The 115,343-nt window shown below is 35.5% G+C and carries 106 protein-coding genes, 1 tRNA gene and 2 pseudogenes (2 of these 109 cut by a window edge); 47 read left to right on the top strand and 62 right to left on the bottom strand.

Features of this window, described 5'->3' with window-relative positions; all coding sequences use genetic code 11:
- The 4 genes from FG27_RS03125 to FG27_RS03140 all read right to left on the bottom strand — a co-directional run.
- Window positions 1–953, bottom strand: the 5' portion of a protein-coding gene (locus FG27_RS03125) for an ABC transporter permease (RefSeq protein ID WP_037315392.1). Its footprint begins 340 nt before the window's first position; 953 of the gene's 1,293 nt are visible here — the first part of the coding sequence; it begins with the start codon at window positions 951–953; its stop codon lies beyond the left edge, outside the window.
- Window positions 946–1,875, bottom strand: coding sequence for an ABC transporter ATP-binding protein (locus FG27_RS03130; RefSeq protein WP_037315395.1), 930 nt, complete (start codon window positions 1,873–1,875; stop codon window positions 946–948). Before FG27_RS03130 ends, FG27_RS03125 begins: the two co-directional genes overlap by 8 nt.
- A 301-nt stretch (window positions 1,876–2,176) precedes the next feature.
- Complete coding sequence (gene dnaJ, locus FG27_RS03135; RefSeq protein WP_037315398.1) at window positions 2,177–3,307, bottom strand: molecular chaperone DnaJ; 1,131 nt, start codon at window positions 3,305–3,307, stop codon at window positions 2,177–2,179.
- Between the two features lie 29 nt (window positions 3,308–3,336).
- On the bottom strand, window positions 3,337–3,930 hold the full coding sequence (locus FG27_RS03140) for a nucleotide exchange factor GrpE (RefSeq protein ID WP_037315401.1): 594 nt from the start codon (window positions 3,928–3,930) through the stop codon (window positions 3,337–3,339).
- A gap of 335 nt (window positions 3,931–4,265) precedes the next feature.
- On the opposite strand from FG27_RS03140, the gene FG27_RS03145 reads away from it, so the two are divergent.
- Window positions 4,266–4,934: a YceI family protein gene (locus FG27_RS03145; protein ID WP_037315404.1), complete on the top strand. Its 669-nt coding sequence runs from the start codon at window positions 4,266–4,268 to the stop codon at window positions 4,932–4,934.
- A 79-nt stretch (window positions 4,935–5,013) separates the two neighbouring features.
- On the opposite strand, the gene FG27_RS03150 is transcribed toward FG27_RS03145, so the two are convergent.
- The 3 genes from FG27_RS03150 to FG27_RS03160 form a co-directional block, all read right to left on the bottom strand.
- On the bottom strand, window positions 5,014–5,916 hold the full coding sequence (locus FG27_RS03150; protein WP_037315407.1) for a TIGR01777 family oxidoreductase: 903 nt from the start codon (window positions 5,914–5,916) through the stop codon (window positions 5,014–5,016).
- A gap of 70 nt (window positions 5,917–5,986) precedes the next feature.
- Window positions 5,987–6,661 (bottom strand): tRNA (5-methylaminomethyl-2-thiouridine)(34)-methyltransferase MnmD, encoded by a 675-nt coding sequence (gene mnmD, locus FG27_RS03155; protein WP_037315409.1) that lies wholly within the window; start codon window positions 6,659–6,661, stop codon window positions 5,987–5,989.
- Between the two features lies 1 nt (window position 6,662).
- A complete protein-coding gene (locus FG27_RS03160) occupies window positions 6,663–7,169 on the bottom strand; it encodes a DUF4920 domain-containing protein (RefSeq protein ID WP_037315412.1) in 507 nt (168 codons plus the stop codon).
- A 103-nt stretch (window positions 7,170–7,272) separates the two neighbouring features.
- Between FG27_RS03160 and FG27_RS03165 the strand changes: the two genes are divergently transcribed.
- A complete protein-coding gene (locus FG27_RS03165) occupies window positions 7,273–8,340 on the top strand; it encodes a branched-chain amino acid aminotransferase (RefSeq protein WP_037315415.1) in 1,068 nt (355 codons plus the stop codon).
- A gap of 119 nt (window positions 8,341–8,459) precedes the next feature.
- Here the strand turns inward: FG27_RS03165 and FG27_RS03170 are convergent, their stop codons facing one another.
- The gene (locus FG27_RS03170) at window positions 8,460–8,849 is read right to left on the bottom strand and encodes a nucleoside triphosphate pyrophosphohydrolase family protein (protein WP_037315418.1); all 390 of its coding nucleotides are present in this window, start codon (window positions 8,847–8,849) and stop codon (window positions 8,460–8,462) included.
- Window positions 8,850–9,223: 374 nt separating this feature from the next.
- Here FG27_RS03170 and FG27_RS03180 point away from each other — a divergent pair, with 374 nt between their 5' ends.
- The 5 genes from FG27_RS03180 (at window position 9,224) to FG27_RS03200 (ending at window position 13,234) form a co-directional block, all read left to right on the top strand.
- Entirely contained in the window at window positions 9,224–10,255 is a 1,032-nt protein-coding gene (locus FG27_RS03180) for a GyrI-like domain-containing protein (protein WP_037315423.1), read from the top strand.
- A 5-nt stretch (window positions 10,256–10,260) separates the two neighbouring features.
- Window positions 10,261–10,635, top strand: a complete 375-nt coding sequence (crcB, locus tag FG27_RS03185) for a fluoride efflux transporter CrcB (protein WP_037315426.1) — start codon at window positions 10,261–10,263, stop codon at window positions 10,633–10,635.
- Between the two features lie 169 nt (window positions 10,636–10,804).
- Window positions 10,805–11,143, top strand: a complete 339-nt coding sequence (locus FG27_RS03190; protein WP_037315429.1) for a P-II family nitrogen regulator — start codon at window positions 10,805–10,807, stop codon at window positions 11,141–11,143.
- 30 nt (window positions 11,144–11,173) lie between these two features.
- Entirely contained in the window at window positions 11,174–12,415 is a 1,242-nt protein-coding gene (locus FG27_RS03195; RefSeq protein ID WP_037315432.1) for an ammonium transporter, read from the top strand.
- 66 nt (window positions 12,416–12,481) lie between these two features.
- Window positions 12,482–13,234 (top strand): DUF6733 family protein, encoded by a 753-nt coding sequence (locus tag FG27_RS03200; RefSeq protein ID WP_037315435.1) that lies wholly within the window; start codon window positions 12,482–12,484, stop codon window positions 13,232–13,234.
- 8 nt (window positions 13,235–13,242) lie between these two features.
- Here the strand turns inward: FG27_RS03200 and FG27_RS03205 are convergent, their stop codons facing one another.
- From FG27_RS03205 to FG27_RS03215, 3 genes are all read right to left on the bottom strand, one after another.
- Complete coding sequence (locus FG27_RS03205; protein WP_037315438.1) at window positions 13,243–13,839, bottom strand: DUF1684 domain-containing protein; 597 nt, start codon at window positions 13,837–13,839, stop codon at window positions 13,243–13,245.
- A complete protein-coding gene (locus FG27_RS03210; RefSeq protein WP_037315441.1) occupies window positions 13,823–15,247 on the bottom strand; it encodes an alpha/beta hydrolase in 1,425 nt (474 codons plus the stop codon). Before FG27_RS03210 ends, FG27_RS03205 begins: the two co-directional genes overlap by 17 nt.
- Before the next feature lie 498 nt (window positions 15,248–15,745).
- A complete protein-coding gene (locus FG27_RS03215) occupies window positions 15,746–16,201 on the bottom strand; it encodes an Lrp/AsnC family transcriptional regulator (RefSeq protein ID WP_037315443.1) in 456 nt (151 codons plus the stop codon).
- Between the two features lie 113 nt (window positions 16,202–16,314).
- On the opposite strand from FG27_RS03215, the gene FG27_RS03220 reads away from it, so the two are divergent.
- Window positions 16,315–16,719, top strand: a complete 405-nt coding sequence (locus FG27_RS03220; protein ID WP_037315446.1) for a hypothetical protein — start codon at window positions 16,315–16,317, stop codon at window positions 16,717–16,719.
- 23 nt (window positions 16,720–16,742) lie between these two features.
- On the opposite strand, the gene FG27_RS03225 is transcribed toward FG27_RS03220, so the two are convergent.
- A complete protein-coding gene (locus tag FG27_RS03225) occupies window positions 16,743–17,354 on the bottom strand; it encodes a MarC family protein (RefSeq protein ID WP_037315449.1) in 612 nt (203 codons plus the stop codon).
- A gap of 421 nt (window positions 17,355–17,775) precedes the next feature.
- Window positions 17,776–21,231, bottom strand: a complete 3,456-nt coding sequence (locus FG27_RS03230) for a methylmalonyl-CoA mutase family protein (protein WP_037315453.1) — start codon at window positions 21,229–21,231, stop codon at window positions 17,776–17,778.
- Between the two features lie 264 nt (window positions 21,232–21,495).
- Here FG27_RS03230 and FG27_RS03235 point away from each other — a divergent pair, with 264 nt between their 5' ends.
- Together FG27_RS03235 and FG27_RS03240 are read left to right on the top strand one after the other, a co-directional pair.
- On the top strand, window positions 21,496–22,209 hold the full coding sequence (locus tag FG27_RS03235) for a DUF4197 domain-containing protein (protein ID WP_037315454.1): 714 nt from the start codon (window positions 21,496–21,498) through the stop codon (window positions 22,207–22,209).
- Between the two features lie 151 nt (window positions 22,210–22,360).
- On the top strand, window positions 22,361–22,543 hold the full coding sequence (locus FG27_RS03240; protein ID WP_037315457.1) for a Lacal_2735 family protein: 183 nt from the start codon (window positions 22,361–22,363) through the stop codon (window positions 22,541–22,543).
- Here the strand turns inward: FG27_RS03240 and FG27_RS03245 are convergent.
- The 3 genes from FG27_RS03245 to prfA all read right to left on the bottom strand — a co-directional run bounded on the left by FG27_RS03245 (window position 22,540) and on the right by prfA (window position 25,428).
- Window positions 22,540–23,313: an ABC transporter substrate-binding protein gene (locus FG27_RS03245; RefSeq protein WP_037315459.1), complete on the bottom strand. Its 774-nt coding sequence runs from the start codon at window positions 23,311–23,313 to the stop codon at window positions 22,540–22,542. The two genes, FG27_RS03240 and FG27_RS03245, sit on opposite strands and share 4 nt — an antisense overlap.
- A 9-nt stretch (window positions 23,314–23,322) precedes the next feature.
- Window positions 23,323–24,141, bottom strand: a complete 819-nt coding sequence (gene pyrF / locus FG27_RS03250) for an orotidine-5'-phosphate decarboxylase (RefSeq protein ID WP_037315462.1) — start codon at window positions 24,139–24,141, stop codon at window positions 23,323–23,325.
- 210 nt (window positions 24,142–24,351) lie between these two features.
- Window positions 24,352–25,428, bottom strand: a complete 1,077-nt coding sequence (gene prfA / locus FG27_RS03255) for a peptide chain release factor 1 (RefSeq protein WP_037315464.1) — start codon at window positions 25,426–25,428, stop codon at window positions 24,352–24,354.
- A gap of 381 nt (window positions 25,429–25,809) precedes the next feature.
- Here prfA and FG27_RS03265 point away from each other — a divergent pair, with 381 nt between their 5' ends.
- Window positions 25,810–26,469 (top strand): ATP-binding cassette domain-containing protein, encoded by a 660-nt coding sequence (locus FG27_RS03265; protein ID WP_037315467.1) that lies wholly within the window; start codon window positions 25,810–25,812, stop codon window positions 26,467–26,469.
- A 6-nt stretch (window positions 26,470–26,475) separates the two neighbouring features.
- On the opposite strand, the gene FG27_RS03270 is transcribed toward FG27_RS03265, so the two are convergent.
- The 9 genes from FG27_RS03270 to FG27_RS03310 all read right to left on the bottom strand — a co-directional run bounded on the left by FG27_RS03270 (window position 26,476) and on the right by FG27_RS03310 (window position 36,088).
- Window positions 26,476–27,654, bottom strand: a complete 1,179-nt coding sequence (locus tag FG27_RS03270) for an AIR synthase related protein (protein WP_037315470.1) — start codon at window positions 27,652–27,654, stop codon at window positions 26,476–26,478.
- 217 nt (window positions 27,655–27,871) lie between these two features.
- Window positions 27,872–29,365, bottom strand: a complete 1,494-nt coding sequence (locus tag FG27_RS03275; protein WP_051935736.1) for a carboxypeptidase regulatory-like domain-containing protein — start codon at window positions 29,363–29,365, stop codon at window positions 27,872–27,874.
- A 4-nt stretch (window positions 29,366–29,369) separates the two neighbouring features.
- Window positions 29,370–30,755 (bottom strand): CsgG/HfaB family protein, encoded by a 1,386-nt coding sequence (locus FG27_RS03280; RefSeq protein WP_037315472.1) that lies wholly within the window; start codon window positions 30,753–30,755, stop codon window positions 29,370–29,372.
- Between the two features lie 6 nt (window positions 30,756–30,761).
- Window positions 30,762–31,169, bottom strand: a complete 408-nt coding sequence (locus FG27_RS03285; protein ID WP_037315475.1) for a curli production assembly/transport component CsgF — start codon at window positions 31,167–31,169, stop codon at window positions 30,762–30,764.
- Between the two features lie 12 nt (window positions 31,170–31,181).
- Entirely contained in the window at window positions 31,182–31,895 is a 714-nt protein-coding gene (locus tag FG27_RS03290; RefSeq protein ID WP_037315478.1) for a CsgE family curli-type amyloid fiber assembly protein, read from the bottom strand.
- Window positions 31,896–31,939: 44 nt separating this feature from the next.
- Window positions 31,940–32,431, bottom strand: coding sequence for a hypothetical protein (locus FG27_RS03295; RefSeq protein WP_156101184.1), 492 nt, complete (start codon window positions 32,429–32,431; stop codon window positions 31,940–31,942).
- Between the two features lie 65 nt (window positions 32,432–32,496).
- Window positions 32,497–33,399, bottom strand: coding sequence for a hypothetical protein (locus FG27_RS03300; RefSeq protein ID WP_081912581.1), 903 nt, complete (start codon window positions 33,397–33,399; stop codon window positions 32,497–32,499).
- 38 nt (window positions 33,400–33,437) lie between these two features.
- Entirely contained in the window at window positions 33,438–34,571 is a 1,134-nt protein-coding gene (locus FG27_RS03305; RefSeq protein WP_037315487.1) for a hypothetical protein, read from the bottom strand.
- 470 nt (window positions 34,572–35,041) lie between these two features.
- Entirely contained in the window at window positions 35,042–36,088 is a 1,047-nt protein-coding gene (locus FG27_RS03310; RefSeq protein WP_037315490.1) for a hypothetical protein, read from the bottom strand.
- Window positions 36,089–36,423: 335 nt separating this feature from the next.
- Between FG27_RS03310 and FG27_RS19505 the strand changes: the two genes are divergently transcribed.
- A complete protein-coding gene (locus FG27_RS19505; protein ID WP_255351509.1) occupies window positions 36,424–36,555 on the top strand; it encodes a hypothetical protein in 132 nt (43 codons plus the stop codon).
- Between the two features lie 746 nt (window positions 36,556–37,301).
- Here FG27_RS19505 and FG27_RS03315 read toward each other — a convergent pair.
- The 4 genes from FG27_RS03315 to FG27_RS03330 form a co-directional block, all read right to left on the bottom strand.
- Entirely contained in the window at window positions 37,302–38,411 is a 1,110-nt protein-coding gene (locus FG27_RS03315) for a hypothetical protein (RefSeq protein WP_037315493.1), read from the bottom strand.
- A 372-nt stretch (window positions 38,412–38,783) separates the two neighbouring features.
- Entirely contained in the window at window positions 38,784–39,893 is a 1,110-nt protein-coding gene (locus FG27_RS03320; protein WP_081912582.1) for a hypothetical protein, read from the bottom strand.
- A gap of 933 nt (window positions 39,894–40,826) precedes the next feature.
- Complete coding sequence (locus FG27_RS03325) at window positions 40,827–43,013, bottom strand: glutamine synthetase III (protein ID WP_037315498.1); 2,187 nt, start codon at window positions 43,011–43,013, stop codon at window positions 40,827–40,829.
- A gap of 122 nt (window positions 43,014–43,135) precedes the next feature.
- The gene (locus FG27_RS03330; protein ID WP_037315500.1) at window positions 43,136–44,083 is read right to left on the bottom strand and encodes a calcium/sodium antiporter; all 948 of its coding nucleotides are present in this window, start codon (window positions 44,081–44,083) and stop codon (window positions 43,136–43,138) included.
- Window positions 44,084–44,212: 129 nt separating this feature from the next.
- Here FG27_RS03330 and FG27_RS03335 point away from each other — a divergent pair, with 129 nt between their 5' ends.
- From FG27_RS03335 to FG27_RS03370, 8 genes are all read left to right on the top strand, one after another.
- Window positions 44,213–45,214, top strand: a complete 1,002-nt coding sequence (locus FG27_RS03335; protein WP_037315502.1) for a carboxypeptidase-like regulatory domain-containing protein — start codon at window positions 44,213–44,215, stop codon at window positions 45,212–45,214.
- A 60-nt stretch (window positions 45,215–45,274) separates the two neighbouring features.
- The gene (locus tag FG27_RS03340; RefSeq protein ID WP_037315504.1) at window positions 45,275–45,640 is read left to right on the top strand and encodes a BlaI/MecI/CopY family transcriptional regulator; all 366 of its coding nucleotides are present in this window, start codon (window positions 45,275–45,277) and stop codon (window positions 45,638–45,640) included.
- A 3-nt stretch (window positions 45,641–45,643) separates the two neighbouring features.
- Complete coding sequence (locus tag FG27_RS18595) at window positions 45,644–47,782, top strand: M56 family metallopeptidase (RefSeq protein WP_051935737.1); 2,139 nt, start codon at window positions 45,644–45,646, stop codon at window positions 47,780–47,782.
- A gap of 144 nt (window positions 47,783–47,926) precedes the next feature.
- Window positions 47,927–48,079: a hypothetical protein gene (locus tag FG27_RS03350; protein ID WP_037315506.1), complete on the top strand. Its 153-nt coding sequence runs from the start codon at window positions 47,927–47,929 to the stop codon at window positions 48,077–48,079.
- A gap of 235 nt (window positions 48,080–48,314) precedes the next feature.
- Window positions 48,315–49,592 carry a kelch repeat-containing protein gene (locus FG27_RS03355; protein WP_051935738.1) on the top strand — a complete coding sequence of 426 codons (1,278 nt, stop codon included), beginning with the start codon at window positions 48,315–48,317 and terminating at the stop codon, window positions 49,590–49,592.
- 133 nt (window positions 49,593–49,725) lie between these two features.
- The gene (locus tag FG27_RS03360) at window positions 49,726–51,390 is read left to right on the top strand and encodes a peptidase domain-containing ABC transporter (protein ID WP_037315508.1); all 1,665 of its coding nucleotides are present in this window, start codon (window positions 49,726–49,728) and stop codon (window positions 51,388–51,390) included.
- Window positions 51,391–51,392: 2 nt separating this feature from the next.
- A complete protein-coding gene (locus tag FG27_RS03365) occupies window positions 51,393–52,760 on the top strand; it encodes an HlyD family secretion protein (protein ID WP_037315510.1) in 1,368 nt (455 codons plus the stop codon).
- Between the two features lie 8 nt (window positions 52,761–52,768).
- Entirely contained in the window at window positions 52,769–54,145 is a 1,377-nt protein-coding gene (locus FG27_RS03370) for a TolC family protein (protein ID WP_037315512.1), read from the top strand.
- Window positions 54,146–54,171: 26 nt separating this feature from the next.
- On the opposite strand, the gene FG27_RS03375 is transcribed toward FG27_RS03370, so the two are convergent.
- The 5 genes from FG27_RS03375 to FG27_RS03390 all read right to left on the bottom strand — a co-directional run bounded on the left by FG27_RS03375 (window position 54,172) and on the right by FG27_RS03390 (window position 58,366).
- On the bottom strand, window positions 54,172–54,417 hold the full coding sequence (locus tag FG27_RS03375) for a DUF4256 domain-containing protein (RefSeq protein ID WP_081912583.1): 246 nt from the start codon (window positions 54,415–54,417) through the stop codon (window positions 54,172–54,174).
- 83 nt (window positions 54,418–54,500) lie between these two features.
- Window positions 54,501–55,178, bottom strand: a complete 678-nt coding sequence (locus tag FG27_RS03380) for a response regulator (RefSeq protein WP_037315514.1) — start codon at window positions 55,176–55,178, stop codon at window positions 54,501–54,503.
- Window positions 55,171–57,159 (bottom strand): sensor histidine kinase, encoded by a 1,989-nt coding sequence (locus tag FG27_RS03385; RefSeq protein ID WP_037315516.1) that lies wholly within the window; start codon window positions 57,157–57,159, stop codon window positions 55,171–55,173. Before FG27_RS03385 ends, FG27_RS03380 begins: the two co-directional genes overlap by 8 nt.
- A 56-nt stretch (window positions 57,160–57,215) precedes the next feature.
- On the bottom strand, window positions 57,216–57,392 hold the full coding sequence (locus tag FG27_RS19090) for a hypothetical protein (protein WP_156101185.1): 177 nt from the start codon (window positions 57,390–57,392) through the stop codon (window positions 57,216–57,218).
- Window positions 57,393–57,520: 128 nt separating this feature from the next.
- Window positions 57,521–58,366 (bottom strand): M57 family metalloprotease, encoded by an 846-nt coding sequence (locus tag FG27_RS03390; protein WP_037315519.1) that lies wholly within the window; start codon window positions 58,364–58,366, stop codon window positions 57,521–57,523.
- A 316-nt stretch (window positions 58,367–58,682) separates the two neighbouring features.
- Between FG27_RS03390 and FG27_RS03395 the strand changes: the two genes are divergently transcribed.
- The gene (locus FG27_RS03395) at window positions 58,683–59,837 is read left to right on the top strand and encodes a glycosyltransferase family 2 protein (RefSeq protein WP_037315521.1); all 1,155 of its coding nucleotides are present in this window, start codon (window positions 58,683–58,685) and stop codon (window positions 59,835–59,837) included.
- On the opposite strand, the gene FG27_RS03400 is transcribed toward FG27_RS03395, so the two are convergent.
- From FG27_RS03400 to gntA, 5 genes are all read right to left on the bottom strand, one after another.
- Window positions 59,792–61,111: a bifunctional PIG-L family deacetylase/class I SAM-dependent methyltransferase gene (locus tag FG27_RS03400; protein ID WP_037315523.1), complete on the bottom strand. Its 1,320-nt coding sequence runs from the start codon at window positions 61,109–61,111 to the stop codon at window positions 59,792–59,794. The genes FG27_RS03395 and FG27_RS03400 overlap by 46 nt on opposite strands.
- On the bottom strand, window positions 61,108–62,166 hold the full coding sequence (locus FG27_RS03405) for an acyl-CoA dehydrogenase family protein (RefSeq protein WP_051935739.1): 1,059 nt from the start codon (window positions 62,164–62,166) through the stop codon (window positions 61,108–61,110). Before FG27_RS03405 ends, FG27_RS03400 begins: the two co-directional genes overlap by 4 nt.
- A 142-nt stretch (window positions 62,167–62,308) precedes the next feature.
- A complete protein-coding gene (locus FG27_RS03410; protein ID WP_037315525.1) occupies window positions 62,309–62,584 on the bottom strand; it encodes a hypothetical protein in 276 nt (91 codons plus the stop codon).
- 42 nt (window positions 62,585–62,626) lie between these two features.
- The gene (locus FG27_RS03415) at window positions 62,627–63,172 is read right to left on the bottom strand and encodes a hypothetical protein (protein ID WP_037315528.1); all 546 of its coding nucleotides are present in this window, start codon (window positions 63,170–63,172) and stop codon (window positions 62,627–62,629) included.
- A 50-nt stretch (window positions 63,173–63,222) separates the two neighbouring features.
- Window positions 63,223–63,867: a guanitoxin biosynthesis heme-dependent pre-guanitoxin N-hydroxylase GntA gene (gene gntA / locus FG27_RS03420; protein WP_369794089.1), complete on the bottom strand. Its 645-nt coding sequence runs from the start codon at window positions 63,865–63,867 to the stop codon at window positions 63,223–63,225.
- Between the two features lie 168 nt (window positions 63,868–64,035).
- Here gntA and FG27_RS03425 point away from each other — a divergent pair, with 168 nt between their 5' ends.
- Together FG27_RS03425 and FG27_RS03430 are read left to right on the top strand one after the other, a co-directional pair.
- Window positions 64,036–65,052 (top strand): AraC family transcriptional regulator, encoded by a 1,017-nt coding sequence (locus FG27_RS03425; protein ID WP_037315531.1) that lies wholly within the window; start codon window positions 64,036–64,038, stop codon window positions 65,050–65,052.
- Complete coding sequence (locus FG27_RS03430; protein ID WP_037315534.1) at window positions 65,049–65,786, top strand: DUF3891 family protein; 738 nt, start codon at window positions 65,049–65,051, stop codon at window positions 65,784–65,786. Before FG27_RS03425 ends, FG27_RS03430 begins: the two co-directional genes overlap by 4 nt.
- A gap of 46 nt (window positions 65,787–65,832) precedes the next feature.
- On the opposite strand, the gene FG27_RS03435 is transcribed toward FG27_RS03430, so the two are convergent.
- Together FG27_RS03435 and FG27_RS03440 are read right to left on the bottom strand one after the other, a co-directional pair.
- Window positions 65,833–66,732: a DMT family transporter gene (locus tag FG27_RS03435; protein ID WP_037315536.1), complete on the bottom strand. Its 900-nt coding sequence runs from the start codon at window positions 66,730–66,732 to the stop codon at window positions 65,833–65,835.
- A 401-nt stretch (window positions 66,733–67,133) separates the two neighbouring features.
- Complete coding sequence (locus FG27_RS03440) at window positions 67,134–67,835, bottom strand: DsbA family oxidoreductase (protein WP_037315539.1); 702 nt, start codon at window positions 67,833–67,835, stop codon at window positions 67,134–67,136.
- Window positions 67,836–68,111: 276 nt separating this feature from the next.
- Here FG27_RS03440 and FG27_RS03445 point away from each other — a divergent pair, with 276 nt between their 5' ends.
- Entirely contained in the window at window positions 68,112–68,549 is a 438-nt protein-coding gene (locus tag FG27_RS03445; RefSeq protein WP_156101186.1) for a hypothetical protein, read from the top strand.
- A gap of 172 nt (window positions 68,550–68,721) precedes the next feature.
- Here the strand turns inward: FG27_RS03445 and FG27_RS03450 are convergent, their stop codons facing one another.
- The 3 genes from FG27_RS03450 to FG27_RS03460 all read right to left on the bottom strand — a co-directional run bounded on the left by FG27_RS03450 (window position 68,722) and on the right by FG27_RS03460 (window position 71,972).
- Complete coding sequence (locus tag FG27_RS03450) at window positions 68,722–69,738, bottom strand: Gfo/Idh/MocA family oxidoreductase (protein WP_156101187.1); 1,017 nt, start codon at window positions 69,736–69,738, stop codon at window positions 68,722–68,724.
- A 149-nt stretch (window positions 69,739–69,887) separates the two neighbouring features.
- A complete protein-coding gene (locus FG27_RS03455) occupies window positions 69,888–70,907 on the bottom strand; it encodes an AraC family transcriptional regulator (RefSeq protein ID WP_037315548.1) in 1,020 nt (339 codons plus the stop codon).
- Between the two features lie 42 nt (window positions 70,908–70,949).
- Entirely contained in the window at window positions 70,950–71,972 is a 1,023-nt protein-coding gene (locus tag FG27_RS03460) for an AraC family transcriptional regulator (protein ID WP_037315551.1), read from the bottom strand.
- 550 nt (window positions 71,973–72,522) lie between these two features.
- Here FG27_RS03460 and FG27_RS03465 point away from each other — a divergent pair.
- From FG27_RS03465 to FG27_RS03490, 6 genes are all read left to right on the top strand, one after another.
- On the top strand, window positions 72,523–73,764 hold the full coding sequence (locus tag FG27_RS03465; RefSeq protein WP_051935740.1) for a site-specific integrase: 1,242 nt from the start codon (window positions 72,523–72,525) through the stop codon (window positions 73,762–73,764).
- Window positions 73,765–74,199: 435 nt separating this feature from the next.
- Window positions 74,200–74,625: a hypothetical protein gene (locus FG27_RS19095; protein ID WP_156101188.1), complete on the top strand. Its 426-nt coding sequence runs from the start codon at window positions 74,200–74,202 to the stop codon at window positions 74,623–74,625.
- A 112-nt stretch (window positions 74,626–74,737) separates the two neighbouring features.
- Complete coding sequence (locus FG27_RS03475; RefSeq protein WP_037315562.1) at window positions 74,738–74,968, top strand: helix-turn-helix domain-containing protein; 231 nt, start codon at window positions 74,738–74,740, stop codon at window positions 74,966–74,968.
- A gap of 4 nt (window positions 74,969–74,972) precedes the next feature.
- Window positions 74,973–75,776, top strand: a complete 804-nt coding sequence (locus FG27_RS03480) for a hypothetical protein (protein WP_156101189.1) — start codon at window positions 74,973–74,975, stop codon at window positions 75,774–75,776.
- Between the two features lie 247 nt (window positions 75,777–76,023).
- Window positions 76,024–76,236, top strand: a complete 213-nt coding sequence (locus FG27_RS03485) for a hypothetical protein (RefSeq protein WP_037315568.1) — start codon at window positions 76,024–76,026, stop codon at window positions 76,234–76,236.
- An 841-nt stretch (window positions 76,237–77,077) separates the two neighbouring features.
- The gene (locus FG27_RS03490; RefSeq protein WP_037315570.1) at window positions 77,078–77,665 is read left to right on the top strand and encodes a BfmA/BtgA family mobilization protein; all 588 of its coding nucleotides are present in this window, start codon (window positions 77,078–77,080) and stop codon (window positions 77,663–77,665) included.
- A gap of 151 nt (window positions 77,666–77,816) precedes the next feature.
- Here the strand turns inward: FG27_RS03490 and FG27_RS03495 are convergent, their stop codons facing one another.
- The 7 genes from FG27_RS03495 to FG27_RS03520 form a co-directional block, all read right to left on the bottom strand.
- Complete coding sequence (locus tag FG27_RS03495; protein ID WP_037321924.1) at window positions 77,817–80,495, bottom strand: carboxypeptidase-like regulatory domain-containing protein; 2,679 nt, start codon at window positions 80,493–80,495, stop codon at window positions 77,817–77,819.
- 222 nt (window positions 80,496–80,717) lie between these two features.
- Window positions 80,718–81,419: a GLPGLI family protein gene (locus FG27_RS03500; protein WP_051935741.1), complete on the bottom strand. Its 702-nt coding sequence runs from the start codon at window positions 81,417–81,419 to the stop codon at window positions 80,718–80,720.
- Window positions 81,420–81,473: 54 nt separating this feature from the next.
- Window positions 81,474–81,650 (bottom strand): hypothetical protein, encoded by a 177-nt coding sequence (locus FG27_RS19100; RefSeq protein ID WP_156101191.1) that lies wholly within the window; start codon window positions 81,648–81,650, stop codon window positions 81,474–81,476.
- 457 nt (window positions 81,651–82,107) lie between these two features.
- On the bottom strand, window positions 82,108–82,851 hold the full coding sequence (locus FG27_RS03505; protein WP_037315574.1) for a GLPGLI family protein: 744 nt from the start codon (window positions 82,849–82,851) through the stop codon (window positions 82,108–82,110).
- 162 nt (window positions 82,852–83,013) lie between these two features.
- On the bottom strand, window positions 83,014–83,733 hold the full coding sequence (locus FG27_RS03510; protein ID WP_037315577.1) for a GLPGLI family protein: 720 nt from the start codon (window positions 83,731–83,733) through the stop codon (window positions 83,014–83,016).
- Window positions 83,734–83,823: 90 nt separating this feature from the next.
- Window positions 83,824–84,558: a GLPGLI family protein gene (locus FG27_RS03515; protein ID WP_037315580.1), complete on the bottom strand. Its 735-nt coding sequence runs from the start codon at window positions 84,556–84,558 to the stop codon at window positions 83,824–83,826.
- Window positions 84,559–85,258: 700 nt separating this feature from the next.
- A tRNA-Leu gene (locus tag FG27_RS03520) sits at window positions 85,259–85,340 on the bottom strand.
- A 111-nt stretch (window positions 85,341–85,451) separates the two neighbouring features.
- On the opposite strand from FG27_RS03520, the gene FG27_RS03525 reads away from it, so the two are divergent.
- The 3 genes from FG27_RS03525 (at window position 85,452) to FG27_RS03535 (ending at window position 88,510) form a co-directional block, all read left to right on the top strand.
- The gene (locus tag FG27_RS03525) at window positions 85,452–86,843 is read left to right on the top strand and encodes a dipeptidase (RefSeq protein WP_037315584.1); all 1,392 of its coding nucleotides are present in this window, start codon (window positions 85,452–85,454) and stop codon (window positions 86,841–86,843) included.
- Window positions 86,844–87,204: 361 nt separating this feature from the next.
- Window positions 87,205–88,050: a universal stress protein gene (locus FG27_RS03530; protein ID WP_037315588.1), complete on the top strand. Its 846-nt coding sequence runs from the start codon at window positions 87,205–87,207 to the stop codon at window positions 88,048–88,050.
- Between the two features lie 7 nt (window positions 88,051–88,057).
- On the top strand, window positions 88,058–88,510 hold the full coding sequence (locus tag FG27_RS03535; protein WP_037315591.1) for a DUF1801 domain-containing protein: 453 nt from the start codon (window positions 88,058–88,060) through the stop codon (window positions 88,508–88,510).
- Between the two features lie 145 nt (window positions 88,511–88,655).
- On the opposite strand, the gene FG27_RS03540 is transcribed toward FG27_RS03535, so the two are convergent.
- Together FG27_RS03540 and FG27_RS03545 are read right to left on the bottom strand one after the other, a co-directional pair.
- Window positions 88,656–89,297 carry a hypothetical protein gene (locus tag FG27_RS03540; RefSeq protein WP_037315594.1) on the bottom strand — a complete coding sequence of 214 codons (642 nt, stop codon included), beginning with the start codon at window positions 89,295–89,297 and terminating at the stop codon, window positions 88,656–88,658.
- Between the two features lie 119 nt (window positions 89,298–89,416).
- Window positions 89,417–91,000 (bottom strand): amidohydrolase family protein, encoded by a 1,584-nt coding sequence (locus FG27_RS03545; protein WP_037315597.1) that lies wholly within the window; start codon window positions 90,998–91,000, stop codon window positions 89,417–89,419.
- A gap of 115 nt (window positions 91,001–91,115) precedes the next feature.
- On the opposite strand from FG27_RS03545, the gene FG27_RS03550 reads away from it, so the two are divergent.
- The 4 genes from FG27_RS03550 (at window position 91,116) to FG27_RS03565 (ending at window position 95,177) form a co-directional block, all read left to right on the top strand.
- Window positions 91,116–91,778 carry a hypothetical protein gene (locus FG27_RS03550; RefSeq protein WP_037315598.1) on the top strand — a complete coding sequence of 221 codons (663 nt, stop codon included), beginning with the start codon at window positions 91,116–91,118 and terminating at the stop codon, window positions 91,776–91,778.
- Between the two features lie 208 nt (window positions 91,779–91,986).
- Window positions 91,987–92,478, top strand: coding sequence for a DUF4494 domain-containing protein (locus tag FG27_RS03555; protein WP_037315601.1), 492 nt, complete (start codon window positions 91,987–91,989; stop codon window positions 92,476–92,478).
- 284 nt (window positions 92,479–92,762) lie between these two features.
- The gene (locus tag FG27_RS03560) at window positions 92,763–94,202 is read left to right on the top strand and encodes an exonuclease domain-containing protein (protein WP_037315604.1); all 1,440 of its coding nucleotides are present in this window, start codon (window positions 92,763–92,765) and stop codon (window positions 94,200–94,202) included.
- Between the two features lie 321 nt (window positions 94,203–94,523).
- Entirely contained in the window at window positions 94,524–95,177 is a 654-nt protein-coding gene (locus FG27_RS03565) for a DUF3291 domain-containing protein (protein WP_231563248.1), read from the top strand.
- Window positions 95,178–95,235: 58 nt separating this feature from the next.
- On the opposite strand, the gene FG27_RS03570 is transcribed toward FG27_RS03565, so the two are convergent.
- Together FG27_RS03570 and crtD are read right to left on the bottom strand one after the other, a co-directional pair.
- On the bottom strand, window positions 95,236–95,898 hold the full coding sequence (locus FG27_RS03570; protein WP_051935742.1) for a carotenoid biosynthesis protein: 663 nt from the start codon (window positions 95,896–95,898) through the stop codon (window positions 95,236–95,238).
- Window positions 95,895–97,361, bottom strand: a complete 1,467-nt coding sequence (gene crtD, locus FG27_RS03575; protein WP_037315611.1) for a 1-hydroxycarotenoid 3,4-desaturase CrtD — start codon at window positions 97,359–97,361, stop codon at window positions 95,895–95,897. Before crtD ends, FG27_RS03570 begins: the two co-directional genes overlap by 4 nt.
- Window positions 97,362–97,955: 594 nt before the next feature.
- Here crtD and FG27_RS03580 point away from each other — a divergent pair.
- The 3 genes and pseudogenes from FG27_RS03580 to FG27_RS03590 all read left to right on the top strand — a co-directional run.
- Window positions 97,956–98,234: a hypothetical protein gene (locus FG27_RS03580; protein WP_037315613.1), complete on the top strand. Its 279-nt coding sequence runs from the start codon at window positions 97,956–97,958 to the stop codon at window positions 98,232–98,234.
- A complete protein-coding gene (gene tnpB, locus FG27_RS03585; protein WP_081912585.1) occupies window positions 98,234–98,575 on the top strand; it encodes an IS66 family insertion sequence element accessory protein TnpB in 342 nt (113 codons plus the stop codon). The genes FG27_RS03580 and tnpB overlap by 1 nt, the downstream gene beginning before the upstream one ends.
- Before the next feature lie 75 nt (window positions 98,576–98,650).
- Window positions 98,651–99,472 (top strand): annotated as a pseudogene (locus tag FG27_RS03590) (transposase); the annotation flags it as partial.
- Window positions 99,473–99,719: 247 nt separating this feature from the next.
- Here FG27_RS03590 and FG27_RS03595 read toward each other — a convergent pair.
- From FG27_RS03595 to FG27_RS03605, 3 genes are all read right to left on the bottom strand, one after another.
- Window positions 99,720–100,205 (bottom strand): hypothetical protein, encoded by a 486-nt coding sequence (locus tag FG27_RS03595; protein ID WP_037315620.1) that lies wholly within the window; start codon window positions 100,203–100,205, stop codon window positions 99,720–99,722.
- A gap of 358 nt (window positions 100,206–100,563) precedes the next feature.
- A complete protein-coding gene (locus FG27_RS03600; RefSeq protein WP_037315623.1) occupies window positions 100,564–101,235 on the bottom strand; it encodes a response regulator in 672 nt (223 codons plus the stop codon).
- 21 nt (window positions 101,236–101,256) lie between these two features.
- Window positions 101,257–103,257 (bottom strand): sensor histidine kinase, encoded by a 2,001-nt coding sequence (locus FG27_RS03605; RefSeq protein WP_156101192.1) that lies wholly within the window; start codon window positions 103,255–103,257, stop codon window positions 101,257–101,259.
- 325 nt (window positions 103,258–103,582) lie between these two features.
- Here FG27_RS03605 and FG27_RS03610 point away from each other — a divergent pair, with 325 nt between their 5' ends.
- Window positions 103,583–104,224, top strand: a complete 642-nt coding sequence (locus tag FG27_RS03610; RefSeq protein WP_156101193.1) for a hypothetical protein — start codon at window positions 103,583–103,585, stop codon at window positions 104,222–104,224.
- A gap of 739 nt (window positions 104,225–104,963) precedes the next feature.
- Here FG27_RS03610 and ltrA (FG27_RS03615) read toward each other — a convergent pair.
- Window positions 104,964–106,226, bottom strand: a complete 1,263-nt coding sequence (ltrA, locus tag FG27_RS03615; RefSeq protein WP_037315631.1) for a group II intron reverse transcriptase/maturase — start codon at window positions 106,224–106,226, stop codon at window positions 104,964–104,966.
- Between the two features lie 729 nt (window positions 106,227–106,955).
- On the opposite strand from ltrA (FG27_RS03615), the gene FG27_RS03620 reads away from it, so the two are divergent.
- Together FG27_RS03620 and FG27_RS03625 are read left to right on the top strand one after the other, a co-directional pair.
- Complete coding sequence (locus tag FG27_RS03620; protein WP_037315635.1) at window positions 106,956–107,459, top strand: RNA polymerase sigma factor; 504 nt, start codon at window positions 106,956–106,958, stop codon at window positions 107,457–107,459.
- The gene (locus FG27_RS03625; protein WP_037315638.1) at window positions 107,456–108,052 is read left to right on the top strand and encodes a hypothetical protein; all 597 of its coding nucleotides are present in this window, start codon (window positions 107,456–107,458) and stop codon (window positions 108,050–108,052) included. The genes FG27_RS03620 and FG27_RS03625 overlap by 4 nt, the downstream gene beginning before the upstream one ends.
- Window positions 108,053–108,292: 240 nt before the next feature.
- On the opposite strand, the pseudogene ltrA (FG27_RS03630) reads toward FG27_RS03625, so the two are convergent.
- Together ltrA (FG27_RS03630) and FG27_RS03635 are read right to left on the bottom strand one after the other, a co-directional pair.
- Window positions 108,293–109,492 (bottom strand): annotated as a pseudogene (ltrA, locus tag FG27_RS03630) (group II intron reverse transcriptase/maturase); the annotation flags it as partial.
- Window positions 109,493–109,495: 3 nt separating this feature from the next.
- Window positions 109,496–110,628, bottom strand: a protein-coding gene (locus FG27_RS03635; protein WP_156101194.1) for an IS3 family transposase whose coding sequence is annotated in 2 segments (ribosomal slippage) — window positions 109,496–110,367 and window positions 110,367–110,628 — 1,134 coding nt in all. Because the reading frame shifts where the segments join, the coding sequence is not laid out codon by codon here.
- A gap of 795 nt (window positions 110,629–111,423) precedes the next feature.
- Between FG27_RS03635 and FG27_RS03645 the strand changes: the two genes are divergently transcribed.
- Window positions 111,424–111,966: a hypothetical protein gene (locus tag FG27_RS03645; protein ID WP_037315650.1), complete on the top strand. Its 543-nt coding sequence runs from the start codon at window positions 111,424–111,426 to the stop codon at window positions 111,964–111,966.
- A 91-nt stretch (window positions 111,967–112,057) separates the two neighbouring features.
- Here FG27_RS03645 and ltrA (FG27_RS03650) read toward each other — a convergent pair whose 3' ends face one another.
- A complete protein-coding gene (ltrA, locus tag FG27_RS03650; RefSeq protein ID WP_037314197.1) occupies window positions 112,058–113,320 on the bottom strand; it encodes a group II intron reverse transcriptase/maturase in 1,263 nt (420 codons plus the stop codon).
- A 694-nt stretch (window positions 113,321–114,014) separates the two neighbouring features.
- Here ltrA (FG27_RS03650) and FG27_RS03655 point away from each other — a divergent pair.
- The 3 genes from FG27_RS03655 to FG27_RS03670 all read left to right on the top strand — a co-directional run.
- Window positions 114,015–114,194 carry a hypothetical protein gene (locus FG27_RS03655; RefSeq protein WP_156101195.1) on the top strand — a complete coding sequence of 60 codons (180 nt, stop codon included), beginning with the start codon at window positions 114,015–114,017 and terminating at the stop codon, window positions 114,192–114,194.
- A gap of 157 nt (window positions 114,195–114,351) precedes the next feature.
- Window positions 114,352–114,906 carry a hypothetical protein gene (locus tag FG27_RS03660; protein WP_037315655.1) on the top strand — a complete coding sequence of 185 codons (555 nt, stop codon included), beginning with the start codon at window positions 114,352–114,354 and terminating at the stop codon, window positions 114,904–114,906.
- 27 nt (window positions 114,907–114,933) lie between these two features.
- Window positions 114,934–115,343 (top strand): IS3 family transposase gene (locus FG27_RS03670; RefSeq protein WP_156101196.1). Its coding sequence is split into 2 segments (ribosomal slippage): window positions 114,934–115,195 and window positions 115,195–115,343, totalling 1,134 coding nucleotides (it continues 723 nt past the right edge of the window); the frame shifts between segments, so codons are not numbered across the junction.

The raw sequence follows: 115,343 nt of genomic DNA on the forward strand, positions 1-115,343 counted from the left end.
ATTGCAGCATAAATTGCACTATATAAAAAGTAACCTCCAATAAAATAAATTAAGAAAAAGATGACCAGGCTTAAAATGGGCAAATTAAGTACATCCATTAGTAATTGGGCGATTTCGGGTTGAGCTATTTGTTCCATAGTTTCCAATTGAGATTTCTGAACAGTAAAGATATCTATGCCAACCACGTAAAACGAAACCATAGCGAGAATTCCGGCTAATAATACCCAAATTGTAAATTGTGTAATCCCTGCTAAAGAGGTGCCCAAAACCTTCCCCATCATTAATGTAATGGGTTTTACTGAAGAAACTATTATCTCAATTATCCTATTTGTTTTTTCTTCAATCACACTGCGCATGACCATATTCCCATAAATGATAATAAACATCATAAGTAAATATCCTGCAGCACCACCAAAGAACATTTTTATATAATTAGACATTTTAGAGGTACGCTCACCAGAAAAATTTTGAATCTCAATTTTCACCTCAGTTTTGGCCTCATTTAACTCATTAACATCAATACCGCGTTCAATAAGTTCTTCGCGAGTAAGCCTATCAGCAATTGTTTTTTCGATAGCCTGAACAGTTCCCAGGCCCGGTGACTCTTTGCCAAAAAATTGAACTCCTTTTAAGTCTCTACTTAAGTTTTCAGGGATATAAATGAGACCGTAATAATCCTGCTCATTAACCATTTTCTTAGCTTCTTCAAATGATTTTCCTGAAAGATCTAAATATTGAACCTGTTCCACATCTTTAAATTCCGAAGAAAACATTTCAGTTTCATCATACAAACCTATAATTCGTTGCTCACTACTGTTAAGCATACTTAAATAAGCAATAAGGGCGAACATTCCTACCAGAATTAACGGACTTAAAAAAGTCATGATAATGAATGTTTTATTCCTTACCCTTGCTAAATATTCTCGCTGAATTATGAGCCTTAGATTACGCATTTTGAGTCACGGTTTTAATAAAAATATCGTTTACTGAAGGAATAACTTCTACAAAATGATTTATCCTGGCTCTACCTATAAGATAATCTAAAAGTTGATTTGGAGTTTCCCCATCTTTTAGCTGAATAGTTAATTTAAGATCGTGGTTTATACTTTTAAAATTGGTTTTACCAATAATAAATTTCTCTTTTAATTCAGCCAACAGAGCAAGATCATTTTCTGATTCAAGACCTACTTCATAGGTATTAGATTTATATGCTCTTTTAATTTCTGAAACTTTACCATCCAATAATTTATTAGACTCGTGTATTAAAGCCATATAATCGCATAATTCTTCAACACTTTCCATTCTATGTGTTGAAAATAGGATGGTTGCGCCTTCCTCTTTAAGCTGAAGGATTTCATTCTTTATTAATCCAGCATTTACAGGATCAAACCCACTGAAGGGTTCATCAAAAATCAATAATTTTGGCCGATGTAAAACGGTAATAATAAACTGTACTTTTTGCGCCATCCCTTTAGAGAGTTCCTGTATCTTTTTATCCCACCATCCTTCAATTTGTAGTTTTTTAAACCAATATTCAAGGCGCTCCTTAGCTTCCGCTTTTGTAAGCCCTTTTAAACGCGCAAGGTAAAGCGCTTGCTCACCTACTTTCATAGATTTATAAAGACCACGTTCTTCCGGGAGGTAACCAATATGCGCAACATCGTCAGGATGCAAGGGTTTACCATCAAGAAAAACCTGCCCTTTATCTGGCATGGTGATTTGGTTGATAATTCGAAGTAATGTTGTTTTTCCAGCTCCATTAGGACCTAAAAGGCCAAAAATACTTTCACGGGGAATAGCTATTGTAACATTATTTAGTGCAGTAAAATTGCCAAATTGCTTATAGATATTTTCTGCTACTAAGAGATTTTCCATATATAGGTTGGTAAAAAGAAATTACCTCGAAGCAAACTCTCGAGGTATTCATAGAAAACAATATTTTTAATTTCGAGGCACGCCTCGCTGTATTAAATCTCGATTATCGAGTAAATATATTGAAATAGCTTGATAGATGTTTTGGATTAAGAAGAAATTTTACTTTTCATAAAGGTCCTAAAAAACAAAACCCACCCTCAATAAATTAAGGATGGGAAAAAAATTGCTATGAAAAAGAAAAATTGTCACTAAAAGACTTAGTGATAATCAAATATATAAATTTTTTCTTAAAACAGCGGTTCTAAGAAAACATATCTTTAACTTTTTCAAAGAACGATTTATCACTCTTCTCAGGATTCGGCTGGAAGTTGTCGTCATCAGCCATTCTTTCAAAGAATTCACGTTGTTCTTTACTAATATTTTTTGGAGTCCAAACATTTACATGGACTAATAGATCACCTTTTCCGTAACCATTTAGGTTACCAATTCCTTTTCCTCTAAGTCTAAGGATCTTTCCAGATTGAACACCTTCTTCAATCTTAATTCTAACTTTTCCGGTAACTGTGTCTATTTCTCTTGAAGAGCCTAAAACGGCTTCAGACAAGCTAATATAGAGATCGTAATGAAGGTTATCACCTTCTCTTTGTAGGCTGTGGTGCTCTTTTTCTTCAATTGCTACCAGCAAATCTCCGGGAATTCCATTTCCTGGAGCATCATTACCTTTTCCAGAAACTTTTAACTGCATCCCATCTTCAACCCCTGCAGGAATTTTAATAGAAACGGTTTCATCTTGCTGCACCAAACCATGGGCATCTGCCTCTGGCGGTTTATTATCTATTATCTGGCCAGAACCAATACAAGCCGTGCAAGGCGATGCAGTTTGCATTCTTCCCAAAATAGTATTGGTTACCCTTGTTACCTGTCCTGTACCTTTACAGGTTGTACAGGTTTTGTAGGTAGTTCCAGAAGCCTGAACTTTTCGTTTTACTTTAATTTTTTTCTCGGCACCGTTAGCAATTTCTTCTAAAGTAAGACTTACCCTAATTCTTAGGTTACTTCCTTTAGCACGTCTTTGGCCACCGCCAAAACCTCCTCCAAAACCAGAGAAGCCGCCACCACCGCTAAAACCACCACCAAAGATGTCTCCAAATTGGCTGAATATATCATCCATATTCATGCCGCCGCCGCCGAAGCCGCCACCGCCGCCACCTTCAAAGGCCTGGTGTCCAAACCTGTCGTATCGGGCGCGCTTATCTTCATTGCTAAGTACTTCGTAGGCTTCAGCAGATTTCTTAAATTTCTCTTCAGCTTCAGAATCACCCGGATTTTTATCTGGGTGGTACTTAATGGCCATTTTTCGATATGCTTTCTTAACCTCTGCGGTTGAGGCACCTTTGCTTATGCCTAAAATGTCATAATAATCTTCTTTCATAGTCACGTTTTGCGGATTCTAAAAAGCTTTTATTTGCCGGTTACTACTTTAGGAAATCTAATAATACGTTCCCCGAGCTTGTAACCACGCTCTACTACATCAACTATCTTGCCTTTAAGCTTATCTTTAGGTGCAGGAATTTGAGTAATGGCCTCGTGGATTTCAGAGTCAAAATCGTCTCCTACTTTCACATTCATCGCCTGAAGGCCCTTACTATTAAGCGTTTCCTTAAATTTATTATGTATAAGTTCTACACCCTGAATTAAATTTTTATCACCAGATTTCTTTAATTCATTTAAAGCTCTGTCAAAATCATCCAAAACTGGCAACATGGCGGTCATTACCTCCTGATTGGCAGTTTTAAATAGTTCCAAACGCTCTTTAGAGGTTCTTCTCTTATAATTTTCAAACTCGGCAAAAAGACGTAGAAATTTATCTTTTTCCTTTTGAAGTTCTTCTTTTAGCTTTTCTTCTTCAGTAAGTTCAGCATTTTGCTCTTCCTCCTTTACATCTCCATTTTCGTTCTCAACCTCTTCTATAGCTTCATCAATAACGTCTTCAACCTGATCTTTAACAGGCTGATCCTGTTGGTCTCCTTTTATATCTTTTCTTTTTTCGCTCATTTTTATTCATTTTAATATAGCCACAACGGGTCAAAATCATTGCCAATAATGATTCATTGTCAAAATGTCATTACCGGTTAAATCCTTCACGAAGAAAAACCAAGTTTTCTGCAAAAGGAAATCATGTTATAGCCAATCCTAAATACCTTAAATTAAGGATGCATGTAAAGGTTTAACCTGGTATTCAAAAACCTTTAGACTTGGTCCATATTTTACAATATTTTTTCAATTCAAAAGTTATATCAAAAAATGATGATTATTTAATAAAAAATTAGCAATTGGATATTGATATATTGAGTAATTTTGCGGCTTAAATAAACTAAATTTTAACAAAAATGAGAAAATCAATTTTAAGCACTTTTGTGATCGCAACTTTAGTAATGGCGGTTGTAGGATGTAAAGACGATAAAAATAAGGCAGAAACTTCTGAAGCTAAGGATGCTGCAACAGCACAGGCAGAAGCTATGGAGTTTAAGGTAGATACTTCTGCTTCTACTATTGAGTGGCAAGGTAGCAAACCAACCGGTGAGCATACAGGTACAATTAGACTTTCTGAAGGTACTTTTAGCGCTAATGATAGCATTATTGAAAGCGGAAATTTCGTTATCGACATGCAATCAATAGAGGTTACCGATCTTGAAGGAGATGATAAAAAAGATCTTGAAGCTCATTTAATGGGAACTGTAGAAGGTAAAGAAGGAGATTTCTTTAACGCTACTAAATACCCTGAAGCAACATTTGAAGTAACTGAAATCACTGAAAAAGACGGACAAAAAATGTTATCTGGTAACCTTACTATTAAGGAGGAAACTAAGAATATTAGCTTCCCAGTAACTATAGATCAATCTGGAGACAGCATTGAAATTACTAGTGAAGAATTTAGCATAGACAGAACTAACTGGAATGTGAATTTTGGTTCTAAATCTGTTTTTGACGGACTTGGTGATAACTTTGTAAGTGACGATATCACTTTAAAGATTAATCTAAAAGCTACTAAAGCTTAAGATTATTCATAAACGTAAAATTAAAAGGCTGCTAAATTATTTTAGCAGCCTTTTTTTATGAAATAATATTTATGAATATTTAAATCAAATCTTCAAGTGCTTTGGTAAGGTTTACATAATTAAATGAATATCCTTCCCGCTCTATCTTATCGCTACTAACCAATTGACTTGATAATACTATGTGTGCCATTTCTCCCAATACCAACTTTAGGGCCACCTTAGGTACATTGGGCAGCCATACGGGTTTCCCCAGCTGTGAAGCCACTTCATTCACCATTTCCTTATTAGTTACCGGGTTTGGGGCTACGGCATTATAAACTCCAGTGAGTTTATTTTCCAGGGCATACATAAAGATACCCGTTATATCCTCAATATGAATCCAGGATTGCCATTGCTTTCCATTACCAAGTGGCGAACCTACATTAAAGTTTACAGGTTCTTTAAGCTTTTCCAACATTCCTCCATTTTCGGCAAGGACAAGTCCTATTCTTATTTTTGCGACTTCTATTCCAAGGTCTTTAAAATTGTCTACTGCTTCCTCCCATTTTACAACTACTTCACCTACAAAAGAATCATCTACTCCCTGATCTTCTTCAGTATATAATTTTTCGAGCGAACTAGGATACACACCAATGGCACTGGCTGAAACCACCTGTTTTATCTGGTGTTCATTTTCCTGTAAACATTTATAGAGTAAACTCGCAGTTTCGGTGCGACTTTTCAGAATTTTTTCCTTTTGTTCCGGGGTCCATCTTTCAGCAATACTGGCTCCAACAAGATTTATAATCGCATCAACACCTTCTATTGCTTTGCTGTCAATTTCATTTTCATTGGGATTCCAGTAAAAACCTTTGTAATCTGGCTTATTCTCAAGCTTATCTTTACTGGTAGTTAGGTAATGAACTTCTATCCCTTTATCGCGACATGACCGACTGATCTTAGATCCTATTAAACCGGTAGCTCCTGTAATTAATACACGCATTTTTCTTTACAAGATAGCAACATGTCTAAACCTCAGCTAAAAATTATTACTGATTTAACAGCAAAACCGGCTACTTTTTTAATGCCCTTAACATTTCCCGCTTACCTGGAGGGCCGGGAAGCCTTTCAACGATAAAACCTGCAGTTTGTATAGCTCTTCTTACACTCCCTTTTGCAGAATACGTTACCAAAACCGCCTTTTTTTTCATCGCCGAAAACATTTTCAGAAAGATTTCTTCTGTCCAAAGTTCGGGTTGCACTCTAGCGCCAAAAGCATCAAAAAACACTAAATCATATTTATTAAGGTCCTCAATTTCTTCAAAACGTTTTTGTTGTTTTTCAAGCTGAAAATTTTCAGAAATTATATGTGGACTATTCCATGGAATGGAATGCATTTTTTGAAAAGAATCAACTTCCTTTTCTGCGGAAAGCATTTTGGTGTAATTCAGTTCTTTAATTTCATCTTCTGAAACCGGGTATGCTTCTACCCCGGTATAATCAATTTTAAGCTGAAGTTTTTTAGCTTCTAAAAATGCGATGAATGCATTGAGCCCCGTACCAAAGCCTATTTCTAGGACTGTAAGTTCTTTTTGGTTGTTGTTTGCTAACCAATTTTCTAGCCCCATTTTTATAAAAACGTGTTGTGCTTCCTGTATCGCACCATGTTTAGAATGGTATTGCTCATCCCATTCGCTTAAATGAATAGTGACCGATCCATCCCCTGTTTTAATGATCTTTCGTTCCAAATTATTCTTTTAAAAGTACTGCATTCGCTATAAATGCCTTAGAAATTTCAGGCGAAGTAATTGCAGAGATTTCAGCTTCAGATCTCCCTTCATCTTCGGCATAATGCTTTTGATCTTCCACGCTCATTTCATTTAAAAAAGCCTTTCCTTCAACGATAACCTCTGTATTTTCACTGTCTTTCGGAACAAAAAATCCGTAGTCCTTGAAAGTTACACGCACATCATCTTCCCCCGGAAGTTCTAAAATCATCCAACATCCTTTCATTTTACAAACGCTGTTTATAGTGGAGCTAAATTTTAATTCTAAGGTATCACCGGGGGATAGCGAATTGAATCTTTCCAGAGCTTCCGCCGCGGTCAAAGTATTCTCTACTGAAATCTTCTCCCCAAAAGAAATGTATTCAGCAGAATTATTTTCAGCTATAATTTCAGGCTTATCATTAGATTTTTCATTTTTACAGGCAATAAAAATTACCGCCAGGGCTAATAAAGACGCTATTTTTCTCATTTTCTTATTTTAAGTTAAAACTTTGAAAGCAAACAAATTTACCAAAACTTTAGATTTTGATTCTGTTTTAATTTAGGTAAATTTGTTAACTAAATTAATGATAATGAAATACGATACTGACCAGCTCGAAATTACCAAAGTCCAAAAATCTAAGATTGAAGAAGTAAATTTTGACAATCTGGTTTTTGGAGAAGTTTTCACAGATCATATGTTTATGTGTGATTATGAAAATGGCCAATGGCAAAATCCTAAAATTAAGCCTTATGGACCTATTCAACTGGATCCTTCAGCCAAAGTGTTTCATTATGGACAGGCCGTTTTTGAAGGAATGAAAGCCTATAAAGATGAAAATGAAAAGATTTGGCTTTTTAGACCAGATGAAAATTACAAACGTATTAATAAATCTAGTGCAAGGCTTGCTATACCAGAGTTTCCAGAAGAATTTTTCTTTAATGGACTTGAAGAATTATTAAAAATTGAAAAAGATTGGATTAAAAAAGGCTTTGGAAACTCGCTTTATATTAGACCTTTTGTAATAGCTACTGAAGAATGCGTTTCGGCCAATCCCGCTACAAAATATAAATTCATGATTATTTGCTCTCCCGCCCAGGCTTATTACAGCGGTGAAGTAAGGGTACAATTTTCAGAAAAATACAGCCGCGCTGCCGATGGTGGCGTAGGAGCTGCCAAAGCAGCAGGAAATTATGCAGCACAATTCTACCCTACCAATCTTGCAAAAGAAGCTGGCTTTCAGCAAATAATATGGACTGATGCTAATACCCATGAATTTTTGGAAGAAGCCGGAACGATGAATATTTTCTTTAGAGTTGGAGATAAACTTATTACAGCCCCAACCAGCGATAGAATTTTGGATGGAGTGACGCGAAAAAGCGTTCTAGATCTTGCAAAAGATCTTAATATTGAAACTGAAGTTAGGCGAGTAAAAGTTTCTGAAATTGTAGAAGCCGCCAAAAAGGGTGAACTTAAAGAGATCTTTGGCTCTGGTACCGCAACGGTTATTAATCCTATCGCAGGTTTTGGATATAAAGGTGAAAAGTTTGAGCTGCCAAAAATGGAAGATTCTTACGGAAAATCTTTTAAAGATCGCTTAATGAAAATCCAATACAACCAGGCCGAAGACAAGCACGGCTGGAGATATGAGGTGAAATAAAATTTCTCAAGAATAGAAAGAGGCTTTTAAAAGGTAATTTTGTTGTACTAAACTTATTTCAAAATTTTGATATAAGGCTAGAGGACGAATTAAAAACTTTTGAAAAAGCCTCTTTCTATTTAATCATTGTTTAGAGCCCTTTCTATATTAGGTCTGCAATAATTTGGACCTTTAATCACTTTCCCATTTTCATTGTAAATTGGTTCCCCGTTTTCATTAAGCTTACTCATATTACTATATTGAATTTCTTCAAAAACAGCTTCGATTTTATTTTCAAGGCCGTGTTCAATAATAGTTCCGCATAAAACGTAGAGCATATCGCCCAGGGCATCGGCAACTTCTGTGAGATCCCCATTGTTGGCCGCTAGAAGATATTCTTCATTTTCTTCTTTCATTAGTTCGTAACGTAATCGGTTTTTCTCTAAACCAAGTGAAGGAATTGGTTTTTCTCCTATTCCCAGTTTAAAAGTTTTATGAAACTCTTTTACCGCAGCTAATCTTTTTTTCATGCTAAACCATTTTAATGAATAACCTGTTAAGCTTAAAACCTTAACTTTGCCTAAAAATATATAAAATGTTTAGTACCGGCCAACTTGTTTTTGCAGGTTTATTTTTAGTAACGTTTATTATAATTATTTCTTTCAGCTATAAAAAAGACAGGCGCTTACATAAAAAACAATATAAAGGAAGTATTTGGGTATTAGTTGTGTTTATTGCTTTTATCGCCCTATTGTTTGTACTAAAAGGCTTTTTGAATCCATAGATAATTAATTTTTTAAAAGATCAATGGAAAATTAAATAAAAGAATAGAAGCTATCAAGCTTAAAATAACTCAGTAATTGAGTAATGTTAAATTATTATCTTCGCTTATAAAGCTACCAATATGAAAATATTAAAATACTTTTTCTTTCTCTTACTTATCCTAATAATTGCGGGTTCCATTTATATCGCTACGAAAGATGGTGATTACCAGGTTGAAGAAACCAAAGTAATTACAGCTCCTGTAGAAATGGTGTTTCAGGAAGTTAATGAATATAAGAATTGGGAAAACTGGGAACCCTGGTCAGCTGAAGCCGATGATATGATCATTGAATATGGCGCAAAAACTAGCGGAGATAGTGCTTCTTATTCCTGGAAAAGTGAAAGCGCTGGTGATGGTGAGATAAGAACCATTGCAGTCAAACCTTACTCTGAAATAGAACAGGAAATCACTTTTAAAACTTCCTTTGGAGAATCTACCAGCCAGGGATATTGGAAATTTAATGAAATTGAGAATGGCACCGAAGTAACCTGGGGTATAAAAGGCCACCAAAGTTTTATGGAAAAACTGGCTTTTACTTTTCAGGACGAAAGCATTAGCGAAATGATGCGCCCAATGTTTCAAAAAGGACTTAATAATATGGAAAGCGTTGTTTTAAATAAAATGGATAAATACGCTATAAATATAGACGGAATAATTCAGCACGGAGGCGGTTATTTTATGTACACCACCACAGCCAGTAAAATAAGCCAGGTAGATGAAAAAATGGTTTCCATGATTCAGGAAGTTTCTTCTTATATGGAGGAAAACGATATTGAAAAGAGCGGAAATCCTTTTGTTTTATATAATGATTTGAATGAAGAATCTGGTACCGCTATTTTTTCTGCAGGTATCTTTACCCCAAGCGAAGTAATTACACCAAATGCCAGTGAAATATTGAACGGTTTTATGCCGAACCAAAAAGTTTTAAAAACTACTTTAAAAGGTGACTACAAGAATTTAAAGGAGGCCTGGGCCACGGCGTACAACTATACTAAAGAAAACAATCTTGAAATTGCAGAAGACGCTAAAACTTTTGAAGTTCATCTCACTTCTCCAGAAAAAGTTGCAAATCCTGCAAAATGGATTACCCATCTTTATATCCCGGTAAAATAAGGCTTATGCTTAAACAGCTTATATTGGTTTTTATTGGTGGTGGACTTGGGAGTGTTTTACGCTACTTGGTGAGTAAAAATTTAAATTTTGAGAATGTATTAATACCTTTTGGAACCTTTACTGTAAACATTCTTGGCAGTTTACTTCTCGGTTTCATTCTTGGCATTGCCGCCCGCACTGAAATATTTAATTCAAATACCGTTTTATTATTCGCTGTTGGATTTTGTGGTGGCTTTACGACATTTTCCAGTTTCGCTTTTGAAAACCAGGCACTTTTACGTTCTGGAGATTACTTAAATTTCTTTTTTTATGCTTTTGGAAGCATAATTCTAGGAATTTTGGCTGTTTTTTTAGGTCTTTTTCTCTCCAAATTAACCTAAGTGAGCTTCAAAAATTACAAACAAAACAAAACTTACCCATAATTTTAATCACCCCCTAATTTTTTAGGGGGTGTTTTTATTTATTCATATTAATTTAGTCATACACCCTATTTTTATATAGGTGTTATGATATTTTTATACTTTTATATCCAGTAAAAGTTAAATTTTTATGAAGAAAATAGAAGCAGTAATTAGAAAATCCAGGTTCGATGAAGTTAAGAAAGCACTGCACGAAACTGAAGTCAATTTTTTTAGCTATTGGGATGTTACCGGAGTAGGTAATGAGAAACAAGGCCACGTTTATAGAGGCGTGTCTTACAGCACTAGCGATATTCAAAGACGTAAAATTTCATTGGTAGTTTCAGATGAGAATGTAGATAGCACGGTAGAAACTATTTTAAAAGCCGCCCATACTGGTTCTGTAGGAGATGGAAAAGTCTTTGTATCACCGGTAGAGGAAGCTTATCGTATAAGAACAAAAGAAAAAGGAAAAGACTCACTTTCCTAAGAAATTCAACGCAATTAGAAAATTACTTTTATGGAATTACTTACAACTAACAATGTTTGGATGATGGTGTGTACTGCCCTGGTATTTTTTATGCACCTGGGTTTCTCACTGCTTGAAGTTGGTTTAACACGCCAAAAAAATGCAATTAATATCCTTTTTAAAAATGTATTTATAATCTGTGCAGGTTTATTGTTTTATAGCCTATTAGGTTTTAACCTGATGTATCCAGATTCTTTTTATGCCGGGGTTATCCCAGATTATTTCTTTGGTTTATTTGGTTTAGAAGCTCCCCTGGCAGATGGCTCTTTAGACTTAGACTATAATCAAGGTTATACCTATTGGACTGATTTTTTATTCCAGGGAATGTTTGCTGCAACCGCTGCAACTATTGTTTCCGGGGCGGTAGCTGAAAGAATTAAGCTGGGAAGTTTTATGCTTTTCTCTGTGATTTATATTACGCTGGTTTACCCTATTGTAGGATCCTGGAAATGGGGGGGCGGATTCTTAGATGAACTTGGCTTTTATGATTTTGCAGGTTCTACCCTTGTACATTCGGTAGGCGGTTGGGCTGCACTTATAGCTATTTATTTATTAGGAGCTCGATTAGGGAAATTTGGCAAAGACGGGCAGTCTCACGCCATCCCCGGGCACAATATACCTTTGGCCACTGCAGGGGTCTTTATACTATGGTTAGGATGGTTTGGTTTTAATGGAGGTTCTGTCCTTTCTGCCGATCCAGCTTTAACTTCCATAACTCTGGTCACTACCTGTCTTGCGGCGGCAGCTGGAGGGATATCAGCATTTTTAGTGAGTACTATAGCTTATAAGAATTATGACCTTACCATGTTTCTTAACGGAATTTTAGGCGGCCTGGTTGGTATTACTGCTGGAGCCGACCTTATGAGCCCTTTAGATGCCGTTCTAATTGGCCTCGTTGCAGGAGGCGTTATTGTCTTTGGCGTTTCACTAATTGACAGAATTAAACTAGATGACCCAGTTGGTGCCGTAGCTGTACACCTTGCCTGCGGAATATGGGGCACCATGGCGGTTGGCATCTTTGGAAGCCTGGCCGGTTTTGATCAATTCTTATCCCAATTAGCAGGAATTGGAATTGTAGGAGCTTTCTGTTGTACTTCGGCATTTATTCTATTAAAAATCATCAAATCCACCATGGGATTACGAATGGAAGAAAGAGAAGAAACTGAAGGCCTTGATGTTCACGAACACGGAATGGATGCCTATGCTGAATTTGGCACGGCAAACGACCGATAGTTATAATTAAACCAAATTACAAAACCACACAAAATTAAATTTATCTAACAACTTAAAAATTTCAACATGTTAAAAAAACAAACAATTCTGGTTTTATTCTTTGGCGCTCTTTTATGGAGTCAAAATTCAACGGCACAACAAGATGAAACAATTGACAAAATTGGAGCAAGTTTAAGTCTTAATCACGATGCCTTTTTTGGTTTTAATCCTATGATGAGTTTGTCTTATCAATTTAGCGAAACCGATGCCTTTACCGCTTACGGAATACAATGGGGCGCCGGAACCGGATCAGCTTGGGGTCAATGGACTGAGTTTGGTATTGGTTATAACCGAAGCTTAGGAAATTTTGATATTAACCCACAGCTAGGTTTTACTATGGGTAATTTACTTTCCAGTGGAGCAGGTGATCAACGTGGAATAATTGGCGATGGAATTGTACCCAATCTTACTGTAAACTATGATTCAGAGTATCTTGAAGGACAATTCTATTTTGGTTATTACGCATCCCTAAGAGACGGAACTGAACTTGCAGGTGAATCAACCTTAAACTATGTTCACTACTGGGCAAACCTTGGGTACAAAGCTTCTGATTTTTTCTCTTTTGGAGGCCATTTTGAAGAACTTTTTCTGGACGGAGGAAATGTTAATGGTGGCGGAAATGTAGACCGTGCAGATTATTATGTTTGGTTAGGTCCCTACCTTCAATTTCAAAAGGGAAATGCGGGTATGCGCTTTTCTTTCGGAAGTAATTTAGCTGATGAAGATGATCGCTCTGCACCTAATGATTTTTATAAATTAAGCTTCTTTATTACACTATAACAACAAATTTAAAATTTAACTCCTGCTGAAATGGCAATTTTCAGGTCATTTTCAGCAGGAACTTTAGGGCAGGAAAAATTACTGTTATAAGCACAGTAAGGATTATAAGCTTTATTAAAATCTAACAAGATGGAATCACCCTCCGGTATCCTTAAGTCTAAATACCGTCCGCCGGAGTAGGTGGTTTCGCCGTTAGTAAGATCTGTAAAAGGTAAAAACAGGTAATTATAATATTCCTTATCAGAGATCAATTCCTGGTTTTGAAACACATTGAGTTTAAAATTCTTCTTCTGAAGGCTAAAATAGATTTCCGCATACTTCACATAAATTGGCAACCTATCTGTTGTAGTTTGCATTTTAAAAGGAGCTTCAGCCGGAGTTCTTAAAAAGTGCGCTTCTACAATAAAGCTGGAATCAATTTCAAAAAAATTTAAATTTCTAAACTCATTTCGATCTTTTTCTGAAAGCGGACTGCGATTTGGATCACTGAATTTTTCATTCATTTTCTGCTGAAAATCCATTGCAGTAATTTCCTGAGAGAAGGAATTTAAACTTCCGAAAAGTAAAATTAATATCAGGATAAAATTTTTAACTTTCAGCTGCATAGTATTTAGCTTCTCCAAGATACTCCCTAATTTTAGCGTTATATTCTTTGCTCAATTTTAGATCTAAAATTCCTTCTATATCATACAACGCTTCCATATTATCAAAACCGGTTTTAAGCAAATCTTCAAGATATAAAAGTGCGGTTTCGTGATCGCCATCGTGCCCCGCAATCTTGATGATATTAAGATAAGCTTCAGGATCCTTTTTATCAAAAATTGTTCTAAGAATACTTACAAAAACTTTAGATCTTGAATTAGCTTCCGAATTCACATAGCCATCATAATAGTTTTTACTGAGATTATCTAAAAAACCCTGTAACCTACTCGCCATTTTTTGCCTGGCCCCATTTAATTTTTCTTCATTCTCTTGGAGACCTTCAACCTGTGCAGCCCACCAACCAATATTTTCAAAATTTGAGGTCACAACATCATTTTCCATATAATAAAGAAATTCCTCCTGTTTCGCTTCTTCAGCTGAAACTACGTTTCGATATTCTCTTCGTTGTTCCCTAAATGCTTTATTTCTTCTAATATTTTTAATCTGGTCCCTTAAATCTACGTCAAAACCAAGATCATCATACTTATCTTCTATTTGTTTCAATTTTTCAAAAGCCTGGTAATAATTACGCTTACGTCTCAAAACTTCGGCGTATTCCACTTCGACGTCAAAAAGTTCTTTAACGAGGTCCAAATCTTTAGGCCTTTTATTTTCCCTAATAGCATTTAATGTAAATCCAGCAACTGCATTTTGAATCATATCTGCATTAGGCCATTCAACGTCCTTATCACAGGAATAGAAATTCATTTCGGTTGGATAATTTTTACTATCTAGATAATCATTTATCTGTTCAAGAATAAACATAGAATTATTACTATCGCAGGCTATGGCGCTAAACATAAATTTATTATTAGCATTCAAATACTCTGTATTCATCCAGGCATTTTCTACGGCCAGAACGCCAGCAATATTATTATAAATTAAAGGTAGTGCAGCAGCCAATTGCCCACCTTCTGAAAGCCCAGCAACATAAACCTGTTTTTTATCTATGGAAAGCATTCCATCTACCTGATTAATAAATGGGGCAACTTTTTCAATATTATTCTTTAAAGAATCTTGCTGTAAATCTAAGTTGAAAGCAGCAATTATATAAGACTGTTGTTCTGCTACTGTTCTGAAAAGTTGGGTACTTGCTCTACCTCTACCTTTAGCATCAAAAACGAAAATTACAGGAAATTCTTTTTCTTCATTAAAATCCTGGGGTAGGTATAAAGCAAAAGAAGCTGAGGTAGAATCGGCAGTTGGAATAGAATCAACAATTCTACCCACCGGAATTTCCATCTCTTGGGAAATTACTATTTGGGGGATAAAAACTAAAAATAAAAGAATAAAAGATATATTTCTCATCATAATGCTAATTATTATTATAAATATAAGGATAGATATCAAAGATCGTGCATAAAAAAACCCTCATCAAAAGATGAAGGTTTCAATAAACATATAAATGGTAGATTTATTTCTTTACTCGTTGCAATCTAAGCTTATCGCTTTTAAAGATAAGACGCGCTAATAGTGAGACTATTAACAGTACTGCGAAGATCAAAAATAACACTCTCACAACTTCAATTCCGGCAAAATTTAATCCAGTAAATCCTACCGCACCCGTTAACGCTGCTACAATTAAGTATAATGTACTATATTTTCTCATAATGCAATTTCTTTTAGGTAAATGTACACACAGGATAGTCGTATTATTATTAAAAAAATTACAATTTGCTATACTTTAACTAAAAAATAATTTGAATTTAGTCATTCGTTAAAAACAGCTGAAAAAAGCTCTGCTTTTAACAGATATAAATAGCAACTTTAAAATTATACCTGATTTTTCTTTGAAATAAATTTAAATACTTAAAATAGCTTTCTTCTATTTCTATCTATTGGTGCGAATTCTACCACCTGGGACAGCACAATATGGGTTTTGGTTTCACCATAGGTAATGAGTTTATCTATAAATTCCTCTAAATGGGATTGATCCCGAAGAACAACTTCCATAATAATATTTTCATTTCCAGTAATTCGATAGCAATTATTCACCTCTTTAAATTCTTTTACTTTTTCCAAAAAAGGTTTTAATCTACCCATAAAAGCCCTAAGTGTAATTATTGCCTTTAACTGATGGCCAGTTTTATGATAAGAGATTTGCGTTTTATATCCTTTAATAATACCGGCATCCTCCATTTTTTTAACTCTTTCAGCTACTGCTGGAGAACTTAATCCAATTTCACGACCAATTTTAGCAAAAGAGTAACGGGCATTTTGTTGTAATCTAGTTAAGATTGCCCAACTTAAATCGTCTACTTGCATATTAAAGTTTTAATTATATATACCTTATTATTAAACGCAAAATCTATCATTTACTTTAAAAAGCAAAGATAAGCTATTTTATTTCTTATTAATTTTATAGGAAATTAATATTAATGTCACAGGCTTTTTTCCATAATAATTATCAAAATCCGGTTTATTTTAAAGCATTGGAAATATTTAAGCTGTCCAGGGCTATGGCTGTGCATTTCACTGAAGATAAACATGTTCTTGAAATGGGTATTTCTTCAAGTTCAAAAGATAGATTTGCCGGAGACCTTGTAACCGAATCCCTCCAGCTTGCGCCAGGTGTAGCTTCGGTTGCTACCGCAAAAAGCATCGGTTCGCGCCTGGAACGTATTCGGAATATTAGAAGGTCAAGTAAAAGCCTGAAGTCACTTTGCAGAAGCCTGGAATTCTCAGGTGTTAAAGAAAGTGAGTTTTTAAACCTACTTAGAAAAGAAATCCAAATTTTTGACAGGATGGTTAGCGATTGGATTCAGCAGATTCGGAAAGCTTAAAAAATTTTCAAGAATTTATTTTCCTAAAAAAAAGCGAGTTTCACACCTTCTATAAGCATATTAGTTCCAATAATTGCTATAATTAGCCCCATTATCTTTTCGATCACAATAATCTTATTTTGGCCTATAAACCGAACTAAATATTCACTGGAAATAAAAGCGAGGTGATTTAAAAACATAATTAAACCAAACATAGCTACAATAATTCCCATATCCATATAGCTGGCCGTGGTAGTATAGTTTACTGCAGTTACTATTGTTCCTGGACCAGCAAGAATTGGAATAGCCAGCGGAGAAATGGAAATTCCTTCATTAAAATCTACTTCAGTCTGGTTATCAATACTGGATTGTTGTGCCCTTATCATTTCAAAGCCCACGAAAAACACCAAAATTCCACCTGTGATTTTAAAGGCAGGGATGGTTAATCCAAAAAGTTGGAAGATATATTTACCCAATAACACAAATCCTGTTACGATAACAAAAGCCGTGAAAGTCGCTTTTTTAGAAATAAAACGCTTTCTTTTTCCATCGGCCTGTTTGGTTAAGCTAAGGAAGATTGGAATATTCCCCACAGGATTATTAATCGCGAAAAATGCGGTAAACGCACCTATGGCATATAACCAGATATTTTCCATAGATTTATATTTTTGGTACTTACGAAGTTACGGGTTGAAATTAAGAAGCAGCAAAATTAATCTGAAATTTTAGCCCCACCCAATAAAAAGGAAAAAAGTTTTAAAGCACCTTAGAACTTAATAATTAACGTATCGCTTTTTTAGAAAATTGAGGACATTTTCAGTTATGGTTTATCTTATTATAGCATTGAATTCTTAAATTAAAAATTGTTTTGAAATGAAAAATCCCAATGAGGCTTTCGCCCATTGGGATGATTTATTAATAACTATAAAAGCCGTGATTCGCTAAGCTCATCACTTCTTTTTCGCAAAAATATTTTCAAAACATTTTTAGGTCTATAGATCCCGATTCGCTGTGCTCATCGGGATAAGCGATTCGCACACATCCCCAGGCTTTTCGCCTGGAAATGTGGCTCTCTGCTTACATATTTCTTCTATACTGCCCGCCTACCTCAAACATAGCCTGGGTAATTTGCCCCAGGGAGCAAACTTTGGTGGCTTCCATTAATTCTTTAAAAATATTCTCATTTTTAATAGAGGCCTCTTTAATTTTTTCTAAAGCTGCTTCAGCTGAATCTTCTTTGGCTTTGTGAAGTGTACTCAAAGTTTTAAGTTGATGCTGCTTCTCTTCTTCTGTAGCTCTAATTACTTCTCCTGGAGTCACAGTTGGCGAACCGGTAGAACTTAAGAACGTATTTACACCAATTATTGGATAATCGCCATTATGCTTTAAAGTTTCATAATGCAGACTTTCTTCCTGAATCTTCCCACGTTGGTACATCGTTTCCATTGCACCAAGAACTCCTCCTCTTTCGGTAATTCGATCAAATTCGGTTAAAACAGCTTCTTCGACGAGATCGGTTAATTCTTCAATAATAAATGATCCCTGGATTGGATTCTCGTTTTTAGCAAGTCCTAGTTCTTTATTGATAATTAACTGAATAGCCATCGCTCTTCTTACCGAAGCTTCGGTTGGCGTGGTAATCGCTTCATCATACGCGTTGGTATGCAGCGAATTACAGTTATCGTAAATCGCATAAAGTGCCTGAAGCGTAGTTCTAATATCGTTAAAATCTATTTCCTGGGCGTGCAGCGATCTACCTGAAGTTTGAATATGATATTTCAACATTTGCGCCCTTGGGTTTGCACCGTATTTATGCTTCAAAGCTTTAGACCAAATTTTACGCGCTACCCTACCTATTACCGCATATTCCGGATCTATTCCGTTAGAAAAGAAAAACGAAAGATTTGGCCCGAATTTATTGATATCCATTCCCCTGCTTAAATAATATTCCACATAAGTGAAACCATTGGCCAGGGTAAATGCTAACTGTGTAATTGGATTTGCACCTGCTTCAGCAATATGATATCCTGAAATTGAAACCGAATAGAAGTTTCTTACTTTTTCTTTAATAAAATGTTCCTGAACATCACCCATTAAACGCAAAGCGAATTCCGTAGAAAAGATACAGGTATTTTGTGCCTGGTCTTCTTTTAAAATATCAGCCTGCACGGTTCCGCGGACCACGCTAATAGTTTTTTCTTTGATATCTTCATAAACTTCTGCCGGTAAAACTTGGTCTCCGGTAAGTCCTAAAAGCATTAATCCAAGTCCGTTGTTTCCTTCCGGCAAATCCCCTCGATAAACGGGACGGTCTAGATCACGATCATCATAAAGTTCTTTATATTTCGCCTCAACTTTATCCTCCAGGCCGTTTTCTTTAATGTATTTCTCACATTGCTGATCTATAGCCGCATTCATAAAGAAACCAAGCAACATAGGCGCCGGTCCATTTATCGTCATACTTACCGATGTCATAGCATCTGCAAGATCAAACCCTGAATAGAGCTTTTTAGCATCATCCAAACAGCAAATAGAAACCCCGGAATTTCCAATTTTCCCATAAATATCGGGACGTTCATCTGGATCGTTTCCATAAAGCGTTACCGAATCAAAAGCGGTTGAAAGTCTTTTTGCGGGTAAGCCCATACTTACATAATGAAATCGGCGGTTGGTTCGCTCTGGCCCACCTTCACCGGCAAACATTCTTGTAGGATCTTCACCCTGTCTCTTAAACGGATAAAGACCTGCGGTATATGGAAATTCTCCCGGAACATTTTCCTGAAGACACCATTTTAATATATCGCCCCAGGCTTTATATTTTGGAAGCGAAACTTTTGGAATTTGTGTATGGGAAAGCGACTCGGTATGTGTATCTATTTTTATCTCTTTATCGCGAACTTTAAAGGAATAAACAGGCTCTACATATTTATTTACTTTTTCCTGCCAGCTCTGGATCACTTCCCAATTGTAAGGATCTAAATCCATTTTTACCCGGTCAAATTCTGCGAAAAGCAATTTTAGAAAATCCTTTTGGGAATCTTCAGCAAACTCATTTATTTCCTCCTGGTTAATTCCGTGTTTTTCTAAATATTTAGATTGGTTGTTGGTCATTTCCAAACTAGAAACCGACTCGATTGTTTTAAAAACTCCGTAAAGTTTTTGCGCTACCTCAGCCTGGTTTGCAGCTTTCTCGTCGTAGCTTCTATTATTTTCAGCAATTTCTGAAAGATATCGTGTTCGCTTTGGTGGAATTACAAAAATCTTCTCACTCATTTCTGCTGAAATCTCAAAGGTAGAATTCAGATCGGCTTTGGTTTTTTCAGCAATCTTATCCATAATCTGACGATACAGGGTGTTCATCCCCGGATCGTTAAACTGAGAGGCAATGGTTCCAAAAACCGGTAGTTTTTCAGCATCTTCGTGCCATAACTGGTGATTTCGCTGATATTGCTTTTTCACATCACGCAAGGCATCCTGTGCACCACGTTTATCAAATTTATTGATAGCCACCAAATCGGCAAAGTCAAGCATATCGATTTTCTCTAACTGCGTTGCTGCACCAAATTCCGGCGTCATTACGTATAGAGCAACGTCAGAATGATCCATAATTTCGGTATCACTCTGTCCAATTCCAGATGTTTCCAGAATAATTAAGTCGAATTCAGCCGCTTTTAAAACCTCAACAGCTTCAGCCACGTGTTTAGAAAGTGCAAGGTTAGATTGGCGGGTAGCCAGGGAACGCATATAAACGTGTTTATTGTTTATGGCATTCATCCTAATTCTATCTCCCAGCAAAGCGCCGCCGGTTTTCCTTTTAGAAGGATCTACAGAAATTATCCCGATATTTTTTTCGGGAAAATCACCTAAAAATCGGCGTACCAATTCGTCTACCAAACTGGATTTTCCTGAACCTCCGGTTCCGGTAATTCCAAGAACTGGAATTTCGCTTTTATCTGTGTCTTCTCTTAAAGGTTCAAAATGCTTCAGAAAAGAATCGTGTTTATTTTCTGCAAGGGAAATTAGCCTTGAAATAGTATTTACATTCTTATTTTTTAAATCTTCAGCAACAGATTTTTCTTCAACCAAATCGCGAGTTTCAGTATCTACCCGCTTCACCATATCATTGATCATTCCCTGGAGTCCCATTTCACGCCCATCATCTGGCGAGTAAATTCGGGTTATTCCGTAGTCCATCAATTCTTTAATTTCCTCAGGAAGAATTACCCCACCACCACCGCCAAAAATAGCGATATGACCGGCGTTTTTCTCCTGAAGCAAATCGTGCATATATTTAAAGTATTCAGTGTGCCCACCTTGATAGGAAGTCATCGCAATAGCCTGTGCATCTTCCTGGATGGCGCAATTCACCACCTCATCTACACTACGGTCGTGACCAAGGTGAATTACCTCAACTCCGGTAGACTGGATGATTCGGCGCATTATATTAATGGCTGCATCGTGCCCATCAAAAAGCGAAGCCGCGGTTACAATTCTTATTTTATTTTTAGGGGTATATGGCTTTTGTTGTTCCATTGCTAATTATCTCTGAAATTTTGACCTGCAATTTACGAAAATCGCAACCAAATATTGAAATTTTAAATTTTTTATGAGGATTTTATAAGCAAAAATAGCTTGATTAAAGAAAGTCAAAAAGTGATTCTCAGGCTCCCATTTTTAAATTTATATCTTTGAAAAATCAAATCCAGGGCAAGCTTGCGATATATAAGATGGATTTTTTTGATATCCAGGTAAGCCTTCAAATATTTAAATCTCGATTATCGAGTAAAAAACATTTCTATGAAAAAGATTATTCTCGTTTTTAGTGTACTTATATTTTCTTCCTGTGCCGAATTACAAACTATAGCCGAAAATTATCCCCAAGTAGGTGTTAGTAATACCGAAATAGCTTCGGGTTTACGGCAGGCTTTGGATATGGGGATTGAAAAACAGGTAACAAAACTTACTGAAGAAAATGGGTTCTACCGCAATGAATTAGTAAGAATTACTTTACCACCAGAGTTACAAAAAGTAGATAAAACCCTAAGGGATGTTGGCTTAGACGCTCTTGCCGACGAAGGCTTAAAAGTTTTAAATCGGGCTGCGGAAGAAGCCGTTAAAGAAGCTACACCAATTTTTGTAAATGCCGTACAGGAAATTACTTTTAATGATGCTAGAAATATTTTACTTGGCCAGGATAACCAGGCCACCTTATACCTTACCGACAAAACTGAAAAATCACTGTATAACAAATTTAGTCCTGTAGTTACTTCTTCACTTGAGAAAGTAGGAGCTACCCAAGTATGGAGTAATATTATAAACCGGTATAACAGCTTACCACTTACTACAAATGTAAATCCAGACCTTGCAGATTATGTGACCAATGAAGCTTTAAATGGGGTTTACACAATGATTGCTGTTGAAGAAAAGGAAATTAGAGAGAAGGTTTCAGCACGAACCACCAACCTTTTACAACGCGTTTTCGCTCTTCAGGATCGTAATACAGGTTATTAAAAGCTTTTTTGAGTTGTTATAAATCGGCAATTATCTAATGTTTTTAACAAACCAAGTGCTTGAAATAGATTTTTTTACATCAATCTTAACGCACACTTAGCAATCCTTTGAGTTTCTGCAGGCTATCTTTGTATCAAAGACAAAAACAGTTATGTTCAAAATCTTTGAAACAAAATCTACAGAAGAATGCCTTTGTGATAAGTACACACATCTTATGCACAAATCGTTTAAATTGGCGCTAACCGATAAGGAAGAAAGTGACCGATTGAACGAGAGAGCAAAAAAAATTCTTCGGGAACTAAGGAGAATGCAATACGATAAGATAGATTCTTAAGCGCTAATTGTTTTAAAATAATCTATTGCTGCAATCAATCGGGATCCATACCAACTAAAATACTCACCATCTACCAGCTTAATTTCAGCATTTAAAGTTGAAAAATATTCTTTATGCTTTTCCTTGAACGGAAATGGCTCAGATGAAAGCAATAATAAATCAGGATTTTTAGCCTTTAATTCTTCAAGAGTAGTTTCTGGATACCTGGATTCTATAAACACATTTTCAAACTTATTCAGTTTTAGGAGTTCATCTATAAAAGTGTCTTTCCCGGCAACCATTAAAGGTTTTTTCCAAATAAAATACGCTACTTTTTTAACCGGTTTATCCCGGAGTTTTTCTTGAAGAACAGCAATTTTGTCCCTAACGGAATTCACCATTGTTCCTACTAAAGCTTTTTTTTGAAAGATCTCACCATATTGAAGCATCAATTCAAAAGCATCTTCAATTTTTACAATATCTGAAACGTGTACAGGAGCAATTTCTTCCAACTCCTCTACCATTTCCTTAGTATTTTCCTCTTTATTACAGAGAATAATATCTGGTTTTAAAGCTTTTATTTTTTCAAGCTTTACTTGTTTTGTACCACCTACCATGGTTTTGTTCTTCCTAAGATATTTGGGATGAACGCAGAATTTAGTGACCCCCACCAGATTTTCCTCCAAACCTAAATCCACAAGAAGTTCGGTTTGGCTGGGTACTAATGAGATAATTCGCTTAGGAATATATGGAAGAGAAATCTTTCTCTGTAATTGATCTATCACTTCCATGTTAGAATTTTAAAGTTTACTCAACTCTTCTGCCATTTGTTGCTGAAGTACTTCAGCTTTAGCTCCGGCTATTTCAGCGAAATTCGAAGATTCTGAAGCATAAATAATCTTTCGGGAAGAATTTACCAAAAGGCCAACATTTTTTGTCATTCCGTATTTACATACGTCTTCCAGTTTTCCGCCCTGTGCGCCTACTCCAGGAACAAGTAAAAAATTCTCAGGAATGATCTCTCTTATTTCTTTTAAAAATTCAGCCTTAGTAGCTCCCACAACGTACATCAAATTCTCAGAATTTTTCCAGGTTTTAGAGGTTTTAAGTACTTTTTTATAAAGTTCTTCCCCGTCAATTTGCTGGGTTTGGAAATCAAAAGCCCCCTCATTAGAAGTAAGTGCCAATAATATAGCCTGTCGGTTATCAAATTCCAAAAAAGGTTCTACCGAATCTTTTCCCATATAGGGTGCGACAGTTACCGAATCAAAGCCAAGATCCTGGAGAAAGGTTTTAGCATACATTCTTGAAGTATTACCTATATCACCACGCTTGGCGTCTGCAATAGTATAAATTTCGGGATATTCGTGATGAAGATAATTTATAGTCTTTTCTAAGGCCTGCCAGCCTTCAACGCCATTGGCTTCATAAAAAGCAATATTCGGTTTATAAGCCACGCAAAACTTATGAGTAGCGTCTATAATCGCTTTATTGAATTCAAAAATAGGATCGTCCTCAGATAATAAATAGGTTGGAATCCTGTCTATATCCACATCAAGCCCCACACATAAAAACGATTTCTTTTTAAAGATCTGTTCAGTTAATTCTTGCGGGGACATAGGTTAGTTTTTGTAATTAATATGATTCAAAATATAAAAAGAAAATTCCGCTTTCGCGGAAAGTAATTCTTAAAATAAAAACTCGAGGCTATTGAAAACTTATTAAAATCGTCATTCTCAATTCATTTCAGAATCTAATTAGTTGATATCTCAAACAAGTTAGAAGCTGAAACAAGTTCAGCTTGACGATAATAGGCAGCTCCGAAATTGTTAAAATACATCTGAATTTTCCTTGAGCTTCTCTGTATTTTCTACAAATCGCAATTCGTCAAGTATTTTCTGGATATCCCCATTAATGATATTGGAAAGATCATAAAGCGTAAGGTTAATACGATGGTCTGTAACCCTTCCCTGGGAATAATTATAGGTTCTAATTTTTGCACTACGGTCACCACTGGAAACCATAGAGTTTCTTTTAGCAGCATCGGCTTCCTGCTTTTTAGCAAGTTCCATTTCATATAAACGCGAGCGTAATACTCTAAAGGCTTTCTCCTTGTTTTTATGCTGTGATTTTTGATCCTGGCACTGTGCCACTAATCCTGTAGGCTCGTGAGTTAAACGCACAGCAGAATAGGTGGTGTTCACCGATTGCCCACCGGGACCGGAAGAACAGAAATAATCTATTCTCACCTCTTTTGGATCTATCTCTACATCAAATTCTTCAGCTTCTGGAAGTACCATTACGGTAGCGGCCGAGGTATGTACACGCCCCTGGGTTTCAGTTTGCGGAACACGTTGTACACGGTGCACACCGGCTTCAAACTTCATTGTACCATAAACATCTTCACCAGAAACTTCAAAAATCATCTCTTTAAATCCACCACTGGTACCTTCACTATAATCTACAATATTATGTTTCCAGCCTTTGCTTTCTAAATACTTGGTATACATTCTATAAAGATCGCCGGCGAAAATACTGGCCTCATCCCCACCGGTACCAGCCCTAATTTCTATCACTACATTCTTCGCGTCATCCGGATCTTTAGGAACGAGCATCATTCTTATCTTTTCTTCCAGCTTTGGCACTTCCTTTTCAGCTTCATCAAGCTGCATTTTGGCCATTTCGGTCATTTCAGGATCGCTGCCATCGGCAATAATTTCCTTGGCTTCTTCAATATTATTGGTGAGCTCTAAATATTTTTCCCGCTCATCCATTAAGGCCCTAAGGTCTTTGTATTCTTTATTTAATTCTATATATCGCTTTTGATCTGATATCACATCAGGCTGAATAATTAAATCATTCACCTCATCAAAACGCTGCTTTACTATGTTAAGCTTCTCGATCATATAATCAATCTGATTTTAGGAAAACAAATTTACGATAAATTGGGCGAATTATAAGATTGAAAAAAGAATTGTAAATTGAAACGATCTAGAAACTTTTATGATAAGTAAAACCAGGGCGATCTTATATTTTTACCGTCAATTTATTTTGGGGTCTATTTTGTTGAATTTCTTTTTCTTGTTTTTAGGAAATCCTGTAGTATTTATCGTGATGTTCAAACTATTTCTTGGCATCCTGATATTCTATTTATATAAAACTTCCTATAAACACCAGCTTTACTTTTACCAAAATCTTTCGCTAAGCAGCACAAGGCTTTTTGTCTTCGCCTTCCTCCTGGATTTAATTTTCATCCTAATTTCCGGCGGAATTTATCCTATGATAGTATGATTTTCGAAATTGATAATGTTGAGCTTTATTTTGCTGAAAAGCAAATCCTAAACGGGGTTTACTTGAAAGCAGAAACAGGAAAAATAATCGGAATACTCGGAGCCAATGGTTCTGGAAAAAGTAGTTTACTCAATATTTCCTTCGGAAGTCTTCAACCCAGGCACAAATTGATTAGAATTGACAAGAAACCTTACCTGAAACCACTTTTTAAATACGGTATAGTAACATATTTACCTCAGCAAAATTTTATTCCACCAAAAATGAAGCTTGAAACCTGTTTTCAACTTTTTAAGGTAGAGCTAAGAGACTTTCTACACGACTTCCCTGAGTTTATAGCTTACAAGAGAACCAAAATGCGGGAACTTTCAGGTGGGCAAAGGCGTGTTACAGAAATTTACATTGCTTTAAATAGCAAAACCAAACTCATACTTCTAGACGAACCATTTTCTCATCTTTCGCCGCTGTATATTGAAAAAATTAAAGGTATACTTCAGAATAAAAAGAAAGAAAAAGCCATTATAATTACCGATCATATGTATCGGCATATTTTGAACTCTAGCGATGAGATTTACCTGCTAAAGAATGGGAGTACTAAGTTGATAGATAAAGTTAGCGAATTAGAAGATTACAAATATCTAAGAGCCGGCACCCTGTAAAAAAGCTTAGTATTCAAACTCCCCAAATTCACTTTTTATAGTAAGTTTCTTTTCTTCTGAAGCTTCTACCCTACCAACTATCTGTGCATCAACATTAAAAGATTTTGAAATAGCGATAATCTCTTCGGCAATTTGAGGATTTACATAAAGTTCCATACGGTGGCCCATATTAAAAACCTGGTACATTTCTTTCCAGTCGGTTTTACTTTCTTGCTGAATAAGTTTGAAAAGGGGCGGCACTTCAAACATATTATCTTTTACAATATGCAAATTATCTATAAAGTGAAGAATTTTGGTTTGGGCACCTCCACTGCAATGCACCATCCCATTAATTTCCTTATTGCTGAATTTAGAAAGTATCTTCTTAATAATAGGGGCGTAAGTTCGGGTTGGAGAAAGTACTAATTTCCCGGCATCTATAGGTGAATTTTCAACCTTATCGGTTAAAGATTTAGTTCCGGAATAGATCAAGTCTTCAGGAATATCATTATCAAAGCTTTCGGGATATTTTTCGGCTAAGATCTTAGAAAAAACATCGTGTCGCGCAGAGGTAAGTCCGTTACTTCCCATTCCGCCATTATATTCATTTTCGTAGGATGCCTGCCCCGAAGAAGATAAACCAACAATCACATTTCCCGGTTTAATATTAGCATTATCAATCACTTCAGACTTCTTCATCCTGGCGGTTACGGTAGAATCTACAATAATAGTTCTCACCAAATCACCAACATCGGCAGTTTCGCCACCGGTTGAATGAATTTCTACGCCAAAGTCTTTTAATTCAGCAATCAACTCTTCAGTTCCATTGATTATTGCTGAAATCACCTCACCAGGAATTTTATTTTTATTCCTGCCAATCGTAGAAGAAAGCATAATATTATCTATAGCGCCTACGCAAAGCAAATCGTCTATATTCATTATAAGTGCATCTTGCGCAATACCTTTCCAAACCGAAATATCTCCGGTTTCTTTCCAATACATATAGGCCAGGGAAGATTTTGTTCCTGCACCATCGGCGTGCATAATTAAGCAATAATCTGCATCTCCGGTAAGATAATCAGGCACAATTTTGCAAAATGCTTTTGGGAATAATCCTTTATCTACATTTTTAATGGCATTGTGCACATCTTCTTTTCCTGCTGAAACTCCGCGCTGGGCATATCTCTTACTTACTTCCTGACTCATAATTATTGGATTGAAATCCCAAAGATAAACAGATTAGATTAGTCACTGAAGTATTATAAAGTAAAAAAAGCGATAGCAAATAATCACCATCGCTTTTCAGCTTAAATTATAATAACAAATCTTTACTCAATAATCGAGATTAAATACTCCCATATTTGTCTCAAAATAAATTTATCTTTTCCAATAATAATCTTTCGAGAGCTTGCTCCGAAGTTGTTTACTCCCAATCTGGCATAAATGCATTTTCGTATAATAAGGTTCTATTTTCATCGGCACTTCCAGGGTTTATTTCTACGGTAAATATATTATTCTGAGAAATACCGTCGTTAGAAGTATTTACAAAAATAACTTCAGCTTCGTTTGGAGAAAACCTGGGGTCAAGATCGTTTGTTCCATCAGGTTTGTTATCACTAATACTTAAAGCTTCCTGAGTATTTATATTGTAGACGAACAATTGCGAATTAAGCTGGCGATAATCTTCGCTTTCAAACCCAGAAACATCTCTAGTATACAAAACCATATTATTATTAACAGAGAGGTTTAAGCCGCCAAGCGCACCCTCTATATTTGAAACAATCGTAGTTGTTTTCTGCCCTTCATTGTTTATTAAATAAATGGAAGCATTGTATCCATTAGCATCGTTTACCAATAGGGCCATCCTGGAATTATCATTACTCACATCTACTTCTGTAATAAACCTGCCATTAGGTTCACTATAAATTTGCGTTGTACCATCACCCGTTGCATTTACTCTGTAAAGCTTACTAAAATTCGGGTAAATAAGACTAGCACCATCATTGGCCCAGGAAAAATCAATTTTATCTAAATTGAAACCGTTCACAGGTATATTACTTGTAATTTGTTTTTGGCCCGAGCCATCTAAATTCATCGTAAAAAGATGAGTTTGACTTCCAATAGTTCTTAAAAATGCAATTTTATCGGTACGATGGTTTTTCCTTGGTCTAAAGCTGTTTTGACTAGCCGAAGTTAATTGGTATTCATTTTCATTAAGATCTCTAGAAAAAATTACATTATTTCCATTTACTTTTCTCACGTAAGCAATTCTACTTTTAGGAAATTCCAGGGTATTAAAGGTGCCAACCTCACTTAAAACATCTTCATTAACACTATCGCTAACCCTTACCTGCCAAAAGTATTTATAGCCATAATTTAAATCTTCTACCGTAAAAGTTGTATCAGTTATGTTAGCGTAAGTTTGTACGTTGCTATTACGATCGTTTCTTATTTCCAATTGATAAGTCAATTCATCGTCATCCACATTTTCGGATGCCCAGGCAAAAGTTACTGTCCGTGGCAGTCCTTCAGCATTATTTTCAGGAGAAACTAACTGTGGAGCTTTAGGAGCGAGGTTGTTAGCGGTCTCGGGTTTCATTTCAAAAACAATATTTACCTCACCATCAGGAATTACCTCTACACCTTGAAATTGAGTTAATAAACTATCTTTTCGAGCCTGCACAGAGTACTCCTGAACCGGTATGTTTCTTAAAGTAAATTCCCCGTTTTCATCAGTAAAAACTGTTGAACTGGCAGGATTTGTTGAAATTCTAACATTCTCTATAGGTTCAAAATTTCCTTCTGTAACAACTGTTCCGGTTATGGTACCTATTTGCACATTATCTATAGTTTCTTCACTACAACCAGAAATAAGTATCGCAAAAAAAAGAGGGAATATAAATTTTATACTTTTCATAATTTTAATTGTTGTTATTTGAGTTTCCTAAATAGAAATTTACACCTATCCCGAAATTAAAATAATGGTCATCCCGGGTGCCATTAATGGTGTAATCCAACTCGTCGCTAAGTGTTATATTGTGCGTTGCGAAAGCTTTTATACCCAGATTGTCTTTTATTAGATATTCCATACCCAATCCATAATGTAGTTTGAAAAAATTATTTTTTGATTCCTGGATATCACTTTCAGATAATCTTGTAAGAAAACCGGCTCCAGCCTGTGCAAAAGGCGTTAATTTATCACTTGGCAATAATGTATAATTAAGTCCGGCATCCAGGCCAGCAAATGTTTCTGTAAAAGCCACTCCACTATTTAATTCAAAAATACTACCACTTAATTGCAATGCAAGGGAACGATAAATATCTCTTTTATAATCTAAGGTTAATTGTGGTGCTAAATTATTATTTGAATAATCGGCGCTTAAAAGTGAACCACCCAAACTTACTCCTATCGCACTATTGTACTTCCTTTCAATATACTTTCTATTATATAATCCTGAGAGTTCTTCTTCATCTTTATCTTCTCTATAATCTGAAATTAAACTATCAGAGAGGACTTCCCCCTCTTTGGGTAGCCAAATCTTATCTTCTATTCCTTCTATCACCAGCCCTTCTACGGCTTTTTCAATAGCTTCTTTTACCGCGATTTGTACCGGTTCATTCCTGGTAAATCCTGTTTCAGCTTCCAATAGTCTTTGGAAACTTACATATTTAAACAAACTAGCGTCCAGTGCTTGAGATAGAATTGTTTTGGATATATATATATTTTTTAGGATTTTACCACTGGAAGTAGAAATTGCCCTTAAATAGATAGTCACCCTATCTTGTCTATATTGCGTTGAAGCTCCAACTCCAAGGTACCGCGCGCCTAAACCACCGGTCATTATATTGGTATCGTAAGAAACAATTCCTCCCTCCAATAGAATTCCAGCATACAATAACGGTGGGAGCTGTGGTTCGTTACTATTTCCTCCCTGGTATTCCTGACGGGTAGATCTAATAATATTCCTCTCGTTTAATAGGTTACCTATATTTTCCCGCTCAATAGCGGTAAACCATCCAGAATCTTCCAGCGCCTTTATTAGAATTGAGGTCGCTCCCTGGGTAACTGCTGTACTAAAAGTACTTCCCACATCAGAGGGTTTATATTGCCCTGTAAGATCCCTGAAGTTATAAACTCCTACGACAACCTTTTCTTCAGGCGTAGGTAATTTTCTTAGACGTTTGGTTGTTTCAGATATTTCTCCGCTTTTTGGTGCTTCAAAATCTACAGGTTGACTTAAATATGATCCGCAAGAACTTAGTATTGATATTAAACCAATAAGGAATGAGCTTTTATAAAAATTCATAGTGTATTAATTGGGAATTATTACCTGGGTTTGTTCTCCGGTCTCAGTGTCTAAGATATTAATCACCAAACCTTCATTTGATGGATAAATATCTACCGCCAAACTTCCAAAAGAATACGTTCCTTCTTCAAGTGCTCCCTGGCCAAATTGATCGGTAAACAGTCTCCTGGTAACCTGTCCTAATAATTGTGAATTTAAACTGGAAGTGAATCTCTCCAATTCCGATTGTTGTTGTCTTCCTGAAGTCGCATTAGGATCTTTAAAACTATTCTGAGCCTCGGCAGAACTTAATAGCCATTGGTAATTATAAGGATTTCCTCCAAATGCTGGATTAGTAGGCCTATACACCAAATCCTGTGCGCTAGAGGTATAAAAGCATCCTAAAATAAAGAATAATGTAAAAGTTAGTTTCATTTATAAATTTGGTTAATATTGGGTAATTTGCTGTTTTTGCTTTCTTAATTCTTGAAAATATCTATTTACTCGCTGAAGAGCAATTCCAGCCATTTCTTCTAAGTAATCCAGTTTTGGGCGGGAGAAAAATTGAAAAATAATTTGATTTTCAATCTTTACCATAATCCGTGTAGTTCTTCCAAAACTTATCATTTCATCAATTTCAATAATTTTATTTTCAGGATTCTGACTTAGTTGATATTTTTGATAAAAGAAGTCATAAAAATCTTTTCCAGGTTTTGTTTTTGTACTTTCTGTTACTAAACCATAAAGTTGAATACCTTCATTCTCTTTCTTATAAGATAAGTTTTCCTTCTGGGTTGATTGAATTTGTGAAGAGGCTTTATATACCTTCCTCGCCGTACCAAGCAACTTATCGTCTTCATTATAGATAAGCAGTAAAATTATAGTTTGCATACGTGGATCTACCGAGACCGAAATAGAAGATAACTTATTAGTCTGGTAAGGATCTAGAGTGAAAAATCCCGATTGGGAATTTTTGGAAGAGTTATTGGTAAGTTGAGGATTAGAAGTTATTACAGATAATTCATAACGCAATCCATAACTAACATTGGTTTTATTTTGTGCAATACCTGTAACCTCAAGAATATCGTTTTTATTATCGTTAGTGTTTATAATTGCTTCTACCTCTGAATTGAAATTCTGGCTATAAAAAACAGCAGGCATATACAAGCATATTATGCAAACAAAAACTTTCATAAAAACGAAGCTTAATTAAAATTTCTTACAATAATACTTCGAGAGTCCCCAGTCATGTTAAACTGAAGGTTATCGCCTATACTATTGGATCCAAATCTTTCAAAATGCAGGTTGTCCCCGGTTTGGTTCAGTTCCATTGAAGCACCGGTATTGGAATTGTACATTTGATCAAAAAAGTTATTATTATTACCGTTTTGGTTTATAGTGCTCTGATAATCGGCTACAAAAACATCCACACCTATATGATTAAAATTACCTTCCTGAGTATAGGAAACATTACTATTTTCAGATCTAATGTTAGCGGTAACATTGTTCCCCTCACCAACTTGTTGAATAAAAACTTTGTTTTCATTTAGTGAAGCAGCCCTACTATTACTTTCACGCTTCATATTTTCTGAAAACATTTCCATCTCCCACAAAGAAGAAGTAGGGATATTTTCAATTTGCGAAAAAGCACAGATTGAAAAAAATAAAAATAAAATATTTAATATAATTGTTTTCATTTTCTTTATAAAAATATTAAAAAAAAGCGGCATGTGTTCACATACCGCCTTTTTTATTTAAAAATTTAATTTGCAATCATTCCACTACCATTTGTCTGAAATACTGTAGAAGTATTTTGACCTCCGGTTTGGAATACATCGCTATCGTGGCTGTTCCCAATTTGAGTAACCACTGAATCATGACCCCAACCGTTTTGCTCTACCATACTTAAATGATCCATACCTGATTGCATAACTAAGGAATTTTGACCTGCTCCTTTCTGAAGATCGTGAGCTTCGTTTCCAATTCCATATTGCATCTGCACAGAAATATGATTGTTACCTTGTTGTTCTATTTTAGCATAGTTATCTTCACCCATTTGTACCTGTGCAGCTGTAGAGTTATTGGTGCCATTTCCAAACTGAGAAGCCTGATAAATAAAAGCTCCGTTATTATCTCCAACCTGAACCTGGTAACCTTCATTAGAACCTCCGGCTCCAAAATGGTTTTGGTTTAATTGCCCAAAGTTACCAGAACCTGACTGAATTTGTACTGCAAGGTTATCTCCCTGGTTTTGTACTATAACTCCCTGGTTACCATCTCCCATTTGCATTTGGGATGATGTATTTTCCCAACCTCTCTGGAAAGTATTGGCACGGTTATTATCCCCGGTTTGTTCCTGGTAAGCATCATGATCTTCACCAGCCTGGTCGATACGCGCATCATTCATTGCTCCATCTTGAGTTGCAATAGCAGCATTTGATGTTCCAGCCTGAAGGATCACCGCTATATTAGCATCACCTTCCTGATCTATATCTGATGAATTACTTGTACCATCTTGATCTATAGTAGCATCGTTATTCATTCCTACCTGGTTAACAACAGCGGAGTTTAAATCTCCATTCTGATCAACGTCACTTTCATTTGATTGAGCGAACATCGCTGCACTAAAGGTTAGTGCACCTAAACATAATATTACTTTCTTCATAATTTTTATTTAAATTTTATAGTTAATTGCTTTAATTATTATAGTCCTCCTGGAACATCTACAGCTCCGGCATTGCTTTGAAGAACAGATGCACTATTATTGCTACCTAACTGATTTACATTACTATTGTGCATTTCTCCAACCTGAGTGGTACTTGCACTATTAGCGAAACCATTTTGTCTGTGCATTGCCCAGTTATTATCACCAAATTGAGTTAGGATAGAAAAATTAGATCCGGCTCCAGGTCCAGTTTGAACGGTATTAGCATAGTTGTCGTCTCCAACTTGTTCCTGAAAAGAAGTATTACCGCTAAAATATTGCTGGGTATTGGCATCGTTACCATTACCTTCCTGGTATTGTCTGGAAAAGTTGTTATCATTACCCTGGTAAGCAGTCACTTCGTTGTCGTCTCCAAGCTGCGCCTGAATAGCTGTTTGAGTATTTCCTCTTTGAGTAATTTCAGCATAGTTAGACTCCCCATACTGCTCTTGTTGAGCAAAACTATTTTGTGCACTTTGCCACCCAGTTAATGCTTCTCCCTGTCTAATGATAGCAGTATTATCCGTGCCTAAAGCTAAAGATGGGTTTCCCTGAAATTGAAAAGAAGAATTACCATCACCCCACTGGCGAATATCTCCTGAATTTCCAGATCCTATTTGTTGAACTTGAGCTCCATTTGAATTGCCTTCCTGAAGTACCACGGAAGAATTTAACTCCCCATCCTGAAATACACTAGCACTGTTAAGAATTCCAATTTGATCTATATCCACAACATTATTTGGTTCAGTTGAACCCGCATCTCCCAATTGAGTAACAAGTGCTGTATTGAGGATACCATCCTGATCTACATTAGCAAGATGAGAAGAACCTTCCTGGTACACGTCAGAACCATTCAGATCACCGGCTTGATTTATATATGCAATGTTGTCATCATCAATCTGAACAAGCAAAGACTCATTCCCCGTCCCGGACTGGTTTACCGTAGCTTCGTGATTAGCATTTTCATCACTGTCACCACCTTCCTGGGTGATCTCTGAAAGGTTTGCTGCTCCAACTTGAGTAACAGCGGCCGAGTTGGCATTTCCGTTTTGATTTACATCGCTATCATTGTTTTGAGCGAATGTAACGGCGCCACATAAGATAGCTGCCGTTCCTAAAATTACTTTTTTCATGTTGTAAAAGATATTAATTGATTAATTAAACGTTTTAACACATTTGTTGAAATGTGCTTGGTAATCCTTGTAAGTAATTGTTGGGGCAGCGCTTGGGAAGAAGTAGGGTTTTCCCTTAACGCGTAGCTAAGCTAGATAATTTTAAAAGAGCTTTAGAAAGTTTTCGACGGAACGCCTGAAAAATCGTTATTATGGTATTTTTAACAGAATATAACCACACTAATTAAAATTTAAGAATGAAAGAAGCTAATAATTGTAGGAAAAAACTTATAACCCAATCCAATTTAAATTTAAAAATTCCCATCCATAAGGATCACTAATTAGCAAATAAGCATATCCTGAGGATATTTTATAAGAATTTCGCTTCCCTTGTTAGTTATTTTCGCGAGTATTTAAATCTTACACTAAAAAAAGCAGGCACCGATGTGATCAATGCCTGCTTTTTCTAAAATAAAACCGCTCTAAACTAATTACAGGCCGGAACCAGATTGGGTTACAGTTGCTGTATTATAAGCTCCAGTTTGATTTATGGCAGAAGAATGAAAAGCTCCAGATTGGGTAGTTGTAGCTTCATTTATTAATCCATTTTGCATATGGGTCACAGTATTCATGTCTCCCATTTGCAAAGTTATAGATGTATTTCTACCTCTATCTCCATTTATAGGCATCAGGGAATGTTTCTGCTCTACAGAAGCATAATTACCATTACCTTGTTGTGTTTGCCAAGAATCGTTATGCTGTTCTGTTTGAGTTACATAAGCGTTATTATCATCTCCTACTTGAGACTGCCAGGCTTCCTGATTATTCTTACTTTGATCGGATACTGCCAAATTACGATCTCCTACCTGATACTGATTTACCGCATGAAAACCTCTGCCGCTTTCCCCTGTAATACCTCCAGTTTGAGATGCGTGTGCTGTATTGCTATTACCCAATTGGTATTGAATCACTTCACTTCCTTTTGCTCTCTGCATAGATGTTGCCAGGTTTAATGTTCCATCCTGAGCTTGAGCAGCATAATTATTCACCCCAAATTGTGTGATAAAAGCGCTATTATTAGGCTCTATTTCAGCTGCATCTCCAGTTTGTAAAACTGAGGCAGTATTTCTATTTCCTTCTTGCCAAACTTCAGTAAGGTTAGAGGAGCCATACTGATAAGTATCAGATTCATTATTATTTCCAATTTGATCGATACGAGCGATTTGATCATCACCAGATTGAAGAACATAGGAGTCATTACCTATTCCATATTGATCTACATAAGCCTCGTGATTAACATTTTCGTCTGAATCACCTTGTGTTTGAATTACTAATGATAAATTCGACATCCCTTCCTGGGCTACTTCTGCTTTATTAGCATGCCCATCCTGATCTACATCACTCCCATTAGAGGTTCCTGTTTGATTAATAATTGCCCCGTGATTAGTTCCGTTTTGATTAACATCGCTGTCGTTGTTTTGAGCAAATGTCACAGCACCACATAATAAAGCTGCTGTTCCTAAGATTACTTTTTTCATTTTAAAAAATTAAAAATTAATAAATAAAGATTTTCCACAAATTGTTGAAATTTACTGGTACTAACTGTAAAAAATTTGGGGCTGTGATTGGGAAGAAGTAGGGTTTTCCCTTACACGCGGCTAAACTATATCAATTTTGAGTAGCTTTTAAAAGTTTTCGACAGAACTCATAAAAAATCGTTCTGATTATATTTTTTAGCGTAAAAACCTTATAAAACACATAATCAGGTATGGTGCCTGAACTTTTGTAGGAAAAAACTTATTATTTTTGAGTTAGAATTGAAAATTCAATGAATTACGGGTTATTACTTTATTATCATAAAAAAAAATGAAGTATGATTATTGTACTATTTCCGGGAATACATGAAATAGAAGTTTTAGATAATGTTTTGGTACCAAAACTGGGAAGTGTAAGACTACCCGATTGTTTATTTTGTGAAAAATTATTGCGTTGTCATTTCCAGTAATGACCGAAAGCTCATAATGCAATTGATATACTTGGGAAGTATTATTTATTGCCTGGCCAGATATACTTAGTAAGCTATCTTTGAGTTCTAGGTTTATTTTTGCTTTAATATCATTCTTCTTTTCATCCTAACAAAATGCAGTACTCCCACATAATAGAAATAAAAATAGGATAGGGATTCTTTCAAAATTTTTCATTGAAAATCTCTATCAATTATGGATTTAGTGTCCCCGGTTTGGATAAGTTTCAAACTATTACTAATAGAGTTTACGCAATATCTTTCAAAATGGAGATTATAACCCTGTTGTATAAATTACCAGTGAAATCATGGTTGGGGTTTACCACAAAATCAAAAGAATTATTCTTATATCCTTTCTGGATAATTGACCCTTCCAGGTTTCTGCCATCGACCCTAAATGAAAAATAGTTTTCATTACCAAATTGTAATAATTTCAGTTCACTAATTTGTTCTATAAAAATTTGATTAGCCCCCTGCCATTTTTTTTATTTTCTGGGGACTTAAAAACTGAAAATAGAGTCTGAACCTCCTTAAAATTCCCGAATTCCCTGTTTTCAATAATTTTACGTTCTTCTACCGGGCTTACCAATTTTTGAGGAAGTAAATTAAAACTAAGGTTTAAGAAAAAAATATCAATATTGCTGAAGTTTTCATTGGCCAGTTTAAGTAGTTAAAGGCATTGAAACAAACCAATGCCTTAATTTTTGATTTTTAAGGGATACCAATAACTACTGAGTTACGGTCGAAGAGTTCCCATTTCCTATTTGGCCAACCGTATTTACATTGCTATTTCCCATTTGACTAACTATACTCAGGTTGCTCATACCGTCCTGTAGCACTGTGGAAAGATTTTCGCCACCGCTTTGATAAACATCGCTATCATTCCAGGAACCAAACTGTTCTAGGCCTGAGTAGTGTCCCCATCCATTTTGGAGCGTCGCACTTAAATTATAATCTCCATCCTGCAGCACTTGAGATTCCTGGCTGGCACCTTTTTGAAAATCATCTCCCCAGTTCCCGTTACCCAATTGCTCTTGTACAACTAAATGGCCACTTCCTTCCTGTCTTACAAAAGCTTCATTATAATCCCCAATTTGCGTCTGGAAAGATTCATTATAGTAACTACCTAAACCGAGATTGCCTTGAGGATATTGTCCCGCCTGAATTGTACTGGCAGTATTGAAATCACCCCATTGGTAAATTTCAGCATGGTTTTCAGTACCTCCGGCTGGATTAATGGTGGCTTGTTGGACTGCCGATTCATTATCTACACCGCGTTGATAAACGTCTGTAAAATTTAAGGTATTATCTTGATAAACTACTGAATTGTTAGCCTTTCCACTCTGGTATACATAAGTCTCATTATTAGGTTCAATCTCCCCTGCGTCACCAGATTGATTTATTACAGACGTATGAAGGCTACCTACCTGATCTATATAGGAAAAATTGGAAGATCCTATTTGGTAAATATCACTATTACTTCTTCTCCCCCTTTGAGAGACCTCTGCAATATTATCGTCATCTAATTGCTCCACCAAGGAAACGTGATCATAACCTGTTTGTGTCACAGTTGCCCTATTATTTTCATTCTCCCCATCTCTACCGTCAAACTGCTTCACAGTAGACTCATTTCTATGACTGGATTGGGTAATTATCGCTTTGTTCGAATAGGCTTCATCCCCATCTGTACCCTGAATAACCGTTGATACATTCTGGATACCAGATTGTACAACGGAAGCATCGTTGTCATTACCAACCTGACTTACTAAACTGGTGTTTTGAGCAAATCCAATGGACCCCATTAATAATGCTCCCAAACAGAAAACTACTATTTTCATAATTGAAATATTTATTGTTAAATACAGCTATTAAATTCCCAGAAAATTGAGATAGGAGTAAGTCCTAAGGTATATTTGAGGATAGTAATCAGAGATCTTATCGTCTAATTCTTGTATGAATTTAAGCTATTAATGCGATCGAGTATATTATTTTCGACAGGAAACCGAAAAAATCGTTATGCTGATATTTTTTCTTAATACCTCTAAGAAAGTCCAGAGGGAGATCCGTAAGCGCTTTGAAGTTTAGTAGGAAAAATCTTAAAAAAATCTACTGACTAAAAAAAATCGATAGTTCATTGTTGACTTATAAGGAATGGAAAAGCAGGTATTGATTTACTAATACCTGCTTTTTTAATAAACCTTAAAGATCAACTAGTTTTGAATAACGTTTGCAGTGTTTCCGTTTCCAATTTGATTAGCTGTGCTTACATTACCATTACCAGATTGATGAACACTGTGAATGTTGTAATCACCATTTTGTAAAAGTGCTGAGGAATGCTGCCCGCCGGTTTGATAAACATCGCTTTCATTCCAGGATCCTGATTGTTCTACACTTGAATAGTGTGCCCATCCATTTTGTAGTGTTGAACTGTAGTTATAATCTCCGTATTGAACTACTTCTGATTCCTGACCTGCACCTTTTTGGAAATCATCTGCCCAGTTACCATCACCAGTTTGTGTTTGATTTACCAGGTGACCACTACCCTCCTGTCTAACAGAGGCTTCGTTATAATCCCCAGTTTGTGTCTGGAAAGATTCGTTATAATAACTACCAAGCCCAAGGCTACCTTGCGCATATTGTCCAGCTTGTATCACACTGGCCTCATTATAATCACCTACCTGATCAATTTCAGCGTGATTTTCTGTACCGCCGGCTGGATTAATATTAGCCTGTTCTACATTCGCCTGATTCATATTACCATTTTGGTGTACATCTGCAAAGTTCAAGGTATTATCCTGAATAACTATTGAATTATTCCAGTTACCTTGCTGAAGAACGTAAGCTTCATTATTGGGCTCTATTTCACCGGCGTCACCAGATTGATCTACATCCGAAGTATTATAGTTACCCTGCTGATCTACATCTGCTAAATTTGAAGAACCAATTTGGTAGACATCACTATCATTACCATCCCCACTATTTTGATCTACTGTAGCGATGTTATCATCGTCCAATTGTCTTACTAGTGAATAATGGTCATTACCGTCCTGGTTTACGGTAGCCCTATTATTTTCGTTTTCCCCATCTCTGCCATCATACTGTTCAACATCAGATGTACTAGATCCTAACTGGTTAATTATGGCTCTGTTAGAATACCCCTCATTTCCGGCTACTCCTTGAATGACTGAAGAAGTGTTAGAACCCGTTTGAGTCACCGCCGCATCATTGTCATTTCCCACCTGATCTACATCACTAGAATTTTGAGCAAATGCAACTGCCCCAAACATTAGCGCTGACGCGCAAAAAATCGCTTTTTTCATAATAATAAATAATTAAAGGTTATAAAATTGATTAAATAAAATTCTTTCTAATTCAATTTTGGGGCAGGGCTATTTGACTCTCGCAATATTTTAAAAAACGAACTAAAAGGCTTAGTATTTGTTTTCAGTGGGGTATCAAACGTTTTAAAATTAACGTCAGTTTTGAATTGTATGGGGCAGTTGGTTGACAATTCTGGTGCTAATTTATAATGATTTCCCCTTCTCTATATTTCTTTTCGATGAAATACTATATTTTTTGATAAAATGGGAATCTTCGATTTATCAAAAATTTAATAACGAACAAAAACCATTTTTTTTTAACACGTAGGTATTTTCTTAAAATCATTCAATGAAAATTTCACAGAAAGAATTTTAATTTTAACCAAAAAAAAGTACAAAACATTGATTATCAATAAAGTAAAAAACTACGTAATTTTGAATTTAAAAAAAATAAAAAATTTAGAGCTGAATAAATAAATGAGCTGTAATTATAAAAAAGTTTAAATCACCGATGAAACCCACAAAGCAAAGTTTTTATACTGAAAATATTAAAACCGTTACTTAATGACTTAATTCACTAAATATCAGCGTCATTACCAATCGATTTTAGATTTAAGAAAGAAAATCTGCTAATGTTCCCGAATTAAACTTATTGAATAACGATAGTAGGAAATCACTTATATAAAAATGAAGGTTTTGCGAGAATTTCTTCGTTTTTCAGATCATTTTTTTTGAACTTAAAATTAAAAACGAGATAAAATAGGAATTTCATAATTTTCCAATTCCTTATTAGCTTTGATTGTATTAAGTAAAGAGGCATAACAACTCTTTAAGCATAAGCTGAAATTAAACAGCTAAGTAATCTTATAGCTCTTAAAACAAAAAAACCACGTGCATTACACACGTGGTTTTGACTCTTTAAATAATTAAAAATTATCTGGTAAAAAGTAATTCTCTGTATTTAGTTAATGGCCAAAGCTCATCATCTACAAGAAGTTCCAGTTTATCACAGTGATATCTTATATCATCAAAATAAGGTTTCACATCGTCACAATAAGCGAAGGCTCGTTTTTCGGCATCTTCTATCTTATTAGCAACTTTTCTAGCTTCAATCATAGCTTTAACACCGCTATTGATTTTAGCAATATGTGCTGAAATTTCTTCAATAATCTCTAATTGCTCTGCAGAATGCTTTTTGAAGTCTTCATTATAAATATGCTTCAGACCTTCTACGTTCTCAATAAGGATGTTCTGGTAACGAACCGCGGTTGGGATTACATGATTTCTGGCAATATCTCCAAGAATTCTTCCTTCAATCTGGATACGCATCGCATAGTCTTCAAGCTCAATTTCGTGACGAGCTTCAAGTTCAACTTTATTCATCACTTTCATTTCTTCAAAAAGTGCGATTGTTTTTTCTGAAACCTGTGCTTTAAGTGCTTGCGGAGTAGTTCTATTATTACTTAACCCACGTTTTTTAGCTTCTTTTTCCCAGGCCTCACCATAACCATCACCTTCAAAACGAATGTTTTTAGATTGTTTGATGTATTCTCTAAGTACATTAAAGATAGCATCATCTTTTTTCATCTTTTTACCCTTAATCAACTCATCAACCTCAGCCTTAAAGTCATTTAATTGCTTAGCCATTATGGTATTTATAACCGTCATAGGATTAGCACAGTTCGCGGTAGAACCAACTGCTCTAAACTCAAATTTATTCCCGGTAAAAGCAAATGATGAAGTACGGTTACGGTCGGTATTATCAAGTAAAATTTCAGGAATTTTACCAACTACGTTAAGTTTTAATTCGGTTTTTTCCTGCGGAGACAGTTTCCCATCAGTTACTTTTTCAAGCTCATCCAGAACATTGGTTAGCTGAGAACCAATAAAGGCAGAAATAATAGCCGGTGGTGCTTCATTCGCTCCAAGTCTATGGTCATTACTTGCACTTGCAATAGCAGCTCTCAATAATTCTTCATTATCATGCACCGCTTTAATGATGTTGATAAAGTAGGTAAGGAACTGAAGGTTCTTCATTGGCGTAGAACCCGGTGCTAATAAGTTAGTTCCGGTATCTGTAGCCAAAGACCAGTTATTATGCTTACCACTACCGTTAATTCCGGCAAATGGTTTTTCGTGCAGAATTACTTTAAATTTATGTTTTTCAGCAATCTTGCTCATAATATCCATAATTAATGAATTATGATCTACGGCAAGATTTCCTTCTTCAAAAATGGGTGCCAACTCAAACTGATTTGGGGCAACTTCGTTATGACGCGTTTTAACCGGAATACCTAGCTTCATACACTCAATTTCCAGGTCACGCATATAGGCCAACACTCTTGATGGAATTGAACCAAAATAATGATCATCTAATTGTTGTCCTTTTGCAGGTGAATGTCCAAGCAAAGTACGTCCTGCCAGAGTAAGATCTGGACGGGTTGCTGCTAATGCAGAATCTATAAGAAAATATTCCTGCTCCCAACCTAATGTAGCAGTTACTTTTGTAACATTTTTATCAAAATATTTTGCTACTGAGGTCGCAGCCTGGTCCACAGCCTGAAGCGCTCTTAATAGAGGAGTTTTATAATCTAAAGCTTCACCGGTATAAGAAACAAATATCGTAGGAATACAAAGGGTTGTTCCCCAAAGGAAAGCAGGAGAGGTTGGATCCCAGGCCGTATAACCACGAGCTTCAAATGTATTTCTAATTCCTCCACTAGGAAAACTTGAAGCATCCGGCTCTTGTTGTACCAAAGCACCACCACCAAATTTTTCTATTGCAGTACCATCTGCCTGAGTTTCAAAAAACGCATCGTGCTTTTCAGCAGTCGCGCCGGTTAATGGTTGAAACCAGTGTGTGTAATGGGTTGCACCTTTTGCAATGGCCCATTCTTTCATTCCGGTAGAAATATGATCTGACACTCTACGGTCAATTTTCTTACCAGTTTTAATAGCTTCCATCACATTTTCGTAGGCTTCCTTAGTAAGGTATTGTTTCATGGAGGCTTCGTTGAACACATTGGTTCCAAAAAGCTCTGACCTTCTGGCCGGCTCTTTAATCTTAACCGGCTTGCGGTTAAAGGTTTCTTTTAAAGCTTCAAATCGTAAAGTTGACATATTGGTGTTGTTTGATAATTTTAAATTTCAGCTATCAAATGTAGGTATTTTTCCACACACCCCACCAAATTACAGTACACTGATTTAAAATTTTATGTTTTCCTTAATACACCCCCTTAAAACTAACCCAAAAATGTAAGACCCATAAAAATAACGTAACTTATAAACAAAATCGCACCTTTATACCGGCTGAATAAAAATCTTTTTGGAAGAAATGCTAATGGAGCAATTGCAAAAGCGATCCCAATCATCCAAAAAATATCATTAGTAAGAATTTCTTCTGATTGAATATAAATAGGTTGAATCATCGCAGTAATTCCTAAAACCGAAGCGATGTTAAAAATATTAGATCCTATAAGATTCCCCAGGGAAAGTGCTTTCTCTTTCTTAAGTGCAGCTATTACTGAAGCTGCAAGCTCTGGCACACTGGTACCTATTGCAATCATAGTAACGGAAATCACCCTTTCACTTACTCCCAATCTGGTCGCCAGATCTACGGCACCATTTACCAACAATTCTGATCCGCCCCAAAGTGCAACGCCGCCAATAATTAACCAAATAATCATCTTAAAGTAAGAAGTTTCTTTTAAGGAATCATCTATACCTTCAACTGCTATTTCAGTTTTCCTTCGGGACCGTCTTATTAATAAAAATAAGAAAAGAATAAGTGCCAGGAATAGAATAAGTCCCTCCAGCCGTGAAATATTTCCATCTGTACTTAAAAAATAATAGAGTAATATTGAAAAAAGCATCATTGCCGGCCAATTAAACCTATAAAATTCTTTGTCTACAGCGATAGATGAAATTATTGCAGTAATCCCCAACACCATACCTAAATTTGCAATATTAGAACCAATCACATTTCCTAGAGAAATATCGGAAAAACCGCTTAGGGCGGCTTGTAAACTCACCAGAAGTTCAGGCGCCGAAGTAGCAAAAGAAACTACTGTTAACCCAATTACCATCCTCGAAACATTAAGTTTAAAAGATAGAGCTACCGAGGCCCTTACGAGAAACTCCCCTCCTACCACAAGTAGAGTAAGACCAATAAGAATAAAAACAATACTCATCTATTTTTTTTGCGAAGATAAAATAATCCTGCCAAGGATAAACAAAAGTCAAAATACAATTCAAAACTAATAGTTTGGTCTTACAACTATATTTTTAGTATTATTACTTAAATAATTCCTTATTCCATTATGCAAAAAGTTCATATTAACATAATTCTCTGCTTATTTAGTCTCAATATCTATGCGCAACAAGTTGTTGAGGGCTATGTATTAAATGCAAATGACTCTACTGCTATAGCTTCAGCTTCGGTTTATTTTGATGGCACTACCATAGGTGTAGCTACAAATACTGAAGGTTTTTTCTCCATTAAAGCTCCATCACAAATCAATGCTTCACTTATAATTAGTTCTATAGGTTATCAGGTTAAAGCAATCTCCAATCTTTCAGAAGTAAATAAAGAAAAACCAATATTTTTAAATGAAAATCCAGAAACTTTAGAGGCCATTGTATTGGAAGCCGATCCCTGGACTAGGAGAAGAAAAATGGTTGAATTTAAAAGAGAGTTTTTTGGTACTTCCAGGGCCGCATCATCAATGAAAATTATAAATGAAGTTATTCTTAAACTTAGGTATAATCCCTCACAAAAAACCCTAACCGCCAGCGCAAATGAACCCTTAAAGCTCATAAACCGCCATCTTGGATATTTAATAACCTACAATCTAAGTTCTTTTAAAATAACTTATAATAATGAGAATTCTCGCCGTCCATCACCATATATGATATATTATGAAGGATTCGCTTTCTTTGAAGAATCTAAGAAAGAAATGAAAAAAAGATTTCAACGCCGCAGGCAGGAATCTTTTGAGGGTTCCATACTTCATTTTATGAGAGCTCTTAGAGACCAAAGTTTGACCGAAGCAGGATTTAAAATATATAAAGATAAAGTAGAAGCGATGCCCTATGAATATTTTGATATCAAGGGCGATAAAGATTTGGTAAATGTAGAAGTACTTGCCGAAAAATTAAATATTGTGTATAGAGGTTCCGAACAATCTATATTAGAAGCCAACGAAAAATTTTCTATCGATCAATTCGGTAATTACGCCCCACAAAAAAGCCTTTTGCTTAGCGGTAATATGGGTGGTAAAAGACTCGCAGACCTACTACCACCAGATTTCAATAAAGATTAACTATTAAATTAGTAATAAAACTATTTATTTCGTTATATTTGAACTATCAAACAAATAAATATGAAACGCCTAACTAATAAAGAGGAAGAAGTAATGCGCATTCTCTGGCAGCTGGAGAAAGCTTTTGTAAAAGAAATTTTGCCTCATATCCAGGATCAGAAGTTACATTACAATACAGTTTCTACAATCGTACGACATTTGGAAGATAAAGGTTTTGTTTCACATACAGCCTACGGGAATACCCACCAATACTACCCTGCTATTTCCAAAGAAGAGTATAGAAAACATATTATGAGTTTAACATCAAAACGTTTTTTTGATAATTCTTATAAAAGTATGGTGTCTTTTTTTGCCAAGGAAGAGAAAATCAGCGCCGATGAACTTCGTGAAATCCTCGAAATTATAGAAAAAGAGAAAAAGGATTAACCTATGGAAGCATTAGTAACCTACCTTCTTAAAAGTGCGGGAATCCTCACAATTTTCTATTTGGCCTATATTTTTCTGCTAAAAAAAGAAACAAATTTTCAGGTAAATCGGCGTTTTTTACTCGGTGGTATTCTAGCATCTGCTGTGTTACCGGGTGTTTATTTTACACGAAAAGTAATTGTTGAATCCAACAATTTTTCATTTAATGAAATCCCGTTAACGACCAATGTTACTTCAGAAACTTTAGCTTCAACTTTTGGGGTTTGGGAAATCCTGGGTTTTACTTATCTGCTTATTACCCTCTTCTTGCTAATAAGAATCGCTCTTCAACTTTATAATATATTCCGTCTTATTCAGCAAAACAAGATCAAAAAAGCCGAAAACTTCAATTTTGTGAAAACTGGAGCTACAGTTAGCCCCTTTTCTTTTTTTAAATTCATCGTTTATAATCCTGTAGCGCATTCAAAAAAAGATCTAAAAATGATCTTGCAGCACGAAAAGATACATGCTGCCCAATATCACTCCCTGGATATTTTAATCGCTAATCTTACTACCGCTCTACTTTGGTTTAATCCTATTAGCTGGTTGTATAAAAAAAGCGTGGAACAAAATTTAGAATACATCGCCGACAGGGAAACGGTTGCCATTTCGGGAGCAAAAAAATCTTATCAACAAGCCCTGGTCAAGGTTTCAATAGCAAATTTACAACCGGCACTTACCAATCATTTTTATCAATCATTCATCAAAAAAAGAATTCTTATGCTGAATAAAAAATCTTCCCAAAACTCCAGCCTTTGGAAAATAAGCCTGGTTTTTCCGGCACTTTTGGCCTTTTTGCTTGCTTTTAATGTAACCACTGAAGCGCAAACCAAATCTGATTATGTAGTTAGTAATGTTGAATTTTATAATGATACAGATGAAATTTCAGCAACCTTAACTAAATTTTCTCAGGAGGAAAGTTTCAAAAGGCTTTCTAAAGTCTTTAAAAAATACAATGTAGAGCTTGAATTTTCAGATATTGAATACTCCAAAGAAATACTAACCAAGATTAAAGTTTCATTTTTAAATAAAAAAACCAATGAAACCGGGGAATTTTCCACAAGTAATTCAGAAGGGATAGAAACTTTTGAAATCTTTATCAATAAAAAAGCAACCGGTTTTAGAAAGACCAATGCTCTAATGGGGAAAGGTTCTATTTCTTCAAATGGAAGCCTTCTAGATCAACTTGGTAAAAGCCCTTTATATATAATAGACGGTAAAAAATATTCTACTAAAGAATTAGCTAACAAATACCTTGATATTACCGAAAATGGAATTAGTATTTCTACACCAGAGGAAGCTAAAGCAAAATTTGGAAATGAAGCAAAGCACGGCGCTATCATTGCAGAAAATGCTAAAATTTTCGATAATCTACAACAGGAATTAAAAAGAATCGATGAAGAAAATAATGATTTTAAAAGGGAGTTTCTGCAAATAGAGCAGGGTAAAACCCCCACTTTAATTTCGCTTAAAACTAACACGAATAAAACCAGCCAGCAGCAAAAAAATATAAAGGCTAAAAGTGCTTCTTTAAATCCTAAAGAAATTCCCGGCGACCCAATTTATATTTTAAACGGGGAAAAGAGTAAAAAGGAAATTATAGAACTTATAGATAAAAAATTAATAGAAAGCGTAAACGTACTTAAAGGCGAAAGTGCTATTTCCCTGTATGGTGAAGAAGCCAAAGACGGAGCAGTAATTATTACTACTAAAGTCTTAGAGAAATCTAAAAAGGAATCTAAAAAAAAGAAGATAAAAACAAAAGCATATTCATTTGGATTTCAAAGATTTCAGAAAAAAACCGATCATGAAATTATGTACGGAAAGGAAATTAGTTTTCGCACCGGTAAAGATATCAATGCTTTTCAGTGGAATAAAGAACCCAACCAAACGACCAGTTTTTACATTAGTGATAAAGAAAAAACTGGACCGGTAGTAATTATTGATGGTGAAAAGAAAAATGGAGCCGCCTTTAAAGAGCTCAAACCTAAGGACATTGAAAAAATAAATGTTCTTAAAGGTGATGTTGCAATAGAGAAATATGGCAATGAAGCCGATTACGGAGCTATAGAAGTTACTATCAGGAAAGAAGTCGAAGAATAATTTAGTTTTTTGTTTTAATTTGAATTTAAGGCAGGCTCATCCCCTGCCTTTTTTTATGCCATAATTTAGAATTAAATGCTCCCTAAACTCCCCACGAGGTATTTTCCCTGATTTTCAATATCTTTGAAGTAAACCCAACCAACTATGAAAAAGAAATTTTTTAAAGCGCTTTCTAAGCTCAACAAAAAAATACTGCCCAACTATACTGAAAAAGAACTGGACCTTAGAAAAGCCAGCAAAGTACAAATGGCTATTATTGGCTGGAAATCATGGGTAACCAGGAATTCTTTAGACTAATAGAAGTAAATCTAAAATATTATTAATTAGAACTTCTATTTAGCATCTACACACTTCAAACTATAAAATCTACTCTTAGAAGCTCCAGGTGCATCAATTAGATTTATATTCAATGCCAAAAACTCAATAACTAAGCCTGCTTAAGCATTCAAAACAAATACCTAAAGCAGTTAAGCCTTGGTTAAATCTTAAGTAGGTTGCGATAGAAACTCTATATTTATTGAAAAATCCATTTATGATAAACAAATACCTACTTCTTAGTCTTTTCTGTTTTTCAATAGTTAGTATTAACGCTCAATCTTGGAAAAAACTTCCTGCTAATAGCGAAGCACAGGAAAGACATGAAAATGCTTTTGTACAGGCAGGGAAACGCTTTATTTTAATTGGGGGTCGGGGAAACAAGCCCATTGATATTTATGACTCTGAAAACCAAACCTGGAAGAAGGGCGCACAGCCTCCACTGGAAATTCATCATACCCAGGCCGTAAGTCTTGATGGGCTCGTTTATGTATTAGGCGCGTTTACCGGTGGCTGGCCCGAAGAAGATCCTATCCCGAACATCTATATTTACGATCCCCTGGAGGACCTTTGGATAAAAGGACCAGAAATTCCTGAAGATCGAAGACGCGGCGCAGCAGGAGTAGCTATAAAAGACAAAAAGATCTATTTAATAAATGGAATAACTAACGGACATACTTCTGGATGGGTAAATTGGTTTGACGAATATGATCCTTATAAAAACAGCTGGAAAAAATTACCTGATTCTCCTAATAAACGGGATCATTTTCAGGCTGCAATAACAGGAAATATACTTTTTGTTGCTGGCGGAAGAAAATCTGGAAGCGTTGAGAATAGTGGTTTTGCTGGAACCGTTAAACAAACAGATATCTATGATTTTACCACCGGAAAATGGTCTAGCGTGGCAGATATTCCCACACCAAGAGCAGGCACAGCAATTGGTCTTATAGATAACAACCCCGTTATTTTAGGTGGCGAAAGTGATGCCCAGGAAGCAGCACATAAAGAAGCTGAACTCTTTAATTTTTCAAAAGGAAAATGGGAGAATATACCTCATCTATCACAGGGCAGGCATGGCACCCAGGCCATAACTATGAATGAACAAATAATTATTGGCGCCGGTAGCGGTAATCGCGGTGGTGGCCCCGAATTAAAATCTTTCGAAATATTTTCCAAAGACAATAAACTTAATTTTAGCACCGAAAGGATCCTGGCAGGAAAACTAAAAACGAATAAAGATAAGCTCGATTTTTCAAAAAATCCCACAAATAGTTTAAAAATTGCTCATGATGGCGGCAATCAAGCCATTGTAATTGAAGACATAAGTATTAGTGAAAATTTTGAAATTGTTAATAAAAGAAAACTGCCTTTTATTTTAGAGCCTCGAGCTGAGTTTGAATTGAAAATAAAAGGCAATCAAAAGACGGGAGAACTTATCATTAAAAGAGCAGGAAAAAAAGAACCAATTAAAGTAACTTTGCAAAGCAACCCTTAGTATTTAAATCAAACTTTAAAACGAAGAGCTTGCAACAAGCGTTAAAATTTGATTAAATGATGGGTAAAGCTTATTTTCAAAATTAATTTTGCATATCATAAAGAGAGATTGTTAAAGTACTTAGCCTTATTTAATGAACAAAACGAACCCAGGCAGGCCCGTAAAACGACTTTGGAATTTATTAAAACTAGACAAACGTGATGTAAAACACATTCTTTTCTATGCCCTATTTGCCGGTTTAATTAACCTTGCGGTCCCATTGGGAATCCAAGCTATTGTTAATTTAATTCAAGGGGGAAAAGTAAGTACAAGTTGGATAATTTTGGTTGCATTAGTAACTCTTGCAGTTGGTTTAGTAGGAGTTTTTGAATTATTACAACTTAGATTAGCTGAGAATATTCAGCAAAAAATATTTACGCGTTCCAGTTTTGAATTTTCTTATCGTTTCCCTAAAATTAAAAGTGAAGCCTTACAAAATATTTATCCACCTGAATTAGCAAACCGCTTTTTTGATACCATTACGGTTCAAAAAGGAGTTAGTAAAATTTTATTAGATCTCCCCTCTGCTACTGTGCAAATTATCTTTGGAGTAATCTTGCTATCGCTTTACCATCCATTTTTTATATTGTACGGCTTATTACTTGTAATCTTACTTTACATTGTTTTTAAATTCACTGCTGAAAAGGGACTAAGAACAAGTTTAGATGAATCTAAGCACAAATATCAGGTTGCTTATTGGATTCAGGAAGTGGCTCGTAATTTAAAAAGCTTCAAAATTTCAGGTCGCAGTAAGTTGGCCATGGACAAAAACGACAGGCTTACATCGAAATATCTAAAGGAAAGAGAAGATCATTTTGGCGTGCTTGAAATTCAGTATATAAAGCTTATTATTTTTAAGGTGCTTGTTGCCGGTGGATTGTTGGCCATTGGCGGAGCCCTGGTTCTAAATCAACAAATGAATATCGGTCAATTTGTGGCTGCAGAAATAATTATCTTATTAATAATTTCTTCAGTAGAAAAATTAATCCGCGGGCTTGAAGATATTTACGATACCCTAACTTCTTTAGAAAAGATTGGGCAGGTAGTTGATAAACCTCTGGAAGATGTTGATCACGAAAATACTATAGACGCATCAAATGGTCTTAAGCTGGAATTAAAAGATGTAGCTTTTGAACCGGAAGGTCATACTGTTCTAAAAGGTATCAATGTTATTTTAAACCCCGGTAAAATTCTGGCTATAACAGGCCATGCTGGGAATGGAAGAACCAGCCTTTTAAAGTTAATTGCAGGAATTTTCACCCCTACAAAAGGGAAAATTTATATTAATGATACTGCCCGGCATACCCTTGTTCTAAATGAATACAGGCAACTACTCGGCACCTATTTGCCAGACGAAATTCCATTTGAAGGCAGTCTCTGGGAAAATATAACTTTTGGAGACAAATCTATTTCAGATCAAAATATAGATTGGGCGTTGGAACATTCCGGTTTAAAAGAATTTGTAAAAGATCAACCCAATGGAATTTTCACTCAAATTCATCCAGAAGGCAGGTATCTTTCTACCCTTATTGCTAAACGTATAATTCTCGCAAGGGCAATTGTAAAAAAACCTGCTATTCTTATTTTAAAAGAACCTTTTGAGAAATTTGAACAATCAGAAAAGAAAAGATTATTGAAATTTTTAACCAATCCAGAGCATAAATGGAGTCTTGTGATTGCAAGTAATGATAAAATGTGGAAAGATGTTTGTGACGAACGCCTGGAATTACAGGAAGGTAAAATTATTAAAGCGCTGTAGTTATGCTGAATATTTCTGAAGAAACACTACACAAGCGAATAGATATTACCGATTCAGAATCTGGTAAGTTTGTGTTTTTTAGAAAACACTATGTGATTTTCAATTATGTGCTTATTGGGTTATTTGTATTATTTGTAATCATATTATTTCTACCCTGGACCCAGAATATAAGATCTACAGGTAATGTGACCACCCTAAGCCCTGAGCATAGGCCGCAAACCATTCAATCCCCTATCCCAGGACGTATTGAACAATGGTATATCAACGAAGGGGATTTTGTTAATAAAGGCGATACTATTTTAAGGATTTCTGAAGTTAGTAGCGATTATTTTGATCCATTACTAATCAATAGAACCTCTGGACAAATAGATGCAAAAAGTCGTTCAGCACTAACTTATAATGAAAAGATTGAAGCCCTGGGGCAGCAATTAGACGCCCAGCAAAATGAAAGAGAGCTAAAAAGAACCCAGGCGGTGAATAAAATAGAACAGGCCAAACTAAAAGTTCGTAGTGATAGTATTAGATTGGAAGCCGCAAAAACACAAATTGCTATTGCAAGAACACAGTTTGAACGTATGCAAACCCTCCAGGAAGAAGGCATTACATCTTTAGCCGATTTAGAGGAAAGACGATTAAAATTGCAGGAGGCACAAGCTAACTTAATAGCTCAGGAAAATCAATTACTATCCAGCGAAAACGAAGTGATAAATGCTGAAATAGAAATAAATAGAATTACCGCTGAATATGCCGATAAAATTTCCAAAACAAGGCAGGAGATTTTCACCTCACAGGGCAATCAGCTTAATACTGAGGCAGAAGTTGATAAATTACAGATACAACTTTCTAATTACGAGCAGCGTAGTACGTTGTATTATATCGTGGCGCCACAGGATGGCTATGTAAACAAAGCATTGCGCGCCGGTTTAGGTGAAACCTTTTCCCAGGGGGAACAATTAGTGGGCATTATGCCATCTAACTACCAAATTGCTGTAGAAACATATGTTAGACCATTAGATTTGCCCTTAATTCACGTGGGGGAAGATGTACGAATTCAATTTGATGGCTGGCCTGCAATTATTTTTAGCGGATGGCCGAACCTATCTTACGGTACGTATGGCGCTGAAGTAGTTGCTGTAGAAAACTATATTTCTAAAAACGGAAAGTATAGGGTGTTACTGTCTCCAGACAGCGAAGACAATCCCTGGCCCAAGCAAATAGGAATTGGTAGTGGTGCACAAACCATCGCACTACTTGAAAATGTACCTATTTGGTATGAACTATGGCGAAATTTAAATGGTTTCCCTCCTAATTATTACACACCAGAGGGTGATTCCCAGGGGCAAACCTCAACAAGTAACGATAAAAAGTAAGTTGATAAATGCGCTTAGTTAAGTATTTTTTTCTTTTATTCTTTGTTTGTTCTTCTGCCCTGGCACAAACGGATAGCCTAAGCTACACCGAATTTTTAGATATGGTGATAAGCGAGCATCCAGTAGTAAGCCAGGCGGGACTGGTTAGCAATATAGGCGATGCTGAAGTACAATCGGCACGAGGCGCTTTTGACCCTCGTTTTGAGGTAGATTACAAAGGAAAAGAGTATAAAGGAACAGAATATTACGATCTCTTAGATGCCCAGTTACAAGTACCTATGTGGTATGGGTTAAAATTAAAAGGAGGATTTCAACAAAACCAGGGTGCTTATTTAAACCCTCAAAACGAGTTACCAGATGCGGGTTTATTCAGTGCCGGGGTGGTTCTTTCGCTTGGGGAAGGACTTTGGATTAACTCCCGAATGGCCGGTTTGCGAAAAGCTCAGGCCTACAGAGAACAAAGCGAAGCCGAGCAGCAGTTAATGGTAAACGATATCTTGCTGGAAGCATCTTTTGTTTATTTTGAATGGATTAGGGCGCAGGAGAAATTACAAATCTTTGAAGATTTCCTGGAAAACGCTAACGAACGTTATAGCGGTATTCGCCGGCAGGCCCAAACTGGTGCTTTAGCCGGAATAGATACGGTAGAGGCAAGATTAGCCTTACAAAAGCGACGATTGCAAGCCAACCAGGCTGAAGTAGATCTTAGAAAAATAAGGTTAGAACTCTCTACTTTCCTCTGGGATCAGGATCAACCACTTATATTACAGGAGCAGGTTTTACCATCACCTACAGAAGAAATTTTTATTACGTTACTTTCCGAAGTTCCCGAAGCCGAATTAAGTAGTCATCCTCAACTAGAATTCTATAGACGAAAAATTGAAGCGTTACAAATAGAACGTCGCTACAGGTTTAATGCCTTACTGCCTCAGATAGATCTGGAATATAATTTCTTATCAGAAGAACCAGATAATTTTGAAACTTTTAATCCTGGGGCCTATAAAGCAGGCCTAAGATTTTCTATGCCCTTATTTCTTAGAAAAGAGCGTGGAGATCTTAGAATCGCCGAATATGAGCTAGAGGATGCAAAATTAGAACTAAGTTTAAAAGACCAGCAACTTCAAGCTAAAATTGCCGCTTTGCAACAACAAATACAAAGTTTCATAGAGCAAACCGAAATGATCGATCAAATGGTTGGGGACGCCTCAGCACTTCTTGGTGCAGAAATACGTAAATTTAATTTTGGAGAAAGCTCAATATTTTTGATTAATGCCCGTGAATCAAGACTAATTGAGGCCAGGCTGGAACAGTTAGATCTTCAAACTAAATATTTAAAGACTCAAGCAGAGTATCTCCAGGTACTGGGAACTAATCCTGTGGAGTAGATAAAATCAGTATATTTCCTTATAATTTAAACCGACAAATGCGTTCTAAATCCCCTGGATGCATAAGATGATTCGGCACCATTGTGATAAATAAAAGTATGTCCGAATCGCAAATCCCCAAAAATGGCTCCACCAAGTTTACGAATTTTAGCAGGTGTCTTTAGCCAACTGGTATCAAAATCACCTAATTTCTGAAGTTCGCGATACTCTTCTTCAGAAAGTAAATTACCTTCATCATATCCGACATTGCTACAGCGCTGGTTTCGAAGCATTAATTTTCTACTAAACTTAAGAATTACTTTTTTGAAGAGTTCTGTAATAAAAAATTAAAGAACTTTAAAATTTAATAGAAAAATCACAAAAATCCTTTTTCCCTCGCCACTTTTACAAGATCCCGGTCTTCAGCACCAGAAATACCGAACATTTTCTTTAAATTTCTTCTGCGTTTTTCAATTCCAGCAACAGATAAGGGTATTAAATCGCTTAAGTCCTTCAATTTCGCACCAATAGAAAGCTCATAGAGCATTTTACGATCCAGTTCATCTAAATAAATATCGCTTCCCACCTGCTTTCTAAGTAAATTAAGCACGGTTTTACTATAGTATGGGGAACCAGCCAGGACATTTTCTATGGCACTTAAAAGTTCTTTCGGGTTAATATCATTTTTTACTAAAAACCCTTCCGGATTCAGAGATTGTAAAATATTATGTAATCTATAATTATCGTTAAAAGTGGTGGAAACAATAATCTTGATTGTCGGTTTTTTCAACTTTAACAGCTTACCAAGATCTTCACCTGAAACCAGTTTACCGTCACTACTCGCCGGTAATCGCATATCTAAAAATACCAGGTCAAGATTTTCTATAAAACCTGGATTTTCGATTAATAATTGGGCTTCATCCAGGTTATAAATGCTGGTAATTTTAAAATTAAAAGCAGCATTTTGAGTAACGAAACTTTCTAATGCAGATTCGTAAGCACTTGCAATAATTGGGTGGTCATCTATAATTAATACCGAAACTGATTTATCCATTATTTTGAATTTTCACCTCAAACAAGAGTTTTGTACCGGTGGCTGAAGTTTGAAATTCAAACTGTCCACCAATTTTTTCCATTCGGTCTTTCATATTTTTTAAACCAATTCCTTTAACTTTTTTACGTTCGTCAAAGCCTTTCCCGTCATCCAAAATTTCCATAAATAGAAAGTCTTCACGCCTATAAATTTTGACATTTACTTTATTAGCCTCAGCGTGCTTTACTACATTTTGTAAGGCTTCCTGCAAAATACGATAATAGTTAATTTGGATGTTTTCGTCAATTAATTCCCCATCAATATCTTCATCAAAATTAAAATTAATTGCTGCGCAAGTGAGTGAGCGATAATCGGCTACAAGTTGTTCCAGTAATTTGGCGAAATTAAGATGTGAATCAGAAACCTCACTGATAAGATTATGGGAAATTTGCCTTATCTCCTCTTCGGTATGTTGTAGTTTTTCCAATAACAGGTGATATTTCTCTGAAACCTGATTAGGTGCTTTTAAATTTAGCAAACCAAAATTCATTCTAATACCAAAAAGTTTTCCTAGAACGCCATCGTGCAATTCGCTGGAAATCCTGGCGCGTTCCTCTTGTCTGCCTTCCTCCAGCTTGGTTTGTTGTTTAAGGAGAAGTTTATAAATGTCCTCGTTGTATTCCTGTTGCTCTTTTTGAAACTTAAGTTCTTTATTCTTGGCTTTTTGATTGGTTAAAAGATAAAGTAGAAATAATGAAGCCCCTAAAATTACCGCAATTAGACCAAGCCATAACTTTTCATTACTGAGCTGCTGGGTTTTCTGAATATATTGATCGGTTTCAAACCTAATTCTGGCAAACTTATTCCTGATAGCCCGTTCTTCATTAAGTAAACTATCGTTTAAATGGATATAACTATCCAGGTAAGAAGGTGCCTTTTCAGGTTCAATTTTAGCAAGCTGAAGGTAAGAAGCGAGGAGGTCTCTATTATTTCGCGTGTCTGCAGCCAGGGAATTTGCCTCCAGGGTATATTGCAACGCTTGTGTAGTATCTCCGTTTTCAAGATAATATTCTCCTAAATGAAGTTTATTAATCACAATCCCCGACTCGTGCTGAATACTATCCCGAATTTTAAGTGCTTTCTGAAATAGAAAAGAGGCAATCTGGTAATTGCCAAGTTTAAATTCTGAATAGCCCAAATTATCGGTAAGCATGGCAAAAAGACTTGCTTCTTTTTGGTAGATACTATCAATTTGTAATGCCCTAGTATAATTTAAAATAGAATTGTCGTGATCTTTTAGTTTTTGATATACTACCCCGATATTGTTATAAGACCTCGCAGTTCTTATAGGATCTTGCAGCGATTTTGCATTTCCCAGAGCTTTCCAATGATATGTGAGCGCTTCAGAATAATCTTCTAAACCGTTATAGATTATGCCAAGGTTATTGTTGGCAGGGTACACATAATTTTGGCTCTCAGTAGAATTTTCGATTAAATCAAGGGCCTGAAAAGTGCTATTCTCGCTTCCAATATAATCCTTTACTTTTTCTTGTAGGATTGCCATATTTAATAACATCCTACCTGCTTTTAAATCGTCGTTAGCGTCCAGGTATTGCTCATAAGCCAGATTGTAATGATAATAAGAGCTATCTATTATATGTTCCCGATAAAAAAAGTTACCCAAATCCCAATTTGTAAGGGCAATGTTTTTTTTAAGGCCATACTTAACGGCCATATCCTTTGCCTGCGAATTCCAGTAACGAAAACAGGAAGAATCTTTTCGAATATAAAATTCGTAAGCGATATCCAATAAAAATTTATTTTTAAGGGAATCATTAGAAAATTTATCAAGCAATTCATTGATAGAATCAGTTCTTTTTTCCCTTAGGATATGATGCTTAAGATCATTATAATCTTTTGATGAACTAGAATAATTATTATCTACATTACACGCTATAAGAATAAAAAAAAACGAGAATAATAAGTAGTTTATTTTACTCAAATGCAAGTAGGGTTTTATTTGAAAACATCTAAACTTACGAAAAAAATTATTACAATTTAATCTTCATTTCTCTTGTCATCAATAGGATTGCTTTCATCTCCTGAAGCCGTTTTTTCTATATTGATTATTTCATCTTCCATTTGAGGTTGATCTTCAGGTAGCGCTTCAGGCTCACAAGAGATTAAAAAAGAGGCTAAAAATAGGCTTCCAAATAAAGTTGCTTTAAGTTTCATAGTATTTATGTTTTAAAGATTATAGTAATTTCCGGTCGTGTGTTCCGGGTTTAAAAGAAATGGATGCCTGCCTTTACAGACATCCATTTTCTGCTAACAAATTAAGACTAAGTACAAATTAGCTAACATTAATAAAGGTATTCCAGGGCTACTTCATCATAGTAACCAAAATTCCCGGTTTCATTCGAGCTAAAACAAGCAAGCATGATAGAGTTTGAATCAAATCCGGTTGGGGTGCCGGGAATATGAACAGCTCCATCAGCTCCTGCTGCTTCACCACTTTGGCCACAGCTTTGGCGACTATACCAATCTGTATGGCGTAAACCTACCGAGTGGCCTATCTCGTGGGTTATTACGTGCTCGTTGGTAGCCGTGCTATAGTTTTCCATCCCAGAGAAGATCTGTACATATTTGTAAGGATCTCCACCGCTTGGAAAACCGGCAACGCCGCCAGCCTGACCATTGGAATTTTGATATACTACAATATCGTAAGGCCCATAATTAGTCCCAAAAGTAAGCGTGAAATTAAGTCCGATATTCAGCGAGTTGTAATTTGTGATTGCACGCTGCAATGCAGTACGCTGCTTTGAGGTTAATCCCTGTCCAGAACCGCCGGTAAAACCAATTACGTTTACATTCCTCGGACTTGAGACCAGGTTGAATGTACGGTACTGCTTGTCGGTTATGTTTGCAGAACTCATACTTTCTAACTGCTCTTCGTCCACTAAAATATCTCCTTCAATAAGGAAAGATTTTTTAGTGTCTCCATTGGGAAGTAAAAAGTCTATAGCTTCTGCATCCTGTGTATTAAAATGCAGATTAGCAATTTGTTTGAGGTCTTCCTTAGAAATCTTTGTTTCCTGGGTAGTTTCCTCCATTTTAGCTTCCTCGGGAGCTGCTGTTTCCTCCTTTTCGCAGGAAGTTAATAAAGCACCTGTTGCCAGGATACCAAATAGTAGTTTTGGGGTTTTCATAAAAATGTATGATTAAAAGGTTAATAGATCGTGAAATTAAACTTTGAAAATCAGAAAGAGGAAAAATAATCCTTACTAAAAGTAAGGGAAATCCTTACTTTTTATTTGAAGGCAGTAATAATAAGGGTTACCAGAGCATTTTTTTTTCAAAATTGACCAATTTTTGGAAAGTGAGCTTAATTTAAGAGGATTTCGGAGGTATTTACACCTTCTTATTATGCTCTTATAACCAACTTATCCTATTTCAAACCTGTTAATTTCATTATAAGATTATTTCAACAACAAATCAATTTGATTATTTTTCCTAAAAACTATTTTGAATAACAATTCTTCATATAGCACTATACACCCAAGTGTAAAATTTCATGGCAAGCATCTTCCCAGCCCAAAAAACGGTTTAAAACTTATCGTTACTATTCCTGCAAAAAATGAAGCAGGAACAATTTGGAAAACATTATCTGCTTTGCTCAACCAGCGTTTAGATAATGCAAGCCTTCCGCCTGATTTTTATGAAGTAATTATTTTATGTAATCATTGTGATGATGATACTGTAGCGATTTGTAATCTTTTTCAAAAAATCCATCCGCAATTTCCTTTATATATATTTGAAACAGTAGATAGAAATATTAATTCTGTAGGCGCTTCAAGACGTATTCTAATGGATCTTGCAAGTTCAAGGTTGCCTGGAAATGGTTTTATAATAACAACAGATGCCGATACAATAGCACACAAAAAATGGTTAAATGCTTTTCTGGAATCTCTACCTGAACCTGTTGATTTGATATGCGGAATTATACAACCTGATAATAAAGGATTGAACCTGGAAGCGAAGAAAATATTACATCTAACCCGTAGATACTTAGATCTCGTATCACGCCTGGAAAGTGAAATCTTCCCACAGGACAATGACCCTTGGCCTAGACATTCTCATAACTCTGGTCCTAACATGGCCATAAGGAAATCGGTCTATGAAAAGCTAGGCGGCATACCTCCATTGGCGTGCTTTGAAGATATTGCTCTTTACCAGAAAGTATTTGCCTACGGATATAAAATAAAACATTCCTATTCCCCTATAATAATAACTTCCTGCCGAACTTCATCCAGAGTTCCAGGCGGTTTTGGGTCACAAATTAGAAACTGGTCAGATTCCAAAACAGAAAATGTAGAAGGTTTAAGAAAACTAGAAGAACGCTTTAAAGCATACAACAACATAAGATCATATTACCAAAACCCTTCTTCCAGCCTTTTAAATACTATAGCTGAACAATTACATTTTAAATCTTATGAATTGGAGTCTCTTCTCCAAAAGCATGAAAGAAGTAATTCGATAATTATTTATCTCGAAAATAGTTTGAAGACAAATACATCCTGGAATTCGGCTTATCCTAATATTCCTCTAGAGAAAGCAATTGAAGAACTTGAAAACTATTTTTCTGTTTTTTCCCATACGACTAATTCATATAGTTCGTAACGTTGATTCTCGACCTTTTTAAATGTTCCAGAATGATTTTTTTCAAAAATCTCGTGAACTTGAAGACCTGTTAGTGGATAGTTACGCACGTAAGCCGTCCAGTGAACCATGATAAACACGCCACCTGGCAATAAAACCCTATCAATATTTTTAAAAATTTGGTGTAGTATATCTTTTTGGAAATAGTAACCAACTTCAGATAATAGTATTGCATCAAAATCTCCTTCAGGTAGTCCCCCGGCAATATCCCATTGCAGGAATTCACATTGCGAGAATTGAGAGCAACGTTTTCTGGCATTTTCTAAAGCGCTTTCATTAAGTTCAAGTGCTATCAATTCTTTACAGTGAGGAGCAAATAAGGCCGTAAACACACCATTCGCACAACCAATTTCAAGTGCCTTTTTTATTTTCCTTTGTGAAATAGCATGGAGGGTATTTTTATATTTTTCCTGTTCATAAGCACTTTTCTCAAAATCCCAGGGATCTATATCTTTAGCATAAAGTTCATCAAAATAAGTTTTTGTGACTGCCGATTTGTTTTCTGATGGAAAAAAGAAATATTCGCAATTACCCAGGAAAGGTGCTAATAGCTCTTCAGTTAATATAAAACCTTCAGGATCGTCTTCAATTAATGTTGAAGTTTGGCTGGAGTGAGCCATAATGGCTTTATGCTTTTTATCTTTTACTGAATCTATAGCTAGTTTAAAAGGTAAAATTTCATTTTGCTTTGGCCAATCTTCCGGCGTTCCTTTTTTCCAGAGCCAAATTGGATATTCAACAATAATCAAACCCAGGCCGCCAGCCGCTTTTCGCACCAGGCTTGAAGTTGCAAGATGGTCTATATGATGATCTCTCCTCCACGGAACAAAAAGTGTATCAATTTCTTTCTGCTGAAATAATTTAGTCAGTTTATGGAGAATTGAACTATTTGCTTGTAAATATGATTTGAGTTTTCCATCACCGGCATTTAAAAAGAGAAGGTGATCTTTAGGAACTCCTAAAATTTGACAGGCAGCTTCTGCTTCGCGTGTTCTCAACGAACCCAGTTTCTTAGGAGGATAGGTCACAGAGTTTTGATGTGAGGCTTCACCATTTGTCATAAAAAGAACCCACACTTCAGCATTTTGTTCCCTTAAATGCGCTATAATACCACCACAACCTAAACTTTCATCATCTGGATGCGGCGCTACAACCATTACAGTTCCTAAATCGCGATATAATCCCTCTATGTTGAGATGTGGTATCTTTTCAAAATCCTGGATAAAACTTGTCATAATTTATAAGATTCGAAGGTAAATGAACCCACATTTTGAAGGGCTAAATCTGGACCGGGCTGTTTCAAATAAACTTTTAAGTCACGGTACAGCCTTTCTAGTGGATGGTTTTCCATAAAACCCTGTACCCCTATAGCATGCTCGGCTAATGAAAGGATATTTTCTGAAATTTCTAAAATTGCACATCTCATCATATTTGCAAAATTCACTATTTCTTCAGGCGAATATTTTTCAGGGAAGTCATATATTTTTTGCGACTTTTCTAACCAGAATTTGCCCGATTGAATTTGTATGGCCATCATCCCCATACGGTGTTGTTGATAGGGATCTTTTGTTCTTTTTTGCAATCTCAAATGATCTAAGGCTGAAATCAATACGGCTTCAGCTCCGCCTAATTGAACTGCCGCAAAACGCATCGCTCCTCCTGAAAACCAGGGTTCCTCGTGATACACGTTTTGCCTGCCTAATAAATTTTCTGAAGAGATTTCAATTCCTGTAAAATCTATTCGGCAGCTTACAGAGTTTTTCATTCCCATAGGTTGCCATAAAGTCCAGTCTTCCTTCAACTGTGGAAAATCTTTGAGTGGAACTATAAAAAGTTGTTTGGCAGTATTGATTTCAGCTGTTACTATTGCATAATCAATATGAAGCCCTCCAGAGCAGAAAGTTTTTGCTCCTTCCAAATAAAATGAATCTTTATGCTTCCTGGCGGTGACGACTTCAGCATGTTTTTCGGTGTTCCATACTCCAAATAATTTCCCTTTTTTAACTTTCTGAAAATAAAAATTCTGCTGGGTTAAAGACCCATAGTCTTCAATAAGCTTAATCGCGTTTATATGCCCTTCGTAAATGCGGCCAACAGATAGGCTGGCTTTTCCTATTTCAAACAAGTAAGTAAAAACAGATAATTGCTTCTCATTCTCCTGAAAAGTATATGGTAAACTAATTTGAAGTAAACCCATTTTATGCAGCGAGGTAAAAATTTTTTTGGGGAAGTGACGAGAATCATCAGGTAATTGGGTACAAAGCGCATTAATTTTTGAGAATTCTGGCATAGCTATAAATTAATTTAATGATAAAAAGTTATCTAATTCTGCTATTAATTTCCAATTAAAATTCATCTTAGATTGTTTTCATCAAATTAATTTTTCAAATAATTTCATCATTATTCTAATGATTTGAATGTATTGTAAACATTCAAAATACGGATGCTGTGGAAGGCATTAAATAAATCTCGTTTATATTACTTGAAGCTTTTTCCTCATACTTTATTTTAATTTTAAAGCTACTTTCATCCTCTTCCATATAAAACTCACCTGATTCACAGTTAAAACCACCATCTGTCGTGAAAGAAACACAAAGAATGGTCTTTTCCTTAATTTTCTCTATAATTTTTAATTCATTTTTGGACAGCCGGTACTTTTCCTTCAAGTGTTCAATTACCTCCCAATGCTTTTCCTGTGTACTTTTCATAGTTTCAAATTTGAATTTTTGTTCTAGAACAAAGACTGTATTTTATTGAGAATTAGAAGTCTCTTTCTCGCGCTCTCCTGAAATTAAATGATGATCATTCTTTAAACCAACTATATAAATAATATTTGTGAGTGTGTTATACAGCATGAGAACTACGGTAATCATTATTCCACTCAAAATAGAAGAAGTAATTAAACTACTCCAGTAAACTGTAGAAAACCATGAAATAGGCACATTGTCTGCCTTGGTAATAGGAATATTAAAGAACTGGAACACAATTAAAGCTCCCACCAATAGAATAGTATCAATTTTGGCAATATCAAGTACCTGGTAATAATGATCACTTTTCAATTTAGAATCTGTTCCAGTACTAATTCCTAATAAGGTTAACAGTAATGTAAGGATAGTAGCAGAAGCCAGTATAATTGTATTACATAACATGTTTAGTCCCTCATGCGAAGAGGTTATTAATCTCTTAGCTTCATAACCAGACACCTGCCCTAATAGAAAAACTCCAAGTCCAGTAAATAGCGTAGCAACAAGCCCCCCAAATATTGCCTTTTGGTTTTCCCTAAAAAACTTAATCATAAAATCTACTTTCTTTTATACTGTTTAAAACTCAAGCGAGAACTAAAGATTTACCGGTGAAATGGACATACCCAATCTTTATCAGTTGCTTTTCCGCTATATTGCCTGGCTTCACTATTTTCCCCGAAATCTTCCAACATAGGATTTACACTTCCTTGTAAGGAGATATCACGTTCTCTAATCTTATCTCTAACATTATGGTAAACTCCCATTTCACGCAGTTTCTCAAACTGGGTATGAAAATTAAAGGCTATAGAAGGATAAGGACTTCTTCTTGCTAATCTGGAACTTTTAGGATGCAAGCCTACTACATAAAAAGCACGTCCCGCGAGGCTGAAACTAAAATTATCATCTTCCGGATTTTTACTTACCGTAGGATCCCAGGGATGGTTATCAATTTTCTTTAATTCTGAAAGTTGGTTCCACAAACTCATTTCAAATTCGTCCTCATCAGTAACTTTAGTGTCAGAAAATACGGCCATAAATGATTGAAAATCATTAGATTCAAAATCATAGCCTTTAATATAATCTTCCAGGTCCTTTAAAAGTTTTTCTGTTGTTGCTGCCTGCCCTATATTTTTATAATCCTTAATTATTATATTTTCCTGGGTAAAAACAGTTTGTGCCATTAGGCACGGATGGTTCTCATCAAGAATCCATTCATCATATTTAGATTTTAAGCTCTTCTTCATCATTTCTTAATTACATTGAAATTTAAATTTCCCCATTTAGGCAAGAAAGCCTGTGCGTTTTCGCGGATGATTTTAACGATATCACTCTTATTAAGAAATGTTTAACTCGAACTGCTGAAAATTTAGGAAACTATGTTAATAAATTAGATCTCTCATCAAAAAAACAGGCTAATGATTAATATTGCGATTAAGGGGATTGCTGCAAATGAAGTTATTACCGCACTATCTGAGGGATTAGATAGTGATTGGAAAAATAATTACGGAGAGTACTCCCTGAATATTAAAGCAGATAAAGGAGAAGGGTTTATCTCAGGAATAAACTTCCCTAATGGAGTGGGATTATATAAATTTAACCTGAAACTTAATGATGAATATTGCCTGGACTTCTGTTCTAAACAGATACAGCCCTTTAAATTTATCTATCTAACAGCGGGGAAGATTCAGCATCAATTTAGAGATGAAGACTGTACTCACAATATTAAGGAGGGACAATCTTTAATTCTGGGAGCCAATTATAAAAGTGGAAATAAAATATATCTTCCAAAAAATGAAGATATCCAACTTATTTTATTAGATATCGACCGAAAAAAATTTGTAGAACAACTCACTTTTCCCCTTGAAGATATGGAGTACATCTATCACGATATTTTTGCCGATACAAACGCAATAAGAACCATTTATCATCATACCCAATATAGCCTGAAGATGTCTCACCTGGTTAACGAACTGAATACCATAAATTTAAAAGGTATAGAACGAACCAGTTTCCATGGTGCTAAAGCATTAGAACTTCTAACTTATATGCTAATGCTATATAAAGACGATTCTCAAAATAAAGATCATCAAAATATTCTTAGACAGGAAGACCTAAAAAAAATAAAGCATGTTATTATCAAAATTGACAGGAATATTGAAGATGTAGGTAACATTACTTCAATGGCTACCGAGGCAGGAATTAGTGAAACTAAACTTAGGGAAGGCTTTCAAATTCTTTTCAATAATACAATCCACGGCTATATCCAGGAGAGAAGACTGGAATACGCTATGAAATTATTACTGAAAAGTGACAAAACTATTAGTGAGATTGTATATGCAATTGGCTTAAACAGCCGGAGCCATTTCTCCAAAATTTTTAAAGAGCGATATGGAGTGCCTCCAAAAACTATACGTCAAAATAATAAGCAATGATAGTAAACCCGACCAACGAGGGGTGGGAAATATTTTCTCATTCCAGCCATGGCTTGTTAGCAGGTAAAATTGCAAATGAACTCCAGGATAAATACAAGAATAAAAACTGGGTAGCTACTCTTGCAGCAATCATTGAACACGATGATAGACAATTAGAATTTGATGAGAAAAATTATTTAACTAATACCGGTGCCCCTAAAGATTTTTTACTTGAAAAGAGAAATGTTGAGGAGATAATAAAACGTTCAAAAAGATTACTTCAACAGGCTGAAGGAAAATCTACCTGGATCGCTATGTTAATTGTTCATCACTTAATTTTCATCTATAAAGAAATGGCCAGCGAGAAAAAGACAATTTCAAATTTCCTGGAAAAATTAGAAAAAAAAGAGCAACAATATATTAAAAACCAAAACCTTAGTTGGGAGGAAGTAGATTCAATTTATCAGGTTATGGTCTTTTCAGATAGGTGCTCTTTAATTCTCTGCCAGAACGCCGTACCTACTAAAAGCAGGCTACTGGAAGTTAACACAAGTATTAATGATCAAACTTTCTGGATTTCAGAAAAATCAACAAAAGAACTAAAAATAGAGCCCTGGATTTTTCGGTCCAAACATTTTACCATAAACGCAGAATATAAAATGATAGAAAAAAATTCTTTTTCTTCTAATAAAGAATTTAAAAAGCTCCTTGAAGCCAGTAAAGTAAAATTTAAAACCTGGAATTTCAGCAAATGATCTACATATTTGCTTTTATTAAAAGAAATAATTGGATTAAGCAAGCTTATGTTTTATAACTCTGAGATTTGTTTCTATTGGTTAAGAAAACACCGAAGAAAACTACTAATATTCCCACGACATCCATAATTTTTATACTATCCCCAAAGGCCATCCAGGCCATGAACATCGTTACAGGTGGACCAAGATAAAATAGACTTGCAACCTTAGTAGCGTCCAGCCTATCAATTAACTTCAACATCACAATATATGCTCCTAGGGAAACCGCCAGCACTAGCCATACCATTGCGAATGTAAATTTCGGAACCCACTTAGCCTCTAAATCTTCAATAAAAATGGCTGGGAAAGCTAATGCAAGCATTGTAGCTAAACTTTGGTAAAAAAGGGTTTGGGCTATTGATAACTTTTCTTTTTTATTATTAATATCAATCTTTCTTTGAATCAAAGTCGCAATTGTAATTGCTATAACGGAGACTAAGGGTATAAGATAGCCGAAAATTGCACCCGACTTGTTAAAATCTATTCGAAAAGCTACCGTAATTATCACACCAATAAAGCCTACTATTAATCCCACCCATTGGTATAAATTGGTTTTTTCTTTGGTAACATAGCTGGAAAGTGCACCCGTGGCTAGAGGCTGCAGTGCAACAATCAAAGCCACAATACCTGCCGGCACCTCAGTATCCAGAGCTAATAACACACAGGTTAACCAAACGCCGTGAGCTAGAAAACCAATTAGCATATTTAAGCCTGTCACCTTCCACCCGAACCATTTAAACCTTTTTCTTACTAGTAAGTATAAAGCCAAAAGAAAAGTGACTGCCAGATATCTTAGAAAGATTAAGGTATATGGACCTGTATAGGGAAGTCCATACTCAGCTCCAATAAACCCAGAATTCCATAATAAGATGAAAGCTACTATTAATAAAATGGTACTTCTTTTCATATCAGGTATTCAAATTTTTTCAGGTAATTCAATCTCTAGAATTCCGAAATTGAATAGATCTTAATAGCTAAATTAAGACTTAGAAAAAGGCATCATGGAGGAGAAGCTGCTAAAATATGCATAACAACATTTTAAACATTTCTTAAAATAAATACAAGTCAATTATAATTGTAGATTCTTGACTCTGGAAAAGAAAAACGTATCATCTTCCTTCGTAAATCTAACTGGCAAACCAGAAAAGTATCTTTACTAAAGATGGTTTATGAAATAATATGAGTATGTAGTTCGAGAAATTCAATCTATGGCTAATTGGAAATCATAGTATTATAAAAGTTCTTGAATCTAAAAGAACGCAGTGATATATTAGTCCTTAAGTGAGAATTATAAATTATAAGAACTCCTCAAATACAATCCCCATCTGTAGCACAAGAATCTCCTTCAGTAGTTTTTAGATTGTTCTTGTAAGCTTGATCTTCATTCCATGCTTTTTCAAGGGTTTGTAGAAAGGCTTCTGAAGGCTGGGCACCAGAAATACCATATTTATCATCAATAACAAAAAAAGGCACTCCCCTAACTCCAATATTCCGCGCTTCTAGTTCATCCTGTTTAACCTCATAACCAAAAGCATCAGAGGCCAGGGTATCCTTTATTTCTGTACTATTTAATCCAATTGAGCTAGCTAATCCTTCTAAGACTATGGAGTCATCTATATTTATACTTTCAACAAAATGAGCTTTAAATAGTTCTTCCTTTACTTCATTATCTAATCCTTTAGATTTGGCTAATTGAATGAGCCTATGCGCCTTATAGGAGTTAGCCAAAACCGAATTTTCAAGATTAAAATTGAGGCCTACTTCCGCAGCCATTGCCTTGGCTCCACTAAACATTTGTAGCGCTTGCTCTTTGCTTACACCTTTCGCCTTTGTAAAATAATCCAGCATGCTTACATTGGGGTCTGTTTTAAGTGTAGGATCCAGCTGATAACTTTTCCATTCTACTTCTACCTCATCTTTACCTTGAAAATCTGCCAGGGCATTTTCAAATTTTTTCTTTCCTATATAACAAAACGGACATCTAACATCCGACCAGATTTTAACCTTCATATTCCTCAATTTCTACAATTAGACGTGATATTCAAATTAACTTTCATTTATAAAGTGTTTTAAATATAGATAACTATTTGCGATTCGATGATCTACATTTTTAAATTTTGTTAACACAAATTATTCAATACTTATTAAAATTAGCTAAAGGTTAAATGTATTTATTGATCTCTTTGCAAGTACTATTAAAAGTTGGTGTTAAATAACTATTTCGAGAATAGGATTTCCTTTTTTCCGATTAATTTAGAATTGTTTAATCATCTAATTATTCTCGTTTTGAATCAACAAGAGCTAGAAGACTTAAAGGAGATTTATATTCTTAACTATAAATGGGGAGTATTTTATAAGCAATGTGTGCTAACCGCAAATAAACCATTCATCAAAGAGATTTATAAAAAGTTGATCTGCCAGAAAAAGAACTTTATTAATCTCTTACAATCTCAAATGCTTAAAAAAGTAGATAAAGATTATCTTCAAAAATTACATTTAGAATGCAGGGAGGAGCTAAAAGTTTTGCAACAAAAATTCCCTCCTGAATTAAATAATAAACACAGCTTATTATGCTGTCACGTAGAAAAAAAATTACATCAAAAATATTGCGACTCACTTGGGAATATAAAGGATGGTAAAATTAGGGCTCTTTTATTATCCCAAAAACATCAGTTAAACTTAATATTAAAAGAGACAGAAAAAATTGAAAAGTATTTAATTTAAGGCTTTTAGGTAGAAAGATGCTAATGAAGTAGAGAATTTAAGGGGGTTTCTTTTATTACGTCTTTTTACCTATTTTTTTAATTTCATTTTTAGAACAAGCATATTAAGGTAATTAGTTGCTTATACCCCTAAGTAAAAAATAAAATGACTCTTTTAAAAAAAAGAATAAATATTAAGCAGTTTTAAAAGTATAAATTTTATTTACTAAATCTGATAAGGCTAACATTTCAGTTTCTGTCTGTACATTGTAACGCTTATCAGTTTTTAAACTCCATATCCATTCTTTACTTGCCGCATCTACATAAACATCTGGCGGAGAACTAATAATTTGGGTATCTTGATTTCTGAATTGTTGCACAATAAGATCATTTTCTTTGTCGCCATTATTACGCAGGCTTAGCAGTCCTTTTTCCCCGTGAAAATCGGCTTCCATAACCTGGGGTTTACTCTGAGGAAGATTTGTAGAACATCGCAAATTAATTAAGATCCCTGTCTTTGTGATTAAAGTCACCAAAAAATAATCTTCACATAAGGGTGGTAAAATACGTTCGATCTTTTTTCCATTTTTATATGGTATAGCATTCAGGTAGCTTATTTCAGGATAATTTAAAACCTTTAAAGCAATATCTAACATATGGATTCCCGTATCCATAAACGCGCCATAAAAGTTCGTCTTATTGCTTTTACAAAGATTTTTATTTAGTTTTTTATTCTTATAAAAAGTAAGATCTATCTGGCTAATTTTCCCCAGACTTCCTTTTTTAATATTTTCATTGAGTTCTAAAAATGCCCTGGTAAACCGAAGTGGAAGATCAAAACATATTAAAATATTTTTGCGCCTCGCCGTTTCAAATAAAAGTTTTAGACCTTCTTTTTGATTCAAGAAATTAGCATTACAAAAAAAAGACTTGGTAATATCTAATTTCCCCTGATACTTTTTAAGTTTAAGATCAAGAAAATCTGCTAATACAATTCCGTTTCTGGCTTTTTTAAAGAAATCGCTTTCCAGGGAGTAAAAGTTCTCATTAGGAATAATTTCTAATAATTCCTGGCGGCCTCTAATTTTCTGGTCAAGGACTATAAAATTAATATCCAGTTCAGAATTCCTATTAAGCCTTGAAATACCCTCAGTACCCAATCTATCGGGGCCAATTAAGCCAATATTTACCCGTTCCTCATGCTCAACCATGCTATGTAAATTTAAAGCATTATTCCGGTGCCTCCAGGTCATTTAAACCTTAAGAATACTGCGATAAATTAAAAGTAGCTACAAGGAGAAAAATTATGTATAACAATTAAAACAAAGTATAACAAAATTGAAAATACAATAGCAAAGCTCTATTGATGTTGCTGTTTCTTTTTAAATTCAATTGGGGTAAGACCATACCGCTCTTTAAAAATTTTCGTGAAGTAACTTTTACTATTTATACCAATTTTATCTGCTATTTCTCCAATTTGAAGATCGGTATTAGATAGAAGTGTCTTTACCAGCCTAAGTCTAAAATCAATAATATAGTTATGAACTGTAGACCCATAAAGCTTTTTAAAACCGTATTGTAATTTGTTTTGATTAAGACCTACTAATTTAGATAGTAATTTAACATTCAACTCTTTTGAGATATTCTCTTCTATATAAAGAACAGCTTCCCTAATAGCACCAAGTTCATATTTGGTTAAAAGTTTGGAGTTTTCTTCGCTTTTTTTAGAATCCTCATACTGTAAAATTTCTTCTGCCAGCATTTGTACCGTAAAACCTTCTAAAAAAAGTTTTCTTATAAAATCTCTATTTTTATAGGTATTCATTTCATTAAAAATATCTGCAATTTTTAATGAGTAATAACCTTTATCATAAAAAGTATTTTTCGCTTCTATGTCGTTAAATACTTTACTTAAATCTGAATCTACTCCTTTTAATTCACAAGAGATTTTATCTTGATATTTTTTCCTATCTAATTCAATACTGGAAAAGCAGGTACTCTTCCCTTTACTAAATTTTAGAATGTGTCCATTTTTTTCTTCACTTGCAACGATAGCGTGTTGGTATTGATCTATTACATGACTTTCGTCTTCATTAGAAAAACGATGTTCCAAACTACCATTTAAAACATATATAAATTTTAAGGAATGTATATTGCTTTTAACTAAACGGATTTCGGTATCCTGATAAAAATTACAATTATATTGTAGCAGGCCTAACCCATTCTCAAACTGTATACCCGAAATATCTCCTTCCCCGATTGAAGAAGGCAATTTCACTTTATATTCATTACAAGATTCTACCACCCTAACATTGAAAAACTTACCTAAGTCAAACAAAATCTCGTCTACGGGGATGGCGTTAATATTAATTGCTTGCAAAAATGTATGTTTATGGTGTTTAAATAAGGTACAATTTTTATATCAATCACTGGGAAGTTCTATTCTTTTTCTAAAGATAGAGGGAGAAATCTGATATTTTTCCTTAAAAAGCTTTGAAAAATAACTATTGCTATTTAAACCTATATTTAATACTATTTCTGAAATACTATCATCTGAATGAATTAAAAGATCAGAGGCTTTATTCATTCTAATATTTCCAATAAAATTGTGCACGCTGGTTCCATATAGGCCTTTAAACCCGTGCTGAAGTTTATTACTATTTAGTCCCACATGTTTTGCAACCTGCGATACCGTCATAATTTTAGAAATATTTGATTCTATATAAAGTGCTGCTGTATGAATAGCCTTTATCTCATAAGATGAAAGATGAACTTTTTTATTTTTATTCTCAACATCTCTTATATATTGAACCAGGTGGGAATTAATCAACTCATGGGTTTTAGCTTCTAAATAAACTATTTGTTCAAATGAGGTATATTCTCCTATAAATATACTCTTTAAAATATCTGCAATAGCAAGACTATAGGATCCAGTATGAAAGAAAAATGAATCGCTTTTTCCCTCATCCAAAATTGATTTCAAATGTCTGGTTATTGTATTTGAATATTTTTTTCTATTGCTTAAATAAGCCGATTTGGAAACGCTAATTATATAACTGCTGTAATTTTTTTTTGCTTCTAGCTTTACACTATGCGCTCCTCCCATATAAGATGAAGAAATGGCGTGTTGAAATTGATCCAGTTCCTGCCAGCACTCTTCATCTTCAATTTTATGATGAATAGAACTTTTATAATTGTATATAAAATTTAAAGAATTTGTGGCCTCATTTTGAAATCGCAACACTACCTCATCGTTAAAGCATCCATTTAAATAGATAAGCGAGATATCATTACAAATATCCAGAGCCAGTAAGTTACCTTCCCCAATATGTTCAGGAATATCCAAAATGGGGAGTTTATAATTACTTTGTTCAACTCTAAAGTATTTTACAAATTTTTCAAAAGTTTTACTCGCAGGAAATATAGAAATCTTTATAAGCTTCAACTATTTTTTTTAATCATCGAAATTATAATTTTAAAACACTTCATAATAGGCGTGATAAGTAATAAAAGCAGTTTTGTTAATTTTTATGGCATTTTTAATATTGCTCTCAAATCCAGAATATCATTATTTAATTGAATTACGAAATTCTACCATTCTTCTAATTCACAAAAATGCTAGGCGAATGAAAATTATAATGCTTTTGTAGTTATCCTGATGGAAGTTATAGATCGTTTCGAATAATTAATCAGGCTGACAGATAAATCTTCTAATACCACTCTTTTACGTATGTTGTACCAAAACAAAAAAGCCGACTCTTTCAAGTCGGCTTATCCCTTTGTGCGGGCGAGAGGACTCGAACCTCCACACATTGCTGCACTAGATCCTAAGTTCGATTTGAATAGAAACCAAAAGAAATCAAAAGAATACAAAATACTGATTTACTGATGTTTAACCACTTAACAGATATCAAATAAACCCAAAACAATCCAAGAAATGTGTTACCTATGTGTTACCCAGAATGATTATCTTAGTATTTTCAAACAAGAAAATTATGGTTCATCTCAAAGCAATTTTGCATCCTAAAAAGTTAAATAAGACTGAAATGATTTATCGGTTAGCATTAAGAGTAACCAGTTTCCGTAGACGCAGCTATTTTCATCTTGGTTATAATATTGATCCAAAGGATTGGGATGAGAAAGCAGAAAAAGTAAAGAAATCACATCCTAAATACCAGCATTTAAATCGGCTAATCAGGAAAAAATATGATCAACTAGATGATATTATCTATGAAGCAGAGCGTAATAAAAAGCAATTATCTGCAAAGCAAATAACAGATAAGATAAGAAGTAATAAAAATAATAATTCCTTCTTCGCTCTTGCCAAAGAACATGTGGAGGATTTAGAAAAATCAAAAAAATTTAATCGCGCTATTTCCGATCGTTCTAAAGCAAAAATTATTAAAGAATTTACTAAAGGAAAAGATGTCTTATTTCCGGAAATTGATGAAAGTTTTTTAAGGCGTTTTAAAGTATATCTTAAAAATGAAAAAAACAACTCAGAAAGATCTGTAATGAATTCATATGTGTTTATTAGATTGCTATTCAATAGGGCTATTAAAAGGGGTATAATAGACCAAACTTTTTATCCTTTCGGTAGGGGTAAAATACTTATAAAATATCCCGAATCATTAAAAATAGGATTAACTGAAGAAGAAATTCTTAAAATTGAACAATTAGATTTACAAAAACATACTCCCCTTTGGCATACAAGAAACATATTTTTATTCTCTTTCTATTTAGCAGGAATCAGAATAACAGATTTACTTCATCTAAAATGGAATGATATAGTAGATGACAGATTGTTTTATAGAATGAAAAAAAACGCGAAATTAGATTCGCTCCGGCTTCCTGAGAAAGTAATTGAAATTTTAGATTTCTATCGTACCGATCAGAGATCTTATGCTGATTTTATTTTTCCTGAACTTAAAAAAGTGGGAGGAGATGAAACCAAACAAAAATATAGTGTAATAAAGAGTGCTATAAAAAAACATAATTCTAATCTAGAGGATATAGCTGATCTTGCAGAAATAGATAAAAAAATCACCAATCATATCGCCAGACATTCTTTTGGAAATATTGCCGGAGATAAGGTGTCCCCACAAATGCTTCAAAAACTATATAGACATAGCAGCTTGAGTACTACAATTGGATATCAGGGTAATTTTATACACGCTTCCTCAGATCAAGCGCTAGATGAGATTTTAAAATTTTCCAACGGCAATAAGATTAATTAGACATTTTTATTTGGATTATTTTCTTTTAGAATTAAACTACAAGATTGAAATACCTCTCCTTGATATTCTGAAAAATTAAAAACTACACCTATATTTTCTTTTCATTATCTTTAAATAGTTAATAGAAAACAAGGTACGATGTTTTTGGAGCGCATTGCTATTTTCACTATCCAGCTAAGGGCTAAGCTCCAGGATTTTTTTAATTATCTCCTAAGGGAAACTGATTCACAACTGGGCCAAATTTTTTTTACCTGTAGTATTTTAATTTTTACAGCACTCCTCCTTTATGTCTGGATTATTCCGTTTAGCCTGTGGTTTCAAATCTGTTTTACGATCATTTACCTCTTTATTTCCCTAGTATTTATTTCAGGAATATATTTTATCGTAAAAAGAAAAAGGATCAGGACTAAATCGAATTCTTTTGAGGTATATACCTTGGATCACGATCTAACTTCATTTCACCATTTTAATCTGAAAGTTATTCCGATTACAGAAGAAAAGACTCAAACAATTTTTAAAGCATTCTCGGGGAATTACTTTACCAGTGGAAATTATCGAAGTTTTCAATTTCTAATTCAGTTGAAACCGGTAGTTCCTGAGAAACGTCTGCAATGGGTTGATCTTTCTCCCAGAAGACCGAAACAAGTCAACCGGCAAACCCTACTGGAATTTTTAAGCCATCTATTTATCGGTTTTAAGAACCTGGACAACCAGCAGATTATCATATTTGTCGAACAGTATTTTCAGCTTAAAAATCCGAAGGGAAACCTTCAACATTTATCTACAAAAAACATTTCAGACTGGCGAACCAATGAAGCTGCTTACCTTAGAGGTATTTCTGAAATTTTTAAAAACCTATAGGTAATTCCTTTACTATTACCAGTTACCATATTGATTTACAGAGATTTTAATCATTCATTTGTTGCCATAACCTAAAGACAACCATTGTGTTGGCTTATAAAAAATATCAATTATGAATGATTTACAATTAGAAGATCGATTGATGCGTATGGAGCAAATGCTCGCCGCAAACAAGGAAGTACTAACCTTTGATGAAGCCTGCCTGTATTCCGGGATTTCGAGAAGCTATATGTACAAGCTTACCGCTAAAAACCTTATTCCCTATTCCAAACCACGGGGAAAGTTGATTTATTTTGAGAAAAGCAAGTTGAACGCCTGGCTGCTTGGCAACCAAAAATCTTAAGGAGATGAGTGGTTACGAATTTTCAAGGGCGTGGTTTGATTTCAGTTTTAATCATCCTAATAAGGTTAAACCCGTCCATACCGCTATTTATTTTTTTGCCATAGAACGCTGCAATAGGTTAGGCTGGAAAGAAAACTTTGGTTTTCCAACCGATCTGGCAATGGAAGCTTTGGGTATCAAGAATTATAAAACTTATATCCGCGCCCTTGAAGATCTCGTGGATTGGAATTTTATCCAATGGATACAGAAAAGTAAAAACCAGTATACTGCTAATGTCATTGCTTTGGTAAAAAATACCAAAGCACCACCACCCGAAGCATTGGACAAAGCATTGCACACAACAGTGTCTGAGCAATGCTCAAAGCAAGTCCGAAGCATTGCGAGTATAGATAAACAAATAAACTTATTGAACTATGAAACTTTAAATAAAAAGCCATTTCTGAAAATTGATAAGTCTGAAATTCCAAAAGATCAGCTTGGATATTACCAGTGGGCACTTAAGTTTCATCAGCTCTTTTTAAAAAACTTAAAAAATAAGGGTGCACCAACAAAAAAAGTAGAAATGAACAGTTTCAAAAATTGTCTTGATCCTATCCGGCTGATGCTGGAGAAAGATGGTGTTTCAGAAGATCAATTGCTACTTGCCTATGAATTACTGAATGGTTCCGAGGAATTTTGGAAAGGAATTATCCTAAGCACCCATAAACTCAGGGAGAAAATTGGACAGCTAATCGCCCAGGGAAAAAAGCCGGTGAAACTAAAAACGATGGACCTCCAGGTTCAGCATAAAATTCAAAGTTATGACTAGTTTTCCTTTACAAGATATTGTTGGGCAAAAAAAGGCCCCACGGACCAAACAACCTCCAGTTATCAAACAGCTATTTTGGAAGTTGTTTTGTAATCACTTTCCGGGATATCAAATCACAGAAGAAAACCAGCACATCATCTTTAGTATTTTTCGCTATTTCTTACAACAGTAAGATTTCAATGAATATGGGCTCATAAAAAATAAACCGGGCCTCGATAAAGGTCTATTAGTATATGGCGACTACGGTGTGGGGAAATCCACGCTTTTTGATGCTATTCATCACATTGGAAGAATAATTCTGAAGCAAACCCGAAGTACACAACTTTGGTTCCCCCGTATCTCAACTGTTCACCTGCTTACAAGGTATTACGAATCGCAACAGAATAAAAACAGCAATTTTAAACTGGAAGATTATTACCGCGGAAAACTTTACCTGGATGATGTGGGTAAAGAAGACTAAGCCTATAACCGAGAAGAGATCATCGGAAAATTGCTTTTTGAAAGACACCGTAAGAAATTAAAAACTTTTGTGACCACCAATGAAAACCCTTCGGCTATAGCAAAACGGTACGGAAATCATTTCGGTGATCGATTACCGGAAATGTTCAATATCATTAAATGGGAAGGTAGAAGTTGGCGAGAATGATTGGTACTAAAAAGTCCTCACCACATTTTCCACGCCTTCGCAAAAGCTACAGCTTAGGAAAAAGAGGTTCGTCCAAAAAGAGGCTTCGAAAGTAAGCCAAAAAAAGAGTTTGATAGCCTGATTTTAGAAGCTGAGAACTAGAAATTGATCTAGGGAAATAAGATTTTACTTACTAACTTTTTTGACATACCTCCTCAAGAGATTTTAGCCTTAAAAAGATTTAAGGAAAAAGTAGTCAAAGATGAATTTTAGAAAATTTAAAGGAGTTCCAAGGCTAATCATTAAGCACATGATTTTAGAGATTTAGTGATGTGAAAAAGCTATTTAAATTTTAGAAGCGAAGCTGATGGAATTTGAATAGCAAGAGGGTAACCTGCTAAAGCAAGGTTACAATATTCAAATTACTGATATTCAGTTGTTTATGATTTTAAACACTTAAAACCCTGGTGTATAAACAATTAAAATCATTTGTTAGCTACTGAAAACAGGGAAATAATCTACTGTACATAATAGATATTTGGGAGCCATACTTTAATTTAAAATACTGTTTTTCAGTGTTTTATAAATTATTAAAAATATCTAATAAATGATCGATGGAGCAAAAACCAGCTCTTTGGTCTGAAGAAGCCCTGCAGCAAAGAAAAAAATTACTGTAATGGAAACAAATAAAGATAAAAAAAGCCTGTTTTCTGCAATTAGTATTAATCGTATCACGGCAGCACGATTTCGTAAGTTTTCGAAAAATATAGCTCCCTCTCATTCGGAAAGCCTGGATGATATGATGGACTTTTTTGAAGCCACAAAGATTCATCCCAGGAGTCCAATTTTTAGGCACTATATTGGGCTTTATAATTATGTAATTGGCCGATTGGATTTTATTATTGCCCTGCTTAGGGAGCACGAAGAAAAATATCATAAACCTACCTATAATATGCTTGCAGGACTTTTTGATAAAGCTGAAAAAATGGAGGCTAAAACAAGACCACTGGAGGAAACAAATATTAGAAGATTGACCAGGGAGGAATGGGAGCTGGAGGATGGGAAAGTTTCGCAGGAGGAATACGATTTGCTTAAAAGTGCACGTCAAAAAGATCGAAGGGAATTTTCAGAAATGTTATCTAAAATTATTAATGGGATAAATAAAGTAGAACCTACTTTTGGTAAGCCTTATTATAAAATAGATATTGATTTCACTCAACTAGATATTCTTAAAAGGCGATATGAGGATAGGTATCTATACTAAATGCCACAACGCCCCTATGCTTTTTTTACTTTACGCTTAACTTCCCGTATACTATAAAAAAAGCATAGGATCCGGCGAAAGTTATGGTAGATATGGGGCTGGTACTAATAATTTTGTAGTATAAAAATAAAACGTATTTAAAAAATCTCATTCAGAGTTTATAGGAAATTTTCAACAAAGCCGTTCTGGGTTGAATAAAGATCCGTTGATCTGTCACTATAAATTGACTGAACGAATTATTTCTTCTATAACGCACATCAAAGGTATTGTTTATGGCTATTTCAAAACCCCAGGGACTATCTTCCTTATTATAATATAAGGAGAAATTTCCTATTTCAAAACGGTTGATATCTCCTGTATTCTGGTTTTCATAATAATTATACTGGTAATCTGCTTTTAAAATAAAGGCATTCCAAAAATCATATTCCAGGATGGCATAAGGGTTTATTTGCTCAAAGCTGTTATCAAAATTAGCATTACTGAATTCATTAAAGCGGTGCTTAACACCCAGTTCTATATTAGGTAGGTCCTTAAAGGATGTTTCTGTTTTAAAAGTGTACCCGTAATTTTTTGATTCATAATCCAGGATTTCTTCATTGATAATACGGGAGTATTCAGAAAGGTTTCCGTTTGCTTGAAGTGTGAATTTATAATCATTGATCTTCTTAGAGAAAGAGCCGCTTAAACTGAAGGTTTCTTCAGGTAAATCGGTGTAAATAGCTGTAGTGATCTGGTCTATACCTTCAATAATCGTAGTATTTCTAACCGATTTCAAGCGATTGGTATAGTTAAAAATAGCATTGATAAAAATACCTTTAAACAAGCTAAACTTATAATACCTTAAGGAAGCGGAATGATAAAGCTGATTTTCCAGTTCTTCATTCCCCTGGTAGAGTCTATTGAAACTTGTTAAGCGCAATCTGTTCGCAAAAGTTGAAGCATCTGAAAAACGAGAATTTAGTCTGTATTTAAGTTTTAGTTTTTCTGAATTATGTATTTCGTATTCTCCTTCAAATTCCGGAAGTAAAACCGGCTTGGTTTTATTGGTGATCTGTTCGCCTAATTGATTAATATCCCACATATAAAAATGATAGAAGAGTCCTGGTTTAATAATAAGATCTCCCAGTTTCTTTTTATACTGAAACCCGAAATACTGGTCCATAAACCTAAAATCCAGGTCGTTATTAAAGCCTGCTTCAGTAAAATCGTTTACCTCGCCACTATTTAAAACCTGTGCATCCAGGGTGGTGAATTGCTGATTTAAGAAATCTACGCCCACCACGGGATAAATATGATTGGTATTGTTTAAAACCCAGTAATGCTTCAATTCTAAAGCAGCTTTGTTTAGCCTGGAAGAGGTATTTTGAAGGAGTTGAAATGTTTCATCTTCGGCTACCAACGGTAAAATCCCGCTAAATAGTGGACGGTTAAAAAGCCAATTCCGGTAGTTCTTGTCCTTACTAAATTTATAATTTACCGTAGCCGTTGTGGTGTGTTTATAAGAAAACTGCTTGCTGTACTTTAAATTTTGGGTGAAATCTATAGCGTCTGGTTCATTTTGAGTATCTACAAAAGTTGTGTTTTGCGGGGTTTCTGAAGTAATTTGTTCCAGTCCATCTGCGCGGGAAGTTTTTACAAAAGCATCGTAGGTAAGGACTTCTTCAGCATTGGGCACAAAACGTAATTGTAATTTATTTAGGGAGAAGAATAAATTATTATTGTTTCGCGTTTCCCGAAATTCATCTAGACCGTTGTTATTTACATAAGTGATATCATTTTCCTGCAGCATTTCCATCTTATTTTTGGAAGCTATGGTATAGGCATTTACATCTAAGTTATCGGTGATTTGCTGTACGATATTAAAAGCGCCAAATTCATTCTTACTATAGACAAAGTCATCGTTTCTAAGAAATTGGGCAAAATCATCGTTATAAATATCTAATCCTCCGGGGTTATCCATTAACGAAAGAATGCCGCCTTCAAAATTTATATAATCATCCATAGAGAACGAGCGCTCTCCAATATTATTAAAGTCACCAATTAAATTTACCGAAGTTTTGGGGCTATAGTAAAACAGTGTGGGATGTACCACATATCTTTCTTCAGGGCCTCCGCCGGCCTCAATATCCCCAAAGACAAACTTTTTCTTTCCTTCAGAGAGTTTGATGTTCATGGCCATTTTATCACTATCTTCCAATCCTTTTAGAAAGGGGACTTCGCTATAATTATCCAACACCTCCACTTCATCTACCGCATCTGCCGGAATATTTTCTACGGCAAGCTTGGTGTCGCCGGTGAAAAATGTTTTTCCATCTACCATGAGCTTATCCACTTTTTTGCCATTTACAGTAACATTGCCATCCCGGTCTACTTCAACACCGGGTAATTTTTTAAGCACTTCTCTTAGTTTTCTTTCCTCTCCGGTTTTAAAAACCTCGGTCCTGTAGGTAATGGTATCTTCCCTAACCAGCACGGCCATTCTTTGTTTAATAAGGATTTCATCTAAACTCTCCTTACTGGATTGCATTTTAAAATTTCGGGAAGTATCTTCCTGGAGTTTTAGCGTATCGGAAATTTTTTGATAGCCTAAATAACTTAGCTCAAGCACATAGGTGCTATCATTTTCAAGATTGAGCCGGTAACGGCCTTGCTCATCGGTAATAGAGAATTCCATAGAAAGCGCGTCGCTTACCGGGATGGCAATTATATTGGCACCAGAAAGTGGTTCACTTACAGAATCTGTAACCTTACCGGACAGGTGATTTTGACCTTGAACTGATGAAAAGCTTAATAAGGCAAGTAAAAGTAGGGAATAGTAAATTCGACTCAAAATCAATTTTTTTTGATTGACGATTTTATTTTGATTCATTTTTAGGAAAATTCAGCCTCTCTCCCTTATGGGCCAGCTGATATAGGTACCCCAGGCGTAAACCAAGCATAAACCTCTTTACCCTTCGATCTTTTACGTATTTATTGTAAGATTTAAAATATCAGATAGTCATTTAACACATAATGTCTGAAATCAAATATTGTTAAGGCAAAAGAGTTTTTATTATTTACTACTCATTGTACTACCTGCTTTATTGTACTCTTTAATTGTAACAACTTCTCCTTTAGTTGGTTTTTTTATATCTTCTATAGCTTCAAAATTGATTTCGGTTAGATAATAAGTAAAAATATTATCTATAGTCAATTCAACAATAAGTCCAGGCAGTCCTCCATAGCCAACCGGACCACTATTTATAGAAATTTGCGGAGTAAACCAAGCTGTAATATCTACAGGCTGATTCTTAGAGGATCCTGGCTGTATAGCTTTGGTAATTGCTTTAAAAACTTCATAACCGTCCATTATTTTCGACTCCTTTGTAATCTTCCATTTTAAATCCTCTAAATTCTCAGTTATTAAAAATGTTTTACCTCCAAACTCTTTTTTCTGAATTCTTTCTCCCTTCCTAAAATCTAAATATTTTATACCTGTTCCGTTTCCCATAGTGTTGGCTAAACCAACCCATTGATTGCTCGAATGTTTTAAGTTTTCTTTTATAAAGAACACCGATTCTGTTTCATTAAAAAGGAGTTGATACTCCAGTTCTTTTATACTCTTCTGCAACCTTTCATTCATATTCTTACTTTTTGTAGTTGAGTTCGATTGCGTTGATTGAAAATCAGCTTTTTTCTTATAAGTCGCTGTACCGGTTTGTTGTGCAAAAAGTGGTGTAGAAAATAATAAAACTAAAAGTATAATTTTTTTCATAATTTATTTATTTAAATAGGCGGATTTTCACATCCGCCTATTAAAAGTTTCTAATCAAGTATTTTCTTCGCAAAACATATATGCATGTTCGAAAACTTCAAAATTATCACCACCTGCTCGCTCCTCCTGCTCGGAAGCAAACTTCCAACAATCTGTATCTGTTTCCTCAGCAGCATTTAACATTGGTGACATCATAAATGCCATGACGATTGGTAAAACTAATTTTTTCATAATTAAAAGTTTAAAATTTTATCCCTACTCTTAAAAGGATTTTCGGGTTACTCCTTAATAACTGATCAATTATTAAGGGCAATTACCAAAATATTCGGAAGAAACAAGAAAAATATTCCTTACTAAAAGTAAGGGAAATCCTTACTTCGAATATAAACACCTATTTATCAAGGTTTTAAATCGTATTAAAGTTGGAATTTTAACTTATCTCAACTAGAAAGTTAATTATATAAATGATAATTCTTTAACTTTTACTTATTTCTATTTTAAGCAATTACGATTATTTTAGTTTTTTAACTTTTTCTGGTCTTGTTGCTATACGTAAATCACTAAAAATATATTTCATTATTCACTTTCAATTTTATTATCAACACTGGTAGCCACAGTAATATTTGCGTGTCCGGATTTCAACAGGATTCTATAAGTGTACAATTGCTTCTCCCCACTTGCCTTTCTTTCATAAATTATTCATTGCTTTTCTGGCCATCTTATCCATTTCTTCTTTGGAAATTCTTTGACCCCTAGGTGCCTCTATTTTTATTTCTTTATCACTAAATTCTACACTCTCAACCGTGTATTTTGAAGGGAAATTTGAATTTATTTCTAGCTGGAGTATTAAACCGGGGAGACCACCATATCCCAAAGGTCCAAAACTGTAAGGGATTTCAGGAGCGAACCAGGCAGTAACCTGATTTTCGAATTTTCCTTTTGAATTTTCTACTACTTCGGTTGTAGTTGCTCTATATACATTGTATTTACCAATAACTTTCATTTCTTGAGTAACATTCCAGTTTTCCTTTTTCACCAAATCATCTTCGATTAGATAAGTCTTGCCTAAATTCTCACTTACTTTTAATTTTTCCCCTTCTGTAACATTCGAAAAATAACCTTCATTTCTTAATCCCAATAGCGATAAAGAGATATTTAGAGCAGGACTTTTATTAATCTGCATTGGTATCTCCTTTGTGAAATAAGCCATTTTGGAATTAAATTCTAAAATTCCTTTTACCTCTTTCAAGTCCTTCTCTGCCTCTTTTAACATTTTGGCGAGAGTGGAATTACCGGCTGAATTATTTTGTTCACTAATTTCATTAGGCTTAAAGGTTAATTCCAGGTTGTAAACTACCTTCCCCGATTTTACCTGAGCCTGAACATTGGAAAACACCAAAAAGTACAACAGAATAAGCGAACATATTTTCATAGTTAAAGGTTTAAAATTTTATCTCTGCTCTTAAAAGGATTTTCGGGTTACTCCAAAATATTTGATCAATTAATAATAATCACCAAAATATCAATGAAAAATCTGAGGTTAAACCACGTTTTATCCAAATTAGCAAAAGTCTTTCTGCCATCTTTTTTATAGCTAATTATCACTAATTTCTTTCGATATATTTCGGCCGATTTTATCAAAATCCGTCTGGGAAATTAATTTACCTTCTTTTGGCCTTTCAATTTGTATTGTTTTATCAGTCTCAATTTTTGAAGCTGAATACGTCTTCCCTCCTCGCTCCAACTCTAAAATTAAACCGGGTAAATTTCCGTAACCACCTGGTCCAAACGGGATGTTAATTTCAGGGGAGAACCAGGCAACCAGGTTCCATTCCTCCTTTCCTTTTCCTGTTTCATACTCTTCGGTACCCGTAGCCTTAAAAGTCTTAAAACCTCTTACATCTTTTGACTCATTCGTTATCTTCCATTTTATGGTATTGAAACTTGAAGAAATCAAAAATGTTTGACCATAAACATCACTTTGTTTTAATTTAATATCTTTTGCTTTATTGCAGTAAATCTTACCCGTAAAACCTGCCAGAGCTTTAGCTAATCTGCCATTTCCACCTGCATCATTTAAAAGCAAATCTTCCATTTCAAAAGATGATTCATTGTTATTTATGCTCAACATATAGCTTATATTCACAAAATTTCTTTCGGCATCTTTAAATGTTTTTTTCACCATATCTGGTAAAGTATCTGGACGATTGGTATCGAAAATACTTTCAGCGGTAACTTTATAAGAGACCTTTAAGCTTTGCCCAATTAAAATATTCGAGCTAATAATTAATAATAACAGGAATGCTCTACTCATTAAATATAATTTTACTCGATAATCGAGATTAAATGCTTCGTGAGCTTGCTCCGAAGTAGTTTACTAAAACCCAAATTTGAAAGTATTTTATTAAGGACGTATTTTATCTACCTTTTCATCAAATATTCCCACAAACTCCAGGTAAGTCATTTTTTTACCGTCGCTAGGTTTCTCTATCATTTTTTCATCCTTACTAAACTCAATATTTTTTAAAAAATAATGCTCCCCGCGTGTTGTAAGGCTAAGTATCATTCCGGGTAAACCATTGAATCCTATGGGACCAAATTTAAAAGGAATATCGGGTGCATACCAGGCAATCACCGCTGTTTTGACTTCATCGCCTTTCTTATAGGTCATTTGGTTTCCCTTCGCCTTATAACATTTATAGCGGTTAATAGTTTTTTGTTTATTTTCTAATTTCCATTCTATAGGACTTAAGGCAATTAGGTACATTCCATCAAAGCTTTTTAATTGCCATACCACTTCATTACTACTATTATTCTGATAGTAATTACCCTGGTATGGGCCTGTTGCCAGGCCCATCATTGGATTATCATCAACTCCCATGATTTCATCCATGGTGAATAATCCCTCATCTTTATTGAACTCTAAGCTGAAGTTTAATTGCTTTGTTAATTTACTTTGTACTTGCTCTGTTTGTAAATATTCTTTGTAGAGTTTTGGATCGGATTCTTTTAATTCCTGACCTTTCTCAGTTTGAGTGTAGGGATCAAGCCATTCCTTTCCATATATCGCTGTACCCGATTGCTGAGCATAAACTAAAGAAGTAGATAAAAGTAATATTAACGATTTAAAAATTTTCATTCCGTTTTATTAAAGGATTACCGGCTCATAGGAAAAAATTGTGCAGGATTAGAGATTTTAAAACTAAAATATTAGTTTTAAATAACCAAAATTAATTGCATTAAATGTTTAACGTTTTGGAATGCTGTCAACATAAACAGAACGAGCTGGTAAGGAATTTCGGTTTCAAACAGGTTTCAAAATCTTTTTTTTAAGATTTAAAGTGGGTCTCCTTACCTCCAACCACCGAAATAGTTTCGTTCTCCATTAGTGCAATAATATTTTTAGTAATTCAATAGGGACTATTGAAATCGTTGGCATTTGAATCTAGGTCTTAGACTACATGATAAGGATGCACTGCATTTTGGGTATAGGATTATGACCCCTTTAGGCATTTTCGCGCATTCAATAAACTCAGTTAAATAGTGAAATCGGATGAAATAAAGTCAATACTTAGAAGTTTTGAAAAATTACTCCCTCCTTTTAAATTTTAATTTAAGGAGCGTATCGGAGTATATGAATCATCAGGGAAAAACAATTTGAAAAGAAAACCCAGTTTTAAAAATTAGGCTGATTCAAATATTTAGATAACTAGGCCTGATATAGTTTAAAATCTCAATTTATGTTAAAAATTAATATCTGGCCAAAATTTGCCTTTTTGTGTTACCTCTGTGTTACCCAAACAAAAAAGCCGACTCTTTCAAGTCGGCTTATCCCTTTGTGCGGGCGGAGAGACTCGAACTCTCACACCGTAAGGCACTAGATCCTAAGTCTAGCGTGTCTACCAATTCCACCACGCCCGCGTTTCAAAATGTATTGCTTGTTGTAAGCGGATGCAAATATACATAAATGTTTCAATTCTCAAATAGTCTGGAAATATTTTTTTTACCTTTATCTCAGTTAAAATTTCTAGTATGACCGATATTAAAAAATATGTTGAGGAACATAAAGACAGATTCCTTAACGAACTCATTGATTTACTGAAAATTCCATCCATAAGCGCCGATTCTAATTACAAAGATTCCATGCTGAAAACCGCCGAAGCGGTGAAAAAAAATTTACTGGAAGCAGGCTGTGATGCTGCAGAAATTTGTGAAACTCCCGGCCACCCTGTTGTTTATGGAGAAAAAATAATAGATAAAAATCTACCTACTGTTTTAGTTTACGGGCATTACGACGTGCAACCACCAGATCCTCTAGACTTGTGGAACTCCCCTCCTTTTGAACCCGTGATCAAGGAGACAGAAATTCATCCAGACGGAGCAATTTTTGCCCGTGGCGCCTGCGACGATAAAGGCCAGATGTTTATGCATGTAAAGGCGCTGGAATATATGACCCAAAACAACAAGCTGCCCTGCAACGTAAAATTTATGATAGAAGGTGAAGAAGAAGTAGGGAGTGAACATTTAGGTTGGTTTATAGAAAACAACAAAGAAAAACTGGCCAATGATGTTATTCTTATTTCAGATACAGGAATGATCGCTAAAGACACCCCGTCTATAACAACCGGGCTACGCGGACTCTCTTATATAGAAGTTGAAGTTACCGGCCCTAACAGGGATTTACATTCAGGACTTTATGGTGGCGCGGTAGCCAATCCTATTAATATTCTAAGTAAAATGATCGCTTCTTTAACCAATGAAAACAATCATATAAGCATTCCCGGCTTTTATGATAAGGTAGAAGAATTAAGTAAGGAAGAACGGGCTAAAATGGCGGAAGCTCCTTACGATGAAGAAGCTTACAAGAAAAAAATTGATATCAAAGATGTTCATGGAGAATCTGGGTATTCTACTTTAGAGCGAGCTTCTATCCGGCCAACTTTAGATGTAAATGGAATTTGGGGCGGCTATATTGGTGAAGGCGCAAAAACCGTGCTTCCGGCAAAAGCTTTTGCAAAGATATCTATGCGATTGGTGCCCAACCAGGATTGGAAAGAAATCACCCAACTATTTAAAAAACATTTTGAAAGTATAGCTCCAGATGCGGTAAAAGTTAAAGTAAAACCTCATCACGGCGGCCAGGGATATGTTACTCCAATAGATAATATTGGCTACCGGGCAGCGAGCAAAGCTTATGAAGCCTCTTTTGGAAAAACTCCAATTCCGCAGCGAAGCGGTGGTAGTATTCCTATTGTTTCCCTTTTCGAAAAAGAGCTGAAAAGTAAGATTATTTTAATGGGCTTTGGTTTTGATACCGATGCCATACACTCCCCTAATGAACATTTTGGCATCTGGAATTATTTAAAAGGCATAGAAACCATCCCGTGGTTTTATAAATATTTCACTGAAATGAGTCAGGAGTAAACTGCCTTGGGGAAAGTCATTGAGGCATTTTATAAGAGAACAAAATGATTCGAGACATCCCGATACTTCGGGATGGATCATTTAAATCTCGATTTTCGAGTTAACTACTTTTAAGGTTCTACAACTTAGGCAAAGAAATGTTGTAAAATTGGGGTTGTTTGAAAAGTCTAGTTTCGTCAAGCTGAACTTGTTTCAGCTTCTAACATGTTTTGATTACTAAAGCCCTAGATTCTGAAACAAGTTCAGAATGACGTATATCTTCAAACAACCTCACTTTTTTAAATCATTTTTTCCACAGAAAAATATTGGGAAATTAGTTTTAGTATATTTACAGGGATTGCTTATTAATGTTTTCTAAACTATGGAGAAAAAAATACTTATTCCTTCTAACTTCACCAAACATGCCTGGAGCGCCCTGGTGTATGCCTTAAATCTTTATAAAAATTTTCCCTGTACTTTTTTTATTCTGAACACTTATAAAGTTCCCGTGAGGATTTCTCTTAACAGAAATCATAACGCTGCGGTGGAGGCAGCAAAACTTGAATCGGAGAAAGGCTTGCAAAAAATACTTCAGGGATTAAATTTTAGGAAGGAGAACGAGAAACATAAATTTGAAACAATCTCCCGGGAAAAGGAACTTTCTGAGGCTATCCAGGAAACCATAGACAGCTATAATATAGATCTTATTTTAATGGTTTCCCGTGGTGAAAATGTATCGATTAATGCAGCCTTTGAAAATGAAATTTCAGAAGTTATTGAAAAAGTTGAGGATTGCCCTTTTTTAATTATTCCAGAGCAAATGCAAGCTCTTCCTGCTTCTAATCGAGAAATTATTTTTCCTACTAATTATAAATTTCCTTTTAAAAACAAAGAAGTTGCGCCGCTTATAGATATGGCAGGTAATTTAAATGCAAGTATTAGAATTTTATATATTGATAGTGATAACAGGCCACTTAGCAAAGAGCAGGAACAAAATAAAGAAACACTAAAAGCCTATTTTTCTGAAGTAGATTTCAGCTTCCATAAACTCACACAAACAACGGTTACAACGGGAATTCATTTATTTATTGAAAGCAGGGAAAGTAACTTTTTGGCGCTTTATAAACGCAAACAGGGATTTTTCAGCAAGCTCTTTTCACAACGATTTAAAGAAGATATAGACTTCAACCCGAAAGTTCCGGTATTGATTTTAAAAGAAATGGAATAAAATTGAAATGAAGATTGAAGCTAATTCTGTTGAAGATTATGTAAATCAGATTTCCGAAGATAAAAAGTCGGCGTTAATTAAGCTTCGTGAAATAATTCAGAAAAATATTCCTGAAGGTTTTACTGAAACCTTAAACTACGGAATGATTGGTTATGTTGTCCCACACAAAATTTACCCTGCCGGATACCACGCCAACCCCAAACTCCCCTTACCTTTTATAAATATTGCAGCACAAAAGAATTTTATCGCACTTTACCACCTGGGTTTATATGCTGATCCTGATTTATTAAAATGGTTTAAAGAAGAATATGCAAAATTACCTATCAACAAAATAGATATTGGAAAGAGTTGTATCAGGTTTAAAAAACCTGATAAGATCCCTTTTGAATTAATCGGCGAGCTAGTAGCTAAAATCACCGTACGGGATTGGATCGATCTATATGAAAGTCAACTTCGGTAACTTGAAATAAGCTATTAAGCCTTCTAAAGGTTAATATAGCCCAATCGATACTCTATCTAAATTTGATCATTTATTAAAACTCAATTTATGCGGAATAGGATTATTGCATTTAGTTTTACAAATAAATCCTATAAAATATCAATTTTTAAGAGTGACAATTGGTAATGTAAAAATCTACAATAGCTTCCATTTCTCTTCTACTGAATTCATTTTCTTCTACTTTCTCAATAAGCTTAGGGCAATCTTCAAAAAATTCAATTAGGGCATTTTTAAATCGTCGCTTACCAAAAACAGGATGATCGTTCCCAATTTTCACTACTTCAAAACCATTTCCTTTATTTAAATAATACTCACTTGCATTTACAGCAACCCCTGTACTTAAACTCACACCCTCACCCAAAGGCACGGCTGGATTTGTCGGGGTGCCGCCGGGACGAAATGTATTGTTAAAGTACTCAATTGCATATAAATTAATTCGCCCGGGATATTCTCTCAATACTCTCATTAATCGTGGTTCTTTTCCAGCTATAATCTTATAAGTAAACCTTAGCGTATCTTTCTCACCGTAAATTCTAAAACTTTCTAAAGTTCTATAATTATGTTTTTGTTTTTTATTGCCTTTACTTTTTCTGAAATTCACCTTTTCATCATCAGTGATCCTGGCTTCACCTATTAGTATATCCCCATTCCGTAATTTTAAAGTTGCTTTTTCATAAGAACTAAAATTAAGTTGGGCGTAAGAATTGAACCCTAATAAAAGGACGAGTGATAATATGAGTTTCTTCATTTACTAATAACTATAATTTAAAATAATCTCTCTACAATAAGCACTTTGCCAGACCAAAAGTTTTTAAAAGAAATAATATTTTCCGGAATTGCAGGAAATAGCGAGAAAAGATCTCTCAACTACCTCACTACCCCCGGTTGTCTAAATTTAAAGCCTGTTTCCTCTTTTTTCTTATCCACCATCTCCTTCACATCTTCGAGCATTTTTTTAGAATCATAAATAATCCCATCTTTAATAGTATACTTTACTCCACCTACCCTAACTACCTCATTTTCCTCAGTAAGTTTGATTGCACCGGTACCGTAAAGCACTTTAAAATTAGCAAGCGGGTTCTCTTCAACAAGTACAAAATCTGCCAGCTTACCAACCTCTATAGACCCCAGGTCATCTTCCACTCCCAGCAATTCTGCACCATTTAGGGTTGCTGCCATAACAACTTCCATAGGATGCAGTCCAGCTTCACGAAGCAATTCCAATTCTCTTATATAAGCAAATCCATATAACTGAAAAATAAATCCGGAATCAGATCCTGCTACAACGCGCCCGCCTCGGTTTTTATATTCGTTCACAAAATCCATCCATTTTCGGTAATTTCGTTTCCAGTCTACTTCTTGTTCTGTTCCCCAAAAATGCCAATAAGAGCCGTGTGAAATCTTGCTGGGCTGATAAAACTCCCAAAGAGAAGGCATCGTGTAATCGCTATGCCATTCGGCAGTTCGTGCACGCATAAGATCCCTGCTAGCCTCATAAATATTAAAGGTAGGAGAAAGTGTGAAATTTAATTCCAGGAGTTCTTCCATCACAGCATTCCATTTTTCGCTTCCCGGTTCTGCTGCCTGCTCCCATAGTTTACCGGCCTGGCTAAACCTATCCTGCTCGTTATTGTAGTTATAATCTGCAGGATAGTCCTGCACTGTTTGGTTGGTAAACATCGCTTCTGGCAAGCCGTACCAGTGTTCCATGCTATTTAGACCCGCACGCGCCGAATGAAGTACATTCCATTTTGCAACCGCCATTTGAGCATGATGCGCCGTGGCTCTTAATCCTACTTTTTTATTTTCATCCAATGCTGCTTCCATAATTTTTGGAGGCGCACCGAAGAATTTTATTCCATCTGCTCCATTTTTTGCATTTTGCCTCACCCATTCCCGGGCTTGTTCAGGCGTAGAAATTCCTTCCTTACTACCCTGCCCAAATGCCGTGTAAGCATAAAGCCGCGGAGCAGTAATCTCATTGGCAGCACTTTTCTGTTTTTGATCCAGCACCCAATCGAGTCCGTTACCCGCCGATGGATCTCTAACCGTGGTTATTCCATGGGCCATCCAAAGTTTAAAAACATATTCAGCATCTGCTCCTTGCGCTTTTCCGCCAATATGCCCGTGCACATCTATAAATCCCGGAAGCAAAAACATTCCCGTAGCATCCAGTTCTTTTCCTCCTTCTTTCAGTTCCGGTCTTTTAGTAGCATCAATCTCCACCCCGGGATATCCCACTACATGTACCCCGGTGATGCGGTTATCGGTAACAACTACATCCACCGGTCCCGTTGGTGGTGCTCCATTCCCATTAATAAGCGTCACACCTCTTATTATGAGTTGAGACCAGGGCCCTTCTCCCTGTGTTCTTTCCGGGGCTTTTTCTACCTGGGCAGTGCTTAACTGAAATATAAAAAAGAAAACGAAGAAACGGAGGGCTGATTTCATAAGTTAATAGTTGGTTTTTTGTTTGAATAATTTCAAATATAAAGGATTATTCAGTAGGAAATGACTATCATGCTAATTGCAGTAAATACTTAAATAACCGAAAAAAAAATTAAAAATGAAATACAAAATAAACATAGAAAAAGTCAGTACTGTTGATGAAATCAAAGAATACTGGACCAACGCAGATTATATTCAGCTGCTGGAAAGATTTAATTATCCTGATGCGGAAGAATCTGAAAATTTGAGAGAATTATTATTTATGGCTATAAGCGACTTTGAAGCCGATGAAGCCGCCAGAATCGTTTTAGATTATAAACTAAGCGAAGAATTATCTGAAGGGCAAATAGAACAAATCTCCAACGACATGTTGATAGATACGGTTTGTGAGGAATACCCTGAAATGGAATTACAATCTACCCTCTTTCATATTAACCAATTGCTTTTCAAAGCTTTCAACGGGAAATTTCCGAGTTCTAGCGCCACTATTATCGATTGTACTATTATTCCCTCAGATAAAAATAACGACACCAAGCTAACTAAAGAAATGATTTTGCGGTTGTTTAATGAAGCGCTTTCTGATAGAAATATTGTAAAAAGATTGTTTGAAGAACAAATGAATGGTAATGTTGAATTTCCCGAAGCAGAACATATTATTTGGGAACTGAAGGAATTAGATAGTAATCAATTTAAAATAACCACTTCAGGAAATCTGGTAAAAAAAGAGGAAATAATCTCTTCAGAATGGGAAAGTGAAATAGAAGAGTTCGAAAATGACTGATTAAAATTTTCGACTTTATTTAAATCGACATTTCTACAAAGAGCTCTATAAATTTCCAGGTCTTAATTGCTAAAGGCTTAAAAATGAAAGAGATCTACTAATCACAATTTCAAATATTTTTAAGGATCTAAAATTGTGAATAAACTCCCAGCAGATTCTGTATGCGGACCGGTATAAATCATATTTTTGGATCCCTAAAAAATAAGACATGAGCGTAATTTGGTATGAATGTAAGGTGAAATACAGAAAAACACACGAAACAGGTGAGCAAAAGGTAACTACAGATACCTACCTATTGGATGCGGTTTCTTATACTGAAGCTGAAGCCAGAATTAGCGAAGAAATGAAGGCCTATACGAGTGAAGATTTCAGGATAATGAATATTAAAGTCGCTAATTTCTCAGAGGTTCATCCTTTCGAAAATTCAGATCGCTGGTTTAAATCGAAAGTTTCTCTGGTAGCTCTTGATGAAGAGAGCGGTAAAGAAAAGAAAACCAATACTTACTTGTTGGTGCAGGCCAATGATGTAAAAGAGGCTTTTGAAAACACTACCCAGGCGATGCAAAATACCATGGGAGATTACAGTATTCCCGCAATTACAGAGTCTCCTATTCTTGCCGTATTTCCATATTTTACAGGAGAAGAAGAGGAATTAGAAGAAGCTGAAGCTACCGAAACTGCTGAGGTAACTGCAGAATAAAAAATTAGCATTTCTACACGGAATCATTGGTGTAAGCAAATTTTTATCAGCAAATAATGAAAAGACGTATCGAATTCGGTACGTCTTTTTTTCTAAAAATATTTCGCTCTCGAAAAAATATACTGAAAACCTTATTCAAATCTGTATAGCATTAAACTAAAAAACAGTAGCAAAATCACTGAAGTCACAGTTGGATAAGTTAAAGCATACTAATTTGTAGGAATTTTTCCACTATTTAGTATTTTTTCCTTTTAAACTTTCAGAAATATCTTTAATTTGGCCGAATGAAAGATGTGAAATTTGCTGTAACCGATATTGAAACTACAGGAGGCGGAATTAAAGGGAATAAAATCACAGAAATTTGCGTGCTCGTAGTTCAAAATGGAAAAGTTATTGATGAATATAACTCTTTGGTAAATCCCGGTACCGAGATCCCCCTATATATTGAAACGCTTACCAATATTAACGATGAGATGGTAAGTAACGCTCCGGCCTTTTCTGAAATTGCAGAAGAAATCGACAAAATTACTAAAGATTGTGTTTTTGTAGCACATAATGTGAATTTCGATTATAATATTATTCGCGCAGAATTTAGCAACCTAAATCTGGCTTTTCAAAGAAAACGATTGTGTACCGTGAGATTGGCCAAAAAATTAATTCCCGGTTTGTTTTCCTATAGTTTGGGCAATATTTGTACTTCAATCAACATCCCACATTACGACAGGCATAGGGCTCGTGGCGATTGCGAAGCAACGGTTACATTATTTCAGCGTTGCCTTGATTTAGATCCAGATTATGAAGTATTCACAAATTTGTTGAACCAAAGAACCGCTGCTTCATATCTTCCTCCAAATTTTAAGAATTCAGATTTTGAAAAATTGCCTACTTCAACCGGCGTATATTTCTTTAAAGATAAAGATGGAATTCCGCTTTATATCGGCAAGGCTAAAAATATTAAGAGCAGGATAAAATCTCATTTTCAGGAAAAATCGAACCGAAAATATAGTTTGATGCAGGCCACCTATAGCATAGACTACGAACTTACCGGGAGCGAAGTGCTGGCGCTATTAAGGGAATCGGCTCTTATTTTAAAATATTTCCCGAAATTCAACAAAGCTCAGAAAAAAATTACGCGCCCTTACACTCTTACTTCTTATCATAATCAAAAAGGCATTGAGCAATTTGTGATTCACAAAAATAAGATCTCTCCAGTTAGCTGGATGAAATTTTATACCCGTGAAGAGGCGGTGAAATTTTTAGAATTTCTTTGCCAGGAATTTGAATTATGTCCCAGGTATTGCGGTTTACAAAGTGTAGTTGCTGAATGTAGTCATTACAAAATAACTAACTGCAGCGGGATGTGCAAAGGAGAAATAGATAAAGAGGAATACAACCGAAGAGTTTCTCGCGCGGTAGAGTACATAAACCAATATGAAAACTCCTGCCTGCTGGTGGAAAAAGGTAGAACTAAAACTGAAAAATCTTTTATTTATTTAAAAAGAGGACGTTTTGCCGGATATGGATTTGTAGAAAGTTCAGAAGATTTTAAATATACCGAACAATTTGAAGACTACCTTATCCCACAGACAAATTCAAGTTATGCTGATAGAATTGTGAGTAGGTATTTAAATACTCAAAAAAATATTAGCAGGTTAAACCTTAACCAGCCTGAGATGGAAGAAGAACAAGCCGCAGATCTTTCTAGCTTTAATCATATCTATTAGAACATTTAAAAAAATCATTTTGTCATAGAATGATTAAAATCTGATATGAAGGCTGAAAACTTAATCTAACGCATAAATATATGATTGGAAGATTTCATAGAATCCCGAAAAAAAATAGAAGTATTTAATATCTTTAGCTGCCAATGAGTAACGCACAAAAAGAAGTTTGATAAAAGATTTATTTCCTCACCCAGTTCTTATGGTTAATATTCCTTCTTTTTCAGGTAAATTGTTTAAAAACAAATCCTTAAAATGAATCAGGTATCTACATTAAGCTTTTTTAGATTTCCTGACTTTCGCAATAAATTGTGGGGTTTTAAAATGATGCAGTTTGCGCATAGTGATCTTAAAAAAATAGAGGGTCAAAACTTTTATAAATTAATGGGCAGCGGGAAAGGAGCAGGTTTTAATCCTTTTCCAGACTGGGAAGTCTATGCCCTGTTGCAAGTTTGGGATTCTGAAGAAGCAGCCGATTTATTTTTTAATGAATCTTCGTTGATGCAAAGATACCGGGAGTATACTTCAGAGGTTTGGACACTTTATTTAAAAAATATTAGGGCAAAAGGCACTTGGTCGGGTAAAACTCCATTTATAAAAAATGAAGATCTAGACCCTAAAAATCCCCTGCTGGCCGTAATCACCAGGGCTACAATTAAACGCCGAAGGTTAGTAGATTTTTGGAAATACGTACCCGATTCTCAATCTCGCTTACAAACAAACCCGGGGCTTATTTTCACTAAAGGAATAGGAGAAGTTCCCGTTTTACAAATGGCCACTTTTAGTCTTTGGGAAAACCAAGAATCTATGCAAGAATATGCCTATGCTGCGCGTGGCCACAAAACGGCCATTAAGAAAACCCGCGAGTTGGATTGGTATAAAGAAGAATTGTTCTCGAGATTTCAACCTTACTGTTCTGAAGGCATTTGGGAAGGAAAAGAACCACTACCTCAGCTAAAAAAGAAGAATAAACATTAGAAATTTTCTATTAAATCGGCTACTATTCTGAAAACTTCAGCATTAAATTATAACAAAATCATATACTATAATAGACGAAAAAATAGCTGAAAAAGAAGAATAAAACGAGGTACAGGGAAATAGAAAATTTAAAATCACCTTGCAAATCAGCCTTTTGATAAAGCAAATGCAAAAGAGCGGCGACTATAAACCAGGTAATATAATTTTCAATAGGAGCCACTCCCCCTTCAAAGGTCCAGAAATCAAACACAGGGGCCGAAACTTCCATGGCAAAGTCCAGTAAAACCATAAGCGCAGCCCCGCTTAAAATTCTTAATAATAAATTAGCAGAAATTCTACTTGAAATTCTGCCGGAAATAAAAGTGAGCACCGCCCAGTAAATTCCAATAAGATAAGGCACCCCGTCAAATTTAGGTCCCATATTTTCTCCGTAAGCATAATTTCCAAAGAGCCAACCTGTATTCACCCCAATCCATTCGGCCAGCATTCCACTAAAGAAGAAAACCCCTGCCAACAGCCATTTTTTGCCGGTTTCTATGGGGAAATTCCAAATAAGTAAAAGAAAAGACAACAACAGTGTGAAGGGTGTCTTTTCCACAAACCAATCCTGGTACCCAATACTAATCCCTATAATAGCTGAAATATGAAAGAGCACCAATATAAAGACAGAAATTGTCAGTTTAAATTCACCGCTACGCCATTTATCAATTAACAAATTCATGGCGCTTGTATAAGTTCGGTTACTATTTTAGCAGACATAAGGCATAGCGGTATTCCACCCCCGGGATGAACTGATCCTCCGCAAAAATAGAGGTTCTCCAGCTGGTTACTAAAATTTGGATGTCGTAGAAAAGCCGCAAATTTGGAATTACTTGCTGCTCCATATAAAGCACCACGATAAGAACTGGTGTCGTTTTCAATCTTCACTGGGTCCATAATGCTTTCGCTTATTATAAGATCTTCCAGTTGTACTCCCAGCAGCCTATTTATTTTATTTATTATATGTTTTCTTGCTTCAGCTACGAGCTTCTCCCAATCCTGCCCATAATTACCGGGAGCATTGATCATTACAAACCAATTTTCTGAACCTGCAGGCGCATCTTTAGCGTCTTCCTTGGAAGTAATATTAATATACACCGTAGGATCATCTGACAACGATTTTTCTTTAAAAATCATTTTAAATTCTTCTGGATAATCACTACTGAATAAAATATTGTGAAGATCCAGTTGTGGAAAATTGCCATTAATACCCCAATAAAAAATAAGTGCAGAGCTGGATCTTTCCTGTTTCAGGGTTTTTTCCGGTTTCTTCAGGTCCTTTAAAAGTTTATGGTAAGTAGGGTAAATATCCATATTGGAAACTAACACATCGGCCTCATAAGATCCTTTTAAAGTGGATATTCCAATAGCCTTTGTGCCGGTATAGTTAATTTTATCTACAGGTTCATTGAAATGAAACTCAATCCCCTTATCGCAAGCGAGGCGGTAAAGGCTTTTCGTAATACTATGCATGCCACCTTCAGGAAAAAATGTTCCGTAGTGCATTTCCAGATGCGGGATCATAGACATTATTCCCGGAGTTTGGTAGGGAGACGAACCGTTATAGGTCGCGTAACGGTTGAACAGCTGCACTAACCTGGGATCCCGGAAACTGCTTTCATTAAGTTCATTCAGATTTTTATTGATATGAAGCTTATGCATTTGCAATAAAGCCTTAAGCGTCTCCAAAGAAAAATAGGTATCAGCTTTATGCAGGGATTTCTCGAGAAAGATTCCTGAAGTAAGCTCATATTTCTTTTTTGCGTTGGCTATATAGTTTCGTAGTTCGTTACCACCAGTATCGAAAGTTTCTGTTGCATCTTCTATAAATTTCTCAGAATTCTTTTTTACCGAAAATGTAGTACCATCCTCCCAAAAATAGTTACAAACTGTTTCTTTGGATTTGTAATTAAAATATTCCCTGGGATTTAAATTATAAAGTTCAAAGAGCTCATCTACAAAATGGGGCATCGTAAAAAGGGAAGGGCCAACATCAAACCTGAAATTTGATTGGGTAAATGCATGGAGTTTCCCGCCCGGATAAGAATTGCTTTCGAATACCTGCACCTCGTAAGCTTTTTTCCGTAATCTCAGCGCAGTCGCGATCCCGGCTATTCCTGAACCTATTACGATAGCTTTAGCCATGGTATTGAGTAATTAATTTAATAATATTCTAATAGATGAGATAGTTGTAGATAAATCTAAAAAGATCAAAGGAGAAAAACATCGAATTTTTAAATTTTAGGCTTTGTTCAAAGCTCTCATAAAAAGCGCTAATTAAAGATTGCTGTATTTTCTCCTAACGTAACCTTAGGTTACATTTAAAAAACTAGGTATCCTTTTAGTTCACATTTTATTTCGAATTAATTGAAATAAAATGAAAACCCAAAACCTAAAAAACCGCACGAATCATAAGATTTGCGCGGTTTTGATATCATTTGAATTCTCTAAAAGTGACCTTGCCAGGATTCACCGATTTCTCAAACAGCCTATAAATACTGATAACTTATTTTCTATGTTGACGATTTGTGAACCTAAATTTTGATGCCATTTATATCGTCTTAGTGTAAAGGTACTAATATTCAAATGATTAGCTATTAAAATCAAAGGAATTTTAAAAATTTCAGATTATTATTTGTGAGATGAATTTTCATAAGAGTTAGGTATCCACCCCACCAACTGCATCTTGATTAGCTGACGTTCTACCGGTAGCTTTGCTGCTCTAAAATAATATTTATTATGAGCAAACAGGAAGAAATGTACAGTTTAGTTAATGAATATCGTAATAGCGGCCTTTCGGCAAAAGCCTTTAGCCAAGAAAAAGGGATCAGTCCTTCCACCTTTTGTTACTGGATCCGCAAGAAGAAAGATGAAGATCAGCCCGGGGGATTTGTAGAAGTAACCAAGGGATTAAACTTGTCATCGGGTGAGCTGGAACTTATTTATCCCAACGGGGTCAAACTCCAAATGAATACTGCGGACCTGGGACTTATTGCCCGGTTAGTCAAGTTGTATTAATGTTCTCCCTAGGTTCCTCCCATAATTATCACTTTTATCGTAAGTCTTGTGATATGCGAAAATCATTTAATGGCCTGAGCGGACTGGTAAAAAATGAACTCAACCGGGAGCCTACCAGCGGCGATGTGTTCGTTTTTCTTAACCGGAATCGCACCCATCTCAAGCTGCTCCACTGGGAGCGGGGCGGCTTTGTTTTATACTACAAACGCCTGGAGCGTGGAAGCTTCACTCCGCCCGTAATTAAAGAAGATCAGACCAGTTTTACCTGGCCGCAATTGGTGCTGATGATAGAGGGTATTACGGTTGAAAAAAGTGTTCAGAAACTGCGCTATTCTCACTAGAAAATAATGGTGTTTTATCAGTAAAAACAGGGGTTCACGATAGGTTTAACAGGGCTGTTTTTGTATCTTTAACCCATGCAAGAACCCTTAGAAAACCTTACCAAAGATCAGCTTTTGGCTCTCCTGAAAAAGGAGACGAAAAAGAGGGAAAAAGCTGAAAAAAGTGTTTCTAAAAGGGAACAAGAAGTTGAAAAAGCACAGCATAAGATTGCTGACCTGAAATTCCAGGTGGAGTATTACAAACGCCTGGCCTTTGGCCAAAAAAGAGAACGCTTCGAAGGGGATAAAAACCAGATGAGCCTTCCCTTTGAAATGGAACCCCAAAAGGCAGCAGCACAAGAATCCGGGTTACAAGAAAAGCTCAGTGACCAGCGTCGCAAAAGAACTTCTAACCACAAAGGAAGAATGGCCCTTCCGGAGCATCTTGAGGTAAAAGAGATCGAGATCTATCCAGAGGAAGATCTTACCGATATGGTTTGTATCGGCAAAGAAGTGACCGATGAACTGGAATACGAGCCTGCTAAATACTATATCAAACGCTACATCCGCTATAAGTATGCTCCTAAAAGTAAAGAAGGAGTCATCATCGGGGAACTTCCCGAGCGGGTGATTGAAAAAGGAATCCCGGGAGCCGGACTCCTGGCTTCGATTTTAGTCGACAAGTACCAGGACCACCTTCCGCTTTACCGGCAGCTCCAACGCTTTAAACGAGCAGAGATCCCTATAGCATCTTCCACCCTGGAAGGCTGGACCAGGCAAAGCCTTAAAATCATCGATATCCTTTATCAGCACCTGCTGGAGGATATTCGTTCCAAAGGCTATTTGCAAAGTGATGAAAGCCCCATAAAGGTGATGGATCCTGCTAAGAAAGGAAAAACACATCAAGGTTATTATTATCAAGTACCTTCTTCTCGAATTCTTGTTGTTCCTTTGTTGTCATAATTCTGTATGAATGAAATTAATAAATAATTCAGTTCAGACAGAGTTTAATTTACACCCTCGATGTGAATACCAAAGCAATACCTAATACTTTATTTTTGTTTGTATTTAATATTTTATTAATATTCATAAAATGAAAATACCTGCCTTTAATTGCTTCTTTAATTAAAGGCAGGTTTTAACACTACAGTAAATAAAGTTGAACTTATTTTTCTATCTCAAAAAAACGTCTTTCATTGTTTTCTTCATTTTCTTTCCAGACTTCTTTAGCATTATAAATAATTTTTGTGAGGCGTGTGGTTTCTTCGGATTGATCCGTATAATACAGGGTGAGTGTATCTGAATCATTTTCATTCCATTCTATAATTCCTTTACTTACCTCTGGATCACTATTAGCAAAAAGGGGGATGAACCTAAAGTTATCTTCTCCTTCAACTATTTGATAACCTTCTGGATAATCACTATTCGGATTATTTATTTCCAATTTGCTACCATCAATTATTTTAAAAATTTTGATTGAAGAAGTGTTTAAAGATTCGTCAGTGGAAGGATCTAATAAATCTTCTCCTGAGGCATTTAATATACTAAATTCAAAAATATCATCATCACCAGGAGAACAACAATATGACTCCTCCTTATCACAAGAGAAAAGAGCAAAACAAAGTAAGTTTAAAAATAATAATTTTTTCATTTTTTTCAATTAATAGATTAAAGTATAAAACTCAGTTTTTATTACAGAACATTAAATTACTTTATAAAAATGATTATTAAATTTTGCAATAAAATAACAAGAACAAAAGGGTAATAGATTAAAATGAATTATTGACATAATTCTTAAGGTAAAATTAGAATTTTCCTTTCAAAACCCTTTCGTAAAAACCGTATTTTACTTGTGGTTTTACCACGTTTAACATTGTGTTGTAAATTATTTATAAAATGTGTAAGACCTAATCATAATTTCTCGATTATAAAAAAAAGAAGGCTTTATGCGATTTTATAATTAAGCCTTCGGGGTTTGAAGTTTTTCCCCTTATTAATTATATACTGTTTCAAATATATCCACTCTCCCTGGCCTTTTCCAATAATGCTTTATTACCTTCTCCCCTAACTCCAAAGACTTCTTTAAGTTTTTTCTTTCTATCCTCTACCGCGCGTAAAGAGAGGTTCACATATTTGGGGAGATCTTTAGTCTTGGTTCCTAAAGAAAGCTGGTAAAGAATCACTCTATCAATTTCGTCTATTGAGGATTTTTGGGCTACTCCCGAACGAAGAAGATTTGAAATTTTAGAACCATAATAAGGAGGTGAGTATAAAACTTTCTCTAAACAATGAATTAATTCCTTGGAAGTTGTTTCGCCCTTTATTAAAAAACCATCTGGTTGAATATTTGACAAAATGTTGAAAATTCTGAAATGATCTTCTAAAACAGTAAGTATTATAATTTTGATTTCGGGAAACTCAGTTTTTATTCTAACCCCCAGGTCTTCCCCTGAATGGATTTTACTTTCTTCTAAAACAGGAAAATTAATATCCAGAAAAACTACAGAATAATTACCTGTTTTAATTTTTTCCCAGGCATATTCGCAATTATCTGCCATTTCAATATTAAAATTGAGAGCACTGAAAATTTTAGCTTTAGATATTACGTTTTTATATCCTTCCATAATCATATGGTGATCATCTATTAATAAAATATCTAAATCCTTTTCTGACTCCTGCATTTATATTTTCCTTTTCAATAATTAATTTAGTGGAACCGTCAATTTTATTGTAGTTCCCTTCCTATTTTTACCTAACGAATCTATAGAAATCTTTCCTTTTATTTTTTTCACCCGGGCGTACATATTAGGAAGCCCTATACCATTGTTTGTCTTCTCTGGATAAAACCCGATTCCATTATCTGTTATTGAAATAATCAATTGATCGTTGATTTTATCAAATTTAATCGAAGCTTCAGTGGCTTTAGCATGTTTATGGATATTACTAATAGCCTCCTGAAGTACGCGATATATATTAATTTTAATATTATTATCTATTGTATCCCAATTAATTGATTCCTTAAAGTCAATATGAAATTTTATCTTTCCGGCATTTTGACTTTTCACAAGTTCTTCAAGTACTGTTTCAAAATTCACATTGGTTAAAGAAGTTTTATTTAACCTATGTGAAAGCAAGCGAATTTGATCTGATATTTTTTGAATTTCCCTAATATATTTAAATCTTTCCTTTTTGCTTTGGCTATCATTTTCTTCGTTCAGAGAGTCTAGATTCAGCCTTATCCCAAAGAGTTTCCCTAAAATTCCATCGTGTAATTCCCTCGAAATGTATTGCTTCTCTGTATCACGGCCTTCTTCAAATTTTTTCTGCTGATCTATAACCAGATTATAAATCTCCTGTTTTGCCGTTTGCTTTTGTTTGATAAGCTTATTTTTCGCTCTTTGATTGCTAATAATGTATAATAGGATTATTATAAGGATTAGTCCCGCAGAAATCAAGCTAGTCTGTAATATACGGTCATTTAACCGCTTGGTTTCTGAAATATAACCCTCGGTTTCAAATCGTATTCGCGCAAATTTATTTCTAACCGCTCTCTCTCTTTTTTGGAGACTGTCATTAATCTGTATATACTCTTGAGAATAGTTTAAGGCACTGTCCTTTACGGTATTTAAAAGAAATTTTAATGAAGAAAGATAATCCCTGGTGTTTTGAGTGTTTAAAGCAAGTTCCTTAGTGGCTAAGGCATAATTAATGGCAGTCACAGAATCTCTTTTCTCCAAATAATATTTAGCCAGGTGCAATTGATTTATTGTGATTCCGGGCTTAATATTCAGATTTTTTCGTATTTCTAAAGCCTCTAGAAAGTCCTTGTGTATTCCTGTTGTATCTTTCGTCAATAATTTTACGTAAGCACTGTTATCTAAAATCATAGCATATAGCTCCGGATCTGATGTTTTAATATTTTCGTCAAATTCCATAGCCTTTTCAAAATAGAGTAACGCATCTTTATAACGTTTACTTTCTTGATAAACTACTCCCATATTATTCCAGACCGAGGAATATCGATTTACTTCTCCAGACTTGTCCAAATATTTTATCCCTTTATTAAAATACTCTAAGGCTTTATCATATTGTTCTAATTCCCCGAATATGATTCCTAGGTTGTTGTATGCAGCATATAATTGGCTATAATCATTCAGTGGTTTTAGCAAAGTAATGGCATTGGTGGTGGAAACCTCACTTCCTGTATAATCCTTTATATTCTTCTGAATTATAGCCATGTTCAATAGCAACCTTCCGGAATTATATTCATCTCCTAAATTTTCATATATTCTTTGAGCTCTATTATAATAATAGTAAGTGCTGTCTTCCCTATTATAATTGTGATAGAAATGTGCCAAATCCCAATATGTAGCAGCTATACCTACTGAATCCTCTACCTTAATCGAAAAATTCCTTGCTGCTTTATTAGAATGAAAAAAATTAAGTGAATCATTGATTTTTAAATATTGGTAAGATATTTCCAGTAAATTCTCATTTTTCAGGCTGTCGTTTTGTATCGTAAAGATACTGGCGTAAGCACTGTCTAAAAATTGCTTTTTTTGAGTTTTGTTTAAGGTAGTATCAGAAAATATTTCATCTAAGCTAGGTTTTGAATTTTTATGATCTACTTGATTATTATCCTTACAGGAAGCAAGTGATAGTAGCAAAACAAAAAGTAGTAAAAAGCTATATAGCGTTCGCAAATGGGAATAATTTAAGCTAAGTTCATTTAGTGCATTCTATATAAAGCTATCTGATCAATGATTTAAGGGTTAACTAATGCTAAACTACTATCAGATCGCCAAAACTCACGTAAAAGAATATAGAAGCTAAACTTAATAAAATTTTAATTATTCCTCCCGCAATTAAATTGTGGTTTTACCACGTAAATAATGTGGTAAAATTTAATAGCTAATAGATTTCTAAATTTAATTTCGTTAAAAATTTAAAACAGCACTAAAAAACTATTCAGACTTTACTTTAAGGGAAGCTTGAATAAATTTTATGACCACCCACGAAATTGGTATTATGAGAAAACAATACAGTCTGAAAAAAATTATCGCACTTTTCCTTTTTATCACAAGCGCATCCTTTGCTCAGGAAAGAACTTCCGAAAATCCAGTTAGTATTATTGGTGAATTTGGTATTAACAAGCACGGAACAGGAGATATGTCGGGATATTTATACGGTCTAAGAGTACATAAACCAATCTCAAAAAGATTCGAAATAATTGCTTCATTCGAGGCAAACTTAAATGACGGAGAAGACAGACCATTTATTTGGGAAGATCCTAATGGTAACACTTATGACAGTACTCTTCACGATGTACTTGCAGGTTTCCAATTAAATGCAGGTATAGGTTTTAATTTTGTTAATTCAGGCAGCAATAAGTTTGGAGTTAACCCTAGTGTTTTTACAAGGTATCAGGCAGACTCTTTTTTTAACGAAAAAACAATTGACTATCCTATTTTAACTGGTTTGCCATATCCTATTCGTTATCTAATAAGAAATGAACCTGGCAGAACATTCTCTGTAGGCGGAAGTATTAGATTATACTACCATTACAGAATTAATTCCAAATTCCTTGTCGGAATAAACCCCGGATTTCAAACAGACACAAACGGAGATACAATGCTTTTTACAAGCCTTTCATTTGGGGTGTTTTTGTAGTTTGAAGAGGAATTTTCCAGAAAATCACCTTGAAGTCTAGCGCTTTTCCAAAAGCGAAGCTCTTAACTATTGAAATAAAATTATAGCTAAATGAAGAAAAAAACATCTCAAAGTTTTTAATATAATTGCAATAATAGCATTAGTTATTTTGCTCTTAATTGCCTTTGATCATGGACTAGAACAAGCAATCTACGGTTGGAATAATCCGATGTAGTTTATGTAAAGATGAATAAGAATAATGGCATTGAATACTATTTTAATCCTCAAAAAGGAAATCCATTAAATCTGTAAAGAGATAAAAGAAATAAATGTACTGGTGCATTTATTACTACGTTGTGAGTCATCGATGGGCAAGTTTTAAAACTTGAAAATTATACTTTTTATTGGTTGTTTTTGGCAAAATCGGAGTTTTGGGAATAATCGGACAACAAATCTGCGCGTAATATTCTCTAAAAAGTGAAGTTTTGGCATTTTTGCGCCGGACTTTAAAAGCAAATGGAAATTTATGTTTATCAGCGAATTTGGCAGTTTCGGGAAGAAAAAAAGCTACGTGTTATTGAACTCACTCAAACGCAATCACAACGCAATTGGCGCTTTTTTTAGCGAATTTGGAAGTTTTGGCTTACGGAAATCAAAGACGCCTCACAATCGAGTAGACGGCTCCGCCGTTAATTGACGGAGTGCGCCTCTCACACCACCATACGTACGGGTCTCGTATACGGCGGTTCGATAATGAAACTTATCGATTATAGTATTCGATTAAACCAACATAACCTTTCATTTTTAAGCGTTTTATGGTAATAGTGGTACGCAAGATAGGACTCTGGGCTACAGCCCAGCCGCCCATTCGGGTGCGACTCCAGGCATAGGCTTGATCTGGATTAATACCCAATCGAATAAGGTTTTTCCGTTTTCGTTCGGGCTTTTTCCAGTGATGCCAGATGCAATACCGTAAACGATTCCTTAGCCATTCTTCCAGCTTCTTAAGCTTTCCCTGAATGGATGCCGGTTTAAAGTAATTGATCCAGCCCCTTAACAATAAGTTGATGCTGTGGATACGTTCTTCAAAGCTTGCAGGAATTGTCTTTTTGGTAATATATTTAAGTTTTGACTTAAATATTTCCCATTTTGACGCTTCTGCCACAAGCTGGTATTTGGCCTTTTCTCCTTTCTTGTAGGTTGGTACAAAACCAAATCCCAATACCTTAAAGGTTAAAGGTTTACGTATGCCACTTTTCTCCCTATTGATTGGAAGCCGGAGTTTGTCCCGGAGAAATTTGTAGATACTATTACCTACGCGTTTCGCAGCGGGTTTACTTCGAACGTAAATACTAAAATCATCGGCATATCTTACATAGCGGTGTCCTCGCTTTTCCAGTTCTTTATCCAGCTCATTGAGCAGAATATTGGAGAGCAAAGGACTTAAGGGAGAACCTTGCGGGACTCCTTTCCTGCGTTTATGCAACTTGCCGTTAATTTGTATCGGAGCTCTTAAAAATGACCGCAATAACTTTAAAGTAGCCCGGCATTTTACCTTTTTGAATATCAAGTCTAACAGTACATCGTGGGCCACTTCATCAAAGAAGCTCTTTAAATCAATATCGACGATGTTTTGGTAGCCAGAATTGATATTTTCAAGGCTCTGTGCAACGGCTTGATGGGCATTGCGGTTTGGTCTGAATCCATAACTATAATTTTGAAAGGCTGGCTCAAATACTGGTTGCAAAACCTGATGTAATGCTTGCTGAAATACCCTGTCGACAACCGTGGGAATACCGAGTAAACGTTTCTTCCCGTTGCTTTTTGGTATTTCAACTCCCAGTATTGGAGCCACCTGATATTCCCCTCGTTCTATCTGCCGGGCGTATTGTTTACCGTGAGCTTTTAGAATAGATTGGAGTCCTGTTATTTGGACGTTATCTATACCTGCTGCTCCTTTGTTGCGATACACCTGACGGAAGGCTTGGTTTAGGTTCTTTTTACTTGTTAATTCTTTAATCATTAATACTAAAACAAATTTGTTGTCTCGCTTGATCGAAGGCTATTATTCTACCGGAAGGCTATCCGTAACATAAAATAACTCCAAGGTTCATTAAAGACCATTATCGTTCAGTCCTTCACCGGCTTATCAGGTGACCGGCTACTATGACTTCGGCTGACTTCTCCATCAAGCCATCCCGTGGCTATGGAGATCTCCCCAGGTAAGAACATCTTCTTTCCCCTGATTCCTGCCGGATCTACTACTTCGGTATTCATTTCGAAAGAAATGTTTAGGACATCACAATGATGTGCTTGCTCATCCAACCTTGTAGCCTCATATCCGGTTCCTGTTCGTCAGCACCAGGGTTTGTAGTCCCGCTTCCTTCAGTCCCAACTTCGCAGTTGGCAACCTTGCGGCTTACTAATGGTTCAAGGCGTCACCCCTGCCCATAAGGGACTTGCACCCTTTAGATTAATCTTTTACCTTTCGGTAAAAGAAAAGATGCCCATGCTGGGCACACACAAAATATAAAAACAATGCTTATTTTGGTCTAAAATCGAAATTCCGTGTTTGCTTGCAACGCCTGATCGTCCTGCGGACAATCAGCCTCGCCAGCTGCACAGTTTTTATACGAGACGTTGCCATTAATACTGAGCCTGAACCATCCTAAAAAAATTCTCACCTTTTTAACCAAGGAGTGTCATATTGATCAAAATTTGGTAACTAAAGTAGTAAAGGGGAGTATTAAAAATGGAAAAACAGAAAACCACATTTCTTTCTGCATTAAAAGAAAATCAGGATAAGTTATATAGAATTTGCTCTATTTATTCAGATAGTAGTGAGGACTCTAAAGACCTATTTCAGGAAGTTTTAGTTCACATTTGGAAGTCAATGAGTTCATTTAAAGGTAATTCAGCTATTGACACTTGGGTTTTTAGGATTGCGTTAAATGTTTGTCTTCGTTTTAAATCTAAACACACAAAGAACAAAAATCGATTTATAAGATTAGATAGTATGACTATTTCTTATGTAGGTTCTGAAGTAGCTAATGAAAAGGATAGTGAAAAACTAATAGCTTTAAGAAAGTGTGTGAAAAAATTGAATGAAGGAGACAAAGCGATAGTTGCTCTCTACTTGGAAGGGTTAGCATACCGCGAAATTTCAGATATAGTGGGATTATCTGAAAATCACATAGCTGTTAAAATCAAGCGGATAAAATCAAAGTTGTTTAACTGTATAAATAAAATATTATGATTGAAGATGAATTAATTAAAATCTGGCAATCGTCCAGTAATCAGGAGCGTATAAAATTTGAGAAATCTAAATTAATTATAGAATTACAATCAAGTTTGAGCCGTTTACATAGATGGTGGAAGTATCTAGAACTTTCAGAAACGGTTTTAGCTGTATTTGGGGTTTTATTATCTATCCTTTTATTATTCAAGATTCCTTTCATTTTAACAAAAATGGCATTAGCACTAATGATAGTTTGTGCAGTTTATTTAATAATCAAGTATCAAGGTCTTAAAAAGTTTAAGCCAAGTGATTTAGAAGAAAATTATCTAAATTATCTCAAAAAAAACAGGGAGTATCTAGAAGTACAAAAGAACTTCCTTAAAAAATATGTTTATTGGGGAATTTTGCCAGTTTTCCCAATTATGTTACTATTTAATATAAGTATTTGGGGAAAGGTACCAGAAAACTTTATAATTGGATTAATCCTTATAAATTTGGCTACAATCGGAATAGGAGTTTATGGTTATTTCTTAAATAAAGAAAGAGTAAAAAAAGAGATAACCCCAAGAATATCTAGAGTTAATAATTTAATAAATAAATTAGAACAATAGCATATGATATCCAAATATAGACCCTCAAAAGTTTCAACAAAATTTTTAGAACAATTGTCAAAAATTTTGCGGTTTTCACCTTCAAAAACAAGAAGAGAAACAATCAAACAAAAAAGAATCAAAATGAGAATAAAAAGTACTAATGGCAATCGAGTGGATGGCTCCGTCATCAAATGACGGAGTGCACCCCTCACACCACCGTACGTGCGGGTCTCGCATACGGCGGTTCAACAATGAAACTCATCTATTGTAGTATTCGATTAGACTAACATAACCTTTCATTTTTAAGCGTTTTACGGTGATGGTGGTACGCAGAATGGGACTTTGAGCCACTGCCCAGCCGCCCATTCGGGTACGACTCCAGGCATAAGCCTGGTCTGGATTAATTCCCAACCGAATAAGGTTTTTCCGTTTTCGTTCGGGCTTTTTCCAGTGATGCCAAATGCAATATCGTAAACGATTCCTTAACCATTCTTCCAGCTTTTTAAGCTTTCCTAGAATGGATGCCGGTTTGAAGTAGTTTATCCAGCCCCTTAGCAATAAATTGATTCTGTGGATACGTTCTTCAAAGCTTGCAGGAGTGGTCTTTTTGGTAATATATTTAAGTTTAGCCTTAAATGTATCCCATTTTGACGCTTCTGCCACAAGTTGATACTTTGCCTTTTCTCCTTTCTTGTAGGTTGGCACAAAACCAAATCCCAGTACCTGAAAGGTTAAAGGCTTACGTATTCCGCTTTTCTTCCTATTGATTGGAAGCTGGAGTTTATCCCGCAGAAATTTGTAGATACTATTACCTACGCGTTTCGCAGCGGGTTTACTTCGAACGTAAATACTAAAATCATCGGCATATCTCACGTAGCGATGTCCACGCCTTTCCAGTTCTTTATCCAGCTCATTGAGCAGAATATTGGAGAGCAAAGGACTTAAGGGAGAACCTTGTGGGACTCCTTTCCTGCGTTTATGCAACTTGCCGTTAATTTGTATCGGAGCTCTCAAAAATGACCGCAATAACTTTAAAGTAGCCCGGCATTTTACCTTTTTGAATATCAAGTCTAACAGGACATCGTGGGCCACTTCATCAAAGAAGCTCTTTAAATCAATATCGACGATGTTTTGGTAGCCAGAATTGATATTTTCAAGGCTCTGTGCAACGGCCTGATGGGCATTGCGGTTTGGTCTGAACCCATAACTGTACTTTTGGAAGTCTGGCTCAAATACTGGTTGCAAAACCTGATGTAATGCTTGCTGAAATACCCTGTCGACAACCGTGGGAATACCGAGTAAACGTTTCTTCCCGTTGCTTTTTGGTATTTCAACCCCCAGTACTGAAGACACCTGATATTCCCCTCGTTCTATCTGCCGGGCGTATTGTTTACCGTGAGCTTTTAGAATAGATTGGAGTCCTGTTATTTGAACGTTATCTATACCTGCTGTAAGCTTCCCCTAATTAGAACTGCTTAATTGTCCGAAAATATCATTTTTCATTCTCCTGGCGGTACCGCCAGGAGAATGACTTTTCGCGTATACTACGGGCGCCATTTTTCCCAATGCATTATGTGGTCTTACGTTGTTGTAATCTTCCATCCAGGTCTCGGTTTGTTCCCTTACCTGATTGAGATTTTCAAATAGGTACTTATTGAGAACGCCCCTTCGATATGTTCCATTGAACCGTTCTATAAAAGCATTCTGAGTTGGTTTCCCGGGTTGAATATACTGAAAATCGATTTCTTGCATCTGGCTCCATTCTGAAGCGATCTTAGCAACAAATTCAGGTCCATTATCCATTCTTATTTTTTGGGGTTTTCCTCTGCGATTAATTAAATGGTTTAGTACCCAGACCACACGTTTGCTGGGCAGTGAAAAATCAATTTCTATATGCAATGCTTCCCGGTTGTAATCATCGATTACGGTTAAACCACGGAAGCGCCTTTTATTTTCCAGAACATCGGTTACAAAATCAATACTCCAGCTACGATTAAGAGCTATGGGAGCCTCCAGGGGTTCTTTAACTCTGGCAGGTAACCGCTTTTTTACCTTTCGTCTCAAACTTAGGCCAAGCTTTTTATAGACCCGGTATACCCGTTTATGGTTCCAGGGCTTGCCTTCATTTCTTAGACGATCGTAAGCCATCCAAAAGCCTTCTTCGCTATGTTCTTTAGCTTTTTGTTGTAAGGCCGCTTCGATAGCAGTATCGTCCTTTGGAATTGGCCTGTAATAAAAAACGCTTTTGCTCATATTTAAAACACGGCACGCCCTGCTAATACCGTAATGAACAAGTTCTTTAGCAATAGTTCTTTTACGGCAGGGCTTTAAAGCTTTTTTTCAATGATTTCTTTGGCCATTTGATGATCTAGGGATAGATTGGCATACATCTGCTTCAGTCTTTGGTTTTCTTCCTCAAGGTCCTTCAGGCGCTTAAGCTCTTTACCATTCATCCCGCCATAGCGTTCCCGCCACTTGTAGAACGCAGCTGTACTAATACCATATTCACGGCTTATCTCTACGGCCGTTTTTCCGTTATCAAACTCCTTTAAAATCTTTGCGATTTGCTGTGGTGAATATCTACTCTTCTTCATAATTACTGTTTAAAGTTATAAAATATATTATACTTTTAAACAGTTCGGTTTTAAGGGAAGCTTACACTGCTGCCCCTTTGTTTCGGTACACCTGACGGAAGGCTTGGTTTAGGTTCTTTTTACTTGTTAATTCTTTAATCATTAATACTAAAACAAATTTGTTGTCTCGCTTGATCGAAGGCTATTATTTTACCGGAAGGCTATCCCGTAACATAAAATAACTCCAAGGTTCATTAAAGACCATTATCGTTCAGTCCTTCACCGGCTTATCAGGTGGCCGGCTACTATGACTTCGGCTGACTTCTCCATCAAGCCATTCCGTGGCTATGGAGATCTCCCCAGGTAAGAACATCTTCTTTCCCCTGATTCCTGCCGGATCTACTATTTCGGTATTCATTTCGAAAGAAATGTTTAGGACATCACAATGATGTGCTTGCTCATCCAACCTTGTAGCCTCATATCCGGTTCCTGTTCGTCAGTACCAGGGTTTGTAGTCCCGCTTCCTTCAGTCCCAACTTCGCAGTTGGCAACCTTGCGGCTTACTAATGGTTCAAGGCGTCACCCCCGCCCATAAGGGACTTGCACCCTTTAGATTAATCTTTTACCTTTCGGTGAAAGAAAAGATGCCCATGCTGGGCACACACAAAATATAAAAACAATGCTTAATTTAGTCTTGAACCGAAATTAACTGCTCGCTTGCATAGCAGATTGTCCTGCGGACAATCATGCTCGCCAGCTCGCACAGTTTTTATACGAGACGTTACCCAACATACCGACCGACTTAAACCTTATAAAATGATAAACAAAATTTTAAAATACGGAACTACAATTGGAATCGCTATTTGTATTATTGGTTTTATAATTTCAGAATCATTTTCGCTATCCGATGAATTCAATGGAATAATTGAAACAATTTACAAGTTAACCCTCACAATAAGTGTATTGTTCCTTTTGACGGTTAGCAAGTTCATTAATGAAAAGTTTGACCTAATACTTAAAGTCGTTGGAATTGTATTCCTGATTTCCCTAGTAATAAACTTGTTGATAGAATTTAATGTCTACCATTTCCAGATAAATATTGTAGAAATAATTCCATTAATTTTGATTAGCGGCTTATATCTTATGTATTTCAAGTATTTTTTAAAAAAGAACGAGAAAAATAAGATAGACTATTTGAAAATAACCTTTCTGACTGTATTTCTAATTAATGGATTTTTAAGTTTATACGATTTATATTCTTCGGTGTTCAAAACTTTAAATCAAGTTTTATTCTGGACAGTAATAATTGGATTTTTAGTAGAGGAACATACAAAATCCAAAACTAAGTACGTTGGGTAATCGAGTAGACGGCTCCGCCGTTAATTGACGGAGTGCGCCTCTCACACCACCATACGTACGGGTCTCGTATACGGCGGTTCGATAATGAAACTTATCGATTATAGTATTCGATTAAACCAACATAACCTTTCATTTTTAAGCGTTTTATGGTAATAGTGGTACGCAAGATAGGACTCTGGGCTACAGCCCAGCCGCCCATTCGGGTGCGACTCCAGGCATAGGCTTGATCTGGATTAATACCCAATCGAATAAGGTTTTTCCGTTTTCGTTCGGGCTTTTTCCAGTGATGCCAGATGCAATACCGTAAACGATTCCTTAGCCATTCTTCCAGCTTCTTAAGCTTTCCCTGAATGGATGCCGGTTTAAAGTAATTGATCCAGCCCCTTAACAATAAGTTGATGCTGTGGATACGTTCTTCAAAGCTTGCAGGAATTGTCTTTTTGGTAATATATTTAAGTTTTGACTTAAATATTTCCCATTTTGACGCTTCTGCCACAAGCTGGTATTTGGCCTTTTCTCCTTTCTTGTAGGTTGGTACAAAACCAAATCCCAATACCTTAAAGGTTAAAGGTTTACGTATGCCACTTTTCTCCCTATTGATTGGAAGCCGGAGTTTGTCCCGGAGAAATTTGTAGATACTATTACCTACGCGTTTCGCAGCGGGTTTACTTCGAACGTAAATACTAAAATCATCGGCATATCTTACATAGCGGTGTCCTCGCTTTTCCAGTTCTTTATCCAGCTCATTGAGCAGAATATTGGAGAGCAAAGGACTTAAGGGAGAACCTTGCGGGACTCCTTTCCTGCGTTTATGCAACTTGTCGTTAATTTGTATCGGAGCTCTTAAAAATGACCGCAATAACTTTAAAGTAGCCCGGCATTTTACCTTTTTGAATATCAAGTCTAACAGTACATCGTGGGCCACTTCATCAAAGAAGCTCTTTAAATCAATATCGACGATGTTTTGGTAGCCAGAATTGATATTTTCAAGGCTCTGTGCAACGGCTTGATGGGCATTGCGGTTTGGTCTGAATCCATAACTATAATTTTGAAAGGCTGGCTCAAATACTGGTTGCAAAACCTGATGTAATGCTTGCTGAAATACCCTGTCGACAACCGTGGGAATACCGAGTAAACGTTTCTTCCCGTTGCTTTTTGGTATTTCAACTCCCAGTATTGGAGCCACCTGATATTCCCCTCGTTCTATCTGCCGGGCGTATTGTTTACCGTGAGCTTTTAGAATAGATTGGAGTCCTGTTATTTGGACGTTATCTATACCTGCTGCTCCTTTGTTGCGATACACCTGACGGAAGGCTTGGTTTAGGTTCTTTTTACTTGTTAATTCTTTAATCATTAATACTAAAACAAATTTGTTGTCTCGCTTGATCGAAGGCTATTATTCTACCGGAAGGCTATCCGTAACATAAAATAACTCCAAGGTTCATTAAAGACCATTATCGTTCAGTCCTTCACCGGCTTATCAGGTGACCGGCTACTATGACTTCGGCTGACTTCTCCATCAAGCCATCCCGTGGCTATGGAGATCTCCCCAGGTAAGAACATCTTCTTTCCCCTGATTCCTGCCGGATCTACTACTTCGGTATTCATTTCGAAAGAAATGTTTAGGACATCACAATGATGTGCTTGCTCATCCAACCTTGTAGCCTCATATCCGGTTCCTGTTCGTCAGCACCAGGGTTTGTAGTCCCGCTTCCTTCAGTCCCAACTTCGCAGTTGGCAACCTTGCGGCTTACTAATGGTTCAAGGCGTCACCCCTGCCCATAAGGGACTTGCACCCTTTAGATTAATCTTTTACCTTTCGGTAAAAGAAAAGATGCCCATGCTGGGCACACACAAGATATAAAAACAATGCTTAAATCAGTCTCAAATCGAAACTTCCTTCTCGCTTGCGGATTGTCCTGCCGACAATCACGGTCGTGCCAGCTCCTTTAGACTTGTATTTATACGGGACGTTGTAATAAATAGCTCAAGAAATAATTAGAAAAATATATTACTAATAAAAACCACGAAATATGAATCTAAGCAATATGGAAAAAATAGGAATTGGATCTACAGTAGTTGCTGTTATTTGTTTAATATGTGAGGTTATGGAAATCGAAACTCTAAGTTACATAACGAGATTTGGCAGCTATTTTGCTGCTATTGGAGCATCTATGTGGTTTTTTGGATATTCTAAAAAACAAAAAACAGAGAAAACTAAAAATTAAATATCACATACTCATCTGGACCTTAATCAGACCGACTTTACTCTAAAACAAATATTGTGTAGATGGACTTTTGAACAAGTTTGGGCAGATGGATTTCACTGGCAGCTTCGGTTTAGGAATCCGTTGAAATCGCTTTTTGTGAATTTCTCTTATTCCTTTGGTAGAACAAAACGCAATTTATTACAGCAATCAAATTGGCCAAAACGCAGCTACGATTTTTGAAGCTGTAAAAGAGGAAAATTATGCTAATTCCCACCGGCTGAATGTAAAGGGCAGTAAATATTTTAGTAAACTAAATACCACGCTTAGTTTGGGAAGCATTTACGCGATTTCCAACCGGGAACAATTGCTAAACGGGAACCTGGCTGATGTGGAAAACGAAAATTTAGGCTTTAATGTCGATTTAGAATCAGAAGTGACCGACTGGTTGAGCGCCAGTTATACCGGGAATTTCAGTTTTTTGCAAACGCGTTTTGAAGTAAGAAATTTTGATGAAATAAGAACGCAGCAACACGAGTTAGACTTGTATTTTTATGTTGCAGAGAATCAGTATTTCAGTGAAATAATTAAATTAGAAGATCTTGCTGGCAAAATGAGTAGGCAAACGCTGTTTTCAACATCAGATAAACCAATTTCTCGTAACAATTATAAAATAAATCTTGAGAATATGCGTTGTAAGCTTCCCTTAAAAACGAACTGTTTAAAAGTATAATATATTTTATAACTTTAAACAGTAATTATGAAAAAGAGTAGATATTCACCACAGCAAATCGCAAAGATTTTAAAGGAATTTGATAACGGAAAAACGGCCGCAGAGATCAGCCGTGAATACGGTATTAGTACAGCTGCATTCTACAAATGGCGGGAACGCTATGGCGGGATGAATGGCAAAGAGCTTAAGCGCCTGAAGGACCTTGAGGAGGAAAATCGAAGGCTGAAGCAGATGTATACCGATCTATCCCTAGATCATCAAATGGCCAAAGAAATCATTGAAAAAAAGCTTTAAAGCCCTGCCGTAAAAGAACCATTGCCAAAGAACTTACACGTTACGGTATTAGCAGGGCGTGCCGTGTTTTAAATATGAGCAAAAGCGTTTTTTATTACAGGCCAATTCCAAAGGACGATACTGCTATCGAAGCGGCCTTACAA

It is taken from the genome of Salegentibacter sp. Hel_I_6 (assembly GCF_000745315.1).
Classification (GTDB): domain Bacteria; phylum Bacteroidota; class Bacteroidia; order Flavobacteriales; family Flavobacteriaceae; genus Salegentibacter.

Coding starts and splice junctions, on each gene's coding strand:
- FG27_RS03130 (WP_037315395.1), bottom strand. CDS start 1,875: ATGGAAAATCTCTTAGTAGCAGAAAATATCTATAAGCAATTTGGCAAT.
- dnaJ (WP_037315398.1), bottom strand. CDS start 3,307: ATGAAAGAAGATTATTATGACATTTTAGGCATAAGCAAAGGTGCCTCA.
- FG27_RS03140 (WP_037315401.1), bottom strand. CDS start 3,930: ATGAGCGAAAAAAGAAAAGATATAAAAGGAGACCAACAGGATCAGCCT.
- FG27_RS03145 (WP_037315404.1), top strand. CDS start 4,266: ATGAGAAAATCAATTTTAAGCACTTTTGTGATCGCAACTTTAGTAATG.
- FG27_RS03150 (WP_037315407.1), bottom strand. CDS start 5,916: ATGCGTGTATTAATTACAGGAGCTACCGGTTTAATAGGATCTAAGATC.
- FG27_RS03160 (WP_037315412.1), bottom strand. CDS start 7,169: ATGAGAAAAATAGCGTCTTTATTAGCCCTGGCGGTAATTTTTATTGCC.
- FG27_RS03165 (WP_037315415.1), top strand. CDS start 7,273: ATGAAATACGATACTGACCAGCTCGAAATTACCAAAGTCCAAAAATCT.
- FG27_RS03170 (WP_037315418.1), bottom strand. CDS start 8,849: ATGAAAAAAAGATTAGCTGCGGTAAAAGAGTTTCATAAAACTTTTAAA.
- FG27_RS03180 (WP_037315423.1), top strand. CDS start 9,224: ATGAAAATATTAAAATACTTTTTCTTTCTCTTACTTATCCTAATAATT.
- crcB (WP_037315426.1), top strand. CDS start 10,261: ATGCTTAAACAGCTTATATTGGTTTTTATTGGTGGTGGACTTGGGAGT.
- FG27_RS03190 (WP_037315429.1), top strand. CDS start 10,805: ATGAAGAAAATAGAAGCAGTAATTAGAAAATCCAGGTTCGATGAAGTT.
- FG27_RS03195 (WP_037315432.1), top strand. CDS start 11,174: ATGGAATTACTTACAACTAACAATGTTTGGATGATGGTGTGTACTGCC.
- FG27_RS03200 (WP_037315435.1), top strand. CDS start 12,482: ATGTTAAAAAAACAAACAATTCTGGTTTTATTCTTTGGCGCTCTTTTA.
- FG27_RS03205 (WP_037315438.1), bottom strand. CDS start 13,839: ATGCAGCTGAAAGTTAAAAATTTTATCCTGATATTAATTTTACTTTTC.
- FG27_RS03210 (WP_037315441.1), bottom strand. CDS start 15,247: ATGATGAGAAATATATCTTTTATTCTTTTATTTTTAGTTTTTATCCCC.
- FG27_RS03215 (WP_037315443.1), bottom strand. CDS start 16,201: ATGCAAGTAGACGATTTAAGTTGGGCAATCTTAACTAGATTACAACAA.
- FG27_RS03220 (WP_037315446.1), top strand. CDS start 16,315: ATGTCACAGGCTTTTTTCCATAATAATTATCAAAATCCGGTTTATTTT.
- FG27_RS03225 (WP_037315449.1), bottom strand. CDS start 17,354: ATGGAAAATATCTGGTTATATGCCATAGGTGCGTTTACCGCATTTTTC.
- FG27_RS03230 (WP_037315453.1), bottom strand. CDS start 21,231: ATGGAACAACAAAAGCCATATACCCCTAAAAATAAAATAAGAATTGTA.
- FG27_RS03235 (WP_037315454.1), top strand. CDS start 21,496: ATGAAAAAGATTATTCTCGTTTTTAGTGTACTTATATTTTCTTCCTGT.
- FG27_RS03240 (WP_037315457.1), top strand. CDS start 22,361: ATGTTCAAAATCTTTGAAACAAAATCTACAGAAGAATGCCTTTGTGAT.
- FG27_RS03245 (WP_037315459.1), bottom strand. CDS start 23,313: ATGGAAGTGATAGATCAATTACAGAGAAAGATTTCTCTTCCATATATT.
- pyrF (WP_037315462.1), bottom strand. CDS start 24,141: ATGTCCCCGCAAGAATTAACTGAACAGATCTTTAAAAAGAAATCGTTT.
- prfA (WP_037315464.1), bottom strand. CDS start 25,428: ATGATCGAGAAGCTTAACATAGTAAAGCAGCGTTTTGATGAGGTGAAT.
- FG27_RS03265 (WP_037315467.1), top strand. CDS start 25,810: ATGATTTTCGAAATTGATAATGTTGAGCTTTATTTTGCTGAAAAGCAA.
- FG27_RS03270 (WP_037315470.1), bottom strand. CDS start 27,654: ATGAGTCAGGAAGTAAGTAAGAGATATGCCCAGCGCGGAGTTTCAGCA.
- FG27_RS03275 (WP_051935736.1), bottom strand. CDS start 29,365: ATGAAAAGTATAAAATTTATATTCCCTCTTTTTTTTGCGATACTTATT.
- FG27_RS03280 (WP_037315472.1), bottom strand. CDS start 30,755: ATGAATTTTTATAAAAGCTCATTCCTTATTGGTTTAATATCAATACTA.
- FG27_RS03285 (WP_037315475.1), bottom strand. CDS start 31,169: ATGAAACTAACTTTTACATTATTCTTTATTTTAGGATGCTTTTATACC.
- FG27_RS03290 (WP_037315478.1), bottom strand. CDS start 31,895: ATGCCTGCTGTTTTTTATAGCCAGAATTTCAATTCAGAGGTAGAAGCA.
- FG27_RS03295 (WP_156101184.1), bottom strand. CDS start 32,431: ATGAAAACAATTATATTAAATATTTTATTTTTATTTTTTTCAATCTGT.
- FG27_RS03300 (WP_081912581.1), bottom strand. CDS start 33,399: ATGAAGAAAGTAATATTATGTTTAGGTGCACTAACCTTTAGTGCAGCG.
- FG27_RS03305 (WP_037315487.1), bottom strand. CDS start 34,571: ATGAAAAAAGTAATTTTAGGAACGGCAGCTATCTTATGTGGCGCCGTT.
- FG27_RS03310 (WP_037315490.1), bottom strand. CDS start 36,088: ATGAAAAAAGTAATCTTAGGAACAGCAGCTTTATTATGTGGTGCTGTG.
- FG27_RS19505 (WP_255351509.1), top strand. CDS start 36,424: ATGATTATTGTACTATTTCCGGGAATACATGAAATAGAAGTTTTAGAT.
- FG27_RS03315 (WP_037315493.1), bottom strand. CDS start 38,411: ATGAAAATAGTAGTTTTCTGTTTGGGAGCATTATTAATGGGGTCCATT.
- FG27_RS03320 (WP_081912582.1), bottom strand. CDS start 39,893: ATGAAAAAAGCGATTTTTTGCGCGTCAGCGCTAATGTTTGGGGCAGTT.
- FG27_RS03325 (WP_037315498.1), bottom strand. CDS start 43,013: ATGTCAACTTTACGATTTGAAGCTTTAAAAGAAACCTTTAACCGCAAG.
- FG27_RS03330 (WP_037315500.1), bottom strand. CDS start 44,083: ATGAGTATTGTTTTTATTCTTATTGGTCTTACTCTACTTGTGGTAGGA.
- FG27_RS03335 (WP_037315502.1), top strand. CDS start 44,213: ATGCAAAAAGTTCATATTAACATAATTCTCTGCTTATTTAGTCTCAAT.
- FG27_RS03340 (WP_037315504.1), top strand. CDS start 45,275: ATGAAACGCCTAACTAATAAAGAGGAAGAAGTAATGCGCATTCTCTGG.
- FG27_RS18595 (WP_051935737.1), top strand. CDS start 45,644: ATGGAAGCATTAGTAACCTACCTTCTTAAAAGTGCGGGAATCCTCACA.
- FG27_RS03350 (WP_037315506.1), top strand. CDS start 47,927: ATGAAAAAGAAATTTTTTAAAGCGCTTTCTAAGCTCAACAAAAAAATA.
- FG27_RS03355 (WP_051935738.1), top strand. CDS start 48,315: ATGATAAACAAATACCTACTTCTTAGTCTTTTCTGTTTTTCAATAGTT.
- FG27_RS03360 (WP_037315508.1), top strand. CDS start 49,726: ATGAACAAAACGAACCCAGGCAGGCCCGTAAAACGACTTTGGAATTTA.
- FG27_RS03365 (WP_037315510.1), top strand. CDS start 51,393: ATGCTGAATATTTCTGAAGAAACACTACACAAGCGAATAGATATTACC.
- FG27_RS03370 (WP_037315512.1), top strand. CDS start 52,769: ATGCGCTTAGTTAAGTATTTTTTTCTTTTATTCTTTGTTTGTTCTTCT.
- FG27_RS03375 (WP_081912583.1), bottom strand. CDS start 54,417: ATGCTTCGAAACCAGCGCTGTAGCAATGTCGGATATGATGAAGGTAAT.
- FG27_RS03380 (WP_037315514.1), bottom strand. CDS start 55,178: ATGGATAAATCAGTTTCGGTATTAATTATAGATGACCACCCAATTATT.
- FG27_RS19090 (WP_156101185.1), bottom strand. CDS start 57,392: ATGAAACTTAAAGCAACTTTATTTGGAAGCCTATTTTTAGCCTCTTTT.
- FG27_RS03390 (WP_037315519.1), bottom strand. CDS start 58,366: ATGAAAACCCCAAAACTACTATTTGGTATCCTGGCAACAGGTGCTTTA.
- FG27_RS03400 (WP_037315523.1), bottom strand. CDS start 61,111: ATGACAAGTTTTATCCAGGATTTTGAAAAGATACCACATCTCAACATA.
- FG27_RS03405 (WP_051935739.1), bottom strand. CDS start 62,166: ATGCCAGAATTCTCAAAAATTAATGCGCTTTGTACCCAATTACCTGAT.
- FG27_RS03410 (WP_037315525.1), bottom strand. CDS start 62,584: ATGAAAAGTACACAGGAAAAGCATTGGGAGGTAATTGAACACTTGAAG.
- FG27_RS03415 (WP_037315528.1), bottom strand. CDS start 63,172: ATGATTAAGTTTTTTAGGGAAAACCAAAAGGCAATATTTGGGGGGCTT.
- gntA (WP_369794089.1), bottom strand. CDS start 63,867: ATGATGAAGAAGAGCTTAAAATCTAAATATGATGAATGGATTCTTGAT.
- FG27_RS03425 (WP_037315531.1), top strand. CDS start 64,036: ATGATTAATATTGCGATTAAGGGGATTGCTGCAAATGAAGTTATTACC.
- FG27_RS03430 (WP_037315534.1), top strand. CDS start 65,049: ATGATAGTAAACCCGACCAACGAGGGGTGGGAAATATTTTCTCATTCC.
- FG27_RS03435 (WP_037315536.1), bottom strand. CDS start 66,732: ATGAAAAGAAGTACCATTTTATTAATAGTAGCTTTCATCTTATTATGG.
- FG27_RS03440 (WP_037315539.1), bottom strand. CDS start 67,835: ATGAAGGTTAAAATCTGGTCGGATGTTAGATGTCCGTTTTGTTATATA.
- FG27_RS03450 (WP_156101187.1), bottom strand. CDS start 69,738: ATGGTTGAGCATGAGGAACGGGTAAATATTGGCTTAATTGGCCCCGAT.
- FG27_RS03465 (WP_051935740.1), top strand. CDS start 72,523: ATGGTTCATCTCAAAGCAATTTTGCATCCTAAAAAGTTAAATAAGACT.
- FG27_RS03475 (WP_037315562.1), top strand. CDS start 74,738: ATGAATGATTTACAATTAGAAGATCGATTGATGCGTATGGAGCAAATG.
- FG27_RS03480 (WP_156101189.1), top strand. CDS start 74,973: ATGAGTGGTTACGAATTTTCAAGGGCGTGGTTTGATTTCAGTTTTAAT.
- FG27_RS03490 (WP_037315570.1), top strand. CDS start 77,078: ATGGAAACAAATAAAGATAAAAAAAGCCTGTTTTCTGCAATTAGTATT.
- FG27_RS03500 (WP_051935741.1), bottom strand. CDS start 81,419: ATGAAAAAAATTATACTTTTAGTTTTATTATTTTCTACACCACTTTTT.
- FG27_RS19100 (WP_156101191.1), bottom strand. CDS start 81,650: ATGAAAAAATTAGTTTTACCAATCGTCATGGCATTTATGATGTCACCA.
- FG27_RS03505 (WP_037315574.1), bottom strand. CDS start 82,851: ATGAAAATATGTTCGCTTATTCTGTTGTACTTTTTGGTGTTTTCCAAT.
- FG27_RS03510 (WP_037315577.1), bottom strand. CDS start 83,733: ATGAGTAGAGCATTCCTGTTATTATTAATTATTAGCTCGAATATTTTA.
- FG27_RS03515 (WP_037315580.1), bottom strand. CDS start 84,558: ATGAAAATTTTTAAATCGTTAATATTACTTTTATCTACTTCTTTAGTT.
- FG27_RS03525 (WP_037315584.1), top strand. CDS start 85,452: ATGACCGATATTAAAAAATATGTTGAGGAACATAAAGACAGATTCCTT.
- FG27_RS03530 (WP_037315588.1), top strand. CDS start 87,205: ATGGAGAAAAAAATACTTATTCCTTCTAACTTCACCAAACATGCCTGG.
- FG27_RS03535 (WP_037315591.1), top strand. CDS start 88,058: ATGAAGATTGAAGCTAATTCTGTTGAAGATTATGTAAATCAGATTTCC.
- FG27_RS03540 (WP_037315594.1), bottom strand. CDS start 89,297: ATGAAGAAACTCATATTATCACTCGTCCTTTTATTAGGGTTCAATTCT.
- FG27_RS03545 (WP_037315597.1), bottom strand. CDS start 91,000: ATGAAATCAGCCCTCCGTTTCTTCGTTTTCTTTTTTATATTTCAGTTA.
- FG27_RS03550 (WP_037315598.1), top strand. CDS start 91,116: ATGAAATACAAAATAAACATAGAAAAAGTCAGTACTGTTGATGAAATC.
- FG27_RS03555 (WP_037315601.1), top strand. CDS start 91,987: ATGAGCGTAATTTGGTATGAATGTAAGGTGAAATACAGAAAAACACAC.
- FG27_RS03560 (WP_037315604.1), top strand. CDS start 92,763: ATGAAAGATGTGAAATTTGCTGTAACCGATATTGAAACTACAGGAGGC.
- FG27_RS03565 (WP_231563248.1), top strand. CDS start 94,524: ATGATGCAGTTTGCGCATAGTGATCTTAAAAAAATAGAGGGTCAAAAC.
- FG27_RS03570 (WP_051935742.1), bottom strand. CDS start 95,898: ATGAATTTGTTAATTGATAAATGGCGTAGCGGTGAATTTAAACTGACA.
- crtD (WP_037315611.1), bottom strand. CDS start 97,361: ATGGCTAAAGCTATCGTAATAGGTTCAGGAATAGCCGGGATCGCGACT.
- FG27_RS03580 (WP_037315613.1), top strand. CDS start 97,956: ATGAGCAAACAGGAAGAAATGTACAGTTTAGTTAATGAATATCGTAAT.
- tnpB (WP_081912585.1), top strand. CDS start 98,234: ATGTTCTCCCTAGGTTCCTCCCATAATTATCACTTTTATCGTAAGTCT.
- FG27_RS03595 (WP_037315620.1), bottom strand. CDS start 100,205: ATGAAAAAATTATTATTTTTAAACTTACTTTGTTTTGCTCTTTTCTCT.
- FG27_RS03600 (WP_037315623.1), bottom strand. CDS start 101,235: ATGCAGGAGTCAGAAAAGGATTTAGATATTTTATTAATAGATGATCAC.
- FG27_RS03610 (WP_156101193.1), top strand. CDS start 103,583: ATGAGAAAACAATACAGTCTGAAAAAAATTATCGCACTTTTCCTTTTT.
- ltrA (WP_037315631.1), bottom strand. CDS start 106,226: ATGATTAAAGAATTAACAAGTAAAAAGAACCTAAACCAAGCCTTCCGT.
- FG27_RS03620 (WP_037315635.1), top strand. CDS start 106,956: ATGGAAAAACAGAAAACCACATTTCTTTCTGCATTAAAAGAAAATCAG.
- FG27_RS03625 (WP_037315638.1), top strand. CDS start 107,456: ATGATTGAAGATGAATTAATTAAAATCTGGCAATCGTCCAGTAATCAG.
- FG27_RS03645 (WP_037315650.1), top strand. CDS start 111,424: ATGATAAACAAAATTTTAAAATACGGAACTACAATTGGAATCGCTATT.
- ltrA (WP_037314197.1), bottom strand. CDS start 113,320: ATGATTAAAGAATTAACAAGTAAAAAGAACCTAAACCAAGCCTTCCGT.
- FG27_RS03655 (WP_156101195.1), top strand. CDS start 114,015: ATGGAAAAAATAGGAATTGGATCTACAGTAGTTGCTGTTATTTGTTTA.